The 97,941-nt window shown below is 68.3% G+C and carries 80 protein-coding genes, 1 tRNA gene and 3 pseudogenes; 37 read left to right on the top strand and 47 right to left on the bottom strand.

Annotated elements, in window-relative coordinates; genetic code table 11:
* Positions 1–218: 218 nt before the first annotated feature.
* Positions 219–1,181, top strand: coding sequence for a DNA-3-methyladenine glycosylase family protein (locus NBZ83_RS00955; protein ID WP_261567198.1), 963 nt, complete (start codon positions 219–221; stop codon positions 1,179–1,181).
* Between the two features lie 60 nt (positions 1,182–1,241).
* Here NBZ83_RS00955 and NBZ83_RS00950 read toward each other — a convergent pair.
* From NBZ83_RS00950 to NBZ83_RS34440, 3 genes and pseudogenes are all read right to left on the bottom strand, one after another.
* Positions 1,242–1,544 (bottom strand): annotated as a pseudogene (locus NBZ83_RS00950) (ISAzo13 family transposase); the annotation flags it as partial.
* 25 nt (positions 1,545–1,569) lie between these two features.
* Positions 1,570–1,860: a transposase gene (locus NBZ83_RS34445; RefSeq protein WP_498041034.1), complete on the bottom strand. Its 291-nt coding sequence runs from the start codon at positions 1,858–1,860 to the stop codon at positions 1,570–1,572.
* Positions 1,861–2,155: 295 nt separating this feature from the next.
* Positions 2,156–2,518, bottom strand: a complete 363-nt coding sequence (locus NBZ83_RS34440; RefSeq protein ID WP_498041032.1) for a helix-turn-helix domain-containing protein — start codon at positions 2,516–2,518, stop codon at positions 2,156–2,158.
* Positions 2,519–3,265: 747 nt separating this feature from the next.
* Here NBZ83_RS34440 and NBZ83_RS00935 point away from each other — a divergent pair.
* The 15 genes from NBZ83_RS00935 to NBZ83_RS00865 all read left to right on the top strand — a co-directional run bounded on the left by NBZ83_RS00935 (position 3,266) and on the right by NBZ83_RS00865 (position 23,887).
* Positions 3,266–3,550: a phosphopantetheine-binding protein gene (locus tag NBZ83_RS00935; RefSeq protein WP_261570884.1), complete on the top strand. Its 285-nt coding sequence runs from the start codon at positions 3,266–3,268 to the stop codon at positions 3,548–3,550.
* A gap of 620 nt (positions 3,551–4,170) precedes the next feature.
* The gene (locus NBZ83_RS00930) at positions 4,171–5,523 is read left to right on the top strand and encodes a condensation domain-containing protein (protein WP_261570883.1); all 1,353 of its coding nucleotides are present in this window, start codon (positions 4,171–4,173) and stop codon (positions 5,521–5,523) included.
* Between the two features lie 302 nt (positions 5,524–5,825).
* Positions 5,826–7,430: a class I adenylate-forming enzyme family protein gene (locus tag NBZ83_RS00925; RefSeq protein WP_261570882.1), complete on the top strand. Its 1,605-nt coding sequence runs from the start codon at positions 5,826–5,828 to the stop codon at positions 7,428–7,430.
* Between the two features lie 267 nt (positions 7,431–7,697).
* A complete protein-coding gene (locus NBZ83_RS00920; protein ID WP_261570881.1) occupies positions 7,698–9,230 on the top strand; it encodes an amino acid adenylation domain-containing protein in 1,533 nt (510 codons plus the stop codon).
* Positions 9,231–9,337: 107 nt separating this feature from the next.
* Positions 9,338–10,918 carry an MBL fold metallo-hydrolase gene (locus tag NBZ83_RS00915; RefSeq protein ID WP_261570880.1) on the top strand — a complete coding sequence of 527 codons (1,581 nt, stop codon included), beginning with the start codon at positions 9,338–9,340 and terminating at the stop codon, positions 10,916–10,918.
* Positions 10,919–11,150: 232 nt separating this feature from the next.
* Entirely contained in the window at positions 11,151–12,476 is a 1,326-nt protein-coding gene (locus NBZ83_RS00910) for an MFS transporter (RefSeq protein ID WP_261574141.1), read from the top strand.
* Between the two features lie 303 nt (positions 12,477–12,779).
* Positions 12,780–13,784 (top strand): NAD(P)-dependent oxidoreductase, encoded by a 1,005-nt coding sequence (locus NBZ83_RS00905; protein WP_261568221.1) that lies wholly within the window; start codon positions 12,780–12,782, stop codon positions 13,782–13,784.
* A 149-nt stretch (positions 13,785–13,933) separates the two neighbouring features.
* Positions 13,934–15,631, top strand: coding sequence for a condensation domain-containing protein (locus tag NBZ83_RS00900; RefSeq protein ID WP_261568222.1), 1,698 nt, complete (start codon positions 13,934–13,936; stop codon positions 15,629–15,631).
* An 806-nt stretch (positions 15,632–16,437) separates the two neighbouring features.
* A complete protein-coding gene (locus NBZ83_RS00895) occupies positions 16,438–17,493 on the top strand; it encodes a radical SAM protein (protein WP_261568223.1) in 1,056 nt (351 codons plus the stop codon).
* On the top strand, positions 17,486–18,868 hold the full coding sequence (locus NBZ83_RS00890) for a B12-binding domain-containing radical SAM protein (RefSeq protein WP_261568224.1): 1,383 nt from the start codon (positions 17,486–17,488) through the stop codon (positions 18,866–18,868). Before NBZ83_RS00895 ends, NBZ83_RS00890 begins: the two co-directional genes overlap by 8 nt.
* 100 nt (positions 18,869–18,968) lie before the next feature.
* Positions 18,969–20,174 carry a PHP domain-containing protein gene (locus NBZ83_RS00885; RefSeq protein WP_261568225.1) on the top strand — a complete coding sequence of 402 codons (1,206 nt, stop codon included), beginning with the start codon at positions 18,969–18,971 and terminating at the stop codon, positions 20,172–20,174.
* 105 nt (positions 20,175–20,279) lie between these two features.
* Positions 20,280–21,254: a N5-glutamine methyltransferase family protein gene (locus NBZ83_RS00880; protein ID WP_261568226.1), complete on the top strand. Its 975-nt coding sequence runs from the start codon at positions 20,280–20,282 to the stop codon at positions 21,252–21,254.
* Between the two features lie 261 nt (positions 21,255–21,515).
* On the top strand, positions 21,516–22,571 hold the full coding sequence (locus tag NBZ83_RS00875; RefSeq protein ID WP_261568227.1) for an IS701 family transposase: 1,056 nt from the start codon (positions 21,516–21,518) through the stop codon (positions 22,569–22,571).
* Between the two features lie 7 nt (positions 22,572–22,578).
* Positions 22,579–23,289 (top strand): IS6 family transposase, encoded by a 711-nt coding sequence (locus NBZ83_RS00870; RefSeq protein ID WP_261568228.1) that lies wholly within the window; start codon positions 22,579–22,581, stop codon positions 23,287–23,289.
* A gap of 7 nt (positions 23,290–23,296) precedes the next feature.
* Positions 23,297–23,887 carry a patatin-like phospholipase family protein gene (locus tag NBZ83_RS00865; protein ID WP_438803281.1) on the top strand — a complete coding sequence of 197 codons (591 nt, stop codon included), beginning with the start codon at positions 23,297–23,299 and terminating at the stop codon, positions 23,885–23,887.
* Between the two features lie 148 nt (positions 23,888–24,035).
* Here NBZ83_RS00865 and NBZ83_RS33555 read toward each other — a convergent pair whose 3' ends face one another.
* The 20 genes and pseudogenes from NBZ83_RS33555 to NBZ83_RS00765 form a co-directional block, all read right to left on the bottom strand.
* On the bottom strand, positions 24,036–24,614 hold the full coding sequence (locus NBZ83_RS33555) for a TerD family protein (RefSeq protein ID WP_368861773.1): 579 nt from the start codon (positions 24,612–24,614) through the stop codon (positions 24,036–24,038).
* 163 nt (positions 24,615–24,777) lie between these two features.
* Positions 24,778–24,862 (bottom strand) — tRNA-Leu (locus NBZ83_RS00855).
* Between the two features lie 356 nt (positions 24,863–25,218).
* Positions 25,219–25,719: pseudogene (locus tag NBZ83_RS00850) on the bottom strand (DDE-type integrase/transposase/recombinase); the annotation flags it as partial.
* 78 nt (positions 25,720–25,797) lie between these two features.
* Positions 25,798–26,697: an IS5 family transposase gene (locus tag NBZ83_RS00845; RefSeq protein ID WP_498041033.1), complete on the bottom strand. Its 900-nt coding sequence runs from the start codon at positions 26,695–26,697 to the stop codon at positions 25,798–25,800.
* Between the two features lie 40 nt (positions 26,698–26,737).
* The gene (locus NBZ83_RS00840) at positions 26,738–27,613 is read right to left on the bottom strand and encodes an enoyl-CoA hydratase (protein ID WP_261566185.1); all 876 of its coding nucleotides are present in this window, start codon (positions 27,611–27,613) and stop codon (positions 26,738–26,740) included.
* Positions 27,606–28,571 carry a 3-hydroxyisobutyrate dehydrogenase gene (gene mmsB, locus NBZ83_RS00835; RefSeq protein ID WP_261566186.1) on the bottom strand — a complete coding sequence of 322 codons (966 nt, stop codon included), beginning with the start codon at positions 28,569–28,571 and terminating at the stop codon, positions 27,606–27,608. Before mmsB ends, NBZ83_RS00840 begins: the two co-directional genes overlap by 8 nt.
* Positions 28,568–29,641 carry an enoyl-CoA hydratase/isomerase family protein gene (locus tag NBZ83_RS00830; protein ID WP_261566187.1) on the bottom strand — a complete coding sequence of 358 codons (1,074 nt, stop codon included), beginning with the start codon at positions 29,639–29,641 and terminating at the stop codon, positions 28,568–28,570. Before NBZ83_RS00830 ends, mmsB begins: the two co-directional genes overlap by 4 nt.
* On the bottom strand, positions 29,638–30,777 hold the full coding sequence (locus NBZ83_RS00825; protein ID WP_261566188.1) for an acyl-CoA dehydrogenase family protein: 1,140 nt from the start codon (positions 30,775–30,777) through the stop codon (positions 29,638–29,640). The genes NBZ83_RS00830 and NBZ83_RS00825 overlap by 4 nt, the downstream gene beginning before the upstream one ends.
* An 11-nt stretch (positions 30,778–30,788) precedes the next feature.
* On the bottom strand, positions 30,789–32,297 hold the full coding sequence (locus tag NBZ83_RS00820) for a CoA-acylating methylmalonate-semialdehyde dehydrogenase (RefSeq protein ID WP_261566189.1): 1,509 nt from the start codon (positions 32,295–32,297) through the stop codon (positions 30,789–30,791).
* Positions 32,290–34,194: an acyclic terpene utilization AtuA family protein gene (locus NBZ83_RS00815; protein ID WP_261574139.1), complete on the bottom strand. Its 1,905-nt coding sequence runs from the start codon at positions 34,192–34,194 to the stop codon at positions 32,290–32,292. The genes NBZ83_RS00820 and NBZ83_RS00815 overlap by 8 nt, the downstream gene beginning before the upstream one ends.
* Complete coding sequence (locus NBZ83_RS00810) at positions 34,194–34,961, bottom strand: enoyl-CoA hydratase-related protein (protein WP_261566191.1); 768 nt, start codon at positions 34,959–34,961, stop codon at positions 34,194–34,196. Before NBZ83_RS00810 ends, NBZ83_RS00815 begins: the two co-directional genes overlap by 1 nt.
* A complete protein-coding gene (locus NBZ83_RS00805) occupies positions 34,958–36,973 on the bottom strand; it encodes an ATP-binding protein (protein WP_261574138.1) in 2,016 nt (671 codons plus the stop codon). The genes NBZ83_RS00810 and NBZ83_RS00805 overlap by 4 nt, the downstream gene beginning before the upstream one ends.
* 68 nt (positions 36,974–37,041) lie before the next feature.
* Positions 37,042–38,709 (bottom strand): acyl-CoA carboxylase subunit beta, encoded by a 1,668-nt coding sequence (locus tag NBZ83_RS00800; protein ID WP_261566193.1) that lies wholly within the window; start codon positions 38,707–38,709, stop codon positions 37,042–37,044.
* Positions 38,710–38,776: 67 nt separating this feature from the next.
* Positions 38,777–39,931 carry an acyl-CoA dehydrogenase family protein gene (locus NBZ83_RS00795; protein ID WP_261566194.1) on the bottom strand — a complete coding sequence of 385 codons (1,155 nt, stop codon included), beginning with the start codon at positions 39,929–39,931 and terminating at the stop codon, positions 38,777–38,779.
* Positions 39,932–39,981: 50 nt separating this feature from the next.
* Complete coding sequence (locus NBZ83_RS00790; RefSeq protein WP_308203754.1) at positions 39,982–41,358, bottom strand: 3-hydroxyacyl-CoA dehydrogenase NAD-binding domain-containing protein; 1,377 nt, start codon at positions 41,356–41,358, stop codon at positions 39,982–39,984.
* A 46-nt stretch (positions 41,359–41,404) separates the two neighbouring features.
* Positions 41,405–42,919, bottom strand: a complete 1,515-nt coding sequence (locus NBZ83_RS00785) for an aldehyde dehydrogenase family protein (RefSeq protein WP_261574137.1) — start codon at positions 42,917–42,919, stop codon at positions 41,405–41,407.
* A gap of 31 nt (positions 42,920–42,950) precedes the next feature.
* Positions 42,951–43,502: a flavin reductase family protein gene (locus NBZ83_RS00780; protein ID WP_261574136.1), complete on the bottom strand. Its 552-nt coding sequence runs from the start codon at positions 43,500–43,502 to the stop codon at positions 42,951–42,953.
* On the bottom strand, positions 43,499–45,118 hold the full coding sequence (locus NBZ83_RS00775) for an AMP-binding protein (protein WP_261574135.1): 1,620 nt from the start codon (positions 45,116–45,118) through the stop codon (positions 43,499–43,501). The genes NBZ83_RS00780 and NBZ83_RS00775 overlap by 4 nt, the downstream gene beginning before the upstream one ends.
* A 103-nt stretch (positions 45,119–45,221) precedes the next feature.
* Positions 45,222–45,722: a ketosteroid isomerase-related protein gene (locus NBZ83_RS00770; RefSeq protein ID WP_261566198.1), complete on the bottom strand. Its 501-nt coding sequence runs from the start codon at positions 45,720–45,722 to the stop codon at positions 45,222–45,224.
* A 34-nt stretch (positions 45,723–45,756) separates the two neighbouring features.
* Positions 45,757–46,224 carry a ketosteroid isomerase-related protein gene (locus NBZ83_RS00765; protein ID WP_261558236.1) on the bottom strand — a complete coding sequence of 156 codons (468 nt, stop codon included), beginning with the start codon at positions 46,222–46,224 and terminating at the stop codon, positions 45,757–45,759.
* A 384-nt stretch (positions 46,225–46,608) separates the two neighbouring features.
* Between NBZ83_RS00765 and NBZ83_RS00760 the strand changes: the two genes are divergently transcribed.
* On the top strand, positions 46,609–47,826 hold the full coding sequence (locus NBZ83_RS00760; protein ID WP_261566200.1) for an acyl-CoA dehydrogenase family protein: 1,218 nt from the start codon (positions 46,609–46,611) through the stop codon (positions 47,824–47,826).
* A gap of 101 nt (positions 47,827–47,927) precedes the next feature.
* On the opposite strand, the gene NBZ83_RS00755 is transcribed toward NBZ83_RS00760, so the two are convergent.
* The 4 genes from NBZ83_RS00755 to NBZ83_RS00735 form a co-directional block, all read right to left on the bottom strand.
* Positions 47,928–49,145, bottom strand: a complete 1,218-nt coding sequence (locus NBZ83_RS00755) for a helix-turn-helix transcriptional regulator (protein ID WP_261574134.1) — start codon at positions 49,143–49,145, stop codon at positions 47,928–47,930.
* A complete protein-coding gene (locus NBZ83_RS00750; protein ID WP_261566202.1) occupies positions 49,142–50,308 on the bottom strand; it encodes a helix-turn-helix transcriptional regulator in 1,167 nt (388 codons plus the stop codon). The genes NBZ83_RS00755 and NBZ83_RS00750 overlap by 4 nt, the downstream gene beginning before the upstream one ends.
* Positions 50,309–50,391: 83 nt before the next feature.
* Positions 50,392–50,907 (bottom strand): zinc ribbon domain-containing protein, encoded by a 516-nt coding sequence (locus tag NBZ83_RS34195; protein WP_438803280.1) that lies wholly within the window; start codon positions 50,905–50,907, stop codon positions 50,392–50,394.
* 144 nt (positions 50,908–51,051) lie between these two features.
* A complete protein-coding gene (locus tag NBZ83_RS00735) occupies positions 51,052–52,242 on the bottom strand; it encodes a TetR/AcrR family transcriptional regulator (RefSeq protein WP_261574132.1) in 1,191 nt (396 codons plus the stop codon).
* Positions 52,243–52,398: 156 nt separating this feature from the next.
* Between NBZ83_RS00735 and NBZ83_RS00730 the strand changes: the two genes are divergently transcribed.
* On the top strand, positions 52,399–53,433 hold the full coding sequence (locus NBZ83_RS00730) for a TIGR03617 family F420-dependent LLM class oxidoreductase (protein WP_261574131.1): 1,035 nt from the start codon (positions 52,399–52,401) through the stop codon (positions 53,431–53,433).
* A gap of 74 nt (positions 53,434–53,507) precedes the next feature.
* Here NBZ83_RS00730 and NBZ83_RS00725 read toward each other — a convergent pair whose 3' ends face one another.
* Entirely contained in the window at positions 53,508–54,317 is an 810-nt protein-coding gene (locus tag NBZ83_RS00725; RefSeq protein WP_261574130.1) for an enoyl-CoA hydratase/isomerase family protein, read from the bottom strand.
* 46 nt (positions 54,318–54,363) lie between these two features.
* Here NBZ83_RS00725 and tnpA point away from each other — a divergent pair.
* Together tnpA and NBZ83_RS00715 are read left to right on the top strand one after the other, a co-directional pair.
* Positions 54,364–54,624, top strand: a pseudogene (tnpA, locus tag NBZ83_RS34190) (IS200/IS605 family transposase); the annotation flags it as partial.
* A 23-nt stretch (positions 54,625–54,647) separates the two neighbouring features.
* Positions 54,648–55,871 carry an RNA-guided endonuclease TnpB family protein gene (locus NBZ83_RS00715; protein ID WP_261574129.1) on the top strand — a complete coding sequence of 408 codons (1,224 nt, stop codon included), beginning with the start codon at positions 54,648–54,650 and terminating at the stop codon, positions 55,869–55,871.
* A gap of 75 nt (positions 55,872–55,946) precedes the next feature.
* Here NBZ83_RS00715 and NBZ83_RS00710 read toward each other — a convergent pair whose 3' ends face one another.
* Positions 55,947–57,125, bottom strand: a complete 1,179-nt coding sequence (locus tag NBZ83_RS00710; RefSeq protein ID WP_261566208.1) for a porin PorA family protein — start codon at positions 57,123–57,125, stop codon at positions 55,947–55,949.
* Between the two features lie 254 nt (positions 57,126–57,379).
* On the opposite strand from NBZ83_RS00710, the gene NBZ83_RS00705 reads away from it, so the two are divergent.
* Entirely contained in the window at positions 57,380–57,739 is a 360-nt protein-coding gene (locus NBZ83_RS00705; RefSeq protein ID WP_261566209.1) for a hypothetical protein, read from the top strand.
* Between the two features lie 606 nt (positions 57,740–58,345).
* Here the strand turns inward: NBZ83_RS00705 and NBZ83_RS00700 are convergent.
* Complete coding sequence (locus tag NBZ83_RS00700; RefSeq protein ID WP_261566210.1) at positions 58,346–58,912, bottom strand: TetR family transcriptional regulator; 567 nt, start codon at positions 58,910–58,912, stop codon at positions 58,346–58,348.
* Positions 58,913–59,000: 88 nt separating this feature from the next.
* Here NBZ83_RS00700 and NBZ83_RS00695 point away from each other — a divergent pair, with 88 nt between their 5' ends.
* The 8 genes from NBZ83_RS00695 to NBZ83_RS00660 all read left to right on the top strand — a co-directional run bounded on the left by NBZ83_RS00695 (position 59,001) and on the right by NBZ83_RS00660 (position 71,685).
* Positions 59,001–59,912 carry an SDR family oxidoreductase gene (locus tag NBZ83_RS00695; RefSeq protein ID WP_261566211.1) on the top strand — a complete coding sequence of 304 codons (912 nt, stop codon included), beginning with the start codon at positions 59,001–59,003 and terminating at the stop codon, positions 59,910–59,912.
* Positions 59,913–60,304: 392 nt separating this feature from the next.
* Positions 60,305–61,948 carry a sensor histidine kinase gene (locus tag NBZ83_RS00690; protein ID WP_261574128.1) on the top strand — a complete coding sequence of 548 codons (1,644 nt, stop codon included), beginning with the start codon at positions 60,305–60,307 and terminating at the stop codon, positions 61,946–61,948.
* Positions 61,918–62,565, top strand: coding sequence for a response regulator (locus tag NBZ83_RS00685; RefSeq protein WP_261566213.1), 648 nt, complete (start codon positions 61,918–61,920; stop codon positions 62,563–62,565). The genes NBZ83_RS00690 and NBZ83_RS00685 overlap by 31 nt, the downstream gene beginning before the upstream one ends.
* A gap of 477 nt (positions 62,566–63,042) precedes the next feature.
* Positions 63,043–64,287 (top strand): lipase family protein, encoded by a 1,245-nt coding sequence (locus NBZ83_RS00680; RefSeq protein ID WP_261566214.1) that lies wholly within the window; start codon positions 63,043–63,045, stop codon positions 64,285–64,287.
* 701 nt (positions 64,288–64,988) lie between these two features.
* Positions 64,989–66,707, top strand: a complete 1,719-nt coding sequence (ctaD, locus tag NBZ83_RS00675) for an aa3-type cytochrome oxidase subunit I (RefSeq protein WP_261574127.1) — start codon at positions 64,989–64,991, stop codon at positions 66,705–66,707.
* A 307-nt stretch (positions 66,708–67,014) separates the two neighbouring features.
* A complete protein-coding gene (locus NBZ83_RS00670) occupies positions 67,015–67,653 on the top strand; it encodes a TetR/AcrR family transcriptional regulator (protein WP_261566216.1) in 639 nt (212 codons plus the stop codon).
* Positions 67,646–69,847: a squalene--hopene cyclase gene (gene shc, locus NBZ83_RS00665; protein WP_261574126.1), complete on the top strand. Its 2,202-nt coding sequence runs from the start codon at positions 67,646–67,648 to the stop codon at positions 69,845–69,847. Before NBZ83_RS00670 ends, shc begins: the two co-directional genes overlap by 8 nt.
* A 128-nt stretch (positions 69,848–69,975) precedes the next feature.
* Positions 69,976–71,685, top strand: coding sequence for a diguanylate cyclase domain-containing protein (locus NBZ83_RS00660; RefSeq protein ID WP_261574125.1), 1,710 nt, complete (start codon positions 69,976–69,978; stop codon positions 71,683–71,685).
* Here the strand turns inward: NBZ83_RS00660 and NBZ83_RS00655 are convergent.
* The 5 genes from NBZ83_RS00655 to NBZ83_RS00635 form a co-directional block, all read right to left on the bottom strand.
* Complete coding sequence (locus tag NBZ83_RS00655; protein WP_261574124.1) at positions 71,619–72,656, bottom strand: hypothetical protein; 1,038 nt, start codon at positions 72,654–72,656, stop codon at positions 71,619–71,621. The genes NBZ83_RS00660 and NBZ83_RS00655 overlap by 67 nt on opposite strands.
* A 235-nt stretch (positions 72,657–72,891) precedes the next feature.
* Positions 72,892–73,539 carry an HD domain-containing protein gene (locus NBZ83_RS00650; protein WP_261566220.1) on the bottom strand — a complete coding sequence of 216 codons (648 nt, stop codon included), beginning with the start codon at positions 73,537–73,539 and terminating at the stop codon, positions 72,892–72,894.
* 142 nt (positions 73,540–73,681) lie between these two features.
* Positions 73,682–74,737 (bottom strand): alcohol dehydrogenase catalytic domain-containing protein, encoded by a 1,056-nt coding sequence (locus NBZ83_RS33180; protein WP_261566221.1) that lies wholly within the window; start codon positions 74,735–74,737, stop codon positions 73,682–73,684.
* A 321-nt stretch (positions 74,738–75,058) separates the two neighbouring features.
* Complete coding sequence (locus NBZ83_RS00640) at positions 75,059–75,817, bottom strand: class I SAM-dependent methyltransferase (protein WP_261566222.1); 759 nt, start codon at positions 75,815–75,817, stop codon at positions 75,059–75,061.
* Positions 75,818–75,896: 79 nt separating this feature from the next.
* Positions 75,897–76,025: a hypothetical protein gene (locus tag NBZ83_RS00635; protein WP_261566223.1), complete on the bottom strand. Its 129-nt coding sequence runs from the start codon at positions 76,023–76,025 to the stop codon at positions 75,897–75,899.
* Positions 76,026–76,050: 25 nt separating this feature from the next.
* On the opposite strand from NBZ83_RS00635, the gene NBZ83_RS00630 reads away from it, so the two are divergent.
* A complete protein-coding gene (locus NBZ83_RS00630; RefSeq protein WP_261566224.1) occupies positions 76,051–76,374 on the top strand; it encodes a hypothetical protein in 324 nt (107 codons plus the stop codon).
* Between the two features lie 85 nt (positions 76,375–76,459).
* Here the strand turns inward: NBZ83_RS00630 and NBZ83_RS00625 are convergent, their stop codons facing one another.
* Both NBZ83_RS00625 and NBZ83_RS33175 read right to left on the bottom strand, forming a co-directional pair.
* Positions 76,460–77,017 (bottom strand): AAA family ATPase, encoded by a 558-nt coding sequence (locus NBZ83_RS00625; RefSeq protein WP_261574123.1) that lies wholly within the window; start codon positions 77,015–77,017, stop codon positions 76,460–76,462.
* Between the two features lie 331 nt (positions 77,018–77,348).
* Positions 77,349–77,687, bottom strand: coding sequence for a zinc ribbon domain-containing protein (locus tag NBZ83_RS33175; protein ID WP_261574122.1), 339 nt, complete (start codon positions 77,685–77,687; stop codon positions 77,349–77,351).
* Positions 77,688–78,384: 697 nt separating this feature from the next.
* Between NBZ83_RS33175 and NBZ83_RS00610 the strand changes: the two genes are divergently transcribed.
* From NBZ83_RS00610 to NBZ83_RS00590, 5 genes are all read left to right on the top strand, one after another.
* Complete coding sequence (locus NBZ83_RS00610) at positions 78,385–79,584, top strand: LLM class flavin-dependent oxidoreductase (protein WP_261566225.1); 1,200 nt, start codon at positions 78,385–78,387, stop codon at positions 79,582–79,584.
* 248 nt (positions 79,585–79,832) lie between these two features.
* Entirely contained in the window at positions 79,833–81,575 is a 1,743-nt protein-coding gene (locus tag NBZ83_RS00605) for an ABC transporter ATP-binding protein (RefSeq protein WP_264762683.1), read from the top strand.
* On the top strand, positions 81,568–83,541 hold the full coding sequence (locus NBZ83_RS00600) for an ABC transporter ATP-binding protein (protein ID WP_261574120.1): 1,974 nt from the start codon (positions 81,568–81,570) through the stop codon (positions 83,539–83,541). The genes NBZ83_RS00605 and NBZ83_RS00600 overlap by 8 nt, the downstream gene beginning before the upstream one ends.
* The gene (locus tag NBZ83_RS00595; RefSeq protein ID WP_261574119.1) at positions 83,538–84,665 is read left to right on the top strand and encodes an LLM class flavin-dependent oxidoreductase; all 1,128 of its coding nucleotides are present in this window, start codon (positions 83,538–83,540) and stop codon (positions 84,663–84,665) included. Before NBZ83_RS00600 ends, NBZ83_RS00595 begins: the two co-directional genes overlap by 4 nt.
* Positions 84,666–84,785: 120 nt before the next feature.
* Positions 84,786–85,586, top strand: a complete 801-nt coding sequence (locus tag NBZ83_RS00590; RefSeq protein ID WP_261574118.1) for a class I SAM-dependent methyltransferase — start codon at positions 84,786–84,788, stop codon at positions 85,584–85,586.
* A 62-nt stretch (positions 85,587–85,648) separates the two neighbouring features.
* On the opposite strand, the gene NBZ83_RS00585 is transcribed toward NBZ83_RS00590, so the two are convergent.
* Entirely contained in the window at positions 85,649–86,053 is a 405-nt protein-coding gene (locus NBZ83_RS00585; protein ID WP_261566230.1) for a PPOX class F420-dependent oxidoreductase, read from the bottom strand.
* A gap of 366 nt (positions 86,054–86,419) precedes the next feature.
* Between NBZ83_RS00585 and NBZ83_RS00580 the strand changes: the two genes are divergently transcribed.
* On the top strand, positions 86,420–86,962 hold the full coding sequence (locus NBZ83_RS00580) for a hypothetical protein (protein WP_261566231.1): 543 nt from the start codon (positions 86,420–86,422) through the stop codon (positions 86,960–86,962).
* Positions 86,963–87,023: 61 nt separating this feature from the next.
* Here the strand turns inward: NBZ83_RS00580 and NBZ83_RS00575 are convergent, their stop codons facing one another.
* Positions 87,024–87,380 carry a group I truncated hemoglobin gene (locus NBZ83_RS00575; RefSeq protein WP_261566232.1) on the bottom strand — a complete coding sequence of 119 codons (357 nt, stop codon included), beginning with the start codon at positions 87,378–87,380 and terminating at the stop codon, positions 87,024–87,026.
* A 314-nt stretch (positions 87,381–87,694) separates the two neighbouring features.
* Here NBZ83_RS00575 and NBZ83_RS00570 point away from each other — a divergent pair, with 314 nt between their 5' ends.
* Positions 87,695–88,153, top strand: a complete 459-nt coding sequence (locus NBZ83_RS00570) for a MarR family winged helix-turn-helix transcriptional regulator (RefSeq protein WP_261566233.1) — start codon at positions 87,695–87,697, stop codon at positions 88,151–88,153.
* Here NBZ83_RS00570 and NBZ83_RS00565 read toward each other — a convergent pair.
* From NBZ83_RS00565 to NBZ83_RS00530, 8 genes are all read right to left on the bottom strand, one after another.
* Positions 88,150–88,383 carry an NADPH-dependent FMN reductase family protein gene (locus NBZ83_RS00565; RefSeq protein WP_261566234.1) on the bottom strand — a complete coding sequence of 78 codons (234 nt, stop codon included), beginning with the start codon at positions 88,381–88,383 and terminating at the stop codon, positions 88,150–88,152. The two genes, NBZ83_RS00570 and NBZ83_RS00565, sit on opposite strands and share 4 nt — an antisense overlap.
* Positions 88,384–88,562: 179 nt before the next feature.
* A complete protein-coding gene (locus NBZ83_RS00560) occupies positions 88,563–89,516 on the bottom strand; it encodes an LLM class flavin-dependent oxidoreductase (protein ID WP_261566235.1) in 954 nt (317 codons plus the stop codon).
* The gene (locus tag NBZ83_RS00555; RefSeq protein WP_261566236.1) at positions 89,513–91,120 is read right to left on the bottom strand and encodes an ABC transporter substrate-binding protein; all 1,608 of its coding nucleotides are present in this window, start codon (positions 91,118–91,120) and stop codon (positions 89,513–89,515) included. The genes NBZ83_RS00560 and NBZ83_RS00555 overlap by 4 nt, the downstream gene beginning before the upstream one ends.
* 248 nt (positions 91,121–91,368) lie before the next feature.
* Entirely contained in the window at positions 91,369–92,439 is a 1,071-nt protein-coding gene (locus NBZ83_RS00550) for an LLM class flavin-dependent oxidoreductase (protein WP_261574117.1), read from the bottom strand.
* Positions 92,440–92,511: 72 nt separating this feature from the next.
* Positions 92,512–94,329 (bottom strand): dipeptide ABC transporter ATP-binding protein, encoded by a 1,818-nt coding sequence (locus NBZ83_RS00545; RefSeq protein ID WP_261574116.1) that lies wholly within the window; start codon positions 94,327–94,329, stop codon positions 92,512–92,514.
* Entirely contained in the window at positions 94,311–95,276 is a 966-nt protein-coding gene (locus NBZ83_RS00540; RefSeq protein WP_261574115.1) for an ABC transporter permease, read from the bottom strand. The genes NBZ83_RS00545 and NBZ83_RS00540 overlap by 19 nt, the downstream gene beginning before the upstream one ends.
* Entirely contained in the window at positions 95,273–96,244 is a 972-nt protein-coding gene (locus tag NBZ83_RS00535) for an ABC transporter permease (RefSeq protein WP_261566240.1), read from the bottom strand. Before NBZ83_RS00535 ends, NBZ83_RS00540 begins: the two co-directional genes overlap by 4 nt.
* 666 nt (positions 96,245–96,910) lie before the next feature.
* Positions 96,911–97,941: hypothetical protein (locus NBZ83_RS00530; RefSeq protein WP_261574114.1), on the bottom strand; the 1,031-nt coding region annotated here is incomplete at its 5' end.

Raw genomic sequence — 97,941 nt, 5'->3', positions numbered from 1 at the left:
ACCATCCACGCTGCCAGCGCGGGACGCCCTGCCGAAACCGCCCGCCGCCCCTCGCAGCGGGTTCCGGCTCACCGCATGGCCGCCGCCGACCTGACGCGCGAGTCCTGTCGAGCTGACAGCGGCCCAACTCATCGGTCAAATGCCAGCCCGCCTCGACCACTGACCACCTGAGATCGAGCCACGTCGGATGAGCCTGACGCACTCGCTATAGTACGAGCATGATTCTGGAGCCGGCAGGTACGACTTTCCTTACCCCCTCTGCACCGTTTCATTTCGACGCGACCTTGTTCAAGCCTTCACACTTTCCGATCGGCTGCCGGATGCACGAGCCCGGCGCATACTGGCAGACTCTCCGATGGCGAGATCAGCTTATGGGCATCAAGATGAGCGACCGCGGCACCCTCAACGAGCCCCGCATCCAGCTCGACCTCTTCGCTAATCGCCCCCTCTCGGCCGACCTGGTAGACGCCTTGGCGGAGGAGCTGGTCTGGCGGTTCGATCTCGATGCCAATCTTGCCGGTTTCATCGAGGCCTGTGGAGACGACCCCGTACTGGCACCCGCTCTGGAGCGTTGGCGCGGGATGCGGGTGGGTTCCAGCTACTCGCTCTACGAGTACTTGGCTGTTGCCATTGTGCTGCAGAACACCACAGTCAGGCGCAGTGTGCAGATGATGCAGGCATTGTTCGACCGCTTCGGGAGCAGGGTCACCTTCGACGATCGTGACCTGTGCGGCTTCTGGCAGCCAGAGGATCTGACATCGGTGTCCGAGGAAGAACTCCGGCAGCTGAAGGTCGGCTATCGCGCAAAGTCCATCAGCCGTATCGCCAAATTCTTTGCCGAGGGTCAAATCGATGCACTGTCCCTGCGTGACCGCGGGCGCGAGGAGACAAAGGACGAGCTGCTGCGCCTGTACGGTGTTGGTCCGGCTTCGGTCTGGTACATTCTCTTCGAGGTGTTTCATCACTATGATGCATTCGATGTCATCTCGCCCTGGGAGCAGAAGATCTACTCGCGGCTCCTCTTCGATTCTGAGCTCGAAGCTGCGGACGTCGTTCTCGAGGAGGTCAGGAAGCGGTGGGGGCCCTGGCGGATGCTAGCTGCGCACTACGTCTTCGAAGACCTTTTCTGGAGGCGTCGCAACCAGTCCGTTCCATGGTTGGAGAAGCTGATTCGACTGTGAGCAGGGCCAGCACCCCTGATAACGGCGGGCCGGGCGACAGGGAGCTGCCGGAAAATTACTTCAGGGTTTGATGTTGCTTTCGTCGATCAGGTTGGTGAGATCCTGCGCGGTCGCTGCGATGATCGGTGCGGGTGGAATGCGCCGGTCGATGCCTGCGAGGACGGAGATCATTTCGTGGATCGCGTCGCCGACGGCGCCGCTGGGTGAGCCCAGCAGCCGGGTGAGCGCCTGGTGCTGGATCTTCCACCGGTGGCGGATCACGGTGACCAGCAGCCGGTCGGACAGCGACAACGGACCGCGGCGCAGGATGCGCTGGCGGGCGGGTAGGTGGTGCAGGCTGATCGGCGGGTGGTCGAGCAGGTACAGATCTTGAATGGTCAGGGTCTTGCTACGGGGGTTGCGGGTTGAGGGCCAGGTCGGTCTGGCCGAGGAAGCCGGTGATGAGGTCGGGGCGGTACTGGATGCGTTTGAGCAGGGTCTTGATCGTTGTGGTGAGTTGGTCGATGGTGAGACGGGTGTGGTTCCCCAGGTCGCGTTTGACGTGTGCCCAGACCCCTTCGACGGGGTTGAGCTCGGGTGCGTAGGCGGGCAGGCGCACCACGGTGAGCCAGTCGGGGTGCGCGGTGAGGAAGGCCCGCATCGCAGCGCTGACGTGGGTGTTGAGGTTGTCCCAGCACAGGATGATCGGGCATGGAGCTGGTGGTGCGCGGCGACGATCAGGGTGGCGTAGTCGTCTTCGGAGAAGCTACGGCGCTCACCTTTACGGCCGTGGTGGGCCAGGACCCGGTAGAACAGCCGGGGCCGCTGGCCGGGCCGGTAGCAGACCACCGCGGCCATGGACACCCGCCCCGAGCCTTTCCCGGACACCCGCACGGTCGGGGTGTGGCCCCGTGGTGCCCAGGTCCGGGCCTTCGGGGGGCGCAGGCTCTGCCCGGCTTCGTCCTCGAAGACGATCCACGCGCCGGTCGTCGCCGCTAGCCTCGTACCTTCGCCCAGGTCTCCGCCCGCCACGCGGCGACTTTCTGATCGTCGCGTTCGGCGGCGCGACGGGCGGGGATCTGGGGGCTGTAGCCCAGGCGGTGCAGCAGATACGAGGTGCCGCGCAGCGTGTAGCGGAGGTGGAAGAGCCGGCCGATCAGCGTGGTCACACGGGCCAAGGTCCAGCGCTGATCGGGCCAGCCGTGCACGGCCGGGCCCCGGGCCAGTTCCGCGTGCAGCCGGTCGAGCTGACGCTCCGACAGTCGGCACGACGCGCCGCTCGGCCCGCGTGAGGCCAGCGCCGCCTGCCCACCGGCCTGCCAGCGTCGCTTCCACTGGTAGGCCGACTTCGTACTCACCCGCAACTGCCCGGCCACCTCCACCGGGTCGACACCCGCGGCGAACAGGCCCGCGGCCTACAACCGGACCGCTTCCCGGCGGGCCCGGCCCTGCGCCGTTAACCCGCCGCCATCCGCATACCTCATGCCTGCGGTAAGGCCGGATCGCGGTCAGGTCATACCCGGACAGACCAGATGTGATCAAGCAGACCCCGAACGTTCAAGCTCTGTACCAGCGACCACCGCGCCCGCGTACATACTCGGATGCAAGCGATGGCGCAACCGAACATGCTCTACATCATAGTGGTCCGGCGATTCCCGGGACTCCGCCCATCGTCCGGACCCGAACGCTCCGCATGGCCCCCACGTTCCCCATCGGTGCCCTCCCGGCGGCATCACTCACCGTAACTTTATGCTTGCTCGCGCGAGGTCCGCCGCAGAGCGTAGGCCCCCAGGTTGGGACCACCTTATGTCCTCCGGCCATACCCAGAAATAAATAAGCAATAAAAGCGCACAGTTACATCTAGGGGATCGGTGCCATCCCTGAACCCCTGACTCATGCCTCTGGATGGAAGCTCGGCGATACCCGCTGAGTGTCAATCGGCCCACTTGACAGACCAACCACTGCTGGAGCAGCATACCTCTCGGAGCTGATCTCCCTGGCTCCAAGAATGTGAAAGGTGTTGCCGGTGCCGATGTCATGTGATCTGATGGTGATTTCCGTAGCCTATCCCAACGAGATCACCGTCTATCCGCTCCGTGCGGCACATGACGCCTGAGTCTGCCGCATCACGAGACAACGCTGGCATCGACCTTGGCGTCGAGACCGCCATAGCGTTGGTCACCGATATCTGCGCCAAGGTCATTGGAAAAACCGCCGACCCAGGCCTAGGGTTTATCGAGAACGGGGGTGATTCCCTCGGTGCTGTGCGTGCCGCTCAGCTGATAGGCCGGTCCTTTACGCGGGACGAGCCAATCGAATTCGATTACGTCGATCTACTGGAGTGCCCGTCCCTGGTCGAAGTGGCGACCTTGATTGTCCGGCTGCAGTAGGGCAGACCCGTTCACTAAGTGGACGTAGGCCGGCCTGTCGACAGCTGGCGGCGCCAGGCCATCCGGCCGCGGGACGTCTGCAGCATACCGCTGGAGACAAAGAGAAAGCCCGCGGTGGTAGTCAGGTGCGACGCTGGCAACAGACAGTGCCGAAGCGCCCCGGTTGCCCCATGCCGACCAGCTGGAGAGGCTGCTCGATGAGTCCAGTTCGGGGCGATCGAGAGTTCCTCGGGTGCCTGAGTCATCTGCAGCGGGATGAAGCCAGTATGGCCGCCGTCGATTCCACGCGCCGCGTGGTCGTCACAGCCGAAGGGGACCACCACACGAGGGCCAGGACGCCAGCCACAAGAATTCCAGTCCGTCGGTCGGGGCGAAGAGTGTAGCCGGGGACGGTCAAGACTTCGCTGTAAACCACCGGAATCCTGCTGGCTGGCGGACCGCCGGTCGCCAATATTCCAGCAGTGTGAAGAGGCTCGCCCATCTGAGGTGTTCGCAGATCGCAAGGAAACACCAATATCCGCCTTAAATACATACCACATAATATGGCCGGAAGCTGCGCCAGAAAGCCGCCTCAGGTGCTACAAGGCTGCAGCAGAAAACCAGTTCTCCAGGGGATCCAGATGCTCACGGAACCGCTTCCTCCCAAGGCACTCTCGGTCGGCCAGGAGGCCCTTTGGATGGAAAACCAGAAAAAATCGGACGAGCCCTGGTACAACATCCCGTCGGCGCTTCGGCTCCACGGAAACGTTCGGGTTAAGGAGCTCGAGAAGGCCGTGCAGAGAGTCGCCCACCAATATCCAGGGCTGACGGCAACATACCGACTGGGCAAGGGCGGTCTAGCCCGCTATGATCGAAACACTGTCCAGCCCCCGTTTTACGTCGAGAATGTGGCAGGAGTATCGGAGGACGAGGTAAACCGAAAGGTAGCCGAGGCCACCAGGCTGCCGTTCAACCTCAACACTACGGGTCCCCTGCGCGTGCACGTATTCGTGCATGCACCCGAGGATGTGACACTTCTGGTCACAGTGCACCACATTAGTAGCGACTTTCGCTCCCAGAGTGTCCTGCTGCAACGCATTATCGACGAGTACATTGGCCGGCAGGGGATCCTCTATCCTAGGCCCATCGAACATGACCGATACATTGCCAAGGAAAACTCGCTACTGTCGTCCGCCCGTCGAGAAGAGCTTGAGAGATTCTGGTCTCAGGAGCTCGACGGCGCCGACCAGGCAGCGACGATCCCGCTGGATGTGCCGCGATCAGAATCGACCGGATACCTCGGAGCATGGCTTGAGGAAACTTTTCCTATGCCCACCTGGACAGAACTGGTCAGAATCGCCAGAGCCCACAACTCCACGGTCTTTACCGTATTATCGGCCGCCCACTCCATACTGGTGTGGAAGTGGTCCGGTGCCGCCGACTTCGTGGTCGTTACCCCTTTGACTCGACGCGTCACACAGGAAAGCCAGTATTTGGTGGGGTACCTGGTGAACCCAATTGCTATCCGATCAAGAATAGCTCCAGAACTATCATTCGGTGAGCTCCTGGAACGGCAACGGCAGACGCTCCTATCCGCCTACCGCCATGGCAGTTATCCGTTTGCGCTGTTACCATCCTGCGTCTCGCTCTCCCGCCGGGACGGCCAACCCATCCTTGGCCAGACCGCACTCAATCTCGAGGTCTGCGAATCCGATCTTCCGGTAGCTGACCTCTGGGCCGCCGGCGACAGCACGCGGACCTTGCGATACGACGATTTGGAGATACGGGCCAGAAGCACACCGCACCACGCGGGCACATTTGACCTCACCGTCAAGGTGATTCGATCAGGGGCCTCTACGCGGATCATATGGATCTACGACACCGCACTTTTCCACACCAGCACAATCAGAACAAAGGCGAGGGAGTACCTGGGTACCTTACAACAGGTTGCGGCGGATCCAGACGTTGTCGTCGCCGATCTCGCAAGGGCTTAGCGTGACGAAACCAGGACGAACAAGGTGGCGTCTTTCGGCCCGCCACTCGCGCCCCGCAGTCTTTCGCCTGCGCTATCGGGCTCTACGTCCAACTGGCCGGCGGCGGTACCGTGTCCTGAACCGCAGCCATCCTCTGCTGTCGACATGCAACAACGGCCGGGCCGTGGAGCGCAGCACTCACCACCGTCTCGGCGCCGTCGTTTGCACTCGGCCGGCAGACCCGCCAGCGGGAAGGACAGAGGACAAAGGATCTTAGTTTGGTCCGAGGCAGAGTGGAACCACGATGCCAGTGACGTCGAGTCATGGCCACCAGCAACGCCGCCCGCTGCACCGCCAAGTCCGGAGTACTGCCAAGACAGGGAGATCCACAAATGGCATCCGAGGCGCCCAATGCCGGCGGACGGCGCATTCAGGCCGACGCTCGCACCAGCCTCCTCTCTTATCTGGATGACGGACGCCCACTTGCTATCGACGAATCCGGCAGACGGGTTGATCGCAATGAGTTTGACCACCTGGTCGGGGCGATTGCCGAATTAGTTTACTACGCCGCGGCTACAAGCCAGCAGCCTTCCAGGGTCGCCGTCTGCATACCCACATCAGTGGCCTATCTCGCATCAGTGATCTCGGTCTGGAAGGCCGACGGGATAGGATTCACCATCGGCCAGGACACCACCGCCGCCGAGCTTGAACGGCTCCTCGACAAAGTTCAACCGAGTGTTCTGATCCACGCACGAGGAGACGCTCGCTATGCCGGGCACGGGATCGTGGTCGGCGAGGTCGATGCCCTTGGGCGTCCGATCGTGGTCAGGCATCTCGACGGTACACGAAAGCCACTCCCACTATCGCCGGATGACGCCTGGCTCGCCGGGACCAGTGGTTCCACGGGCGAATCTCGTCATGCGGTCCTGACCTTCACGGCCCTCGAACACAATATTCGGTCGACTGCGGAACTGCTGCAACTGGGACCCGCCGATCGGGTAGCAGTGTTCACCAAGTCGCAGTTCACCTACGCGATGGTCCAGATGACCTCCGCCCTGGCTGCCGGATGTGACCTGGCGATATGGAGCCATGGAGTCGGTACGGGTAAGAGCCTATGGAGATATCTAGAGGATGTGCGAGCGACCGGTATATCCGCAAACCCCACAGCGTTCTCGATGCTCCTCAGACGGGTCAGTACCAGAAGCCAGGCGCCTATGCGCTACGTGATGACCGCAGGACAGGCGCTTCCTCATCGCCTGGTGGGCGAGATCCGTCAGGCGTTCCCGCAGGCGGTCCTGATAAACGCATATGGATGCACCGAGAACACCAATAGGATTGCGTGGTCGGCGGTGTCAAGCAGCCAGGTTTCACCCGATCAGCCGATTCCTGTGGGCCGCACGATCCCGGGGGTCGAGATCGTCATTGGAGATCGTCCTCCCCACACGGGAGAAGTGGGAGTATCCGGGAGCAGCCTCATGCGAGGATATCTCGATGACCTGCGGACGCCCGACGACAGGATTGCCCGGCTCTGGACCGGCGATCTCGGATTTGTCAACAAGGCGGGCGAACTGGTCCTGACCGGGAGGGTCAAAACGGTCATCAACGTGGCCAACGAGCCCGTCTCGCCGGAGGAAGTCGAACGGCTCGCACTCACCGTGGACGACGTCTCCGAATGCGCTGTCGGCGGCGTGGAACACGACCTACTGGGAGAGGTTCCGTACGCACTCTTGAGTCTGAAGCCCCCGGGAGGTGACAGCGAACAGGTGGTCGCTCGGGTGCAGAATCTATGGAAAACTGCACTGAGCCCGACAAAGCGGCCACTACAGGTGCGAGTCGTCGCCGATTCGGAAATCCCTCGGACACAATATGGAAAGATCGATCGAAGACGTCTCAAGGAGCTGCTCAACGAGCGCAGTGAAGGTATGTGAACAAGGTTCGGTCACATGGCCGGCCCCGGCAGGCCATCTTCTGACCTCATCTCGAGTGGTCGGCGGCGAAGGCAGCGGCAAGCTCGTGGTGGCCTTCTTCCTTTGAGGGCAGTCCGGCAGTCGAACCCGGTGGCAATCGCCGCTCGGCCGGCCTCCAGCAGGCTGCCGCCAGCCCGGAGGGGCAGCGGAGATATTTCCTCCGAACACCGGCTGCCATGCTGTCCCCTGCCCCTACGGTCAATGGTGAAACACAGGAGGGAGATACCGGTGAACAAGCCCGTCGAGCCAGGCGATGCGTCTCCGCTCGGAGTCGCAGTGGAAAAATACGCCTCCACCACGCCGGATGCGCTGGCAGTCGTGGACGGTGAGGTCCGCCTGAATTACCGCCAGGTTCACCGGAAGGTCAGCGAGCTCCGAGAGCTCCTGGGTGATCTCGACCTGCGACCGAACTCGGTCATCGGTATCAGCCTGCGGCGCTCGTGGCGAATCCCGATCGCGATCGCGGCCGTCCTCAGCCACGGCTGCACATATGTTCCGCTCGACCCGAATTATCCGGACGAGCGCCTCGCTTTCATGGCTCGGGACAGCGGGGTCGAGGCCGTGATTGTCGACGCCGATGGTGTGGTGGCCGACGGGAATCTGGACGTACCCACCATCTCGATGGAAAGCCTGATCCAGGACAAGGAGCCGCGATTTACCCTACCTATTGCCAGGGCCGCCGAAGCCGGCTATATCATCTATACATCAGGCTCGACCGGTGTGCCGAAGGGAGTGCGGGTAGCGGAGCGTGGCGTGACGCAATTATTCACGTCGGCCCGGGAGTATGTCGAGTTCACGTCGATGGACGTCTGGATCCAGCTCCATAGCTACAGCTTCGACTTCTCGGTCTGGGAGATTTGGGGGGCACTTCTGCACGGGGGCCGGCTTGTTGTGCCGACGGATTCTCAGACGGCGGATCCGAAGATTCTATTGAAGCTGCTTGGCCTGGAAAGGGTGACGGTCCTGTGCCAGATACCCAGCGCGTTTCGCTATCTCGTGCAGGCATACGGCGCGGAGCCGGTGCAGCTGTCTTTGAGATATCTGTTCCTGGGCGGCGAGCCTCTGGATGTTGAGAGCCTGCAGCGCTGGACCGCGCTGAGACCCGGACAGGAGCAGATTTTCAATCTCTACGGAGTCACCGAGACCACGATCGTGACTACCGCGGCTCGCATCGAAGCCGATGACCTGCGGCCGGGCGTGAGCGAGCCCCGGATCGGTAAACCGCTTGCGCATCTCAGCGTAAAACTCGTGAACGAGATCGGCAGGGTCATACCCGTGGGATCAACGGGCGAGATATATATTGCGGGTAGCGGGGTCGCGCTCGGCTACCAAGGTAGGCCTGATCTGACAGCGGAGCGATTCCCAGTGCTCGACCTGGGCGAAGGGCCGAAACGCTACTATCGGAGCGGTGATCTGGCCAGAATGCTACCTAATGGAGATCTGATCTATCTTGGCCGAGCGGACGAGCAGGTCAAGATTAGAGGGTACAGAATAGAGTTGCATGAAATTGACGAGGTAATCTCTTGCGTGCATGAGGTATCTGCAGTGGCAACGGTCATGACCAAAGACCGATACGGAGATCCGATGCTCGTGAGCTACTACGAGAAGCGCGCCGGTGCTGACGTCTCCTCGGCCGGCCTGCGAGATGCGTGCGAAGAACGCCTCCCTGCCTATATGATCCCCCAGAAGTTCATTGCGATCGGCTCGCTGCCTCGTACGCCGAGCGGCAAAATCGACCGCAACAGTCTGGTGAGGCGCTAGCAAGGATAGAACGAGGCGCTTCGATTCCCGACCCGCCAGACGTGTTCCATGAGAAAGCCTCCTAGTCTTCGGTGCTACAGCCAACTTGACCCGAAGGAGAGTGTGCCATGGATTCTCCGATGTTCCTGCGTTCCAATGTTATTGTCGAACCGCTCGTTGATCGATTTTATGCCTGGCTTCATACACTGGCGCCCGTGCAGGCCGCCATGAATTTGGCGAACCTTCAGATCCCGCTGCTCGAGTCATATCTGGAGGCGCCGCCGATTCACCTGGCAGCTAGCAGGAATCCAGCGCTCCGAGGCGGATACTTCGTCAACATCGAAGCTGATCGCGCTGGCGAAGTCCGCGACCTGACCGAGAAGATTAAACGCGAGCGAGTGCGGATGGTTCGCTTCGCCGAAGCCGTCTCCCAGGCTCAAGATCTACTTCGAGAGGAAGCTGACGGATATGATCTGACACCACTGTACGCGAAGCTCCCAGCCGAACTCAGGGGCGTTACAGAACTGTTCTATGACACTGACAACCGCGCAGCACTGCGCTTCATCGAGCCGCTGATCTACGGTGGCAACTCCCATCTGCAGTCCCGACAGTCGGTTCAGCTCTCACTCGATCCGTCCGAAGAGCGTCCGTTCATCCTCAGTACGCCTCGGCTCCCGTCACCTGACGTCCTTGAGCTAGAGATCCCGTTTCATCACCCGGGTTTGGAGACCCTATTCAAGGCCAGGGTCCACCCCACCGCGCCGTCCGTGCTTAGGGAGTTGCTAGAGCTGGATGACAGCCAGGCAAAGCAGCTTGTCACACTCCTGAATGATCGGCCGAACCTGGCATCGGATCGGCATATCAAATCTGGTGGCAGAATACGTTATTTCGGTCATGCGTGCCTGGTCGTACAGACTCCCGACTCGGCGATTGTTACCGATCCCTTCATAAGCGCGGACGGATCTCGCGGAGACCGGTACACCTTCGACGATCTTCCGGATTACATCGACCTGGTCCTGATAAGCCATGGCCATCAGGACCACCTGGTGCTGGAGACACTGTTCCAGCTGAAGGGGCGCGTCGGAGCGATTGTCGTACCACGTTCTTCCCGAGGAGGCATTGCGGACCCATCAATCGGCCTGATGCTGAAGAGCATCGGCTTTCCGGTTGTCGAAGTGGACGACTTTGACGAGATTCCCATCTCGGGCGGTACGGTTACTGCAACACCCTTTCTGGGCGAGCACTGCGACCTGGACATTCGTGGGAAGTCTACTTACCGGGTGGATCTAGGAGCCCGTTCGGTGTTCGTCGGTGCGGACTCCTCGGGTGTCGACAGGATGGTATACCGCTATATTCGCCAACACCTCGGTGCTGTCGACTATGCATTCCTCGGAATGGAATGCGACGGCGCCCCGCTGACCTGGCTCTACCAAGCCCTTCTCACGAGGCCGATGGCTCGCGAGAAGAGTGACTCCCGTAAGCTATCTGGCTCGAACGCGGAGCAGGCAGCCTCGATTGCGAGTGAGCTGGGAGCCAAGGAGTCGTATGTGTATGCGATGGGCGAGGAGCCCTGGCTAGGACACATCATGGCCACGACATATAACGAAAACTCTTATCAGCTCAGGGAGGTAGCGGACTTCATCGAATGGTGTAGTGAGCAGGGAATAAAGGCCACACATCTCTTTGGCCGACAGGAGTGGCGCTGGTGACAGCGGTGGCATCCTGGCGCCGCTCTGATCATCCGCTGCCTTCGTCCGCGGGGCCCGGGTCCGCGTCATCACCTACTCTGAGCGCTGCCAGATCGGCGGTGTCCGGTCACCGGGTGTCCGACTGGATAGCTGTTGGTTCCGCAGGGCACCATGACCCGCCGATGGAGTCTGAAACTCCAGCCTGACCTCCATCGTCCCTCTTATCGACAGCCGATCGGAGCAGCCAGTCGAGATGTCCCCGCGGCTGACGGATCCGGAACACTACCCCACAAGGACTTGCAGAAATATGCCGGCGTTACACCTGAGAGACTCACCGAAGCTCCAGCAGAGGAGCGCCCTCGGCCCGGGCTTCTCCAGCGTCTGGACCGCATTCACGATATCTGCGCTGGGCAGCGGGGCAGCGGCTGCTGCCCTGCCGCTTGTCGGTGCGTCCCTTAGCCATGACCCACGGGTGGTGTCTGGACTTACTGTGGCGGCGGGCCTACCCTGGTTATGTACCGGCCTGTTTGCCGGAGTGCTCGTAGATCGAAGTGACCGTGCGCGTCTGATGGTCCTGACGGATATCATACGTGGTGTTCTTGCCGCCATAATCGCTGTGTTCGTGATGCTGGGCGAAGCTCAGATCTGGATGCTGTACATCGTGTGTCTTGGCATGGGCGTCGCCGAGACTGTCTTCGACAATGCCAGCCAGGCGCTCCTTCCGGACCTGGTAGAATCCCGAGGCCTCGAGGCCGCAAATAGTCGGACCGGTTTCTCAGATTCGGTCGGAAAACGCTTTATCGGCCCTCTGATAGGGTCGGCGATTTTTGCGGTGGCCGCATCTGCGCCCTTCTGGATCGATAGCGCCTCCTTCCTATTCTCGGTGGCCCTTCTGATAGTTGCCAGACGGTATACCAGTCCGTTCATTGCAACTCCTGGAGAGCAGGGCAAGTCGGTCTTCCGCGATATAGGAGTGGGATTTCAATGGCTCTGGAGGCACCGAATCTTCGCCAGGCTGGCAGCCTTGGTCGGAATACTCAACCTATTTACCAACTTCAGTATTCCCACCCTCGTCCTTTTTTCTGAGGACTATCTTCATCTGAGTCAGCTTGGATACGGCATGCTGCTCGCCTGCTTCGCGGTTGGAGGTCTTCTAGGCATTTTTCTCACTCCGTTAGTCACGGGACGTCTTGGCGTCAAGGAGTGTATTGTTCTCTCGGTTGTTGTCAACGGACTAACGCAACTCCTAATCGGCTTCAGTCGCTCCGCTCTGATAGTCGCCGGTCTGATTATCCTGTGTAGCTGCGCTGGCTTGATATGGAACACGGTGACGATATCGCTAAGGCAGCGTATGGTGCCAACCTCGTTGCTGGGGCGTGTAAACAGTGTCTACCGTACGATTGCCTGGGCGACGATCCCGATCGGTGCGCTTGCTGGCGGAGCAATGGCGCATGCCTGGGGACTGCGCGTCACGTGGCTGGCCGGAGGCATCGGCATCCTCCTGGCAGGCGTACTCCTTCTTCCGGGAATCTGGCGGGATATCGGCAAGACAGTTATGGAGGACAGCGTACCGCTCTGAGGGCATCGCATCCACGGGCAGTAAGGCTGTTCAGCCGGCCAATGCGCCGTCGAAGCTGAATGGTAGTGGCTGCGCAGATTCCCACAAGTTTTCCAGTTCGTGATCAGGGAAGCCGGCGCGCCTTAGGTCCAAATCTTAATCGGAGATGCCCAGCATGGGATGCCGACATTGTCTTCGGTGTAGATTCATGTCTATCTCGTGGATGGAGGGAAGTTGAATTCCCCGATGCCAGACTTCTCGCCTGGTCACGCCTGGCCAGACCGCCAGAAAAGATTCCTCGCGGCACCCCCGATGACGAGAGGCGTGCTCCCGAACACGAACGGGGCGGTACGGGAATACGGGCCGAGCGAGAGGTCTCCGCGCCTAGACGCGCGTGTCGTCACAACCTCACAGATCGTCCTTCCGGCGGAATATGAGAATTTCTTCGACCTGGTTTTCGATGCTACTGCGGCCAGGAGCGAGCAGGCGCTTGCAAAGGCGTTGCAGGATGCCGACGCCGCCATCGTTGGGAACGATACCAGGATTGGCGCTGCCGCAATCGGTGGGGCGCACAGGCTGCAAGTAATAGGTCGCCTGGGCGTGGGTCTGGACAACATAGACCTCGCTGCGGCGAGCGAGGCCGGCATCTCCGTGGTCCACGCGCCAGGAGCCAACGCGTCATCGGTGGCCGAGTACTGCCTCGCTCAGCTGATCTCGGCCGTCCGATGCCTTCCCGAGGCAGCGCTCGCCGGAGCAGCGGGCCAATGGGCAGCGGCTCCCCGCCTCGGACGAGAACTGTCCGAGCTCACGGTAGGACTGGTTGGCTTTGGCGCCGTCTCAAGGTCTCTCGCGGAGCTTCTCGAGGGACCAGTAGGAACGCTTCTTGTGTATACGCGAAGCCCGGAACAGGTTCGAAGGCGCGGGCTTCAGGCGGTTTCGAGCCTGTTAGAGCTAGCCAGGGATTGCGATGTCATTTCCCTGCACCTGCCCGCGACTCCGGACACCAGGCTCCTAATTGGTGAAAAATTCTTCACGGAGCTTAAGCCGGGCGCTGTCCTACTTAACACCGGCCGCGGCTCGGTCATCGACGAGGTTGCCCTCCTAAACGCGCTGGAAACCGGTCGTGTTGCCTCTGCTGTACTCGATGTGAGGGCGTCCGAACCGGCTTCCTCGGATGCCCTCTCCACGCATCCCAGAGTTGTTGCAACTCCTCATGTCGGAGCTCTCACCCTGGCCGCCCGGCGACGGGTGGTGCATACAGTCGTGGGTGATGTAGTCAGCGTGCTCACCGGCCGCATGCCTCGTTTTCCCGCCTTCCCGCTACCGTAATGCTTCTCCCGTTCGGCCTGGCGTGAGGGCCATCGGCAGTGCCGGCCTGCTTTTCTGGCGAACGAGGAGGTGCCGAACCACAGTGTTCGCCGTCCGCCAGAGTCGTGGTCTAGCTATTACAGTTCGACAATGATTATTGTCAGGAATCGATGCGCGAGGAGAAGGCAGTTATGACATCCACGGATCTGTCGACCCGGGTGAGAAACAGGGAAGCGGTGATCGAGATCTGGCGAACGGTCCTAGATCTGGACGGCTCCGAGATCTCAGACGAGGACCACTTCTTCAGGCTCGGCGGTCATTCACTGCTGATGATTCGTATGATCCATCTTCTCAACGAGGCGATGGGCGTGGAGATCGAAGTACAAGATGTATCTTCCCAGCCAACTGTTGGTGCTATCGTAGAGCTTCTTGAGAGGACTTCTCGGAGCGAGAGGACGCCTGCTTCGGTAGAGGGCACACCGACTGATCCACCGTTCTTTCCACTGCTCCCCGCGCAAGTGCTGCGAGCTGCCAAGATACGCAGTCGGCCCTCAACTGGCCAGGCCGGCCCCCACGAGAACTACGCTGCCGCTTTCCGCCTTCACGGCCACTTTGATTCGGAAGTCCTCAGGAAAGCTGTTTGGCGGGTCCTGGAGCGGCATGATGCGCTGCGCGTACGCGTGTCTCCCGACGGCCTCAGCGGTTCGGTCGCTGCGATTGGCACCGTGGATCCCGTGTCGGAGGTCAACCTTCGACATCGGGATATCCTGGACCTTCTCCTGGCGATCAGAGGAGAGGTCCTGCGAGCCTTTGATCTCGATTCCGGACTGCTCCTGCGTACCACTCTGTTCAGGCTCTCGTCGGACGAATCGATACTCACAATCGTCGCCAGCAGTTTTGCCTGGGACGGCTGGGCTTCGCGTGAAATTTTCGTCAGGGACCTGTCCGCGGAATATGCTGCGATGGTTTCCGACGACCACCGTGCGGACTTGGCAGCCCCATCCAGCTTCGCTCGGTATTGTATCGAGCGTGCCCATCGCCATGACCCAGCGCGAGAGGCGGAGCTCTGGAGCTATTGGCTGGAGGTGCTCCGTGGCATCGGGCCTGTGCCCGAGTTTCGTGTCCCTGGATCCGCTCCTGTGCCGCCGATATCCGACTCGAGGGCGAGCGCGCGGATATTCCGCAAGGTGGCGCCGGATGTGGTACAGGACCTGCGGCGTGCGGAACGTTCGACCACGCTTTTCACCATCGGCATCGCGGCAATTTTCCTCCTACTACATCAGTACTATGGTGACGGAAAGGTCGGGGTGCTCGCCCCGAGTGGAAATCGGACGGCGCGTGGCAGCGAACAAATAGTCGGGCCTTTCGCGCACTTCATCGTCCTGGTCGCCGAAATTCCACCAGGCGCGACTGTGGGTACAGTACTTCGGCTTGCGCAGGAATCCACTGCGGAGGCTCAGCGTCATGCTGGTATCTCTCATGAGGAGCTGGTGGCCCGCCTGCTGCCTGACGTGAGTGCAGGCGCTGATGGGTGGCCGGTGCGCACGGCAACGTTCGCGGTCGAGTTCGAGAGCCGATCCACCCCCCTCCTCGGCAATCTGCAGGCGATACCTGAGCCGATAGCGGGCCAGCAGCTCGAGAACATCTCCCTCTGGCTGGTCCGGAAGGGCTCCACCGATTCTGAAGTGTCGATCGAGGTGGCCGCGCAGTATGATCTGAGCTGGCTCCAGCCGAATGAGATCGAGGATCTTATGGCCGATTTCGAGACGGCCCTGGAGTACCTTGTGAGAGCGCCCGACGTGAAGGCTAGCGAGGTCTCCCTGCGGCTCGTCCGTGGTGATGGTGGCGCCGCAGGGAGGGTTGACTAGATCCCCTGGATGAGTTGAGCACAGGCCCCGGCTCGTCGGACTTCACCGCGAGCATGCGGAATCCGCGGGAACCACGCCTGTCACCTGTGCGTGCAGCGGCCGCCGGGCGCCGATGGTCTGGTTCCAGCGAATACCGCACGCGGACCCGCGGGCAGATGACACCGGCGTGGTAAAGTGCCAGCCGCGATCGAGGTGACCTGACACAGAACCGGGCCAGATCCAGATAGTGGGACCGGGTCTGGTTCGTCGGGCGGCACCAGGTCGTGTGAGAGAACCACGAATAGCGATATGTGACGCTCGTATTTCAGCCGCTCTCGGCTGACCTGATCTTCGTGATCTTTCCTGCTAAACACGTTCAGTTCGCGCTAAAGATGGCTGATCAAGAAACTCGCTGGTCTCCCGAGGTAATACTGCAGGTCGTGGAGGGCGCAAAGTCACCATGAGGCGCCCTGAAGGCGGCCCACAACACAAAGTTGACATACACGAGTTGGTTGACATCTAGACATACGCTGACCAAAGTTGTGAACATGTCCTTCCATCGGTAAACGTCTGATTCCGTGCCATGGATGCCGCAGCACTGCAAGGGACTCGACGTATCTTTGCAGGCAAAGCGGGGCACCTAGTTCGGGTCTTGCCGCTTGGGGGCGGCCAAAACCTTCCGGCGCCTAGCCTGTCGTTCTCGCGGGTTGCGTCATGCTCCGCTGACATCGGTGAAGTGGAAAGCCTCCACTCGTGAAGACGGAATCACTCCTTTGTGCGCCCAGAAAATCCCACATAGTGGACACTGTAGCCCGGAGGAACATGTTGTGAGCACCGAAAGACTGCCGCAGTTCCGCGTTACCCTCAACTCTAGGTGTGGTCGCGCGTGCTTCTTCTGCCGTCCCTCCGGGGAGGCGGTCGCCACAGCCGCAGATACCGCGCTTGCTGTCGACGACCTGATTCATATCGCGAAGATCGTGCGCAATCGCGGGATCACCAGCATCAAACTGACCGGGGGCGATCCCGCGCTGTACGAGCCGTTGGAGGATGCCGTCGACCGACTGCGGCGTGAGGCCGACTTCACGGACATCGAGCTGATCTCCCGCCATCCGTTGATCGGTGAGCGGGCCGCGGCTCTGGCCGCCGGCGGCGTGACCCAGTTCAACATGAGTGTGGACACATTGATCCCCGCGCTACACAAGGAGATCTGTGGTGTAGACGATCTACCTGGTGTGCTACGCGCTCTGGAGCAGTGCGTGGCTACCGGAGTCCCATGCAAGGTCAACACCGTAGTTATGGGCGGGATCAACGACCAGGAGATACCCGACCTGGTGGCCCACTGCGAGCGCCTGGGGGTTCGGACTCTGAAGCTCCTTGACGTCATCAAGGATCTGGACGAAGGCTCTGAGAGCTTCGCCCGCCGGTTGGCGATCAGGCGCGGCGCCACCTTGCGCGATCTGTACGCGCCCCTGAAGAGCATCGCTGATCGCTTTCGGGGCGCGGCATCGAGTGTGGAAGTGCGCCAGCAGGGCGGCCTGGGACACCCGATGACGGTGCTGACCATGCCCTCCGGTGTCGAGGTCGTGCTCAAGGACAGCCGGGCGGGAGCGTGGTACGGGACGATCTGCAAGGACTGTGTCTTCTACCCGTGCCACGATGCGCTGATGGCGCTGCGGCTTACCTCTGACCTCCGGCTGCAGTTCTGCCTGTTGCGCGAGGACTTCACCGTGCCACTAGAGGACCTGATCCGCGATCAGGATTCCACGGCGCTGCAGAAGATCATCAACGAGGCTCTGGACACCTACGTCGGGGCCCAGTTCCACGCGGACGCGAGCGAGGCCGGCGGCGTGCTGCCTGTGATCGGAGGGAACACAGGTGAGTAGAGAAGTGATCCTCTTCCATCCGAGGACGTTCCACGAGAAGAACTACCGATACTTCTATGTTCCGTATTCCCTACTGAGCGTTGCAGCCAGTCTTGACCGAAGCCGCTTCAACCTCCGCCTGCTCGACAACAATGTCGAGGCGGTCGAGGACTGGCGACCCTGGCTGGCCGAACTGGATGAGCCACCCCTGTGCGTGGGGATCAGCTCGATGATAGGTAACCAGATCTCCGACGGCATCTCCTTCGCCGAGGCGGTGCAGGAGGTGTTCCCTGGTGTTCCCCGGGTGTGGGGCGGGGCGCTGCCCACTGTCCTGCCTGAGCTCACCGCCGCGCATTCCGCAGTCGATGTCGCCGTTGTCGGGCAGGGGCAGCAAACCTTTGCCGACGTGCTGGATGCCCTCGCCGAGAACCGGCCGGTCCGCGACCTCCCTGGTGTGGCGGTCATGACAGCCGATGGGCCACGGCGTGCAGCCGCCCGTGCGTTCGCGGACTGGGACGGATTTCCGCCCTTCCGGAACTGTTACGACCTGATCGACGGCCATCGCTACATCCGCTATGACGAGCACATCAACTCACGGACGATCAACTACCACTCCAGCCAGGGTTGCCCCTTCTCATGCGGCTTCTGCTCCGAGGTGGCGCTGTGGGGGAGGCGGTGGACCGGCGTCGGGGTCGATCGGATCCTGGCTGACATCGAACATCTTGTTGAGCACCTGGGCGTAAACGGCATAAAGTTTTACGATGCCGAGTTTTTCATCAAGCGCAACCGGGCACAGGAGTTTGCCAGCCGCGTCGTGGACCGAGGGCTGCCGATCCAGTGGGCAGCCTCAGTCCACCCCCGGAACATCGACAGACTGAACGATGACGAGCTGTCGTTGCTCGCTCGATCGGGCGTCTCCCGTCTGCTCATGGGTGCGGAGTCCGGCGTACAAGAGGAATTGGACCTGATCGGCAAGCGCACCAGCCGAGAGCTGTTGGTACGGACCGCTCGACGATGCAGCGAACACGGCATCGTTGCCAGCTTCAGCTTCGTAACCGGGTATCCAGGTTTCCCAATGTCCCATATCGACCAGACTCTTGAGTTCGCCGCGGAGCTCCACGACCTCGGGCCCGAGCACGAGGCGAAAGTCCACTTCTACGCGCCCTATCCAGGAACGCCGCTCTATCAACGAGCTCTGGACTGCGGCTTCGTGCCACCGTCGAACCTTGACGAATGGGCAGGCTATGACTACTACTACATCACTACTCCGTGGATCGATCCGTCATATGAGCGGCCGGTCCGGGAGTTCAATGAGAGTTCCTATCCATATCTGCACCCGTCTCCCGAGGGTCCGGACAGATCACCGTCCGTACGGGTCTGCCCGATCATTCAGTAAGAGATCCTCCACCCGGAAGCAGGAGTTCCGGACCTCGTCTGCACACACCGCGTGCTCCTGAAAATCCCTGGCGCACACCGACCCGTAGAGGGGGAACCGTATGACGAATGCCTTCAGCGCGGATCTGCATTCCCACACCATCGCCAGTGGCCACGCCTTCTCCACACTCGACGACATGGCGCGCGCGGCGGCCGAGGCGGGTATCACCGTGCTCGGCGTCACGGAACATGGCCCTGCCATGGACGGTGCTCCTCACGCCGGCTTCTTTGATATGGCTGGGCGCCTGCCTCCGATACTGCATGGGGTGCGGGTTCTACCCGGGATCGAGGCCAACATCCTAGACCGCACTGGGCGGCTTGACCTGACCGGAGACCTCCTCGAGTTCCCGCAACTCGTACTTGCGGGCTTGCACGGCCGAACGCCCTATCCGTCAAACGCCACCCTCGTGGACAATACGGACGCCGTGGTCCGAGCGGCGCAGAATCCGGCTGTGCATGTGATCGCGCACCCCTACCGCTCGGCGTTTCCCGTCGATGGAAAGATCCTGGCCGAGGCCGCCGCCTCCACCGGTACTCTCATTGAGGTCAACCTCTGGGTTTTCCGCTCATTGCTTGAGAAGGCTCCGGACGCCTCCGCCGACCCGGTTGTGTCGCAGACCCGCCTGCTGCTGGAAAGGCTGCAGGAATGCGGTGGTCGTTATGTATTGAGCAGCGACGCCCACCACGCCAGTGAGCTGCATACAACGCGAGCTCTCGTCTCTGCTGTCTGTCGACTTCTCGACATCCGGGAAGACAATGCCGCCAGCCGAAATCTGGCTGAGCTGGCAGCGGCCATACCAGCGCTGCGGCCCGGGCGAGCGGACACCCGGCTCCAGAGCTGGCCTCTGGCGGCCGGGCGCGAAGAACCATCAGACGGTCCGACAGACCACAGGCTGTGGCGTGGAGTCTTCATCGAGGAAAGTCTTGAGAACCTCTCGCTTCTCGCCGCAGTGAACGTGGTCGGCGCCAGCTCTGGTTCTCTCGAGGAAGAGGGGGACCGTGGTGAGGTGACCTTTCGGCGAGTCGAAGTACCTGAGGAAGCCGTCGATGCGGTCGTGGCCGAGGCAGTCCAGACAATCAAGGAGGGCTGGTATCTTCACTTGGTCAGAAATGATCACATGAAGGTGGTGTTCCGCGGCAAGGTTTTCAGCCTCCAGCGGGGGGATTCCGATGCCTTGCAGGCCGCCGTCGACTACGGGGTGCAGCGTCAAGGCATCAAGGAAGCCCAACTTGGGTTGGCGCGGCTTTTTGCTGATCCATTCGGATGATTCTCTTCCGAGGGCCCGTCGAGAGTCGTAAACCCGCCGGCCTCGGCGGGTGGAACATCAGGAAGGCGATCAAAGGCCTCGCCCTGCGGTGGAAGATCCGAATGGATGACTGTGGAAGAAGGTGACGGGCATATGCATGTAACGGTGCGCGATATCCAGCGAAGGCTCTCCGTGGCAGGTCACGAGTACTCGGCCGGGTACGCCTCACTGTTGTATGAGCGCATACCTATACAGGAACTGGAATCTGCGTTGCGTGCCGTGGACCAGGGGTACCCGGTGCCGGTTCTCGCGGGGCTCCTTCCTTTTCTGGGGCTGGACTTGAAAGTGACCGAGAACGTGTTGATGCCTGGACCCGAGACCGCAGCTCTGACCAGGACGACGCTCGTTGTCCTGGCTGAGATCGAAGGTTCGCCGTCGGTGCTGGAAATAGGAACTGGCTCCGGCGCCATCGCTGTATCTCTGGCTCACCACCACCGGTCCGCCCGCATCACGGCCACGGACATCAGCCCGGGGGCGCTCGAAATCGCGCAGGTGAACGCGCAGAAGGTGGGCGTAAGTGACCGTGTAAGGCTGATCCGCCACGACTGTCGGGAACACCTGGACAGAGTGGGCCCGTTTGACGTGGTGGTAAGTAATCCGCCATATGTGGCCACGAATGATGTAGCCAAGCTGCCGCCGCAGTGGAGTATGTTCACTCCACGTATCGCCGTGGACGGAGGTGGAGACGGATTAAGCCTTATACGCGCGGTCGTGAGGCAGGCAGCCCAGTTGCTCCGGGCCGGCGGCTATCTCGTTCTGGAATGCGACGACGGCCAGCGCGCGACAGTGGAAGAGATAATCGCCGAAAGCGGCTCATGGGCTGTACGGTCTCTCTGCGGGAGAGCTGGCGAGGGACGAGTTATCGTTGCCCGATTCGCAGGCGTGGACGTAGGGAAGGACAGCGTGGAGTGGGGAAACCTTGACTCCCTGATGGGTTCATTCGCAACGGTCGAGTCCGTGTACCATGATGAGCTCACCCACGGCGTGCCGTTGTCCCACATTCCTCCATGGAGCGAGCGGACCACACCTCGAGCCAGATAGACCGCGGGCTGGGCCGGCTTTGTAGCCGGGGGCTTTTCCGCCCCGTCTGTCCGGCCCTCTCGTGTTTCGCGCTTTCCATGATCGAAACACGGCAAATGCATGATGAATGCGAAGATCGGACCGTTTCGGCTTCGTGGTATTCGGTGGAGGTATCCGCGTGTGGGACCGCGCGGGATGTCGGCGAGGAGAAGGCCCTGCTCACGGGCATAGTGACGGGAGCATCGGTGCTCTCATCCGAACACTGCGAAAGCGCGGATACCGATGCTCCCGGATGCCGGGATACCGGTCTCACTCGCGGTCCTGCTGGAATGTTTCCAGCCGTGTTTCACCGCCCCGACGTTCCAGACGTTCCGACTGCTCGTCACCGGCATGCTCGCCGCGCCCGCGCGGCGCACTGTCGTCGGGATGCTCGTCGGCGCCGCCCGGCAGGGCGAGGTCCCGCACGACCGGGCCCACCGCTTCCTCGCCCGGGCGGTCTGGTCGATCGTCGACCTGTCCGACGCCCTGGCCCGCCTCGTCGTCGAGCGGCTCGTCGGCGACGGGCCGATCACCGTAGCCATCGACGACACGCTGTTCCACCGGCGCGGGAAGAAGGTCTTCGCGGCCGGCTACTGCCACGACGGCTCCGCGCGCGGCGAGAGCTCGGTCGGCCACGGCAACAACTGGGTGATCACAGCGCTGGTCCTGCCGACGAGCGTGTTCGGCCGCCCGCTGTGCCTTCCGATCGGTGCCAGCCTCGTCGTGAAGGACACGATGTCCGCGTCCCGGCTGTGGCTGGCCGCCCGCGCCGCCGAGCGGCTCGCCCGCCTGTTCCCGACCCGGACGATCCACGTCGTGGCGGACTCCGCCTACGCCGGCCGCGAACTGCGAACCCTGCCCGCCAACGTCACCTGGACGACCCGGCCACGCGCCGACGCCGCGCTGTTCGCCCTGGCCCCGCCGCGTACTGGCCGCCGCGGCCGGCCGCGCACGAAGGGCGACCGGCTCGGCACCATCAGGGAGCTCGCCGCGGCCGCGGCCTACGAGCACGTCACGGTGACCCGGTACGGCCGCACCGACACCGTGGGGATCGCTGTGACCGACTGTCTGTGGTACTCGGTGTTCGGCCCGCGTACCGTGCGTCTCGTCCTGCTGCGCGAACCCGGCCGCCCGCTCCTCGCCCTGATCACTACCGACCTCGCCGCGATCGGCGCGCGGATCGTCGAGCGCTACGCGTCGCGCTGGGCGATCGAGACCGCGATCGAGGACGCGAAGCAGCTCGTCGGGCACTGTTGCATCGGCGAAGTCCGCCATCGCGGGGCGTCCGACCAGTCATGATCGAGTCATGCGTCGATGTCGTGTCCGTCCACCGGTTCCGACATCGGAGTTCGCGGGGTTCCGATTCCCACCGGAGGTGATCGTGCTGGCGGTGCGGTGCTACCTGCGGTACGCGCTGTCCTACCAGGACGTCGAGGAGCTGCTCGTGGAACGAGGCATCGAGGTCGACCACGTCACGGTCCACCGGTGGGTCCAACGCTTCACGCCCTTGCTCGTCGACGCCGCACGGCCGCGTCGGCACCGTCCTGGTGACAGGTGGTTCGACGACGAGACCTATGTCAAGGTCGCCGGCCGGTGGACGTACCTGTACCGGGCGGTTGACCAGCACGGGCAGGTCATCGACGTCCTCGCCAGCACCCGACGCGACCAGTCCGCGGCACGCCGGTTCCTCACCGGGACGCTGTCTCACGGGCGCCGGCCGGTCGAGGTCACCACCGACAAGGCACCCGTCTACCCTCGGCTCCTCGACGAGCTGGTACCCGAGGCCTGCCACGTCGACGCCGCGCGGGAGAACAACCGGATCGAATCCGACCACGGCCGCCTGAAAGCCCGGCTCTGCCCGATGCGCGGACTGAAACGGCTGCGCTCCGTCCAGACGATCAGCGCGGGGCATGCCTTCGTCCAGAACATCCGCCGCGGCCACTACGAACTCGGAATCGACACCGCCCCGCACACACGACTGACAGCCGCGTTCACCGAACTCACCCTCACGATCTGATCACCCGATCGGTAGGGCCAGCCATGCCCTGCCATCCCCCAATGCAACAGACCCGTCTGGCCTGCCCGGCCCGCAGCGGCGCCCGGACCCCCAACTGATGGCAGAGGTGTTCACCACCCTCGGCGATCCTGGGCTCGACCCGGCCGAGGCCCGCCGCCGCGTGGGCCGGATCGCGCTCACCGCCCCGACCGTCCCCGAGGACGTACACGTCGCCAGCATGGGATCCCTGACCGGTACACCTGACTGGCCGGACCGACGGCTACTGATCACCGCCGTGGATCTCGAGACCGGCCAGCCCGTCGTCTGGGACCGCAACAGCGGCATAGCGTTGCCCGTAGCCGTCGCGGCGAGCTGCGCCATGCCCGTCGCCTACCCGCCGGTCACGATCGACGGCCGCCGCTACATGGACGGCGCTCTGGGCGGAGGATCCCATACCCACCTCACCGCCGGCGCGGACACAGTCGTGATCATCGAACCACTGGCGCACAGGTTCGGGTCCCCCGCCGAGCCGGCCGGCGCCGCCACCGTGCTACGGATCGTCCCTGACGAGGCGGCGCAGAACAGCCTCGGCCCCGACCTGGGTGACCGGACCCGCTGACAGTCCGCTTTTCAGGCCGGCGCGAACCAGGCCTCCGAAGCCGCCCGACGCATCCGTCCGACCGCGTAGATCAGCGTGAGCGCCAACGCCAGCGCGGATCTCCCTCGACCCCCAAGAACTGCAGCAAGGAGTGGGGTGCGGTCGAAACTCACGAACACAAGCCACCAGGACGGGCGGGTGCGGTTGGATTCGACGAAGAACTGCGGTCACAACCTGGGAACAGAACCATCGCGCGGTAGATCTCCGCGGTGACGGCGGCGGCTTCGGTGCTCAGGCCGGTCAGCGGAAACCCCGCGACCGTCTCATCCGCAGTCGTGACTGCGACGCGTGGGCCGGTGAGGACCGCGCCGTTGGCGCCGACGGGCTGGTTGTAGAAGACCATCGCTTCGGGGTCGATCACTCGGCCGTCTGGTCCGCACAGCAGTGCGTTGATGTCGAGGTCGTCGGCGGCGTCGCTGACCCAGGCGACAACGACCTGGATCGGGGCACAAGGAAGCGGAGCATTCGCGCAGCGGACGAGGACGACGGCGGCGCGTCCGACGCAGGTCGCGGTGGTGTTCCGGCGAGGTCGGAGAGGCTCTGGCCCTGGCCAGGCGCCGACATCTGCCGGCCTCCCTGTCTTTCCCAGGGTCTGGATAATCCGGCTGTCGATGTCGCCTCGGACAGTCGTGGACCCACGGCCTCCGGTCAGCTGATCAACGAGTGCGGGCCAGTCGCGTCGGACCATGACTCGAGCTTCATGATCGTTATGGGTCTACCGACACTACATATGCGCATGGATCGCGAAAGCGCAGGTAGGGCGCCTGTGGGGCAATGGTTCGTGTCGGCCGGGATGGTCGAACCCCACGCGCGTTTGCGCAGGCCAGAGACCATGTTGATCTTCTGCGTTGTGTCCGAGGGGGGACTTGAACCCCCACGCCCGATAAAGGGCACTAGCACCTCAAGCTAGCGCGTCTGCCATTCCGCCACCCGGACAGGTGGTCGCGGGGTGTCTCACCCGCGCACGTCTGCGATGTTACACGGTCGGAACGGGTGCCTGGCGCTACCCCCGACCACCGGCAGATCAAGGCAGTGGGGGTGCGGAACACCGGGGTAGATCTTCGCCTTGTCGGCGGGGTCGGCCGTCGGGTCCCAGCCGGGAGGCAAGCCGTTCCATGCCGGCCGCGGCCTCGCCGCCACGAAGGGCTTCGTCGACAGGCACGCCGGGTTCGCCGCGCCGTCGAGTCCCGTCAGGTTCAGGCTGTACGGGCGTCGTGCCCTCGCCAGGGACCGTGGCGGGCGCTGTTGCATTCGGGGGATCTGACGCGTGCCAGGGGTTTTGGCGGTCAGGGTCAGACGGCGCGGGCGGGCTCGGTGAACGCGGTAGCAGGGCGAAGGTGCGGATCGGTGTCGACGGCATGTTCGTCGTGGCCGCGGCGGATGTTCTGCACGAGGGCGTGTCCGGCGCTGACGGTCTGGGCGGAGCGCAGCCGTTGCAGTCCGCGCATCGGGCGGAGTCGGGTTTTCCACCGGCCGTGGTCGGTTTCGATCCGGTTGTTCTCCCTGGCGGCGTCCACATGGTGGGCGGCGGGAAGCAGCTCGTCGAGGATCCGCGGGTAGACCGGGACCTTGTCGGTGGCGGCCTCGACCGGTCGGCGGCCGTGGGACAGCACCCGGGCGAAGAAGCGGCGTGCCGCGGCCCGGTCACGGCGGGTGCCGGCCACAACGTCGATGACCTGGCCGTGCTGGTCAACGGCCCGGTACAGGGAGGTCCACCGGCCGGCGACCTTCGCAGGGGTCTCGTCGACGAACCACCTGTCCCCAAGGGGGTGCCGAGGGTGGCATGGCCAGGCGTCAGGCACTGCGGATCTCGGGGCGCGGGGCTCCGGAAACGCGCAGGTGTCAGTGCCTGTCCTGAATCTTGATGGTTTTCAGGTCTCGCTGGTCTTGCGGGGAGTCCAGCGGGTGGCGGGGGTGCGGCGGGCGAGTCGGCGGACCATGGTGCGGATCATGGCCCAGTGGATGAAGGACTCGGAGTTCGCCGGGTCGCGTTCGTAGTCGCGGGCGAGGCGGCGGTGCGCGGTGATCCAGGCCAGGGTGCGTTCCACGACCCACCGTCGGGGTAGCGGCTCGAACCCCTTCTGGCCTTCTTTCTTCCGGACAATCTGAACCGTCGTCCTCACCACCGTCGCCGCCCAGGTAACGAACCGGCCGGCGAAGCCTCCGTCAGCGAACAGATACCTGCAGGTCGGGGTGGTGAAGTAGTGGTCAACGAGGAGCTGGCGGGCGCCGTCGCGGTCCTGACGGTCCGCGGGAATGACCAGGACGGTCAACAGCAGGCCGAGGGTGTCGACAACGATGAACCGCTTGCGGCCGTTGACCTTCTTGCCCGCGTCGTACCCCCGCGTTACGGCGCTCACCGTGGGCGCGGCCTTGACCGACTGGAAGTCGATGACCCCCGCGGTGGGCGCCGGGTCACGACCCTCGGCGCGGCGGACCTCGTCACGTACACCGTCGTGCACGATGATCGTGACACCCCTGCGTCTCCACCGGTCGAACATGCCGTGGACGGTCTTCCACGGCGGGAAGTCCACGGGCAGCGCCCGCCACACAATCCCGTTGTGCGTCACGTAGAGAATCGCGTCGACGATGTCACGCCGATCGTGCGCCTCCGGCCGGCCATCCTTCGACGGCGAGGGAAGCAAGGGTTCGACGTAGGCCCACTCCAGGTCGGACAGATCCGACGGATACCGGTGCGATCGCGCCATGTCCGGACCCTGACCAGTCGACCCCCGCGACCCAGTCCACCACACCGCGAAGATCCAGAACAGGCCACACGCAGCCCACGCAACCAAGATTCAGGACAGGCACTCAGACGTTACGGAAGACCGGTGGCCGCTTCTCAACGAACGCGGCCATGCCCTCCTTCTGGTCGGCGGTCGCGAAGGTCGAATGGAACAGGCGACGCTCGAACAGGATGCCCTCGGTGAGCGTCGTCTCGAAGGCGCGGTCGATCGCCTCCGTGACCATCACCGCCGCCAGCGCCGACACTCCGGCGATCTTCCCGGCCACCGCCAAGGCCTCGTCCAACAGGTCTGCGGCGGGAACGATCCGCGAAACGAGCCCGGCGCGCTCGGCCTCGTCGGCGCCCATCGTGCGGCCGGTCAGGCACAGATCCATCGCCTTCGCCTTGCCCACCGCGCGGGTCAGCCTCTGCGAGCCCCCCATGCCGGGAATCACCCCGAGGGTGATCTCCGGCTGGCCGAACTTCGCGGTGTCAGCGGCGAGCAGCACGTCGCACATCATCGCCAGTTCGCAGCCGCCACCCAGTGCGTATCCGGAGACCGCGGCGATCAGCGGAGTACGCACCCTGCTCAGGGCGTCCCAGCCGGCGAACCAGTCGGCCGCGTAGACGTCGCTGAAGCTCTTCGGCTGCATCTCCTTGATGTCCGCCCCGGCGGCGAACGCCTTCGCCGAACCGGTGAGGACGATCGCCCCGACCGACGGGTCACGGTCCAGCTCCGCCGCGGCCGCGATGACCTCCCCCATCACCTGGAGGTTGAGGGCATTCAGCGCCTTCGGCCGGTTGAGGGTGATCAGGGCGACGCCGGGATGTGGCCGATCGATGAGAATGGTCTCGTAACCGGTGGTTGCAGGCACGCCGGTGGTTGCAGGCACGCCGGTGGTTGCAGGCACGCCGGTGGTTGCAGCGTCGACGGTTCCCGCGGCGCCGTTCGCGTCATTCATAGACGGTTTCCTCGTCGTGACGGGCGCCCATGGCGCCCTCGCGGATGGCGGTGATGACGGCCGAGAAGTCCCGGCCGGGACCGTCTACGCGGACGAAGTCCGCATAGATCTCGGCGGCGGTGCGCCCCAGCACCGTCTGCACCCCTTCGGCGTCGGCGGCCGACCGGGCGAGCCGGAGATCCTTGAGCATCAGACCGGAGGCGAAGCCGCCGCTGTAGGCCCGGTTGGCGGGGCTGGTCGGCACCGGCCCTGGGACGGGACAGTTGGCCGTCAGGGCCCAGCACTGCCCGGACGCGGTGGACGCGACGTCGAACAGGGCCTGGTCGGTGAGGCCGAGGCGTTGGCCGAGCACGAACGCCTCGCTCACCGCGATCATCGAGATGCCGAGAATCATGTTGTTGCAGATCTTGGCAGCCTGACCGGCTCCGGACGCTCCGCAGTGGATCGCCCGTGAACCCATCGCGCGCAGCAGCGGCTCGGCCGAAGCGAGGGACGCCGGGTCTCCCCCGACCATGAACGTCAGGGTCGCCGCCTCGGCGCCGACCACGCCGCCGGAGACCGGTGCGTCGATAGCGCGGCATCCCGCCTCGATCGCCAGGGCGGCGGCGGCCCGCGCGGCGGCGACGTCGACGGTGGAGCAGTCGAGGAACAAGGTTCCCGGCCCGACCGCGGGGAGGATGTCCCGGTAGCAGTCCAGGACGTGGCGGCCGCTAGGCAGCATGGTGATGACGATCTCGGCGCCCCGGGCGGCGGCGGCGGCGCTCGCAGCGGTGCCGACAGAGGCACTCGCGGCCCGCGCGACCGCTTCCGGCGCCGGGTCGAACCCGGTCACCGACGCGCCGGCCCGCACGAGGTTTACCGCCATCGGCCCGCCCATGTTGCCCAGGCCGAGGAAGGCGATTCGCCGATCGGCGAGTTCCACGATTGCGACCTCCTTGTCCATCTCACCGACGCTCACCGGTGGGTTCCCCCCTCGGTGAGTCCAAGCCCGAGCTCGTGTCCACCAGGCCCAGGCGGCGCGAAGAAGTCGGCGACGACGTCGTCGCCGACGTCCGCCAGCCGCTGCGGAGTCCAGTGCGGGCTGCGGTCCTTGTCGATGATCTGCGCCCGGATGCCCTCCGCCAGGTCGGGCGAGTGCAGGCAGGCACTGGAAACCCGGAACTCCTGGTCGAGCGCCGCCTCGAGGGTCGGTAGCCTGGCGGCGAGCCGCAGCGCGCGCAGGGTCACCTTGAGCGCGGTCGGGGACTTGCGCCCGATCTCCTTGGCCGCGGACCTGGCCTCCTGCCCCTGCTCGCCGAGCCGAGCCAGGATCTCCTCGACCGTCGACGCGCCGTAGCAGGCGTCGATCCACCCCGCCTGGGCGGCAAGATCGCTCGCCGGGGCGGGTTCGGCGAACGCCGCCACCACACCCGCCGGCTGGTCGCCGTCCAGCCCGCCGCGGCCCAGTGCCTCGGCCAGCGCGTCGAGCCGGTGGCTGGGCACGAAATGGTCGGCGAGTCCGCAGTGGATCACGTCGGCACCGGTGAGCTGGGCGGTCGTGAGCGCGGCGTGGGTGCCCAGTTCACCCGGCGCCCGGGACAGCAGGTAGGTGCCGCCGACGTCCGGGACGAACCCGATACCGACCTCGGGCATGGCGATGCGGGAACGTTCCGTCACGACGCGCAGCGCGCCATGCGCGGAAATTCCGACCCCGCCGCCCATCACCAGACCGTCCATGAACGCCACGTACGGTTTCGGATACCGGTGGATACGCGCGTTGAGCCGGTACTCCTCGGCCCAGAAGTCCAGCGAACCGGTGCCCCCGGAACGGGCGTCGTCGTAGATCGCGCGGATGTCGCCCCCGGCGCACAGCCCCCGGTCCCCGGCGCCCTCGATCAGCACAGCGCGGATCCGCTCGTCATGCTCCCAGCGGTCGAGCACGTCCGCGATGGTCCGCACCATGCCATGGGTCAGCGCGTTGATGGCGCGGGGCCGGTTCAGCGTTATCCGGCCCAGGCCTCCCTGAACCGCGACCAGCACATCGGTCATGGCGCCGCCGCCAGCATCGAACGGGACACGATGACCCGCATGATCTCGTTCGTTCCTTCCAGGATCTGGTGGACCCGCAGATCGCGGACGATCTTCTCCAGGCCGTACTCGCTCAGATATCCGTAGCCGCCGTGCAGTTGCAGGGCCTGATTCGCGACTTCGAATCCGGTGTCGGTCGCGAAGCGTTTCGCCATCGCGCAGAGCGGGGTGGCGTCATGCTCACCGGCGTCCAACGCGGCTGCGGCGCGCCACAGCAGGGTGCGCGCAGCCTCCAGGCCGGTGCGCATGTCCGCCAGCCGGAAGCGCAACGCCTGGGCGTCGGCGAGCTTCGCGCCGAACGCCTCCCGCTCCAGCAGGTGCCGCACCGCCTTGCCCAACGCGGCCTCCGCCCCGCCGAGCGAACACGCCGAGATGTTCAGCCGCCCGCCGTCCAGCGCGGACATCGCGACGGCGAACCCGCCGCCCTCGGGACCGAGCCGGTCGCCCGCCGAGACCCGCGCGCCGTCGAGGATGACCTGGCGGGTCGGCTGGGCATTCCAGCCCATCTTCGCCTCGTTGGGGCCGAAGGACATTCCTGGGTTCGCCCGGTCGACGACGAACGCCGTTATCCCCTTCGGACCGGGACCGCCCGTGCGGGCGAGCACCACGTAGATGTCGGCGGCTCCGGCGCCGGAGATGAACTGCTTGACTCCGTCGAGGATGTAGAAGTCACCCTCGCGCCGGGCCCGCGTCGACAGGGCGGCGGCGTCGGAGCCCGCTCCCGGTTCGGTCAGGCAGTAGCTGGCCAGGTGTTCCATGGAACACAGCGCCGGGACGAAGCGGGAACGCTGCCCCGCGTCGCCGTAGCGGTCGATCATCGCGGTGACCATGTTGTGGATGGAGAGATAGGCGGCTATCGACGGGCACCCCGTCGCCAGCGCCTCGAAGATCACCGCGGAGTCGAGTCGACCGAGTCCACTGCCGCCCACGTCCTCGGCGACGCAGATCCCGCCCATGCCGAGCTGCGCGGCCTTGCGGAGCACGTCGACGGGAAAATGCTTGGTCTGGTCCCACCGCAGCGCGTTCGGTTCGAGATGTTCGGCGGCGAACGCTGCCGCGGTGTCGCGTAGCGCGTGCTGTTCCTCGGTGAGAATCATCAGGTGGACCGTCAGTTCATCGTCGGGATGACGAAGCTGGCGCCCTCTTTGGTGCCACCGGGCCAGCGAGAGGTGACGGTCTTGGTTCGCGTGTAGAACCGGATGGAATCGGGACCATGCTGGTTGAGATCCCCGAAACCGGACCGCTTCCAGCCGCCGAAGGTGTGATAAGCGATCGGGACCGGGATCGGCACGTTCACCCCGACCATGCCGGTGTTGACGCGGCTGGTGAAATCGCGGGCGGTGTCACCGTCGCGCGTGAAGATGGCGACCCCGTTGCCGTACTCGTGTTCGCTCGGCAGCCGCAGCGCCTCGGCGTAGTCCCGGGCACGGACCACCGTGAGCACCGGGCCGAAGATCTCCTCCCGATAGATCCGCATGTCCGGGGTGACATGGTCGAACAGCGTGCCGCCGAGGAAGAAGCCGCCCTCATAGCCGGCAACGACATGCTCGCTACCGTCGACGACCAGGTCCGCGCCCTCCTCGACGCCGCTGCGAACATAGTCGCGCACCCGCTGGACGGCGGCCGCGGTGATCAGCGGGCCGAAGTCGACGCCGGCGTCGTCCGAGGCGCCGACCTTCAGGGCGCGCACTCGCGCGGCGAGCCGTTCGACGAGCGCGTCCGCCGTCGCCTCCCCGACCGGGACCGCCACCGAGATGGCCATGCACCGCTCCCCCGCGGACCCGTAACCGGCTCCGACGAGGGCGTCGACGACCTGATCGAGGTCGGCGTCCGGCATCACGATCATGTGGTTCTTCGCGCCGCCGAAGCACTGCGCGCGCTTGCCGTGCGCCGCCGCCGTGGCGTAGATGTACTCGGCGATCGCCGACGAACCGACGAACCCGATCGCCTGGATCCGCGGGTCGGTCAGCAGCACGTCCACGGCCACCTTGTCGCCGTTGACCACGTTGAGCACCCCCGGCGGCAGGCCGGCGTCGATGAAGAGCTCCGCCAGCCGCAGCGGCACCGACGGGTCACGCTCGGACGGCTTGAGCACGAACGCATTGCCGCAGGCGATGGCCGGGGCGGCCTTCCACAACGGGATCATCGCCGGGAAGTTGAACGGGGTGATCCCGGCGACCACGCCGAGCGGCTGGCGCATCGAGTAGACGTCGATCCCGGTGCCCGCGCTCGCGGAGAAATCGCCCTTCAGAAGGTGCGGAATGCCGATCGCGAACTCGACCACCTCCAGCCCCCGCTCGATGTCGCCGACCGCGTCGGCGATCGTCTTACCGTGTTCGGACGACAACAGCCGGGCCAGGCTGTCGCGCTCGGCGCGGACCAGGTCCACAAAGCGCATCAGCACCCGCGCCCGGCGCTGCGGATTCCACCGCGCCCATTCGAGCTGTGCCGCGGCTGCATCGGTGATGACGGCGTCGACCTCGGCCTGCGACGCCAGTGGGACGCGGGCCTGGACCCGACCGGTGTTCGGATCGAACACGTCGCCGAACCGGCCGGAGGTTCCGGGCAGCAGCTTGCCGGCCACAAAATGATGCAACTCGTTCACGATGTCAGCCACCTAATTCCCAGCGGGAGGACCGCTTGACGAACAGAGCCCCGTCACGTGCGCGGGACGGGACATGGATGGGATCCACGAGCTCGACGGGTACCTCGACATGGCGCGAACGCACATACTCGGCAAGCCCCTTCGCCTGCGGGTCGGGACGGGTCGCCGAGGCGACCCCCTCGCCGAGCAGGCCGACGACGACGAAGTTCACCGCCCGCAGGTTCGCGAGCTCGTAGCGGCGAACCTGCAGCCCCCGTGCCTCCGGCACCAGCTCGGCGAAGCGCCGCGCGGTCAGCTCGGCGGCGAGCCAGGTGTAGGTCGCGGCGTCGCGGGCCCAGACACCGACGTTGGCGTTGCCGCCCTTGTCCCCGGATCGGGCACCCACCAGCAGACCCAGCGGGATCCGTACCGTGCCACCCGGAGCACTCGGGGCCGGCAGAGCACTCGGGGACAGCGGAGCACTCGGGGCCGGCGTCACCGGCGATGTCCGCGCAGAAGGCGCCGGGGTGGCCGGGGCCGTCGGGCTGTGCGGGATGGCGATCCCGCGGCCATCGTCGAGGACGACGCGATGCTCCACCGCGTCCCGCCCGACGAGTGTCGGCCAGTACACGCCGTACGCGCTCTCGGCGGTCGGCGGGGTCGTCGTGTGGAAGCCGGCGTACCCGCCCAGGGCCAGCGCCATCGTTGCGTCCGAAAACGCCCGGCCCACCCGCTTCGGATCACGGTCCTTCACCGTGATCCGCAGGTGCGCCGTCGCCAGGGCGTTGTCGTCGGCGTCGGGATGGTCGAACCGCAGCAGCCGCACGTCGACGGCGTCGAACGCGTTCTCGCCGCCGAGCAGGTCGAACAGCTCGTGGCGGGCCCAGGCGGCCTTCGCCTCGATGTCGAGACCGGTCAGGACGAGCGTCATCGTGTTGCGGTAGCCGCCCAGGTAGTTCATCGCGACCTTCAACGTGCCCGGCGGCGGGCTTCCCCGGGTGCCGGAGATCCGCACCCGGTGCGGACCGGTCTGGGTCAGGCTCACCGTGTCGAAGTGCGCGACCACGTCGGGGTTCGGGTAGGCGGGCTCGGCGATCTCGTAGAGCAGCTGTGCGGTGACCGTACCGACGGACACCAGTCCGCCGGTGTCGGCGTGCTTGGTGATGACGCTGGAGCCGTCGGCGGCGACTTCGGCGATCGGGAACCCCGGATACCGCCGGTCGGTGACCTCCGAGCCGAACGCGTAGTTCCCGCCGCAGGCCTGCGGTCCGCACTCGATGACGTGGCCGGCCGCGACCGCGCCGGCGAGCCGGTCCCAGTCGGTGCGCGCCCATCCGTGCCACCAGGCCGCCGGGCCGACGACGAGGGACGCGTCGGTCACCCGAGGGGTGACGACGACGTCCGCTCCCGCCTCCAGCGCGGCGGCGATGCCCCAGCCGCCGAGGTAGGCGTTCGCGGTCACCGGTTCGACCCCGCTCGCGGCCAGCTCGGCGAACGGACGCCCGGTGTCCAGGTGCGTGAAGGACTCGCCGGCCGCCCGCAACGGCCCGATCCGGTCCGTCAGGTCGTCTCCGGTGACATGGGCGACCCGAGGCGACAGGCCGAGCCCGGCGGCGACCTTGGTGACCTGTTCGGCCAGGCCCGCGGGGTTGAGGCCGCCCGCGTTGACGACGATGCGGATTCCACGGTCCAGGCACGTGCCGAGCACCTGTTCGAGCTGGACGAGGAACGTCCGCGCGTAGCCCGCACCGGGGTCCCGTCGGCGGGCCTTCCACAGGATCAGCATCGTCAGCTCGGCGAGATAGTCGCCGGTGAGCACGTCGATCGGGCCGCCGTCGACCATGAGCCGCGCGGCGTCGATCCGGTCGCCGTAGAAACCCGAGCAGTTGGCGATGCGAACCGGTCGCCCGACCGGCTGGTCGGCGGCCATCAGCGCCCGCTCCAGACCGGCCGGCGCTTCTCGCTGAACGCCCGCGGCCCCTCCTGGGCGTCGGCGCTGAGGTAGACCGGCTCCCAGATCCGCTCCGCCTCGCGGTACGCCTCGGACAGGGGAAGCTGGGCGAGCAGACCGACGGTGCGCTTCGCGGCCCGCACCGACAGCGGCGCGTTGGCCGCGATCGTCTCGGCGAGTTCCCGCGCCCGACCGGCGAGGTCGGTTCCCGCCACGACCTCGTTGACGAGGCCGAGCTCGTAGGCGCGCCGGGCGGCCATCGGCTCACCGGTGAGCAGCATCTGCATCGCGATCCGGGGCGGCAGCAGGTAGGGCAGCGGCGCGGCCCAGGGCGCCCCGCGGCCGACCTTGACCTCGGTGATCGCGAATCTGGCGTGTTCGGCGGCGACGACCAGGTCGCAGCACTGCGTCAGGAGGAATCCACCGGCATAGGCGACGCCGTTGACGGCGGCGACGACGGGCTTGTCGACATCGATGTTCCGGCCGGGTTGGGGCACGTAGTCCGGCGGCGGCACCGCAAGCGCCGCCGTCGCCATCTCCTTCAGGTCGCCCCCGGCGCAGAACGCCCGATCGCCCGCGGCGGTGAGCACGAGAACGGACGCGTCCCCGTCCGCGTTGAACTTGGCGAAACCGTCCCACAGGCCCCGGCGGACCTCGGCGGACAGCGTGTTGCGGGCCTCCGGCCGGTTGATGGTCAGCCACGCGACCCGGTCGTCCCGCCGGTAGATGACCGCGGGCGGGGTCATCGCGCCGACCCCGGTGTGATGACGGCGAGGACGTGCCCGCCGTCGACGGTCTGGCCGGGACGCACGTCCAGCGCGCTGAGGACGCCGTCGTGCGGCGCGGTCACCGCGTGTTCCATCTTCATCGCCTCCAGAACGAGCACGACCTCTCCGGCGGTCACGGCCGCACCCCGCTCGACGGCGACCCGGACCACGGTTCCCGGCATCGGAGCGGTCAGCGACCCCGCCGCGGCGCTCGCGCCCGGCTCGACGAACCGGGGCGTCTCCCGGGCCACCGTCGACCCGCCGCGACCGTCCAGGTAGACCTCCGGCCCGACGCGGTGGACCCGGACCGTCGAGCGAACGTCGTCCACGGTCAGATCCGCCTGCTCGCCGTCGAGACGGTGCACCACCACCTCCCGGGCCCGGCCGTCGACGGTGACGTCGACGCGGTCCGCGCGCCAGCGGTACGTCACCTCCACCTCGCGCCCGGACACACCGCGCCCGGACGATCCCGGGCCGGACAGCGCGAAAACGGCACGCTGCGGCGAGGTCGGGACGTTGCGCCAGCCGGGCGGCGCGCCCGGGAGGATCCCGTTCGCCCGGCGCTCGGCCGCGGCGGTGAGCGCGGCCGCCACCAGGTGGGTCGCGAGGACGTCGGCAGACGTCGCGGGCGAGCCCATCGCGACCGCGTCGTGCCGGTCGAGATAACCGGTGTCGATGTCGCCGGAGCGGAACGCCTCGTCGCGCAGAACGGCGACAAGCAGCTCCCGGTTGGTGGTCACCCCGTGCACGCGGGTGCCGGCCAGCGCGCGGGCGAGTCGGCGGATCGCCTCGTCACGCGTCGCGCCGTGCGCGATGACCTTGGCGAGCATCGGGTCGTAGTGGACGCCGACGACCGACCCGTCCGCGACCCCGCTGTCGACGCGAACGCCGTCGAACGTGGGCACGTCGAAACGGTGGATCGTCCCGGTCGCGGGGAGGAACCCGGCGGGCACGTCCTCGGCGTACAGCCGGGCCTCGACGGCGTGGCCGGTGATGCGGGCGTGGCGCAGCTCGGCCGGCAGCGGCGCGCCCTGCGCCACCAGCAGTTGCGCCCGGACGAGGTCGAGCCCGGTCACCTGCTCGGTCACCGGGTGCTCGACCTGCAGCCGGGTGTTCACCTCGAGGAAGAAGAACCGGCCGGTGCGGTCGAGCACGAACTCGACGGTTCCGGCACCGACGTAGCCGATCGCCGCGGCGGCCGCGACGGCGGCGGAGCCGAGGCGCTCCCGCAGGTGCTCGTCGACCGCGACGGACGGCGCCTCCTCGATGATCTTCTGGTAGCGCCGCTGGATCGAGCACTCCCGTTCGAACAGGTGCACGACGTCGCCGTGAGTGTCGGCGAAGACCTGCACCTCGACGTGGCGGGGACGCTCGACATAGTGCTCCAGGAACACCGTGCCGTCGCCGAACGCCGCCGCCGCCTCGCGCCGCGCGCCCGCCACGGCGTCCGCGAGCGCCCCGGCGTCGCGCACGATGCGCATGCCGCGCCCACCCCCGCCGTAGACGGCCTTGACCAGCACGGGGAAGTCCAGCTCAGCAGCGGCCTTCACCAGCCGGTCGGGCTCGGCGAGCAGCTCGTCGTCGACGATCAGGCCGGGCAGGACCGGCACACCGGCCGCGCCCATCAGTTCCTTCGCCCGGGTCTTCGACCCCATGGCCGCGATGGCCTCCGGGGGCGGTCCGACGAACACGAGCCCCGCCTGTGCGCACGCCCGCGCGAAGTCGGCGTTCTCGGACAGGAAGCCGTAGCCGGGATGGACGGCGTCGGCCCCCACCCGTAGCGCGGCGTCGATCACCAGATCGCCACGCAGGTACGTCTCGGCCGGCGTCGCCCCGGGCAGCCGGACCGCCTCGTCGGCCGCGGCGACGAACGGGGCACCCGCGTCGGGGTCGGAGAAGACCGCGACCGTGGCGATGTCCATCGCGTGCGCGGTCCGGATGATCCGGACGGCGATCTCGCCCCGGTTCGCGACCAGCAGTTTTGTGATCACTCGCCCCCCTGGGGTCGCTCGGCTCTGCGGTGTCACCGGCCTCTGTGATGTCACCGGGCGCACGGGGCTCACATCCGGAAGACGCCGTAGCCACGGCGTCCCTCGATCGGGCCCGAGTGCGCGGCGGACAGGGCGACGCCGAGCACGGTGCGGGTGTCGCGCGGGTCGAGGACGCCGTCGTCGTAGAGCTTTCCGCTCATGAAGAAGGCGTGCGACTCCTCGCCGATCTGGCGTTCGATCTCGGCGCGGCGCCGGTCGTCGGCCGCGGTGTCGAACGGTCGGCCGGCGGCCTCGGCGGCGGCCCGGCCCACGATCGACAGCACCCCGGCCAGCTGGGCGGCGCCCATGACGGCGAGCTTGGCACCGACCCAGGCGAACATCAGCCGTGGGTCGTAGGAGCGCCCCGACATGCCGTAGTTGCCCGCGCCGAACGACGCCGCCATGTTGACGGTCAGGTGCGGCACGGCGCTGTTCGTCACCGCGTTGATCATCTTGGCGCCATCCTTGATGATGCCGCCCTGCTCGTAGGCCGCACCCACCATGAAACCCGTGGTGTTCTGCAGGAAGATCAGCGGCGTGTCCACCTGGTTGGCGAGCTGGATGAACTCGGCGCCCTTCTTCGCCTCCGCGCTGAACAGCACGCCGTTGGCGTTGGCGAGCACCCCGACCGGAAAGCCGTGGATCGATGCCCAGCCGGTGACCAGGCTGGTGCCGTAGTCGGGCTTGTACTCGCCGAACCGCGAGCCGTCGACGACCCGGGCGAGCACCTCGCGCGGGTCGAACGGCACCCGGATGTCCGCCGGCGCGATCCCCAGCAGCTCGTCGGCGTCGTACACGGGCGGGTCGGCGGGCAGGCTCGGCCCGGGTCCGCGCTTACGCCAGTTGATCTCGGACAGGATCCGTCGGCCGATCCGGATCGCGTCGGGCTCGTCGACCGCGAAGTAGTCCGCGACTCCGGAGACCCGCGCGTGCATCGCCGCGCCGCCGAGCTCCTCGTCGTCGGCCTCCTCGCCGGTCGCCATCCTGACCAGCGGTGGCCCGCCGAGGAACACCTTCGCCTGCCGATCGACCAGCACCGCGTGGTCGCACATGCCCGGCACGTACGCCCCGCCCGCGGTGGAGTTGCCGAAGACCAGGGCGATGGTGGGGATGCCGTCGGCCGACAGGGCGGACAGGTCGTGGAAGATCTTCCCGGCCTGGACGAACAGGTCGGACTGGTTGGGCAGGTCGGCACCGCCGGACTCGACGAGGTTCACGACCGGCAGCCGGTTGCGCCTGGCGATGTCGAGGGCGCGCAGTGTCTTGCGCAGCGAGTACGGGTTCATCGTGCCGCCGCGGACCGTCGGGTCGTGCCCGATGATGACGACCTCGACCCCGGACACCACCCCGATGCCGGTGACGACGCTCGCGCCGACAGCGAACTCCGTTCCCCAGGCCGCGAGCGGGGACAGTTCGAGGAACGCCGAGTCCCGGTCGAGCAGCAGCTCGACGCGCTCGCGCACCAGCAGCCGGCCGCGCCGGCGGTGTCGGTCGCGGTAGCGCTCGCCGCCGCCGGCCCGCGCGATCTCGAGCTGCTCCGCGAGCTGCGCGAGGTTGGCGAGCTGGGCGGCGCGGTTCGTGCGGTACAACTCGGAGGCGGTGTCCAGGCGGGACCGCAGGACGGTGCCCTCGGCCGCCCGCGCCTGCGCCGCCGGCCCGCCCGGCGCGGGCGCCCATCTCGTGGCGGAATACGTCATCGCTGTCTCCTCAGTGGGGCCGGAACTCCTCAGTGGGGCCGGAGCTCCTCAGTGGGGCCGGAGCTCCTCAGTAGGACCGGGGAAGGCCGAGGGTGTGCTGCGCGACGTAGTTGAGGATCATCTCCCGGTTGACCGGGGCGATCCGCAGCGTGCGCACCATTCCCCACAGCGGTATCAGGCCGTACTCGACGGCCATCCCGTTCCCGCCGTGGGTCTGGATCGCCTGGTCCACGGCCGCGAGGGCGGCCTCCGCGGCGGCGTACTTCGCCATGTTCGACGGCTCTCCGGCGGGCAGGCCGTGGTCATGCGACCACGCGGCCTTCTGCGTCATCAGCGCGGCGAGCGACGTCTCGATCTTCGCCTTCGCCAGCGGGTGGGAGACACCCTGATGGGCGCCGATCGGGACGTCCCACACCTGCCGGTGACGCGCGTAGTCGGCGGCCTTTCCCAGCGCGTACCGGGCGATGCCGACGCAGATCGCGGCGCCGGTGATCCGTTCCGGGTTCAGGCCGTGGAACACCTGCCGCAAGCCCTCGCCCTCGACGCCGATCAGCGCGTCCGCCGGCACCCGAGCGTCGTCGAAGAACAGCGTGAACTGCTGTTCGGGCATCTGCGCGGCGACCGGCAGCGGGTGGGCGACCAGGCCCGGCGTGTCGGTCGGCACGACGAACAGCGACAGTCGCGCCCGCCCGGTGGCCTCGTCCACGCCGGTCCGGGCGACGACGAGGACGGCCGCGGCCTCGTCGAAGCCGGAGATGTAGTACTTCTGCCCGGTCAGCACCCAGTCGTCGCCGTCGCGGTCCGCCTTCGTCGCCAGCCGGTGAGTGTTCGACCCGGCGCCCGGCTCGGTGATCGCGAACACCACCTTGTGGCTGCCGTCGGCGAGGCCGGGCAGCCACCGCAGCTTCTGCTCCTCGCTACCGAAACGGGAGATGACCTCGCCGGAGATCGCGGCGGAGACCACCAGGAGCAGCAGCGGGCAGCCCGCCGCGGCGGTCTCCTCGCAGACCGCCGCGAGCTCCACGATGCCCCCGCCACCGCCGCCGTAGGCCTCGGGGAGGTTCACCCCGAGGAAACCGGCCTCCGCGAGCGCCGCCCACACCTCGCTGGTCGGCCTGTGCGCGTGCGACCGCTCGGTGTAATAGGCACCGCCGAACGGCTTCACGATCGCGGCGACCGTCTCCCGCAGAGCCGTGAGCTCCGCGTCCTCACCGAAGTCCACAACGCCTCCCAGCGATTGATCGTCTGTCGAACCGGATGCGGGCCGCGCCGCTACACATACGGCGTGCCGGTGATTGCCCGGCTTACCAGCGAGCCGGGCGGGGCGAAGCGGGCGCCGTAGCGGCCGGCCAGCTCGCGGGCTCGGGCCACGAATCCCGCCGGGCCCCTTCCGTGCTCGTCGGCGTACTGGTTGATGTACTGGAACACCCCGCCCGTCCAGGGCGGGAAGCCGATGCCGAGCAACGAGCCCACGTTCGCGTCGGGCACCGACCCGACGACGCCCTCGTCCATCGCGCGAACGGCCTCGATCGACTCGGCGAACAGCAGCCGGTCTGCAAGGTCGGCGGGGTCGGCGGAGTCGGCGGGCGAGCTGTCGCGGCCCGGCGTGCCGAACGCCGCCCGCAGGCCCGGCCACAGGCCGCCGCGCCGACCGGTGTCGTCGTACTCGTAGAAGCCGGCGCCGCCGGACCGCCCCGGCCGCCCGAACTCGTCGATCATCCGGTCGACGACCGCGTCCGCGGGATGGCCCCGCCAGACATCACCGACGGCCTCCGCCGCCGCCTGCGCCTCCTGCCGGATCTTTCGCGGCAGGGTCAGCGTCAGCTCGTCGAGAAGCGCAAGCGGTCCGGCCGGGTAGCCGACCCGCAACGCCGCGGCCTCGACACCGGCCGGGTCGATGCCGTCCCCGACCGCCGCGATCGCCTCGTTGAGGAAGGCGATGATGACGCGGCTCGTGAAGAACCCGCGGCCGTCGTTCACGACGATCGGCGTCTTGCCGATCTGCCGGACGACGTCGAACGCCTTCGCGAGCGTGGCGTCGGACGTGCTCCGCCCGCGAATGATCTCGACGAGCGGCATCCGGTCGACCGGGGAGAAGAAGTGGAGGCCGAGGAAGTCCTCGGACCGCCGGACACCCTCGGCCAGCAGGGCGATGGGCAGCGTCGAGGTGTTCGAACCGAGCACCGCGGCCGGGTCGACGATCTCCTCGATCTCCCCGAAGACCTTGTGCTTCAGCTCGACGCTTTCGAAGACGGCCTCGACGACGACGTCCACCCCGGCGAAGTCGGCGGGGTCGGCGGTCGGGTGGATCCGGTCGAGCAACGCCGCCGACGCGCCCGGCGAGGTGCGACCCCGGGCCAGCGCCTTCGCCTCCAGCCGCTCGGCGTGGGCCTTGCCGCGGCGCGCCGCGGCAAGGCTGACGTCCTTGAGCACCACCTCGATGCCGGCCTGCGCGGCCACGTAGGCGATGCCCGCGCCCATCATCCCGGCCCCGAGAACACCGAGCCTGGTGGCCTGGAACCGGTCGAACCCGGGTGGACGGCTGCCGCCGGCCCGAACGTGTCGCAGGTCGAGGAACGCCCGGATCTGGTTGCGCACGACCGGAACGGTCGTCGGACCGACGACCCGGGCGGTGCTGACGTGCTCCATCGTTGATGCGTCCCTGTCTGTCGGGGGTCAGCGGGTCGGCCGAGGGTCAGCGGGTCGGCGGCGTTCCCAGCACCAGGGCGAAGGCCGCCCGGTCCGCCAGCCCGCCGGACCGGGCGAGCGAGATGAACTTCTGCTCGGTGTAGGCGTCGAGCGCGTGGGGGCCGCCCTCACGTCCCAGGCCGCTCTGCTTGAATCCGCCGAACGGGTAGGCCGGGTGGATGACGTGCCAGTCGTTGACGTACACCATGCCGGCGTCGAGCCGGCGGGCCACAGCCAGGGCGCGCTGCTCGTCCCGGCCCCACACACCGGCCGACAGGCCGTAGTCGGTGTCGTTGGCGATGGCGACCGCCTCGTCGACGGAGTCGTACGTCAGCACGGTGAGCACCGGGCCGAAGACCTCTTCGCGGGCGATCCGCGCATCGTTGGTGACGTCGGCGACGACGGTGGGTTCGACCCAGTTCCCCACCTCGAACCCCGGTCCCTGCGGGGCGCCGCCGCCCAGGGCGATGGTGGCGCCGTCGGCGCGGGCCGACGCCAGGTAGCCCAGGATGCGGTCCCGCTGTCCGGCACTGATCACCGGGCCGACGTCGGTCGCCGGATCCAGCGGATCGCCGAGCTTGAGAGTCTTCGCCCGCTCCACCAGCCGGGAGACGAACTCGTCCTTCAGCACGCCCGGGACGAGCAGCCTGGTGCCCGCCTCGCAGGCCTGCCCGTTGTTGGCCAGGGCCGCGAACAGCGCCCCGTCGACGGCGAGCGGCAGGTCCGCGTCATCGAGGATGATGTTCGGCCCCTTGCCGCCGAGCTCCAGCGTCACCCGCTTCACCGTGTCGGCGGACGCGCTCAGGATGGCCTTGCCGACCTCGGTCGAGCCGGTGAAGGCCACCTTGCGGACGTCGGGATGGCTGCTGAGGTGGGCGCCGACCGGGTCGCCGTCGCCGGTGACGACGTTGAGCACCCCCGGGGGCAGACCGGCCGCCTCGAACTCCCTGGCGAGTTCGAGGGCCAGCAGCGGCGCGTGCTCGTCGGGCTTGAGCACGACGGTGTTCCCGGCGGCGAGCGCCGGCGCGACCTTCCAGATGATCACCAGAAGCGGGATGTTCCAGGGCACGATCGCGGCCACCACGCCGAGGGGCTCCCGGCGCAGTACTCCCGCGGCCGGAATCGGACCGATCTCGGGTCCGGCCTTCTCGAACTCGTAGGACTCCGCGAGATCGGCGAGGTAATGGAGCTGGCCGATCGACAGGCCGAGATGCAGGGCGCCGGTGACGCGGATCGTCGCGCCGTTCTCCCGGCTCTGCAGGGCCGCGAGCTCGGGCAGGCGCTGCTCGAGACGACCGGCGACCGCGTGCAGCAACGCCGAACGCTCCTGCGGCGCGGTGTGCCGCCACACGCCCGCCTCGTGCGCGGCCCTGGCCGCGGCGACCGCGCGGTCGACGTGCTCGACCCCGCCCTTCGCGACGGTCGCCACGAGTTCGTCCGTCGCGGGACTCCTGATCTCGTACCGCTCGGTGGAATCGAACCATTCCCCACCGATGAACAAGGGGTAGTGCGGTGTGGACACTTTCTCCTCCTTCTCGAAATGCGGTGGGATGTCAGTCCTGAGGCCGCAGGTGGCGGTATTCGCTGCGGTAGTACAGGAGCGGAGCGCCGCCCTCGCCGGCTCGCAGGGATTCCACGTGGCAGGTGACGATGTGATGGTCGCCGCCGTCGTGGACCTCGGCGAGGCTCGCTCCGATGTGCGCGGCGGCGCTGTCCAGCGCGGGGGCGCCGTTCGACAGCGGCGTCCACGCGACGCCGGCGAACTTGTCCGCGCCGCTGCGCGCGAATCCGTTGCTGATCTCGTGCTGGTCCGCGCTGAGGATGTTGACGCACAACCGCCCGCAGGCCGCCAGCACCGGCCAGGACGTGGACGTCCGGGCGGGACAGAACAGGATCATCGGCGGGTCGAGGGACAGGGCGGTGAACGACTGGCAGGTCAGGCCCACCGGTCGGTCCCCGGCCATCGCCGTCACGATGACGACGCCGGTGGCGAAATGCGACAGGACGTCACGGAAGGTGGCCGAGTCGACGAGCGTCGCAGACGACTCGGGCTGCTCTCCCGGCCCGGTCCGGTCGACCCGGTCCGCGGTGCTCTGCGCAGTCATCCGATCTCCCGGCTGCGTCCGGCCCAGTACGGCGCGCGAATCGCCAACTTGTCGACCTTGCCCGCGGGGTTCACCGGGAGGCTGTCGCAGAACACGATCGACTTCGGCGCCGGCACGCTGCCGAGCTCCCGTTTGACGTGGGCAATCAGGTCGCCTTCCCGCACCGTCTCGGAGGGCTTGGCGACCACGACCGCGAGCACGGCCTCGCCCCACTTCTCGTGCGGTACGCCGACCACCGCGGCCTGGGCCACCGCCGGGTGGGTCAACAGCACGTCCTCGACCTGACGTGGGAAGACGTTGAATCCACCGCTGACCACCATGTCCTTCTTGCGGTCGACGATGTAGATGAAACCGTCGGGGTCCAGGAAGCCGATGTCGCCGGTGTGCACCCAGCCGTCCCGTAACGCCTCGGCGTTGCGGGCGGGGTCGACGTAGGTCAGCATCTGCCCGAGCTGCCGCGAGCAGATCTCTCCCGGTTCGCCGACCGGGAGCGGCTGGTCGTTGTCGTCCTGGATGGTGACCTTCACGTACGGGATCGGTCGCCCGGCCGACGCCAGCCGTCGGACACCCTGCTCGGTGTCCACCCGGTGGTCCTCCTTGCGCAGACACGACACGTAGCCCGGTTCGGTCCCGGCGTAGGTCTGGACGAAGATCGGACCGAAGGTGTCGAGCGCCTCACGCAGGCGTTCCGGGGCGATCGGGGAGCCCGCATAGATCATCGTGTTCAGCGAGGAGAGGTCGAACGACGTCCGGCCGGGATGGTCGAGCAGGAGGTAGACGATCGTGGGGACCACGGCCGTGGCGGTCACCCGCTCCTCCTCGATCGTCTTGAGGAGAACGTCGACGTCGAGTCCCGGCAGCATCACGTTCACCCCGCCGCGCAGGAACGTCGGCATCACGAAGATCTGCGTGAAGTGGGTGAGGGGAGCCCCGTGCGCGAAGATCTCACCCGGCCGGATGTCGGCGATCTCGAGTCCTGCCGTGATGCTGTAGTGCGCCCAGGTGAAGTGGGAATTGACCACCCCTTTCGGTTCACCCGTGCTCCCGGAGGTGAACAGCACGTACGCGTCGTCGTCCTCGGCCGGGGATACCGACGGTGGCGAGTCCGGTTGCGAGTCGAAGAACGTCCGGTAGTCGAGAACCTCCAGGGCGTTGAGGACCGTTGTCTGCCCGGCCCCGGCCCCGGCCCCGGCATGGGTATCGGCGGCGCCCCCATGGCCACCGGCCAGGCGGATGACCCGCTTGACGTCGGGCAGACCGTCGAGCAGCTCGGTGACGACCGCGTCGAACTGGGCGTGATAGATGAGGGTGGTGGCGCCGGCCTGCCCCAGAATGGTGCGATGACCGCGGACCGCGGACCGTGTCGGCATCTGCACCAGCACCGCCCCGGCCTTCCAGATTCCGTGCTGGGTCGGAATGAACTCCAGGATGTTGGGCAGCAGCAGGCCTACCCGGTCGCCCTTCTCCACCCCCAGCACCCCGAGTCCGTTCGCCACTCGGTTGGCCCAGCTCTGCATCTGCCGGTAGGTGAGCCGACGATCATCATCGATGATCGCCGTCGAGTCCGCGTAGTACAGACACACCCGATCGAACACCTCTGGCAGGGTGCCCCACATGACTGCTGAACCTCCAGATCGAACTGCCGTCCACCGGCCCGCGGAAAACGGGACCTCACAACCGTTGCCGAACACCGACGAAGCGGCGAATACCTTCGGGGCTTCAGCCCAGGAGCGAGCCGGGGTCGAAATCGGCGTCCCAGTAGTGCGGGGTGAGGACCGGCAGGCCGAGTTCCTGGAGTACCGGGGTGTCGTTCCAGTTGGTCAGCTCACGGTCGATCCGGCCGTCGGCATCGAACTGGTGCCAGGTCTGGCCGCGGGTGGACAGCGTCCGGCCGCCGGCCGGCACTCCCCGAAAGCCCGCGAGGTGCTCACCGGTCCAACGCCAGAGGATCGTGACGGCGGGCGCCCCGTTACCCCCGGTGGTCTCGATGGCCTCAAGCACCTCGAAGCGATGGATCCCGACGCCGTTGCCGGTGTCGCCGTTCGCGTACGGGGCGAGGCGTTCGCGCAGCTCGGCCCGGCCGGTGGCGGTGTCGTAGACGTGGTCGACCGCCCGGCGGTCGTCGTAGAGCACCTCGTCCGCGTACAGGGCCACGGCGGCCTCGGTGTCCGTGGTGAGTGCCTGCGCCCAGCGCTGCGCGTGGTCGGTGGCCTTGCTCATCGACGTGTTCCCTTCACTTCGGGTCTCTGGGGCCTCAGACCGCGGCGGACGCGGGGACCGGGGCGGCGACGCCACCATGGATCGACACCGGCAGGCCCAGCGTGTGCAGCGGTGAGATCGCATCCCAGTAGGTCGACTCACGCGTGATGCGGCCGTCTGCGTCGTAGATGTGGAAGGTCTGACCGGAGGTGCTGAACGTCTTCCCGCCCGTGGGGACACCGAGGAAGGCCGCCGAGCCCGCGGGCTCCCAGGTCCAGCGGATGATCCCGCTACGGGCATCACCGATGTACTCGTCGATCCGAAACAGGTTGATCCCGATACCGTTGTCCAGATCCTTGTTCGCGTACGGCGCGAAAACTCGGTGCAGATCCTCTTTGTCGGTGATCGACTGGTCCAGGATCAGATCCTCGAAGAGGAAGTCGTCGGCGTACAGGGCGCAGACCTTCTCCGCGCTTTCACGAAACGCCTTCAACCATAGCACGGCGAACCGGTAGGACGACATTCTGGCCACGCTCCTTTGCGCCGGTGAGGAAAAGACAGTCGAGGGCCGGCGAACGGCCGGCGGGGATGGCCCAACGGTAAGGCCGGACGAGGCAGGATGCGTCATCCCCCGGGGTTAAACACCTTGCCCCTTCGGGTGAGCCCCGAGCCCTCGGGGCGCGCCCCGGCGATCGACGGAGCGGGACAAGGACCGCGCGGAACTGGGCAAGGGCCGCGCAGAGCGGGACAGGGGCAGTGCGGGGCCGGCGCCCGGCAGAGCGCCGAACCCCGACGACGTGTCACCCCATCGAAGGGTAGAAGCTCTCCCGACGGGAGATTTCAACACGGTCTGTGCGGTCTACGTTCGCCAGTAGGTGGTCATCAACAAAGAGGAGTGAACTGCGGCATGGGAAAACATGATGTGGAGATAACGCCGGCCGAACGGGCCGAGGTGCTCGAGGCGGCCCGTACGCTGGCAAAGGAGTTCGCGGTCGCTGGTCCGTCCGCCGACGCAGAAAACCGCTTTCCCACCGAACTCGTGCCGCTCTACAAGGACAGCGGCCTACCCGCGATCGCGATCCCCAAGAAGTACGGCGGCCGCGGCGCCGACATCGCGACCACGGCGGGTGTCTCCAGGGAGCTCGCGAAGGGCGACCCGGCGATCGCGCTGGCGTTCAACATGCACCAGACGATGATCGGTATCTTCCGCGGTCTGCTCGACGAGGCCACCAGGGAGCGTGTCTTCACCGAGGTCGTCCGGGAACACAAGATCATCTGTGGACCGTTCAGCGAGGACCGGGCCGGTCTGAGCGGCCTCGCCGACACGAGGGCGATTCCCGACGGGAACGGCGGCTGGCGGATCCACGGGAAGAAGACGTGGGCCACCCTCTGCCTGGGAGCCGACATCGTCGCCTTCAACGCGACGATCACGGACACCGACGGGCGGCTGCCTGAGGACTTCACCGAGCACGCGGCCCAGGAGGCCGTCTTCGTGCTGCCGATGGACAGCCCCGGGATCAGCATCGTCGAGACCTGGGACACCATGGGGATGCGGGCGACCGGCACCCACACGGTCGTCTTCGACGACGTGCCGGCACCCGCCAACTCCTACGGCGGGAACTTCCGCAACGGGTTGTTCGGCGAGTTCGAGTGGGCGTCGGTGAGCTTCGCGGCCGTGTACCTGGGCCTGGCGGAGAAGGCCTACGCCGAGACGCGGGAGATCCTGAAGAAGAAGACCCTCGGCGCGACGCTGGAGGGCAAGGACGTCGCCCTGAAGGGGATCGGCTTCGTCCAGTACGGACTCGGCAAGATGCTGGTGGACGTGGAGACCGCGGCGCGGGCGTTGGAGACAACCGGCCGGATCCTCATCGAGGGCCGCGACGCCGAGTGGGATCCGATCGCGCGCGCAGGGTTCGTCGATGTCACCAAGGTCACCGCGACGGAGACCGCGATCAGGGTGACGGACGCCGCGCTCCGGCTGGTCGGCGGGTCCTCCTTCCGGCGGGGACACGTGCTCGAACGCCTCTACCGTGACGCCCGCGGCGGCCCCTTCCATCCGCTCACCACCGATCAGGCCTATGACCTGCTCGGACGCGCCGAACTGGGGCTGCTCGGCACACCGTGAGCAACACCGGGTGCGGCCGGGGCGGCGAGCAGCGCCCGGCCGCACCCGAGGCGGCCACGGTGACCGGCAACCTCAGACACCGTCGCCCGTGCACGGCGACCTCAGACACCGTCGCCGTGCACGGCGATGCCCAGCGACCGCGCGATCGCCTGCGACCGGTTCGCGGCACCGAGCTTGCGCAGGATGTGTTTCACATGTGATTTCACGGTGTCCTCGGAGATGACCAGCGTCTCGGCGATGGCACCGTTCGTCGCTCCCACCACCATCAGCTCGAGGACCTCCGACTCGCGCGCGGTGAGCTCCCCACCAGGATGCCCGGTGGCGAGCGGATGGGGCGCAACGGGAGTCCGCGGCATGGCTCCGACGGCCGCGTGCGGCGAGAAATCGATACCCGCGTCGCAGAAGTCACTCACCGATTCGACCGCCGATGACAGGATCTCCCGAGCCTGGTCGCGCTGGGTCCGAAGGCGCTCGGCCAGGACGATCCGCTCGTACAGGTGGCTGAAACCCTCCGCGAAGGCCCAGAGGACATCCCGGTCGAAGTCGTCGACGCGCCGCGAAGCCGGATGGTGATCCGCGTGGAGGAATCCCACCACCGAGGTGCCGTGCATCAACGGGGCGACGACGTAGGAGTCCGAGCGACCCGAGTCCACGATGATCGACCGGTGTACGACGGTGTTCGCCGTGTCGTAGACGGCGACGGGCCGGCACTCGGTGAGCAGCGTCGTCTCGGGGGTGCGCCCTTCGAGCCGAATCGGCTGGTCGACCCAGCCCGCGAACCACGACTCGAACTCGTCGCCGTTGCTGAAGTACGCCATCCACGGCCGCCAGACGCCGTCGTCGACCCGGGACAGCACCGCACGGCCGAAGCCGCAGCGCCGGACCAGTTCCTCGCACGCGCGGTCCAGCAGATCCGTCGAGTGCGGCAGCACCCGCATGCGCGCGAGTCCCTCGGAGCAGGCGGCCAGTCGACGCGTGCGCCGGTCTCGTTCGTGCTGGCCGAGGTCGAAGGCGAGTTCGTGCAGGTCAAGGATGAGCAGGCAGGTCCGCAGGCCGGCCTCGTCGGCTTCGTCGGCGTGGCCGGCCATCGCGCGCAGCCGGTCGACGCAGAGCCGGGCGAGGTCCGAGACGACCCCGGTCCACGACTCCGAGGAGGCGAGGACGGTGCCGCGCGACAGCTCGATGCCGAGAGCGTCACAGACCTCGCCGTGCAGGAAGGCCAACCGATCGCCCAGTTCGCGTTCGCGCCGCCGCCAGCCCCGGTCGCCGACGGGTACCGGGAACATGCTGTGCCGGCGGTCGCCGGCCGTCACCGTCATAACGCCCGGTCCGCCGTGCGGGCGAGGTACAGATAGCGGGCAATCGCCTCGGCTCGGTTCGAGGCGCGCAGTTTGCGCAGGATGTGCTTCACGTGGGACTTCACCGTCGTCTCCGAGACTGTGAGGGCATTGGCGATCTGTGCGTTGGTCGCGCCCGCGGCCAGCAGGCGGAGCACCTCACGCTCCCGCGGAGTGAGACCGTCGGGGAGCGGAGGTGCCGCCGCGATCATGGCCGACGGCGAGGGCGAGGACCGCCCGGCCACCGTCGCGCGGCGCTGCGTGGACAGCGTGATCGTGCGTGCCAGGTGGACCGGCGCGGTACCGAGCACCTCGCTCGTGGCGCGCACGGCGCTGAACGCGTCCGCGATCCGATCGCGCTGCAGCCTCGCGCGTTCCAGCAGAACCGTCCGTTCGAGGATGAGTCCGAGACCGTCGGCGAACGTCTGGAGGTGATCCCGGTCGGCATCGGTGAGGCGGCGCCCCGAGGCGTAGGTGTCGGCATGCAGGAAGCCGAGGACGCAGCCGCCCGCGACGATCGGCGCGGCGACGTATTCCCGCGTCCCGGAGATCTCGATCAGTGGCCGGAAGACGCGACCCTCTGACTGGGCATGCCGGATCAACGCGGGCGCCCGCCGGCGGACCAGCTCGGTCTCGGGCATCGACGACGCCAGCGGTATCTCCACGTCCGTGAGGAAACGGCGCAGGGCCTCGTTCACGGGGCCGTCGACATCCGTCTCGACGTGCAGCGCGACCGGCAGCCAGGTCGAACCACGCAGGCTGGAGATCATCGCCCGGTCGAAGCCGCCGGCCGCGCACAGTGCGGCGGGGGCGGCCCGGGTGATCCGCCCGGAGCTCGTCTCCCGGCGCAGCAGGGTGAGCTGGTCCCGGATCCGGCTCAGCGCCTGGAACGGCCCTTCCACCACCCACGCGCACAGATCCGACCGCACCGCGCCGAGCTCGGCGAACAGATCGCCGATCCGGTCGAAGCGGCCCGCGCCGAGGGCGGCCCGGAGCTCGGCGTCGGCAGGCTCGGCCGCGAGCTGGTCGAGCCGGGCCGCCAGAGCCGCCGCCGGACCATCGTCGCAGGCGGGCAGCTCCGTCCCCGCCGCGGCGCGCAGCGCCGAGACCAGTTCCCGTCGTCGATCCCGAACCTCCACCTGCATCGACACGATCGAAGAGTTCGGCGCTTTGACGTCCTCCCCACCCTGAAGCTGAAGGACGGGGATTCCTACCGCGCCGCGCGGGTTCACACGGCACCTCGGTGGGTTCCTGCTTCGCAGCCAACCACCCGGGCAGGTCCGGGTCTTATATCGGCTCCACCGGCGTTTACGGTCTCCGCCTGACACGGCATCGCTGCCGCGCCTTTCCGCCCAGCAGCGACCAGGCGCTGCCCCTCGACGAGGATTTTCCGCGCGGCGTTCAGGTCCCGGTCGTGGCTGACACCGCACGCGGGACAGGTCCACGACCGGACCTTCAACGGTTTCGGGCCGTCCCGATGGCCGCAGCGCGATGGCTGCGCTCCGAGTTCACCGGCCGAGTGAACCGGTACAGCATGCGCGAGCGCTTCTGGTCGTCGTACTTCGCCGTGTCGGCTGACGGTGCCCCGCTCGCACTGTTGCGCGAATACATCGAGGGGCAGCGGTGCCCAGCAGCAACGCGCTAACCCCGCTCCGAAGGACAGAGCTTGCGCGCTACGTTTCCTGGTCAAGGCTGTACACCCTCTCGCTCCGAGAGCCGCCGCCCGCAAGCACCGTACCGTCACGGCGTGCCACCGCCTTCGCCGACGCGAAGGCCGATAGAATCCGTCAACGTGTGTCGCAGGATTTACTTATCGGACCATAAGTGACCCAGTTCACTCCGTCAAGACCGGAACGAACTTCGTCGCCCGGGTCGGGGCGGTCCGGCGTCAGCCGTGCAGAACAGCGGCCGCGACCAGCCGCACCCTGTCCACCAGGCCCGGCTGCCCACGCAGGTGCGGCGTACGCGCGACGTCGTTGATGACGGTGAGGACCGCGTGGACACGGAAGAGAACCGTGGTGCGGTCCAGCTCCGGATGTGTCGCCGCCAGCAGGCGGACCCACTCGGCGACGTAGTCGTGCTCGGCCCGCCGGATGCGGTGGCGGTACGGCTGCGGCACGTTCATCACCTCGGTGAGCAGGACGTTCACGAGGTCGGTGTGCGCCATCGCGAAGTCGATGTAGGCAGCCACCGCATTGTCCAGACCGTCCGCCGGGGTCGCGGCCGCGGCCAGGGCCCGTGACATACCCAGCTGCAGCGACTCGGTGGCGCGCGCGACGATCGCGCTCAGCAGGTCGGCCTTCGTGGCGAAGTGCCGGTAGACACCGGTGCCGGTCACTCCGACCTCCGCACCGACCTCCTCCATCGTCACCGACTGGTAGCCACGGCCCCCGAACAACCGGGCCGCGGCGGCCAGCAACGCCTCCCGGCGCGCCCGGGGCGGCAGTCCGGTCTCCCCGCCGCCCGCGACCGGCTCCGCCCGGACCCCGCAGCCGTCGATCCGCGCCTCACACACCCGCAGGGCCATGTCCCGCAGCAACGAGGCCAGCACGTCCGGGGAGGCAGCGACCCGGTGGTAGGAGGCGCTGGTGAGCACGGCGAGCAGGCACCACGACAACAGCTGCGCGTCGTCGCGGCTCAGCTCGCCGCGGGCGTCTCGCAGCGCGGCGGTCAGGTTTCCCAGAAACGCGAAGAACCGTTCCAGCATCGGCGTGCGGTACTCGGCGTGAAGATGCCGGGTCTCCCGCGTCCACAGCACCCCGAGCTCGCGCCGGTGCGCGGCGGTCTCGGCCAGGTCCCCGACCACGGCGGCGAAGCCGCCGGGCGGCTGGCGATCGATGACGATCGTAGCCCGCTCGAAACTGTCCGACAGCGCGCTGGCCAGGAGCTCCTCCTTGCTGCGGACATGGCGGTAGAGCGCACCGGGAGTGATGCCGACCGCCTTGGCGATGTCCTCGGTGCCGACGTTGTGATAACCGAAGCGATAGAACAGGTCGCTGGCCGCCGCCAGGATCTGCGCTCGACGGTCGCGCGGCCGTGGGGTCCGCCTGATCGGCGCCCGGCCGGCCCGCGCGCTCACCAGGTACTTCCTCCGGTCACGGACTTACCGCCTCCCATCGGGGGAACAGCCGGATCAGTTGACCTCGAAAGGTTACCCCTGATTTACTTCGCCCGTTCCCCGGCCCGTCCCGACAGGTCGGGAACCAAACCTGCCACGATCAGAAGGAGTCGGCACGTGCTGGTCGACGGCCATATCGGCGGATCCACCGACGGCACCCGCGGCGCGGACATCGCCGATCTCACGGCGCAGGTCGCGCACGCCGATCACCTCGGATACGACGGCGTGTGGAGCACCGAGGTCAACCGGGACCCGTTCCTCCCCCTGCTGCTGGCCGCGGACCGTTCACCCCGGCTGCACATCGGGACGGCCATCGCCGTGGCGTTCGCCCGCAACCCGATGACGACCGCCACCGTCGCCAACGACCTGCAGACCTTCAGCGCCGGCCGCTTCACGCTGGGCCTCGGTTCGCAGATCCGGCCGCACATCGAACGGCGTTTCGACATGCCCTGGTCCGCGCCCGCCGAACGGATGCGGGAGTTCGTGCTGGCCATCCGCTCCATCTGGCGGAGCTGGCACGACGACGAGCCGCTCGATTTCCACGGCGAGATCTACCGGAACACCCTGATGACGCCGATGTTCAATCCCGGGCCCAACCCGTTCGGGCCACCACCGGTGCTGATCGCCGCGGTCGGGCCGAAGATGACGTCGGTCGCGGCCGAGGTCGCCGACGGAATGCTGGTGCACTCCTTCACCAGCGAACGCTATCTGCGGGAGGTCACACTCCCCCAGCTCGCATCCGTACTCGGCGCGAACGGGAAGACCCGCGAGCGGTTCACGCTGTCCTACCCCGGCCTGGTGGCGACCGGGACCGATGACGAGGACATCGAGAAGGCGGTACGGGCGGTCCGCGAGCGCATCGCCTTCTATGCCGCGACGCCCGCCTACCGCGGCGTGCTCGAGCTGCACGGCTGGGGTGATCTGCACACGGAGCTCCACCTGCTGTCCCGGCGGAAGGACTGGGCCGCCATGACCGCGCTCGTCGACGACACCGTGCTCCACACCTTCGCCGCGGTGGGTGAACCGGCCGCGGTCGCCCGGGAGATCCGCCGTCGCTTCACCGGGCTGATCGACCGCTTCACCCTGTATCTGCCCTACGGCCTGGCCGACGAGGCGCGCTACGACCTCGTGTCCCAGCTGCGAGCGAGCTGACCCGCCCGGCCCGGCCGAGCGAGGGGGGCCGGATCGGCGTCGATCCGGCCCCCCTCGCTCGTGTCCTCCGGAGCTCAGCCCTTCGACGCGCGGCCCTTCGACGCGCGGCCCGCGGCGAGGCTCTCCCGCAGGGCCGCGATCGCCTGCGCCGTGTCCGGATGCCCCATCAGCAGTGCCTGACCACGGGCCTCCGTCTCCAGGGCCGACCACAGTGACGGCGAGTCCGTGCTGGCCTGCAGCGCCCGCTTGGACAGCTGCACACCCAGCGGGGGGTGGACGGCGATCTGGCCCGCGAGGTCGAGCGCGGTGTCGAGCAGCGAGGCGGTGGGCACGGCCCGGTTGGCAAGGCCGATGCGCACCGCCTCCTCGGCGCCGACCGGTCGCGCCGTGTACATCAGCTCGGCGGCGAGTCCTCGCCCGACGATCCGCGGCAGCAGCCAGGAGGCACCCAGATCGCCGCCCGACATGCCGATCCGGACGAACGCGGCCTGGAACAGCGCGTCGACGGCCGCGATGCGGATGTCTGCGACCAGGGCGAGGCTGACGCCGCCACCGATGGCCGGACCGCCGACGGCGGCGATCAGCGGCTGGGGCAGCGTGTGCAGGGCGTGCAGCGTCCGGTTGGCCATGTCCTGCAACGCCAGCCCGCCCGTCGGGCCGAGAGTCGCGAACTCGGCCGCGCCGTCGAGGTCATACCCGGAGCAGAATCCGCGGCCGGCTCCGGTGAGGACGACGGCCCGCACCGACGCGTCGGTGGTCAGCTCCTCGGCGACCATCCGAAGCTCATGAAGCATCCGCCGATTCAACGCGTTGAGCCGTTCGGGGCGTTCCAAGGTCACCAGGGCTACCCCGGTCCGCGGCCGTCGAACGTTAAGCGTCTCCATCAAAGACCTCCGGAGGGGACTGACGCCTTCAGGCGTCAGGGGAATTGACGTGCTCATCCGAGAGCGGTGCACCGAGTGCGACTGGCCGGTCGTCGCGTTGAGGATCGGATCGGACCATGTTCACCTGTTCGTCGAGGCTCACCCGGAGCATTCCCCGTCGTAGATCGCCAACCAGGTGATGGGCTTCACGTCCCCTGTGCTATGCGCCGAGTTTCCGCATCTGCGGTCCCGGTTGCCGACGCTGTGGTCCTGGTCGTGCTTCGTTGCCACTGTCGGCGTGGTGTCTGCTGAGGCTGTGCGACGGTAGATCGACGCGCAGAACGAGCGGCCGTGGCGCAGGGGGGTGGTCTGATGCGGCGTGCGTACAAGTTCCTGCTGCGCCCGACCGCCCGGCAGGCGGTCTGTCTTGGGGTGATGCTTGACGACCACCGCGCTTTGTATAACGCGGCGTTGCAGGAGCGGCGCGACGCCTACCGGCATCCGTCGAAGACCCGCATCCGCTATGGCGATCAGTCGGCTCAGGTGAAGGACATCCGGGCGGATGATCCTGATCAGGCCCGCTGGTCGTTCTCGTCGCAGCAGGCCACGTTGCGCCGGTTGGACAGGGCGTTCGCCGGGTTCTTCCGCCGCGTGAAGGCGGGTGGAATGCCTGGTTATCCGCGTTTCAAGGGTGCGGGCTGGTTCGACACCGTCGAGTGGCCCTCCGACGGGGACGGGTGCCGCTGGGACTCGCAGCCCGAAAACCCCACACGGACGTTCGTGCGCCTGCAGGGCATCGGCCACGTCAAGGTCCACCAGCACCGGCGGGTCCTCGGCAGGGTCAGGACGATCAGCGTCAAGCGTGAGGGCAGACGCTGGTACGTCATCCTGTCCTGCGACGACGTCCCGGCCCAGCCGCTCCCGCCCGCCGGCGCCGTGGTCGGTGTGGACGTCGGCATCGCATCGTTCCTGACGACCTCGTACGGGAAGCACGAGCCGAACCCAACGTGTTTGGACCGGTCCGCCGGCTGGCTGGCCGCCGCCCAGCGGGACCTGTCCCGCAGGAGGCGCGGCTCGGCGCGGCGCAGGAAGGCCGCCGCCCGGGTCGGGACGATCAGCCGCAGTGTCGCCCGGCAGCGGCTCGACCACGCCCACAAGACCGCCCTCGGGCTGGTCCGCGGCCATGATCTGATCGCCGTCGAGAAACTCACCATCAAGGGCATGACCCGCCGGGCCAGGCCCAGGCCCGACCCGGACACGCCGGGGGCGTTCCTGCCCAACGGGCAGGCGGCGAAGTCCGGGCTGAACAGGTCGATCCACGATGCGGGATGGGGGGTGTTCCTCGGGGTGCTGCGCGCCAAGGCTGAAAGCGCCGGACGGGTCGTCGTCGAGGTCAACGCCCGCCACACCTCCCAACGCTGCACGGCCTGCGGCCACGTCGCCGAGAAGAACCGGCCCACCCGGGCCGAGTTCGCCTGCGTGCAGTGCGGGCACACCGCGGACGCGGACGAGAACGCCGCCGTCAACATCCTTCGGGCAGGGCTTGTCCTTCAGGCTGACGCACAGGCGGCCTGAGAAGCTGACGGCTTCAACCGTCAGAGGAGTCACGAGTTCCTTTCGCCGGGACGCCGTGGGCGCCCGATGTGCGGGTCAGTCGAGAGATCGCGCGGACTGCGGCGTGGTGTGCCCGGCGTCGCCGGTCTTGCCCAACAGCTCACCGCCGCCCGCCGGCCCGGTGCCGTTCACCGGTTTCACGCCGTCCGCCGACCCCGCACCGCCGCCTGCCGGGCCGCCGGGCCCCCGCCCGCGCAGCCGCACACCTGGGAGTACGCGCAGCACACGTCGCTCGCGCAGCACGGCCAGCACGATCAACGCCACGCCGAGCACCAGCAGGACGAGCGGCGCCACGAGGCCGACGAGGATCAGCAGGATTCCCGCGGACTTCGCCTTGTCGGCGAGATCGGCGATGCTGGCGGGGGTGATGTGAAAGTCGAGGGCGACGACGGGCAGCAGGCTCACGGTCCTGCCGCCGACCGTCACGTTGACGATGACCTGCTGGGAGATGGTCTCGTCGATCGCGACCCCGGTCTGGCGATCCACATAGGCGACGATGGCGGACTTGCCGGTGTAGGTGAGCGGAATCGGGTCGGGCAGCGCGGCGACCGTCGCCGGGGTCAGGGCCGCGCGGACGTCGGCGGGCAGCAGGGGCGCCAGACTGACGACGAGGCTCTTGGGCAGGGCCGGCGGAAGGGATGCGAGCAGGTCGGGATTGCGGACCGCACCCGAGGGTGAGATCCGGTAGACGTTGACGGACCGGCCACCGCGGGTGTCATGCCCGGCGTAGGTCATCGGGACGATGGTCCGGGTGGCCGGGTCATAGTAGGTGTACGAGCTGTCACTCTTGGGGTGCAGCGGAAAGGCCGAGGTCAACGCGCCCGTCGCGGGCTCGGTCTTTCTCCCGGCGGGTGGCGTCACGCCCTTCAGCGTCGACCTGTCGACGGCATAGAGGTAGCTGCTGGGTAGATCCTGGCCGGGGGCGTGCACGGTGAGCGCGTCGGAAAGCACGGCGGTGTCCCCGGCGGTGGACAGCACCTGCACCCGGCGGTCCACCGTGATGGGCAGGTGCGAGCGTAACGCGGAACTCGCCTTTCCAGCCTGTAAGGCCTTGCTGTCGAGCAGGTTCGCGGTGCCCTGGTAATGAACGGTCAGATCGGTGTCGCCAGGCAGCCGGGTGGCGATCGGAACGAGGACGAACCGCAGGACCACCGCCGCCACCACCACCAGGATCCCCACCACCGCCCAGGCAATGGACCAACGTCGAAAGGGCACAACAGCCTCCTCAGGCCGGCCGGCGTCACAGTCGCGGGCCGTGTCCTGCACCGGATCACGGAACGCCGGGACGCCTTGAAGGTCATGGCGGCAGTCGGGTCACGGCTCCGCGGCAGCACGTTCGCCTGGCACCGGGCGTCTCCCGACGCGGGGCGAGATCACCCCACCGCGTCGCCTCCCGAGGATGCCGGACGGACGGGTTACCGACATCCCCCGAGCGAAGGCTGTCCGACCTTCGTCCGGGGGATGTCGACATGCAGGCCACCGAAGCCGCCCTGCCGGGCCTGGTCGGGCACCACCGGAGTCCCTACCGCGTGACGGCGGGTCGGGTCGCCGGCCAGGGGCGGGAGGTGCCGGCCCCGGCACGACAGCTGTCGGATCAGGTGTTTTTACCTGTGACACACCTCTCGGCCAGGTGCGACGATCACTCGCCGACAGGCCACCGCGAAGCCCGGCATCGAGATGAAAGTGGAGAAACTGTGCCCACGAACCCCCCAGAGAAGCCCGATGTTCTGTCCGAGGAGTTCGCGCAGGATCCGCACAAGTATTACAAGATCATGCGCGACCACTACCCGGTCTTACACGATATCGAAACAAACGCTGTCTGCGCATAGGAGGGTTTCCTCGATCTGCGTCCAGGTCAGTTCACCCTCATGCCTGTTCTCGGTCTTGGCTTTGCCGAATCCTTTCTCGCCGGGCCCGCCGATGTAGCCGTCGTCGTAGTATCCGCGGCGCAGCGGAATCTCGTGTTACTTCAGGCACGACAGGAGGGAGCAGTTGACCCGATACCAGGTCACGATGTCGTACCGGTGGCCATCCACGGCCAGCACGGGAGACGCGAGCAGAAAAGAGAACATGAAGAAGGTGGCCAGAAAAGCAGCCAGAAGCGGGCAGGACAGCCGCATCCTCAGCTCTGTTCGGTACTGCGAGAAACTTCGAAAATCGGTGCCCACAGTCTAGAGGAACCCTCGATCATAGGCCAACCGAATTTTCCTTCCCAAGGTCCCGACTTGCTTTCTCGCAGGAATGTGGCGGCGATCCTTCCTCTGCCGAATGGCCACCCGTCGTCGGGATGGTGCCATGGCCTGGGCCGGCGGTCTGGACGGAGCGCAGGCGGTTCACTTCGCGCCGCGGCCGGGGCGCACACCGACGTCGGCGACATCCAGGGCCGCCGTCCACCGGGGTCTGGCCACGGCCCGTTCGGGATGCGTGGTTGTGAATCATCCGGTAGAGGCGATCTCCCGGAGCTGCGCCAGGGCATCCCTGGCGATCTGCTGGAACGCTGTCTGGTTCGGGTCGTCGACCCATTGCTCGAAGGCGACGTGCATGACGGTCGTGCCCGTGCGGGCAGCGAGGGCAGCGACGGTGTCACCAAATCTTCGTGCACGCAGGGCCCGTGCCATGGCGGCGGCCAGTGACGCAGCCTTGATCAGCTCGCGTTCCTGCAGCTCGCGACTGGAGGCGATGATCCGGTGCCGCGGACCGGCGAATTCGCGGACTTCTTCGAACCGGACGGCGGCGGCGTCCAGCGCCGCGCCGATCAGGCCGAGAGCCGAGGTCGACGCGGGGGCGGCCTCGATGGCGGCCACCATCTGCTGCTCAAGTAGCTCCGAACCCCAGAACAGGACCTCGCGCTTGTCCGTGAAATACCGGAAGAACGTTCGCTTCGTGAGCCCCGCGCGTTCCGCGATCTCCGCGACGGTTGTCTCCTCGTACCCGCGCTCGCCGTAGAGGGCCAGTGCCGCCTCCTGCAGCCGCGCTCGCGCGTCCGGCTGCCATCTGCCCATGCGACAAGACTAGCTGATGTCACCTGGTGTCATGACTGTGCTATGGTGATGTCACCAGGTGACATCACTTGTTTCGAGAGGGTTTCCCATGCGTGTTTTCGTGACTGGTGCGTCCGGACACATCGGCTCGGCGGTCGTGCCCGAGCTGCTGCAGGCTGGGCATCGGGTCGTGGGGCTGGCGCGTTCGGACAGCTCGGCCGAGGCGCTCGCGGCCGCCGGCGCCGAGGTCCGACGCGGCGACCTGGACGATCTCGACGGGCTGCGCGAGGCCGCCGGGGCGGCCGACGGCGTCATCCACCTCGCCTTCAAGCACGACCTGATGGGGGCCGGTGACTTCCCCGCCGCGATCGCCGCCGACTTCGCCGCCGTCGAGGCGCTCGCCTCGGCGCTCAAAGGGACGGACAAGCCGCTCGTCATCTCCTCCGGCACACTCATGCTCACCTTCGCGGGCATCTCCGGACGGCCGGGCACCGAGGCCGATTTCGCTCCCAGCGGTCCGCGGATCGACGCGGAAAACCTCGTGATCGGGCTCGCCGAACGTGGCGTGCGGTCGTCGGTCGTCCGGCTGCCTCCGATCGTGCACAGCTCACTCGATCACCACGGCTTCGCGCACATCCTGATCGGTATCGCCCGGCAGTCCGGCGTGTCGGGATACGTGGGCGACGGGGCCAACCGATGGCCTTCGGTGCACACGCTCGACGCGGCGCGGGTGTACCGGCTGGCCTTGGAAGGCGCCCCGGCCGGAAGCCGGCTACACGCGGTCGCGGACGAGGGCATCCCTTTCCGTGACATCGCGACCGCCATCGGACGGGGGGCTGGCGTGCCCGTGGCCAGCATCTCCGCATCCGACGCCGGCGAGCGCTTCTCCTTCCTCGGCGCATTCGTGGGGGTGGACAACCCGGCCTCCAGTGAGGTGACGCGGAAGGTGCTCGAGTGGGAACCGGTGCATCCGGGACTCATCGAGGACCTGGAGCACGGGCACTACTTCGGGCAAGGCTAAGCGGATCCGACGCCAGGCTCAGGCCCAGGCCATTGCGCTGTCCCCGGCCGACCGATTCGCATCGAAATGACGCAAGCGCCAGGCACCACCGATTTCACGCGACCCCCTCATGGAGAACCATGATTCTTCGTCCGTTCCAGGCGAGGTGCCAGTTGAGCGCATGCCGCAGCCTGCCAGGGCCGTTGGGAACCGTTGGGAGCCGTTGGGAGCCGTCCGCACGGATCGGTTGACCTGTTACCGTTCCTGGCATGGCGTCGCCCGGCGGGACAGCACCATCTCTTCCCGTGGTCGTTACGCACGGTGTTCTTCTCGCCGGATTACTCGTCGGGAACATCTGTCTGGCGCTGAGATACGGGACGTCGGGCCTGCCTGACGCCGCCTCCGAGATTGGCGTGGGTGTGTGGTTCGCCTGCGCCGGCCTGGCGATCTGGCGACTCCGGCCGCGTAGCCGGACCGGCGTCTGGACGCTGGCCCTCGGCTACCTGATTTTCATCGGAAATCCGCATGATTTCGCCCCGGCGCCAGCACTTCCCGGTCGCGCCTTCTTCACGGTGGTCGGCGCGGGAACGGTGATGTTCGCGTATGCGGTTCCCGCGCATATCCTGCTCGGGTACCCGTCCGGCCGGGTCACCGGGCGGGCGGAACGGGTAGTTGTCGCCGGCTGTTTCGTCCTCGCATCGGTAGGCGGTCCGCTGCTGCTGCTCACCCGCACCATCGACCATTCCACGTGCACCTTCCGGTGCTATGACAGCCCCGTCCAGGTCGTGGCCGACCGCCAGCTCTACCTCGGCCTCAAGACGGCGACGCTGGCGTGCTGGACACTGCTCGCGGTCGCCGCACTGTTCCTGCTGGTACGACGTGCCGCCCGCTCGACACCACGCCAGCAGCGAATCCTCGCGTTCGCCTTCGTGGCGTTCGGCGTGACCATCCTGCTGTTCGCCGGATTCGAGATCGCCACTGCGGTCACGGGGGCGGGATCCGGCCCGGAGGGGTTCTTCTACTACGGCAGTACCTGGGCGGCAGCCTTTGCACTGGTGGTTCCTTTCTGCGTCGGGCTGCTCGAGGAGAGGCTTGCCTTCGCCGCGGTCGGAACTCTCGTCGGCCAGCTCGAGCAGGTGCCCGCCAGCGGCCTGGAAGCCGCGCTTGCCCGCGCTCTGCGAGATCCGGGCCTGCGCATGGTGTTCCCGACCGCCGACGGGCTCGTCGACATCTCCGGCGCACCCTACGCACCTGCGCCGGGCAGGACCCCAGCGGTGACCAAGCTGGGTAGCCCACCGCTGGCCGTCGTGATCCACGATCCGGCCCTGACCGAGCACCAGGAACTGTTCGACGCCGCGGCCAGCGCCGCCCGACTTGCCCTGGAGAACGCCCACCTGCAAGCGGAGATACGCGGCCAGCTCGCCGAGGTCCGGGCCTCCCGCCAGCGCATCGCGGCAGCCACGGACGCCGAACGGCGCCGTCTTGAACGGGACCTGCACGACGGCGCCCAGCAACGCCTGCTCGGCATCGGGCTGGCGCTCGGGGCACTGCGCGGCCAGCTGCTCTCCACCACCGGACACGAGCTGATGGACGAGCTCGACCAGGAGCTGCACGCCGCCATCCGCGAACTGCGCGACCTGGCCCAGGGGATCCGCCCGGCCATTCTCACCGACCAGGGCCTCGTCCCCGCACTCGCCATGCTCGCCCGACGGGCGAGCATGGGCGTCACGACCGACCTCCACATCCCCGGACGCCTCGACCCCGTCATCGAGGCAACCGCCTATTACATCGTCAGCGAGGCGTTGCAGAACGTTGCCAAACACGCCGGCCACGCCGACACCCGGGTGTCCGCCGTCCACGAGGCGGGCCGGCTCATCGTCGACGTCCGCGACGACGGGCCTGGTGGGGCGAGCCTGGAAGCCGGAACCGGGTTACGGGGCCTGGTCGACCGCGTCGACACCGTCGGCGGAATCCTCACGATCACATCGCCCGCCGGCGCGGGCACCCAGCTGCGAGCGGAGCTGCCATGCGCGTCATCGTCGTCGACGACTCCGTGATCATCCGGGAGGGGCTGCGCCGGCTGCTTGACCTCGACGGCCACGTCGTCGCATCCCTTCTCGCCCACCCCGACGACCTGGCCGGCGCGGTCACGGCCGAGGCACCCGACGCCGTCATCCTCGACATCCGCATGCCGCCCACCTACACCGACGAAGGACTGGTGACCGCGATATCACTGCGCCGGACCCGGCCGGACCTCGCCATCCTGCTCCTGTCGCAGTACGCGGTACCCGAATACGCCACCCGCCTCCTCGAAGGCGGCGCCCGAGGAACCGGCTACCTCCTCAAGGAACGCATCCTGTACCCGCAGCAGCTCAGTCAGGCCCTGCACCGGTTGGCCGACGGCGGCACCGTGATCGATCCGGATGTGGTGGGCGAGCTGCTCGCGGCCACCCAGCGCGCCGATCCCCTCGACCGCCTCACCGGCCGCGAACGCGACGTCCTCCAGCTCATGGCCGAAGGGCTCTCCGACCGGGGCATCGCCGAACGCCTCTATCTCTCGGTGAACACCGTCGGCACCCATATCCGCGGCATCTTCCAGAAGCTCGGTCTGCCCTCCGGCGCGGTCGACAACCGCCGGGTCCTGGCAGTACTCGCCTATCTTCAGCACCGCTAAAGCAGTCCCACGTCCCCAGGGCCGGGAGCGGGCACCGGGCCGGATCACTACTTTTCATGAGGCGAACCACGACAACCGGGGATGCGCGCCACCCCCATGGATTCTACGGTAGACGGGTCTCCATTCAGGCGAGGGTGAATGTCCCGTTCCTCGTCTGGGAAAGCCCTGTCCCGGGACAGGGTGGAGTTCTTCCCTCCCGTTTCGACGGCCGGTCGGGACGTTTTCCGTGTTCGCCCGAGCTCAGGAGAAGAGATGTCCGCTGGCGACCGACGACCTGATCGGTGCCCGATGAGCGGGCCGGGCGGCGACCCCCATCACGGAACACCTCCAACCGCAGAAGATCCTGGAATCGGTGTGCGGATATCCGACAAGGACAGGGCGACCGCAGGCGGTGTTCATCGGAACGGACCCGCCGAGGGCCTCACGAAAGACCGGCCGGGCGGCACTCGCCCCGGACGGGGGGCGTACCCGGGGGGTATGCCCCCCGTCCGGTCGGCGATCATCGCCGTCGCCGTGGTCCTGGGACTGACGGTCGCGGCATGTGGTGGATCCACCGTCGGCGTTCCCGGCCGCGGGTCCGGTGCAGCGGAGGCGACCGGCCGCTACACCGGGCCCGTGGCCGCGCCGGCGGGGGACGCGTTCTACCTCCCCCCGCACGTGCTACCGGCCGGGCATCCCGGCGACATCCTGTGGTCGCGCCGGGTCCCGCCCGCCGGGCCGCTCTCGGGCCTCGACATCGAACTGCACCAGGTGCTCTACCTGTCCACTGACGCATCAGGTCGGCCGGACGCGGTATCCGGGATCGTCATGTTGCCGGCGCGGGCCGCCCGGGCCAACGCGCCGGTGATCGGATATGCCACCGGAACGCATGGCCTCGGCGACGCATGCGCCCCGTCGAAATCGCTCGCCGCCGGCACCGACGCCTGGATCGACGACTTCGCGCTGGCCGCGGGCAAGGGCTGGGTCATGGCGGCGACCGACTACGAGGGATCAGGCACCCCCGGGACACCGACGTACAGCGTCGGGCGTTCCGAGGGCCACGCCGTCATCGACGCGGTCCGCGCCGCGCAGAGACTTTCCGACGCCGGTCTCGCCCACGATCCCAAGGTCGCCTACTGGGGCTACTCCCAGGGCGGCGGCGGCGCGGCCTGGGCCGGCGAGCTCACCCGGACCTACGCACCGGAGCTACGGACAGTGGCGGTGGTCGCCGGCGGGGTACCCGCGGATCTGATCAGGGTCAGCGAGACGGTGGACGGAGCCGCCTGGGCGGGTGTGGTCTTCATGACGGCCCTCGGACTCGATGCGGCCTATCCGGAGCTGCGATTGAACGACCATGTCGTCTTGTCGGCCCGGGCCGACCTCGACCGGCTGCGGACGCTCTGCCTGAAAGAGGCCCTCCCCCCCTTCGCCGGAAAGCACATCCGCGACATCCTGACCGTCGACCTGCTGCACGTACCCCAGTGGCGGGCCCGGCTGACCGAGAACTCCCTGGGCCGGACGCCGCCGGCCGTGCCCGTCTTCCTTTACCATGGCCGCAAGGACACCGTCGTCGCCTTCGATCAGGCCGAGACACTCGCCCACACCTACTGCACCGCCGGTGTGGACGTGACATGGCGGCCCTACAACGACGACGACCACGACGCGGCGTCGTACCGGGTCATGGATGCGACGGCTTACCTCACCGACCGTTTCGCCGGCCGGCCCGCCACGTCCACCTGCTGACCGCAGCGGTCAGCCCTTCCAAAAAACATCGTTCTCACGGGCGCACGCCTTTCTGGACCCTGCCGAACTCCCCACCGCGTGATATGTTGGAAACGCAGGGCTTGACGCAAACAGATCTACATCACTCCACGGGGCACGGCCGCGCCACGATCGGCTGCCCCGTCACCGCGATGACCGCGATCCGTGTGTGTCCGCCGACGGCGCGCGGATCTGGCGGGAATTCACCTCCACCGGCTTCCAGCTGAGGCTTTACCCGAAGGTCTCGGCCACCTCGACGAGTAATACGCGGAGCTCGGGAAGACCCACCGGGATGCCGGGCGCGATTCCCCTGCCGCTCAGCCTGATGGTCAGGGCAACCTTCGCTGTGGCGGCGACCCCGGCCGAGAAAGTGATTCGCCCAATGGTGGACTGCCTGGAGCAGGACGTTCTGCGCCTGGTCCGGGTGCCAGAGTGCCCCCGAATTCGGGACGTCAGGCCGGGCCGCGACAACCGGTGCGCGGATACCTTGACCAGTGTCGGCAGGTACCTCGGCCGGTACGCGAGCCGCGCGGCGCGGGGCGCGGGGCCGTCTATCCGCCGGGCCCGTCCCCGCCGACGGCGACGACACATTCATTGTGGGCTGCCTGGCGGCGGTCGTGACACCCGACGCCGGGACCACGCACACCACCGCCCGGCAGCGGCAACACCATCGGGAGCGGAATGTGACACTTGTGCACGATACGCCGGCCGGGCGCACGGACCCGCCGGTGGACGAGGCCCCGCCCAGGGTTTTGAAATCCCTGTTGCAGTACCTGCGGACGACGTCGCACAAGGACATCGCGCTGCTGTACTTCATCACCTCGCTCATATTCTTCGCGTTCGCCGGAGTCCTGGCGATGCTCATGCGGGCCGAGCTCACCCGGCCGGGCCTGCAGTACGTCTCCAACGAGCAGTACAACCAGCTGTTCACGATGCACGGCACGCTGATGCTGCTGATGTTCGCGACGCCGATCGCGTTCGCGTTCGCGAACTACCTGGTCCCGCTGCAGATCGGCGCGCCTGACGTAGCCTTTCCACGGCTGAACGCGTTGTCGTTCTGGTTCTGGCTGTTCGGCAGCCTGACGGTCACCGCGGGCTTCCTCACGCCGAACGGTGCCGCCTCCTTCGGCTGGTTCGCCTATGCGCCGCTGTCGAACGCCGCCTACTCTCCGGGCGTCGGCAGTGACCTGTGGGTGGTGGGCCTGACCGTCTCCGGTCTTGGCACCATTCTGGGCGCGGTCAACTTCATCACGACAATCCTCTGCCTGCGGGCGCCCGGCATGACGATGTTCCGGCTGCCGATCTTCTGCTGGAACCTGCTGGTGACCTCGATCCTGGTGCTGATCGCCTTCCCGGTGCTCGCGGCCGCGCTGCTCGCCCTGGAGTACGATCGCCGATTTGGCGCGCACATCTTCGACGCGAGCAACGGCGGCGCCATCCTCTGGCAACACCTGTTCTGGTTCTTCGGGCATCCCGAGGTGTACATCATCGCCCTGCCCTTCTTCGGGATGATCACGGAGATCATCCCGGTGTTCTCCCGCAAGCCGTTGTTCGGTTACAAGGGACTGGTCTACGCGACCATCGGCATCGGGGCGCTGGCGATCGCCGTGTGGGCACACCACATGTACGTCACCGGCGCGGCGCTGCTGCCGTTCTTCGCCTTCCTGACGTTTCTCATCGCGATTCCCACCGGGGTCAAGTTCTTCAACTGGATCGGCACGATGTGGCGCGGGCAGATCAGCTTCGAGGCACCGATGCTGTTTGCCGTCGGCTTCCTGGTGACGTTCCTGTTCGGTGGTCTTACCGGTGTCCTGCTGGCCAGCCCGCCGATCGACTTCCACGTCTCGGACAGCTACTTCGTCGTCGGCCACTTCCACTACGTCGTCGCCGGCCTACTGTTCGCCGGCTTCGGCGGGGTGTACTTCTGGTTCCCGAAGGTCACCGGCCGGATGATGAACGAGCGGCTCGCGAAGATTCACTTCTGGACGATGTTCGTCGGCTTCCACGCGACCTTCCTGGTGGATCACTGGCTCGGTGTCAGGGGCATGCCGCGCCGATACGCTGACTACAGCCCGGCAGACGGCTTCACCACGCTGAACACCATCGCCACCGTTGGCAGCTTCATACTCGCGCTGTCGACCCTGCCGTTCCTCTACAACCTGTGGGCGTCGTACCGGAAGGGTCCGATCGTCACGGTGGACGACCCGTGGGGCTATGGAAACTCGCTGGAATGGGCGACGTCCTGCCCACCACCGCGGCACAACTTCCGGACGCTGCCGCGGATCCGTTCCGAGCGGCCCGCCTTCGACCTGCACTACCCGGAGATCAGCGGCCTCGTCGACTACCACGCGACGCCGGAGCTCGGCGACGCGCACACGCACCCCGCAAAGCTCAAGGAATAAGAACGCGACTCACGTGGGCACGTGAACCGCCCCGGGTTCCAGGAACCCGGGGCGGTTCTGGCGTTCTCTGCCGGCTCGGCGACGCGGGCGGCGATGCCAGCGTGGCGAGCACGGAACCGCGTCGCGTCGCGTCGCGTCCAGACTCCAGCGCTGACGATCATGGTGTTCCCACGGAACCGCGCCACCAGCTTGCCACCACGTGGTTGCTGTCACATGGACGCAGTAGGCACGCTTTGCCATGTGGCAGTTCGTGCCATATATTCCGAGATGTCGGTTTGGGGCAGGGAGAATCAGCGGGCGGTCACGGGTGTCGGAGCAGCAGGCCGAGAGCTTGCGGGAACGCAAGAAGCGCCGAACGCGGCAGTCGATCATCGACGTGGCGCATGCCCTCTTCCATGACAACGACTACGACACGACCACCGTCGAGGCGATCGCGGCCGGCGCCGAGGTGTCCGTCCGCACCTTCTTCCGCTACTTCGCGAACAAGGAAGAGGTGGCCCTCGCGCCGCTGGACGAGATGGGTGAGCTCACCCTGGCGGCCCTGCGCCGGCGTCCCGCCGACGAGCCACCGCTCACCGCCCTGCGCGCCGCGGCCCTCGACGCCTGGACGATCATGTCCCCGGACGGGGAGTCGCTGCGCCATTACACCGATCATCTGCTGCCGATCGGCCGCGCCTCCGCGCTCGCCGGGGCGGTACAGAACCGGATCGTCGCCCTGGCCGACCGGTTCGCCCTGGAGTTCGTCGAGGGCGACGACGCCGGCAGCCCACAGCCACGCACGGACCTCCATGCCTCGCTGGCCGCGTTCGCGTTCCTCGCCGCCGTGCAGGTCGCCGTCCGCGCCTGGTGCGCCTCGGACAGCAACGATCCCGCGGACCTTGTCGCCACCGCCCTGATCTGCCTGGACAGCCTCGTCGTCGAAAGGAACTCCGCACACCGTGCCTGACCTCGAGCTTTGCGATGTCGACCTCGCGGATGGCACCCAGCACGCCCCGGACTCCGGGCGCACTGCCACCCTGCCCCAGCAAGCGCCCACCGACGCGACCACGACCACCGCCACGACCACTGCCACGACCACCGCCACCGCCACGACCACGTCGGCCGCCGACGAGTCCGACGCCGGGCTGCGGGAGACGGTCCGGCGGGCCGCCGAACATCTGCTCTGCCTGCAGGACTCCCACGGATGGTGGAAGTTCGACCTGGAGACCAACCCGACGATGGATGCCGAGGACCTCCTGCTGCGGGAGTTCCTCGGCATCCGCACCGCCGAGCAGACCGAGGCCACTGCGAAGCACATTCGCTCCCGGCGCCTCGACGACGGTTCCTGGCCGACTTTCTTCGGCGGTCCCGGAGAGCTGTCCACCACGGTCGAGTGCTACATCGCCCTACGGCTCGCTGGTGACTCACCCGACGACGCCCAGATGCGGCGCAGCGCCGCGTGGATCCGCGAGCGCGGCGGCATCCCGGCGACCAGGGTGTTCACCCGGATCTGGCTGGCGCTGTTCGGCTGGTGGCGGTGGGAGGAGCTGCCGGTCCTGCCGCCCGAGATCATGTTCCTGCCGCCCCGGGCACCGCTGAACATCTACTCGTTCGCCTCCTGGGCCCGCCAGACCATCGTCCCCCTGACGGTCGTCTCGGCGATGCGCCCCCAGCGGTCGGCGCCGTGCGACCTCGACGAGCTGCGCGCCGACGGGGTTCCCGCTGTCCCCGGCGCCGGCCCGCGGGGGCTGCGCGGCGCGCTGCGGCTCCTGGGCGGCGACCGGCCGAGCGCGGCAAAGTCGTTCTTCCGCTGGCTCGACGCGGCGCTGCACCGCTACCACCGCCACCCGATCGGGCCGCTGCGCCGCCACGCCCTGCGCACCGCGGAACGCTGGATCATCGCCCGGCAGGAGGCGGATGGCTGCTTCGGCGGGATCCAACCGCCCGCCGTCTACTCGATCATCGCGCTGCGCCTGCTCGGCTACGACCTCGATCATCCGGTTCTCGCCGCCGCGCTGCGCTCGCTCGACGCCTACACCCTGCACCGCGACGACGGCTCCCGCATGGTCGAGGCCTGCCAGTCACCGATCTGGGACACGGCGCTGGCCGTCCTCGCCCTGGCCGACGCCGGGCTCGACGCCGAACTCGACGCGCCGTCCCCGCTGCCCACCCAGCGCCGCGCCGCCGACGCCGCCCCGGCGCAGCCCGCGCCGGTTCCGACGGCGCTGGGACTCGCCGCCGACTGGCTGCTCGGCCAGGAGGTCACCCACCGCGGGGGCGACTGGGCCGTCATCCACCCGACGGTCGCGCCGAGCGGATGGGCTTTCGAGTTCGAAAACGACACCTACCCCGACACCGACGACACCGCCGAAGTCGTCCTGGCGCTGCACCGGCTGCACCGCCTCAAGCGGCTGAGCCCCACGGCGGACGAGGCGGTCAAGGCCGCCGTCGAGCGGTCGACGACCTGGCTGTTCGCCCTGCAGTCCCGCGACGGCGGCTGGGGAGCGTACGACTCCGACAACGCCAGCACCCTCGTCTACCAGATTCCGTTCGCGGACTTCGGTGCCCTCACCGACCCGTCGTCCGCCGACGTCACCGCGCATGTCGTCGAACTGCTCTGCGAGTCCGGACGGATCCGCGACCCGCGCACCCTGCGCGGTGTCGACTGGCTGCTGCGCAACCAGGAGACCGACGGATCCTGGTACGGCCGGTGGGGCGTCAACTACGTCTACGGCACCGGCTCGGTGCTGCCCGCGCTGCAGGCCGCGGGGCTCCCGCCGACCCATCCGGCCATGCGGGCGGGCGCGCGGTGGCTGCTGTCACGGCAGAACCCCGACGGCGGCTGGGGCGAGGACATCCGCTCCTACTCCGACCCGGCCTGGTCCGGCCGCGGGACCTCCACGCCCTCGCAGACGGCGTGGGCGATGCTCGGCCTGCTCGCCACCGACCACGCCGACACCGACGCCCACGCCGACGCCCTCGCCGGCGCGGCCCGCTGGCTCGCCGAGCGGCAGCGCCCCGACGGCAGCTGGGACGAGGAGCTGTTCACCGGCACCGGCTTCCCGGGCTTCTTCTACCTCAACTACCACGGCTACCGGCTGCTGTGGCCCGTCATGGCGCTCGGCCGCTACCTGCGCACCCGCCAGGATCCGTCGAGCTGACCCGGATCGGCGGTCGGCCATCTCCGGATCCCACCAGGATATCACTGAATGCACGCAACTGGTTACAGTCAGACGCTCCGGGTACGACGAAAGTCTGACAGCAGTTGCTGGTAGGTGGGTGAGCAGTCATGTCCGAGGATGCCCGGCCCGATCTCATCGAGATCCTGAACATCGCGGTTCTCGAGGCGACCGTGCGCAATCACCGCATCCGCCGGGCCAACCCGGCCGCCTGCGCCCTGTTCGGCCGGCCCGAGGCCGACGTCGTCGGCCTCGACTGGGAGGAGGTCACCGCCCCGGACGACCGTGAACGCCTGCACGCCCAGATTCGCCTGCGCATGGCGAGCGGACGGCGCCGGGAACGGATGATGGTCCGCCTGCTGCAGCCGGACGGCAACCTGCGCCACGCCCTGGCCACCATCGTGCTGCGCACCGATCCGGACGGCGAGGAGTTCTTCGTCGTCCATCTCGAGGACGTGTCCGAGGAGATCGCCGCCCAGGATCGGCTGCGGCTCATCGTGGAGAACACGCCGGTGTCGATGTTCCTGGTCGACCGCAACGGGCGGGTCCTCGTCAGCGAGGGGACCGTCGTCCCGGAGGCCGCCGCCGGGCTGCGGGAGGCCCGCGCTTCGTCGATCTTCACGGCGTTCGCCCACGTGCCCCAGGCGATGTCGATCATGCGGCGGGCACTCGACGGGCAGCGCGTCCACCAGGTCATCGAGGCGTTCGGCCGCCACCTCGACGTGCATCTCGTGCCCATCCCCGGCCCCGGCGGCCAGGTGGCCTCCGTCGCCTCGGTGGCCAGCGACGTCACCGACCTGCACCTCGCGTTGGCGAGCCTGCGGGCCCGGTCCGCCGAGCAGGCGGTCGTCGCCGAGCTGGGGCGCCGCGCCCTGGAGACGCGCGACCCGGCCGAGCTGTGGGAACGAGCGGTCACGGCGCTGGCGGACCATCTCGGCGCCGACCTGGTGCGGGCCTACGGTCTCGACGCGGACGGGGAGCGGGTCCACCTGCTCGCCCGCGAGGATCGGCGCGAACCGGAGGTCCCGACCGGGACGCAGCGGGATCCGCCGCGATCCTCCGCCGGCTGGGTGACGGTGCCGGTCGGCCGCCCCGATCGACCGCTGGCGGTGGTCGAACTGCACAGGGCGCCGCTGGGCGGCCAGGAGCACGAGTTCGTCCATGCGGTCACCGCGGTGCTCGGTTCGGCCGCCCTGCGCTTCGAGATGGAAGGCGAGATCCGCCACCGGTCGCTGCATGACGGGCTCACCGGCCTGCCGAACCGCACCGCACTGCTCGACCACCTCGGCCGGGCACTGCACCGAGCCGGCCACGACGGACGGCGGGTCGGGGTGCTCTTCGTCGACCTCGACGGCTTCAAAGCGGTCAACGACACCCTCGGCCACCAGGCCGGCGACGACCTGCTCCGCACCACCGCCGCCCGGCTGTCCCACGCCGTGCGGCCCGGTGACGTGGCGGGACGCCTCGCCGGCGACGAGTTCGCCGTCCTGTGCGAGGACGTCGAGGGCACCGCCGACCTCGAAGCGATCGCGGACCGGGTGGTGAGCGCGCTCGCGGCACCGGTCCCGCTGCTCGACCGTCCCATCACGCTGACCGGCAGCGTCGGGCTGGCCCTGTCCAACCCGGACCTCGCCGACGCCGAGACCCTGCTGAACGCCGCCGACATCGCCATGTACACGGCGAAGCGCAACGGTCCCGGCCAGCGCCTGGCCTATGACACCGGGATGCCGACCCCGGTCACGGCGAACGCGCGTCAGAAGTTGACGCGTGACCAGCTGAAGACGTCCGGGGCCGACGGGTCGATGCTGAGTTTGAGATAGTCGTTCGCCTGGCCGCTGCCGTCGACGACGATCCGCGTCACGTTCGGGACCTCGAGGTCCTTCGGTGCCAGCGGATGGATGCCGTAGAGCGGATCCGTGCGGGTGAACGGATGGTCGACCCGGAAGACGTGCGAGTCGCCTTCAAGGAGGAGCACCGGCTTGCCGAAGTGGCCGGCAAGGGTGCCGATCCGCTTCACGATGGCGTCGTAGCCGGTCAGGCTGTCCCCGCCCGCGGCCAGCGCGCTGGTGTCCCACATGTCCGCCTGCAGGAGCAGCGCGACGCCGGGCGCGCCGGTCTGCCGGGCGGTGTTGAACGCCGTGTTGATCCACGACAGCGTGGCATCGAGCCGGGTCGAGTACTCGTTCTGCTGGTCCGCCGACAGCGGGGTCACGCCGAACCAGGGGCCGAGGTCATTGTTGCTGCCAGGGATGTTCAGGGTCGAGAACACCACGCCGGACTGAGTCCACATGGTGTTCTCGACGAAGGCGGCGTACGCCGGGTCCGAAGCCTGGGTGATCACCGGCTTCGCGTTCACCCCGAGTGTCCGGCCGGGCACCGGGAAGAAGAGCCGACGTAGCGCGGCGAGACGTTCCGTGGGAACGTAACCGCCGTTGTTCGCACGGTGGCAGTCAGTCCACTCGTTGTCGCCCGGCGTGTAGACGAGCGGATCCTGGAACTGATCGAAATCTGCCTTGATCGTCGCGAAGTAGGAGTCCGAGCAGAGGCTGCTGCCATTCTTGATGTCGCCGAGATGCGTGACGAGAGACACGTCAGGATCAGCGTTGATCTTGGCGATGTCCGCCGGGAACGCGGCGATCTTCTCCGCACCATAAGGGATGTCACCGATGACGGCGATCGTCGACGGGGCACCGCCGGCGCTGGTCGGGGGCTTCGCACTGGCCGACATCGACGTCGTCACGGTGAGGGCGCCCGCCGCGACAATGGTTAAAGCGATCCTGCGGTAACGCAACGGTTGGGCTCCTTCACGAAAAAGGGCGGCGCGGTTCACGCTTCGGGGTCGGGTCATCTCGAGGCGATCGCCCCGCTGTCCTTCTTCCGAGCCTCGGCAAGCTATCGAGCCAGCCGGAACGTCCACGGAATTACGGGTTAACGTCTCCGCACATGCAGCGAAACGCGGCGCGCGGCGACCGAAGACTGCCCGGTCCGCGGCGCCGGCATCGGGCCGCGGGGTGCCATCACCGGCGTTATTCGGGCCACGGGGAGTCGAGGATGGCGTCGACGAAGTCGCGGCGGCGGAAGCCGGGCAGGTAGTGGGCGAGGACGTCCGCCTTGACGTTGCCGAAGGTGGTGTCCGGCCGGGGCGCGATGCCGTCGGTGAAGGCCCGCAGGATGCGGCGTTTGAAGTCCGGGCGGGGGTGCAGCCTGGTGATCGCGTCCCGGTCGGCGTCGCTGATGTCGTGGTAGCCGATCCCGAGCACGTCGTACTCCACCCCGGCGGTGAGCAGGGCGACCTCGGGCTCCATGAACTCCGGGATGCCGGCAGTGGTGTGCAGGGCGATGGCCGTCCACACCCGCCGGACGCTGTCCTCGGGCATCCCGTGCCCGTGCAGGAAGCGGCGTGCCTCGTCGGCGCTGTCCACCTCGAAGCGCCGGCCGCTGCGGCGGAACCGCTCATCGAGGCCGAGATCGTGGAACATCGCCGCGACGTAGAGCAGCTCGGGGTCGAAGCTCAGCCCGCGCCGGCGTCCCTGCAGGCCGGCGAAGCAGTAGACCCGCCGCGAGTGATGGTAGATCAGGTCGTCGGTCACGTCGCACACCAACTCGGTGGCCTGCGCGGCCAGGCTCGTGTCGGGTACCGGGACGCCGGCGAGCGGCATCGTGCTGCTGGTCATGGTGACTCCCCCCGTCGATGGCGCAACCGTCGTCGGTCGACCATCGTGGAGGTACCCGGGACTACGGCCGCGGGAACGGCCAGGGACGCGGCCGACGACCGCCGGGGCATGAGCGGCGTCGGCCTCTCCCCGCGTTGCCGGGTCAGGAGGTCGCGTCCGCCATGACGATGACGGCGCGGCCGAAGATCTTGCCGGCTTCGAGATCGTCGAACGCCTGCAGGCCGTCGTCGAAGCTGTAACGGCTGAGGTCGGCGGTGATCCGGCCGGTGCGGGCCAGCGCCACCAGGTCGTGAAGATCCTGGTGGTTCCCGCTGTAGGGGCGGGTGAGCGACGCGCCCCACGGCAGGGAGACCGACGTCTGCGAGGTCTCGAACGCGAAGACCCCGTCGCTGAGCCCCGGCACCCGGACGGCGCCGTAGGGCGCGACGACGGCGCCCGACAGCGCGAGGGTCTGATTGTTGCCGACCAGATCCAGGACGACCTCGGCGCCGTAACCACCGGTGACCGCCAGGACCTTCGCGGCGACCTCGGGATCGTCGGAGCGCAGCGTGTGGTCGACCTTCCCCTGGACGGCGGCGAGGGAGGCGTCCCTGATGTCCAGGGCGATGATCTGCGCCGCGGTGAGTTCCCGGAGGAGCTCGACCGCGAACTGCCCGAGGCCGCCGATCCCGATGACCACCGCGGTGGAACCGGGGCGGAGCAGGTCCAGGGTGGCTCTGATGGAGTGGTAGGGCACGAGGCCCGCGTCGGCGAGCACGGCGGCGAAGGCGGGGTCGAGACCGTCGGCCGGGACCAGCGCGGAAGCATTCACGGCGACGTAGTCAGCCATTCCGCCGTTCACGGAGACCCCCGGCGTCGGGGCGGGATAAAGTCGGTTCCCGGTGTTGCGGCAGGCGTTCTCCTGGCCGGCGACGCACATCCGGCACACGCCGCAGGACCAGACCGGGTGCACGATCACCTGGGAGCCCGGGGAGAAATGCGGGTGGCCGTCGGCGATGTCGACGATCTCACCGGCGATCTCGTGGCCCAGGATCGTCCCGGCAGGAATCATCTGTTCAACCGAGCCGCGGATGTGGATGTCGGTCTGACACACCCCGGCGGCCGTGACCTTGACGAGCGCCTGACCAGCACCGATGACGGGTTTCGGGACCTCCACCCGGCGAACGTCCCGCACCCCGGCAAACTGTATTGCGCGCACGCGCTTCTCCCTGATGTATTTCGGCCGCTCTTTCCGACCGACCGTATGGACGCCGGAGAAAACGAACCGATAAACCGATTCTGGGCAGTCAGGACGACTGTACCGCCTTTGCCGTGTCGCCCGCGACCGGGAGGTCGACGTTCGAGCGGCTCGGTTTCCCTCGAATACACCGGTCGTGATCCTGCTCGCATCGCGGTGACCTCCTCGTCCTGGATGGACACCGCGACCACCCGCGGCATTCCCGGGGAGCCCGCCCGGCCTCGACGGGGCGGGACGGGGCGGGACGGGGCGCGCGTCCCCCCGACGCCTCCTCACCCGCGGCTACGTGCCGGTGCGTGCCGCGGTGATCACCACGGCGGCGTAGCGCATTGTGAAGGCACCGCCCACCGCGTCGACGGCGGCACCGAGGCCTGCCAGCAGGTGCGCGAGGGTGGCCGGCGGGAACCGGCTGTGGCCGCCGAAGGTGGGAACCTGGTCCAGCCACTCGTCCCGGGTGTAGGACTGCTCCCGGTCGAACCGCCACTGCTCCGGGTCACCGAACGCGCCAGACCGGCGGATCCCATCGGCGGCCCTGGTGAACAACGTCGAGTACCCGTCCAGGCCGGGCATCGCCCGGCGGTAGGGCGACGCGTCGAGCAGCACTCGACGGTAGACCGCGCGGAAGGCCTCCGCCAGGCCAGCCGGCGGCTGGCCCACGTTCCAGAACACGGCCAGCCGGCCGCCGGGCTGCAGGACCTGCGCCGCCCTGCTCGCTCCCCCGACCGGATCCACCCAGTGCCACGTCTGCCCCGCGATGACCGCGTCGAATGCGCGGCCGGCGGGGTCCCAGGTCTCGAACGCCGCCACCTCGGCCTCGACCCCGCTTCGCCGCGCCCACTCGGCCATCCGCGCGTCGACGTCGACCCCGAGCACCCGGCAGCCCGCGTCGTGGAACTGCCGGCTGGCGATGCCGGTCCCGCAGCCGACGTCAAGGACGTCGAGGCCAGGGCTGGCGGCGACGATCCGGTCCACCATGACCTCGGGGTAGCGGGGGCGGGCCCGGTCGTAGCGTTGCGGGTCCGCGCCGAACGACTCCGCCATCTGCCGTTGTCGGTGCGGCTGCTGCTCGAAGGACGCGCTGACCCCGGCGGAGGAAGGAACGATGCCGACCGGGGTCGCCCTACGCGACGTGCGCGAGCAGCTTTTCGATGCCGCCGAGCGCATCCTGCTGCGCGACGGTCCGAACGCTCTGACCAGCCGGGCGGTCACCACCGAGGCGGGCTGCGCCAAGGGCGTCCTGCACCGGCACCGTCGCCGACAATCTCACGGGCGCGTTGACGGACCTGTTCGGCTCGGTCGCGCCGGCGATCATCGGCCTCGTCACCGCACGCGACGAGCTGCGCGCCACCCTGCGCCGGACCGGAACGACCGGCGTCCCCGTCCTGGCGGAGGCCACCGCGATGGTCTCCGCCTACCTCGCCGCCGAACACGATCTCCACCGCATCGCACCGGAGGCCGACACCGACACGCTCGCGCTCATGCTGATCGGCGGCGGCCACCTGCTCTTCGCCGGCCGGGACGGCACTGCCCCGGGCGCTGACACCATCCACAAGGTTGTGAGCACGGCCATCGCCGACGTCACCCGATTCGATCGATGACGAGGCCGATCGGTGACGAGGCCGATCGGTGACGAGGCCGATCGGTGACGAGGCCGATCGGTGCGATTGCCGATGGACGTTGGTGTCAGTTCTGCGGATGGGAGGACAGGCGCTGGAGGATAAACGCGGCGCGGGAGTCGAGGTCGGTCCTGGGCAGGCTGATCAGCTGGTAGCCGTGGCGGGTGTAGGCCTCGACCATTGCGTCATGGGTGCGGACGGCCTCGTCGAAGTCCTGGGTGCGTTCGCGGTCATGGGTGAAGATCTCGGGCCAGGGCGGCGCCAGAAAGACTCGATGGTGATAGCGGAACTTCTCCGCGGCGGCGGTCACATGTGCCGGAATCGGCCGGCCGAGTAGCAGATGGTAGCCGACCACGTCGGGTACGCCCCGGTCGAAGAAGACCGGCCCTGCCTGCCGGGTGGCCTGGTGGTGTGAGCTCATCTCCCACGACAGGATGATCTCCGCGAACAGCAGGGAGTCCGCCTGGTGGCGGGCGTTGCCACCGACGGCGATCTGATCGCGGAGAATCTGCCTGCCGGCCTCGGGTACGCAGGGGAACCCTCGGCGCTGGAGCTCGCCGATGAGGGTGGTCTTGCCGGCTCCGGGGCCGCCGGTGATGACGACGAACTCGTCGGGTGTGCTCACGGTGCTCGGATCTCCTTTCGCGGGTGCATACGACGACGGCGGATCCCCTGGTGTGATGCATGGGGAACCGCCGCAGCAGAGGATGGATCTGGCCGGGTCGGCGCGATGGCGCCTTTGCCGCCCAAGGCAGCGGCCGGGCGGTCGGAATGTCGGACGTGACCACGGCGCTGCGGTGTTCGCAGGCGGCGTCGGTCAGCCGGTCGAACTCCTCGGCGGCATCGTGGCCGGCAGGCAGCATACCGATGTCATCAACGATGATCAGGTTTCAGAAGCGTATCCGGAAGACCGGCCGTTGTCGCGGTCGAGCTGGTACGGCTCGCTGGCCGGGGATTCACCCGGGTCGGGGCCGGGACGGGTTGACGGCCGCGTTCTCGTCCGCGTCCGCGACATGCCCACACCGCACACAGACGAACGCGGCCCACGTGGGCCGGTTCTCCCTCGCCACATGCCCACAGGCCGCGCAGCACTGGGAGATGCGGCGGGCGTCAACCTCGACGACGACCCGCCCGACGCTGGCCGCCCTGGCACGCAACACCCCTCTACGACGGGGAGTGCTCCGGGTGAGCCTCGACGAACAGGTGAACACGCTCCGATCCGGTCCCAACGCGACGACCGGCCAGTCGCACGCGGCGCACCGCTCGCGGATGAGCACGTCAAGGCGGGTCCGCACCGGTCCGGATTCCCCTGACGCCTGAAGGCGCACAGTCCCCTCCGGAGGTCTTTGATGGTCGCCGCCCACCTCGCCGCTGACGCCGTCCACAAGGTCATGACCTCGATGATCGCCGGCGTCATCCGACCCGATCGATGACGAATCCCGATCGGTGCGATCGCGGATAGGCGTTGGACAGCCCAACAATTTCCCATCATCCTGACAAACATGTCAGGGAATCTGGGTGGGACCGTCGGCGGGCTGGTTCCAGCGCGCGGCCGCCACCCGGCGCGCGCGACCGCCCCGGCGCGGATACTGACCCGTCGGCGATTCGTCGATTTCGGGATCCTCGCCTCCGCCTGCTGTCGACCCTGCTGATCGGGCCCTCCGTCGCCCCTGCCGGTCCCGCCGTCCCGGCCCGCCCGCCGACCCCGTCGCGGCTTGGCCGACCAGCCCCGCACGTCAACTGCACCGTCGACCTCAGCCGCCCCGCACATCAGGGCGGTGTCTGACCCTGCGCCTGGCGCCAGGGTGCAGGCCGGGGCCGGTCGGCCCCCCCGAAGCACCGCCGCCCTGACCGGGCGAGCGCACCGAGCCACGGCGAACCCGACTCCGAGTCAGACCCGATGCTCCCTGCGGCGCGACAGCGCCACGATCCCGCCCGAGACGGCCTCCCGCGTGCCCGGATAGCGATCAGACGTTCGAAAGGACTGGCGCAATGACCAATGCCACCGCGATCCCCGAGACCGCGTCCCCGCAGGTCGAGTTCATCAGCCTGTCGCACCTCAACCCGTCGACCGAGCTCAACCCGGTGCCCAGCCGCGGCATCGACCTGCCGTACTTCAAGAAGTACGTGCGTGCCCTCGAGGAATCGGGCTACGACTACACCCTGCTGCCCTACGGCTCCAACAGCGCCGACTCGTTCGTCCTCGCCTCCGCCGTCGGCCAGCTGACCGAGCGCCTGCGCCCCATCGTCGCGCTACGGCCGAACACCACGTTCCCGCTGGTGGCGGCGCAGAAGCTCGCGACCCTCGACCAGCTCACCGAGGGCCGCGCCGTCGTCCACATCATTTCCGGGGGTAACGACGCCGAGCAGGCCCGCCAGGGCGACTACCTACCGAAGGACCGCCGCTACGCGCGCACGTCGGAGTTCATCGACCTGCTGCGCCGCGCCTGGACCGAGACCAGCCCATTCAGCCACGAGGGCGAGTTCTACAAGTTCGACGAGTTCGGCCCCGGCTTCGCGCCGTACGGCAGCACCATCCCGATCTCGATCGGCGGGCAGTCCGACGCCGCGTTCGGCGTCGGCGGCGCCAAGGCGGACATCTTCAGCTTCTGGGGCGAGCCACTGGCCGACCTGCGCAAGGAGATCGACCGGGTCAACGCCATCGCCGCCGCGGCCGGCCGCACCGACCGCCCGCGCATCTGGGTGACCTTCCGCCCGATCATCGCCCGGACGGACGAGCTGGCCTGGCGCAAGGCGTTCGACTACGCCGCCCGGATCGAGCAGACCTTCAACGCCGGCCCGGCGCGGGCCTTCCTCAAGGGCGCCCCGCAGAACGTCGGCTCGCAGCGTGCCCTCGCGTTCGCCGAGAAGTCCGAGGTCTACGACCGTGCGCTGTGGACCCGCACCGCGGCCGCGACCGGCGGGCTGGGTGCGTCGACCGCGCTCGTGGGCAGCCCGGAGACGGTCGCCGCCGCGATCCTCGACTACGTCGACCAGGGCGCGAGCCTGGTGTCGATCCGCGGCTACGACACCCTCGCGGACGCCGTCGACTACGGCCGCCACGTCCTGCCGCTGGTCCGCCAGGAGATCGCGCACCGGGCGGCCACCGGGCAGCGCGGCGCCCTCCAGGACACCCATCCCGGCGCCCTCGCCCCCGGTTTCGACGCCGCCGCGCTCGCCGGCGTCCGCTGACGGCAACCCGCACGACGACAGCAACCCGCACGACGACGGCAACCCGCACGACGACAGCGACGGCAACGGACGGGCGACGGCGATGACGGCGATGGGAGTGGACGGACGATGACGGCGGCGGTGGCGGCCGTCCGCGGGCAGGTCGACCGCCACCGCGGCCCGGCACGGGACCGCGGGTGACGCGGGGACCCGACGCGCGGGAGCGGGTCCGAAGCGGGGACGGGACCTTCTGGGTGGGGCTGCGCACGATGCTGGACGGCTCGTTCGCCCATCCGAAGGCGGCCCTGGTCGGCGCCGTCACCGGCGTCGTCAACGGCATCACGATGGTCCTGTCCGCGGCCGCGATCGGCTGGGCCACGGACCATCTGATCGTCCCCGCCCTCGCCGGCGGCCACGTCGGCCGCGCCACCTGGTGGATCGCCGCGGGCGCGATCCTCGGCGTGTCCACCCTGCGTTGGATGACGATCCTGGTCCGGGGCGTCGCCACCGGCCACGTCCAGTACGGCTCGCAGGCCCGCATCCGCCGTGCCGTCGTCCGCCGTTACCTCGAGCTCGACCTGTCGTGGCATCGCCGGCACGCGCCCGGCCGGCTGCTGTCGACCGCCGTGTCCGACGTGGACGCCCTGTGGTCCCCGATGGTCGTCTGGTATTTCGCGCTCGGCATGGTCGTCATGCTCGTCGCCGCGATCGGCCAGATGTTCCGCCACGACCTGGCGCTCGGGCTCGTCGGCGTCGCCCTCATCGGGTCCGTCCTCGGCCTGAACCTGCTCTACCAGCGCCTGCTCGCCGCCCGCGCGCAGGCCGTGCAGGACAGCCGCGGCGAGTTCGCCGCCCTCGCCCTGGAGAGCATCGAGGGCGCCCAGGTCGTGCGGACCCTGGGCATCGCCGACCGCGAACGCGCCCGCGTCGGGGCCGCCGCGGACCGGCTGCGCCGCGCCACCACCTCGATGGGTGACATCAGCTCGCTGTTCGACCCGATCCTGGAGCTGCTGCCGACCGGCGCGATCCTCGCCGTCCTCGCCGTCGGATCTCGCCGCGTCGAAAGCGGCGACCTCAGCGTCGGCGTGCTCGTCGAGGTCGTCTACCTGCTGCTCACCATCTCCATCCCGCTCGTCGTCATCAGCCGCTTCCTCGGCATGCTGCCTCTGTCGGCGGCCGGCCGGTCGCGGATCGCCGCCGTCCTCGGCTCCGCCGAGACCACCGCCTACGGGACGCGTGCCCTGGCCGGCACGGGCCCGCTGGGGCTGGCCGCGCGCGGCGTCGGGCATGTCCAGGGCGGGCGGCACCTGCTCGCGGACATCGATCTGGAAGTCCGGCCCGGCGAGATCGTCGCGCTGGTGGGTGCCACCGGCGCGGGCAAGTCCACCCTGCTGGACCTGCTCGGTCGCCAGGTCGACCCGGCCGAGGGCGTCGTCGAGATCGGCGGGATCGGCGCCCCCGACCTGGCCCGTGGGGAGATCCGCGCGCATCTCGCCGTGGTGTCGCAGACCCCGTGGATGGCCGGCGGCAGCATCCGCGCGAACCTCCACCTCGACGGCCACCCCCGCGAGCGGCGCCCCTATACCGACGCCGAGCTCTGGCGGGCGCTGGGCGCAGCCGGGGCCGACACGCTGGTGCGCGACCTGCCGGACGGGCTGGACACGCGGGTCGGCGAGCGCGGCACCCGGCTGTCCGGCGGGCAGCGTCAGCGCCTGTGCCTGGCCCGCGCCCTGCTGCGCGCACCGCGCGCCATCCTGCTCGACGACGCCACCTCCGCCCTCGACCCGGCGGTGGAACGCGAGGTGCTCGCCGCCGTGGCGGACCTGCGCGGACACACCACCGTGCTCATCGTCGGCGGACGTCCCAGCTCGGTGCTGGTCGCCGACCGGGTCGCGTTCCTGCACGCGGGCCGGCTCGTCGCCGTGGGGACCCACACCGAGCTGCTCGACACCGAACCCGACTACCGGCGGATCCTGCAGGCGTATGCAACGGCGGACGCGATCCATGGCTGACCGCGGCCGCGATGGCCAGGAGCTCACGGGCCGAGAGTTCGCCGGCCAGGAGCTCGACAGCCAGGAGTTCGCCGGCCAAGGGCTCGCCGGCCAAGGGCTCGCCGAGCTGGGCTCGGTCGGGGCGCGCGAGCTCGCCCGCCTGATCCGGTCGACCACCCCGGCAGTGACGGCGGGCCTGCCGCTGACCCTCCTGCTGGCGTTCGTCGCCGGCGCCGGCCGCATCGTGACCGCGCTGACCGTCCAGTACGCCCTCGACCACGGCCTGCTCACCCCGCACCGCGGCACCGCAGACGTCGTCCTGCACGCCGTGCTCGTAGGCGCCGCGGCCACCGTCGCGGCGGTGCTCGCCTCCTGGTGGCTCAACCGGCGGCTCTACCGCCGCACGGAGGCCGCCCTCGCCGAACTACGCACGGGCGGTATCGCCCGCATCCACGAGATCGCCCCCGAGACGTTCGCGGGGCTCACCGGCGCCGACCTCGTCACCCGCCTCACCAGCGATCCCGAAGCGGTCACAACCTTCGTGCAGAACGGCGGCGTCCTGCTGCTCGTCAACGTCACCCAGATGGTCATCGCCGGCGTCCTCGTGGCGCTCTACTCCTGGCAGCTCGCGCTGCCCGTGCTGGGCCTGGCGGCGGTGCTGTTCGTCGGCATGCGCCGCCTGCAGACGCTGGTCGCCCGTCGTTACGCCGCCGTACGCGAGAGCGTCTCAGCCCTGCAGTCCACCGTCGGCGAGGCCGTCACCGGCATCGGGGTCATCCGCTCGACAGGCACCGAGAAACGGACCCGGGTCGGCGTCGACCGGGCCGTCGAGGGCACGGCGGCGGCCCAGCGCCACACCCTCGTGCCGCTGAACACCAATGCCGCCCTCGGCGAGATCGCCATCTCGGTCATGACCGCGTTCGTGGTCGTCGCCGGGGTCCGCTGGTCGACCGCGCACACCCGGTGGGAGCCGACGCTGCACCTGTCGGCCGGCGAGCTGGTCGCGATGCTCCTGCTCGTCAGCTTCTTCGTCCGCCCCCTGCAGGCCCTCGTGCAGATGCTCGGGGAGATCCAGAACGCCGTCGTGGGGTGGCGCCGCGCGCTGGAGATCCTCGCGACGCCGTCGGGCGTGGTCGACGGCGCCAACGCGCGCGAGCTGCCCGCCGGACCGATCGCGGTCGAGCTGCACGACGTCGCCGCCGCCTACGGAGCGGGCCCGCTCGTCGTGGAGCACCTGACCGTCGCCATCTCCCCCGGCGAACATGTCGCCGTGGTCGGCGAGACCGGCTCCGGCAAGAGCACCCTCGCCAAGCTGCTCACCCGCCAGATCTCGGCGCGCGGCGGCCGCGTCCTGCTCGGCGGCATCCCCGTCGGCCGGGTGTCGGAGGCGTCGTTCCAGCGCCGCGTCGCGATCGTCCCGCAGGACCCGTTCCTGTTCGATGCCACGATCGCCGAGAACATCGTCGTCGGAGTGCGCGGCGACAGCGACGTGCGCAGCGACAGCGACGTGCACAGCGACAGCGACGTGCTCGACGAGATCGTCTCCTCGCTCGGCCTGCACCCGTGGCTCGACACGCTGCCGGACGGCCTCGACACCCGCGTCGGGGTCCGGGGCGAGCGCCTGTCGGCCGGCGAACGCCAGCTTGTCGCCCTCGCCCGCACCGCGCTGCTCGACCCCGACCTGCTCGTGCTCGACGAGGCGACCAGTGGCGTCGATCCCGCCACCGACGTCCGGGTCCAGCGCGCGCTCGCCGTGCTCACCGTCGGGCGCACCACCGTCTCCATCGCCCACCGCATGGTGACGGCCGAGCACGCCGACCGCGTCCTCGTCCTCGACCGCGGGCACCTGGTCCAGAGCGGACGCCACGCCGACCTCGTCCGGGTTCCCGGCCGCTACGCCGAGCTGCACGCCGCCTGGGTCGAGCACACCTCCCCAGGCGACGCACCCCGCGCGGCCTTCCCCCGTCAGAAGGAGAGCACCTCGTGACATCCCCCGCGATCGACACCGCCGCCCCAGCCGGCGCCGCGACCCCGAACACCGGCGCCGCGACCAGCGCCGTGGAGACGCATACGCCACGCCGGCTCCGGCTCGGCTTCAACGCGCGGATCGCCTTCCCGACCGGGCAGGCGGGCGCCGCGCTGCGCGACGGCATCGAGCTGTTCCGCGTCGCCGAGCAGCTCGGCTACGACGCCGGCTGGGTCTACCAGCGCCACTTCGACAACTACCTCGCCTCGCCGATGGTGTTCCACGCGGCCGTCGCGCAGCACACCGAACGCATCGGCCTCGGCACGGCCATCATCGGCATGCGCTACGAGGACCCGGTGCTGCTGGCCGAGGCCGCCGGCACGGCCGACCTGCTCAGCGCCGGGCGGTTGCAGCTCGGCCTCGGGACCGGCCAGGGCGGCTTCGACGCCGTCTTCGGCCAGACGCCGAACGACGGGCGCGCCCAGTCCCAGGACCGGCTCGCGGCGTTCCTGCGCGCCGTCCGCGGCGAGCGGGTCGGCGAGATCACCGACGCCGAGGGGCTGCTCCCCGCGGGCACCGAACTGTTCGTCCGGCCGACGAGCCCCACGCTGCCCGAACGGATCTGGTACGGCGGCGGCTCGGTCGCCTCCGCCGAACGGGTCGGCCGGCAGGGCCTGCGGCTGCTGCTGAGCACCATCCTCAGCGGGCAGATCGACGACTACGGCGCGGAGCTCGCCCGGGCCATCGAGGCCTATCGCGGTGCTCACCCCGGCACGTCGCCGTCGCGGGTCGCCGTCGCGCGCTCCGTGCTGCCCGCCACCTCGCCGGAGCTCGCCCGCGTCTACGCGGCCTACGACGCCGAGCGGCGCACCCAGGGGCCCGCCGCCTCCCGCCCGGCCGGGGCGCTGGCACCCGTCGCGGCCCCCACCTCCCGGTTCACGATAAGCCCCGTGCACCACGGCGACCCCGCCGCCGTCGTCGACGAGCTGCTCGCCGACCCGAGCGTCCCGCTCGCCGACGAACTCATCGCGTTCCTACCGCCCGCGTTCGGGCTGCGGGAGAACCTGCGGCTGCTCGAGGACCTCGCCGAAACCGTCGCCCCCCACCTCGGCTGGACCCCGGCCACCCAGGCCACCGCCGGCTGATCATCAGCCTCGGGGCTGGCAGCCGGCCGCGGTTCGCCGGGTGCGACCCCACCGGCCGGAAGATCCGCGGCGATCCCCGACCGGCCCATGGTCGATCCCGGTCGTTCTAACCTCGTCCACATGACTAGCTCGGACCGCGAACGGCTGCGAGCCACCTTCACCGAGGACGCCGAGCTCTACGACCGGGCACGGCCGGGATATCCACCCCGGATGTTCGACGATCTCACCGGGATGGTCGGGCTCGGGGCGGGGTGCCGCGTGCTGGAGATCGGCTGCGGGACCGGCCAGGCCACGGTGCCGCTCGCACGGCGAGGATGCCGAATCGTGGCGGTCGAGCTGGGCCCGCAGATGGCCGCGGTGGCCCGCCGCAATCTCGCCGGCTACCGGGACGACGTGCAGGTCCTCGACGCCGCGTTCGAGGACTGGCCGCTGCCGGCGGAGCCGTTCGACGTGGTGTTCGCTGCGACCGCGTTCCACTGGATCGACCCGGCCGTGCGGGTCGAGAGGTCGGCGGCGGCGCTACGTCCCGGCGGGGCGCTGGCCACCGTAGCGACCAGCCATGTCGCCGGTGGCACCGAGGGGTTCTTCGTCGAGGTGCAGAACTGCTACGAGCGCTTCGACCCGAAGACCCCGCCGAATCTCCGGCTGTCGACCGCCGACGAGATCGTCGAGGACGACGAGGAAATCACTCGGTCCGGCCGCTTCGACGCCGCGACGTTCCTTCGCTACGAGTGGGAGCTGCACTACACGAGCGCGGAGTACCTCGACGTCCTGCGCACCTACTCCGGCCACCGCGCCCTGCAACCCGCCGCCCGACGCGACCTTCTGCACTGCATCGAACATCTGATCGAGCACAACTACGAAGGCGGCATCACCAAGCGCTACCTGACCGAGTTGCGCGTGGCGCGCCGCAGGAAGTGAGCCACGCGGCAGCCGGCCGGCGGAGGGTCGGCCGGCCGGCGGAGCGTCGGCCGGCCGGTTGCTCAGCCGAGGACGACGACGCGCCGCGGGTGCAGCACGGCGGTGGTGCGCTCGGTGTCGAGGGCGCTGAACCGGGCGAAGTCGACGTTGTAGCGGTCCGTGATGCGGGCGAGGACGGTCTTGTCCGGATCGGGTACGAGCTCGACGTCGGCGCGGATCTCCAGCGTGCGCCCCGAGTTCGCGGGGTCGACCAGGAACAGGGTGGCCACCGGGTTGCGACGCAGGTTCACGAGCTTTCGCCGCGTACTGATCATCGAGACCTTGATCGTAGGTCCGTCGGGCAGGAACCAGACCGCGGTCGCCTGCGGCAGACCGTCGGCGCCGATCGTCACGAAGACGGCGGTCAGCGCAGAGTCGAGCAGGTCGTGGTGGGAGGCCGGGAATTCGGCCGTCTCGGGTGTGCTCACCCCTGTATGCCTACCCGTTCGGCCCGCCACACGCGACGGCGGGGGCCGGCACAGCCGAAACGGCGACGGGACCGGCGGTGTGGTGATCGAGCTCCCCGAGCTCGATTCCCGCGCCCGGCCGTCCCCGGGCAGGCGACCGCCGAAGCGGGATAAGGCCACGCAGACGCGATCCGGGGCAGAGTTTATCGGGCATAGGTCTGCCGCATGCATCCATAGTGGATTATCTGGTCGGTCGGCGGCCGCGTCGAATCCGGCGACCGGCCTGCGACGTCACGGGAAACGGGATTTGCCAGGCGTCTGTGACCCCACTAAGCTGGCATCAAAGCCCGAATAGTGGGCGTCCGGACAAGAAATGAGGCGACCTTGATGGCGCGCGAGGTAATTTCGCTCATAAATGTGTGGTGCGACAACGCCGGCCGCCACGCCAAGGACAAGGTCGCGGCGACCCAGACGGCGGCTCTGGCGTATGACGGAAGACTGGTCAGGCTGGATCTGTGCGACGAATGCCGCGACGAGGTGGCGTCCGTACTCGGCGAGTACGCGGAATACGGCGAGACGGTCGATGTCGCCCGCAACGCCAAGATCGATACGGTGTGGACGACGGTGGAGCAGAACGACGCAATCACAACACCCGAGATCCGAAACGAGGCAAGCCGTCCGGCGCCCGCCCGAGCCAGGATCCGCCGTCCCCACCAGAGCACGTCCGTCAGCGAGGTCCGCGCGTGGCTGCGGGACCACGCCGACGAGCACGGGCTGACCGTGCCGGAGCGGGGGCCGCGGCTGTCGGGCGAGCTCAAGGCCGCCTACGACCGGGGGCACGGCTGGGACGAGATCGACGGCGCCTGGCGCCCGGCGCCGTCAGAGGCCGGCGGTGAACCCGCGGACACCGAGCACCCCAGCCAAGACTGACCGGCGGTGGGTTTCTCCCCCGGTCTGTCCGCGGCGCCCCTGTTCCGCCGTGGACCGGCCGCTACGAGGCAGTGACGATGTCGGAGCGCAGCGGGCCGAGAACAGCGGCGATCTCGCCGGCGGCTTCGGCCGGGACGCCGACGCTGGTGAATGCCGCGAGCAGATGGCCCACCACCCCGTCGAAGTTGGTGCCGGTGACTCCGAGGGTGGCGTGGACCGAAGTCATTTCCCCGCCCTGGTAGATCTCGGGACCACCAAGCGCCGAGCCGATGAATTCCTGCTGGTTCGCCTTGAGGCTGGCCAGGTCCCGGCCCTCGAAGAACGATACGAGGTCCGGGTCGGCCAACACCCGGACGTAGAACTCGTCGACCGCGGCCTTCACGGCCTTCGCGCCACCAATATCCTGGTAGATACTCATCAGAGGTCTCCCTTTCGCAGTAGTGGCCCGATCCGGGATCGATGGCCATGTTTCCCGCATGGCTGCGCCGCTGACTAACTGGTGGGTTCACTCAACCGCAGGAGAATCCTGCGGCCCAAGAGTCGAATGGTCACTCAGCGCAGAAGAACGGCAGGCAGGAGCGGGCCGCCTGACTCCTTCCGCCGCCCGATCGTTGGCCGGGGCCAACCTGGAGGCGCGCACCGGCCTGCCGCCGACGAAAGATCAACAAATGGCCGACCGGTTACGATTGTCGACAGCCGCAGACCGTCCATCAGCCTGGGGGCCCCGACACCATGACAGCAACGACCGGCACGACCGGTATCCGCGCGCAGTCTCAGGACGCGGGGCTGGCCGAGGCGCTGGTCGACCTGTCGCATCACGTCCTGCACCTGTTCGCCGACGCCGGCCGCGAGGACAGGCTCAGTCAGCAGCAGGTCGAGCTGGTCTGCGCGGTCATCGTCCGCGGGTCGGTCGGCATGACCGAGCTCGGCCGGCTGCTGCACGTCGAGAAGTCGAACCTGAGCAATCTGGTCGACCGACTCGAACAGCGGGGCCTGGTCGTCCGCACCAGGGACCCCAACGACCGGCGGGCCACCCAGGTCACCCTCACCGACGAGGGCACGGCCGTCGCGATGAGGGTCTACCACGATGTGACCGGGCGGGTGCGGCGGCTGCTCCAGCGGCTGCCCCTGGACGACCAGCACAACCTCGCCGCGGTCGTGCGGAAGATCGTTAGAGACGAGCCGGCCTAGTGTCGGTCCACCGGTTCCCGTCTCGAAGACTCGACGTTGGGGCTGGTGTCGTGTGCGTCAGGCGGAGTACGAGCGCAGGGCACGGGCGTCCCTGAGGGCAACGGCCCACCGTCGATCCCGGCCGGGTCGACGACGTCCACATCGAACAGGCCGTAGGCGCGGGCCTGATCGACGAACCAGGTCGCGATGGCGGTACCGGTCCGCCCCTCGCGAACCGAACCGATGATCACGACTAACCGCGGTCATTGTTCCGACATGGGCCTGCTTCCTTCGGGCCTCGGGGCGGGAATGGTGGAGCCGGCCGACGGCTCATGCGGTCAGCTGCGGCCGGCCCACCGAACCGGCGTGGGTGTGGATGCGGTACTGGTTCGTATCCACACCCACGCCAGTACGCACCGCTATGGTGCCGTCACCCGCGCTCGATCGCGGCCCGCACCGCCGGAACGACTTCGTGAATCCAGCGTCCAACCGTGAGATCGGCCGGGGTCGGGTCATCGACCCGATGGTGGATGAATCCGGACGCCCCGAAGTCGAGCACCGCGGTGACGAGTTCGTCGACCCATTGACTCACCGATCCTCCCAACCAGCGACCGTTCTCTTCCCGGGTGACGGCCAGCGGTTCGTCGGTGATGCGGCCGGTGACGTTGTAGATGGTGGCGATGTCGCCCGGCTGCCTCCCCGCGGCCAGCGCGGCCTCGTCGATGACGGGACGTGACCAGGCGACCCTGTCGCTGCGCCAGTCCGCGGCGTGGCCGGGAACGACGCCGAGGCCTGGAATCCAGCCGTCCGCGACCCGGCCGGTGACGGCGAGCGACTTCGCGCCGACCGAGCCGGTCCAGATCGGCGGAGTCGGTACCGGCGCGGGGACCAGTCCCTTGACCTGGTAGAACTCACCGTCGAACTCGACGGGGTCGCCGCCGCCGGAGAGGGCTCTGATCACCAGGATCGCCTCCTCCAGCGCCCGAACCGCCTCGGGGGGAGACAGCCGGCGGACGCCAAACCTGGTGATCTCGTCCCACAGCCCGCCGGCACCGATTCCGAGAGCGATCCGCCCACCCGTCAGCTCTGACAGGGAGGTGAGGGCGCGGGCCAGCTGCGGGGCCGGGCGAGTGGGCAGATTGGTGACGCTGACGTAGGCCCCGACGCGGGAGGTGCGGCCGAGAAGCACTCCCACGGCGGCGTAGGCGTCGATGCGGTCGGCGTGGTACGGGTGGTCGGAAAGGGTGACGAAGTCCAGGCCACCGTGGTCGGCCGCCTCGGCATGACGCTGCCGCTCGGCCGTCGCTGTCAGCGCCGTGCTCAGGCCGGTACCGAACACAACCCGCGGGCGGGCCGCCCGCGAGTCGTCCTGCCCGGCGCTCATCGGCTGATCCACACGCTGTGCAGGGTGGGATGGCCGGACGGGTTGAACTCCAGTCCGTGGAGCCTGGGCGAGAACGCGAACTCGATCACGTAGTTCACGACCGGAATGACGTCGGCGTTCTGCGCCAGCAGGCGCTGCGCGCTGGCGACCAGTTCCTTTCTCTTGGCCTGGTCCGTCGTGGCAGCCTGCTGATCAAGAAGCGTATCCAGCGTGGACGGGGCGATCCGGTAGGAATTGATCAGCTTGGTGGAGAACTGAGTACGCAGGATGTCCGGGTCGGGACGCTGCGCGCTGGCGATCAGGATGTCGTAGGATCCTGACTGCTGAACGTTGTTCACGTCGGCGACCGGAATCTCCTTGATCTTGATTCCGATACCGACGTCCTTCAGCTGCTGTTGAATGAGTTCGATCTCCGGGTCGACGCTGCTGATGGCCCCAGGATTGCCGATGGTGATCTCGAGCGGAACGCCGTCCTTGGTCCGAATCCCGGCACCGTCGGCCCGCCAGCCGTCGGCCTCAAGAATTGACTTGGCCTTGGCCGGGTCGAACGTGATGAACTCGGACTGGTCGGCGTATCCCGGTGTCGTCGGCGACAGGATGCTCGTGGCCGCGGTAGTTCCAGACGGGAACAGGCCGGCGATGGCCTTCCGGTCGATCCCGAACGCGACGGCCTGACGAACCTTGACATCCTTCAGGAGGGGGGCCGCGTGGTTGACCCACAGTGCGTTCGTGCCGGCCAGGGTGATTGGCCTTAGCGTCTTACCCGCGGCCTTCAGTGCCGGTTCGTCGGAGCGGATCACATTGGCGATCAGATTGACCTGGCCTGATTCAAGAGCGCCGGTCCGCGCTCCGTTCTCGGGCACGATCTGGAAGATAAGCTTGTCCAGATAGGCCTCGCCGCTCTTCTTCCACAGGGAAGATCCCCAGTTATAGCCCTTACGTTTCACGAGTGTGATCGACTGGTTTGGCCGGTAGCTGGACAGGGTGAACGGGCCTGAGCCCACGACGCCCTCCGAGCAGCGCTGGGCCGGGGTCTTCGCGAGGCTGGCCTGGGCGATCAATCCCAGGGAAGGCGTCGACGTCGCCTGAAGGAAGGCGGCGTTGGGCTGGCGGAACTTCACCTGCGCGGTGAGGCTGTCGACCACGGTCGTTCCGGCGTAGCCGGTCAGGTAGGTCACACCGAGACTGGCGAGGCCCTTGAGCTTCGTGGTGACTGCGTCGAAATTGGCCTTCACCACCGACGCATCGACGGGCGTCCCGTCGCTGAAGGTGGCGCCGCTTCGAAGGTGGAACGTGAACGTCGTGGCGTCCGCACTGACATCCCAGCTCCGCGCCAGCCAGGGTACGGTCTGCCCGGTGCCGGGATTCTGGTCGGTCAACGAATCGACTGTCTGGCGCAGCGAGTACAGCGTGTCCCCACTGCGGACCTGCTGCGGGTCGACGCAGCCGACATCGGTACCCACGGCGATCGCCAGGGTGCCTCCGACCTGGCCGGGACCGTTGGAGGAGGCCGCCGCGGCGCTGCCGGAGGACCCGGAGCTGCTGCTGCCACAAGCGCTCAAAGCGGCCGCGAGAAGGGCTGCGGTCAGGACAAGCGGGCTCATGCGGCGCGATCCCCGGCGCGGTGAACTCAGTGCGGGCAAGGTTTCTCCTGATGTGTACAGCACGGCGCCACGAACAGATCCGCAGGGTGCTGAGAGGATGGTTTATTTCGCCCGGTTGTCCAGGCGGACGTCCAGCTCAATTCAGGGCGAAGACGTACGTGACGAGGCCGGGCCGCAGCCGGCCGGCGGGCATGACGGTGGTGAACAAGCCGAGGTTGAGATCGGTGGTGAGCGCGGGCACGGCCGCGTCAGGCATTGACGGCCGTCTCAGCCGTCTCGGCCGCGGTCGGCTGCGGCACGGCCGAGGTGGTACCGAGACCGGACAGGTGAGGCAGGATCTCGGAGGCGACCAGCTCGGTTGCCTTCTGCACCTCGGCGTAGGGGATTCCGCCGAGGTCGATGGCCAGCAGGTGCAGGTCGTGCCCCCACAGCTCGTGCAGCCGTCCGAGTTTGTCGAGAGCCTCGGCCGGGCTGCCACAGATCGCCGGCCCGTCCGGGCTGATATGGGCGTCGAAATCGAACGGACCGCGGGCCGCCCCGGCCCCGTTCGCCGACAGGTAGTTGTTGATGTACTCGGACCACAGCGAGCGGGCGGCCTGGGATGTGCGCGCGACGAAGAAGTGGCTGGCCGCCCCGAGGCGTCCGGGTGGGTCGGTCCGCCCGGCCAGCCGCCATTGCCGGCGGTAGTCGCCGAAGACGTCGACGTAGTCGACAGGTGGCCGACCGATGGTACCGACGACTACCGGCAGCCCGTGCTCAACGGCGAGCGGGACGGACTCGGAGCCGACTCCGGCGCTCAGCCACAACGGCGGCCTGGACTGAGTCAGTCGAGGCTGCAGACTCACCTGATCCAGGGGTGGTCGGAACTGCCCGGTCCAGGTGACCTGGTCCTCGTTCCACAGCCGCAGCAGCAGTTCGACGTTCTCCCGCTTGCGGACGGCCTTGCTGGCGGGTTCCTGCCCGAACACCGTCCACGCCTGCGGGTAGAAGGATCCGCCGGCGACCAGCTCCAGCCGCCCGTTGGAAAGAAGATCGACCAGGGCGTAATCCTCGGCAACCAGCACCGGGTCGCGGTTGGCGAGCAGGGTGGTGCCGGTAGCCAGCCGGATCGAGCTGGTGTGCTCGGCGATCGCGGCCAGTACGACCGCGGGCGAAGGGATCACATCGCGCTCGCCGAAATGGTGCTCGCCTAAGGCATACCAGGCGAAACCAAGCTGCTCCGCGGCCTCCGCCGCGCTCACCACATCGCGCAGCCGTTGCCGCTGACTGAGCAGGGTGCCCGTATGCGGGTCGGGTAGCAGGCTACCGAAGGTAATCAATCCAAAATCCACGATGTGTCCCCCATCGGTCGGGTGAATCGCTCGTCAACTCGCGTGTCCCGGACACCCGCCCTACTTCGAACCGACACCCCGACCAGGGATGGCGGCGAGCAGTTCGCGCGTGTACTCGTGAGTCGGATCGGTGAACAGTTCCTCGGTGCCGCGCTGCTCGACGATGCGTCCCGCCTGCATGACCGCGACCTCGTGGGCGATCTGCCGGACGACCGCCAGATCGTGCGAGATGAACAGGTACGCCACACCGAGCTCGCTCTGCAGTTCGGCGAGCAGCGCCAGCACCTGCGCCTGCACGGAGAGGTCCAGAGCGGAGACCGGCTCGTCGCAGACGACCAGCGCGGGGTTCAGGGCCAGCGCGCGCGCGATCGCGACCCGCTGGCGCTGACCGCCCGACAGCTCCGCCGGACGACGGCTGATCACCGTCGCCGGCAGGGCGACGCGGTCCAGCAACTCGCGGACGCGAGCCAACCGGGCGGCCCGATCCCCCACTTTGAAGACCCGCAGCGGCTCGCTGACCACCTCACCGATGGACAACCGAGGGTCGAGCGACGCGTACGGATTCTGATAGATCAGCTGCGCCCGGCGCCGCAGCTGCCGAAGCTGCTCACCGCGCGCGGCGGTGGCGTCCAGACCGCCGAAGAGGATCCGACCCGCGCTCGGATCGGTCAGCCGCAGCAGGAGGCGAGCGGTGGTGGACTTGCCCGAGCCTGATTCACCCACCAGCGCGAGGGTCCGCCCTCGATGAATGGTGAAGCTGACGTCGTCGACGGCGCGAAGCGCCCGCCGCGGGCCGCTGGTGTGCGGCAGAGCGAAGTCCTTGACCAGATGGGCCACGGCCGCGACCACCTCGACACTGGATCCCGCCGGAGCCGGGACAGCCCCTTGCGCCGGGACAGCCCCTTGCGCCGGGACAGCCCCTTGCGCCGGGGCGACCGCCTGAGCCGGGACGGCCCCCCGGACCGGGACAGCAGCCTGGGCCGGGACAGCAGCCTGGGCCGGGACAGCCGCCGTCCTGGACGCCGACACCCTGGAATAGGTGATGTTGAGACTCGGCGCGCTGGCCAGCAACCGGCGCGTGTACTCGTGCTGGGGGTTGTCGAGGATCTCGCGGGTGGGTCCGGCCTCGACCGCGCGTCCCTTCGACATCACCACGATGCGGTCCGCCCGGTCGGCCGCGACGCCCAGGTCATGGGTCACCAGCAGAATTGCGGTGCCCGATTGCGCGGTCAGCTGCTGGAGATGGTCGAGAATGCGGCGCTGCACGGTGACGTCCAGGGCGCTGGTCGGCTCGTCAGCGATGATCAGCTTCGGCTCGGCCGCAATGGCGATGGCGATCAGGGCGCGCTGGCGCATTCCACCGGACAGCTCGTGCGGATACTGGCGAGCACGAGTGGCCGGGTCGGGAAGGCCGGCCCGTTCAAGGACCTCGATCGCGTCGGCGAGGGCGGCGCGGCGCGTGGAGAGGTGATGGATACGCAGCACCTCGGCCACCTGCTCACCGATGCGTTGGACCGGGTTCAGGGAGACGCCGGGATCCTGCGGTATCAGGCTGATCGCGGCGCCGCGCACGGTCCGCAGTTCTCGCTCCGACATTCCGGTGAGCTCGTCCGAACCGAAGCGCACGCTGCCGGCGTCGATACGGGCGGTGTCCGGCAGGAGCCGGATGATCGCGTGCGAGGTGGTGCTCTTGCCCGATCCCGACTCTCCGACAACGGCGACGACCTCACCGCGGCGCACATCCAGGTCGATGCCGCGCACGGCGCGGATGTACCCGTGGTGTGTGCGATAGGAAACCGACAAGTTCCGAACCTGAAGCAGCGTTCTCTCCTCGTCGGGGCCGTCGATCGTCGCCCCCGTCATCGGTGCCGCACCCATTCGCCGTCCAACGCGCGGGCTATCCGGTTGGTGGCCAGCACCGTCGCCACGATCGTCAGTCCAGGCAGCGCGGTCAGCCACCAGGCGTTGGCCAGATAGTTCCGCCCCGTAGCCACCAACGTCCCCCACTCCGGCGCCGGCGGCGGCGCGCCATAGCCGAGAAAGCTCAGCGAGGACACAGCCAGGATCGCGGCCCCGAAATCGAGTGTGGCCAGCACCAGCACCGGGCCGATCGAGTTGGGCAGCACGTGCCGCCACAGCACGAAGTACCAAGGGGCACCGCACGAGCGCGAGGCCTCCACGTAGGTCGCGTGCCGCACCCGGAGCACCTCGGCCCGCATGACCCGGGCGAACCCGGCGACGCTTGCGATGCCAACCGCGATCGCGACCTTCACCGTTCCATAACCCAACGCGGTCACCATCGCCAAGGACAGCAACAGCGCCGGAATCGAGAGCAGCACATCCACGAAGCGCATCAGCAGGCCTTCGACCCAGTGCCCCGCGCATCCGGCCACGAGCCCGAGCAGGGCACCGACGACGAAGGCGACCGCGACGGCGATCAGAGTCGCCTTCAATGACAGCTGTGCCCCGTGCACGACGCGGGAATACTCATCCCGTCCCAGCGCGTCCGTGCCGAACCAGTGCGCCGCGCTCGGTCCGCTGAAGCTGTCGGACGGGATGCCCCGCAGCGGGTCCCGCGCACTGAGCCATCCAGGCCAGAACGCGGCCACGAGAACCATGATCACCAGGAGGATCGAGAACACCAGGCCCGGACGGCGCACGAAGAAGCGGGCCGCTCGGTGCACCCGGGCACCAAGACGCGGCTGAGTCTCGACGGCGACGGCGTCGAGACCGGAGTCGACGGCGGTGTCCGTATCCGTGTCGGTGTCGACGTCGACGTCGCGTTCGACGGTCACCGCGGCCTGTCCGGCCACCTCGTTGATCATGTTGCGGCCCCCGCGATCGCCCCTCGCGAACCGGGGGCCGCGATGATGCGCGGATCAAGCAACGGGTAGGCCAGGTCAATCGCGAGGTTGAGCAGGACGAAAACCAGCGCTCCGAACACGACCACGCCCTGCACGAGTGGGATGTCCTGCGTGGTCACCGCGCCCGCGGTGACCCGGCCCAGGCCCTCCCGGGAGAAGACGGTCTCCACGACCACCGAGTTGGCCAGCAGCTGCCCGCCGATCAGTCCCACCACCGTCAGCGTGGGCAGTGAGGCGTTACGCAGGGTGTGGCGCAGGTGGATGCGCAAGCGGCTGGCTCCTTTCGACTGCGCGGTCTGCACATAAGGCTCGTCCAGCGCCGCCAGCAGGCTCTTGGCCAGCACCTGCGCCACCAACGCCCCGGGCGGGATGGCCAGCGTCACGGCCGGCAACACCAGCCCGCGCAATCCGTTGTCGCCGAATGCCGGGAACAGCCCCACCCGGAAGGAGAGCAGCTCGATGAGCATCAACCCGACCCAGAAGGTCGGCATCGACATGCCCAGCGACGGGAGGGAAAGCAGCACCTGCCGCAGCCAGCGCCGCCGCGTGTAGCTGGCCGACACCGCCAGGGCGCCGCCGATCAGCACCGACAGCAGCATGGCCAGTCCGGCCAGCGCGAAGGTCCGCGGCAAAGCGCTGGCCAGCGTCGCGGTGACAGAGCGCCCTGTCGACACCGAATTCCCGAAATCGCCTCGAACGGCCTTGCCGAGATAGTCGATGTACTGTACGAGCACCGGCTTGTCGAAGCCGTACTGGTGGCGAAGCTCAGCAAGCTGGGCAGGACTGACCGTGGTCGAGTCCACCCCCCCGCCGAACATCGCCGCGACCGGGTCACCGGGCAGGTAGTACAGCACGAAGAACGAGACTGTATACGCGGCCCACAGCACACCGACGGCCTGCACCAGACGCCTCGCTACGTAGCGACGCATCGCCGAAACCGCGTCGTCCGCCGGCAGGTCGCCGTGATTCCCGGCAGGCGGAAGACGCCCGCCGATTCAGTGTGCGGACACACGTCGTCTCCTAGCTCAGAACCGAGGATGAATGGTCGGTGATGCCGGACCGAGGCGACGCGGCCTTCTACGCCGTCGGGCTTGACCGCCCCGGGTAATCGTGAATAGACCACCCGGCACACCGGGCATCCGGTGGGGGAAAAGTGGGCGCCGAGGCCGATCCAGCGCCAGCTTCAGGCGACCTGGCCGACGAGCCCGGAAACCAGGGGCGTCGACGTTGGACACAGCGAGCTCTGCACCCGCGCGAAGTCGACGTGACGACGCAGGTAGGTGTTCAACGATCGCACCACGTGATACCCCCCGCGTCGCTCGCTCGCACCAGCCTGGAGGCCACGCCCGAAAACCCCGATTCCGGGTCGTCGCCTGATGAGCCGACGACAGCTACACGTATCTTGCCCGCGGCGCTGCCCGCTCAAGGATTGACAGGGAAAATCTCCCCCTTGTCACTCAAATAAGTGTAGATTGCTCCATGAACTGTTGTCAACGTGAACTTTGCACGGAGGGCCTGGTCGGCCTCCTGCGGGGGTGCGATCGGTTCACCGCCCCGATCGGTGCCGGCGGACGCCCGTACCCCTGGCGCCGGGCTCAGGCCGGGTGGAACGTCACCTCGACGGGGCGGGCGCCGCGGGGATCGTCCGTCCGGCGGGCGAGGTCCCGGTCGAAGACCCGGCCGACGGAGTTGCCCGCCAGATCCTCCAGGACGGGATCGACGGCGAGCAGGTGCGGCCCGGGCGCCCAGCCGTGTCGGGGGGTCAGCTGCCACGACCGCTCCTCGGCACCGACGTCCGCGACGCCTTCGACGGGCCGACCATCGGGCCCGGCGACGCGCAGGCAGCGGGCCACCAGGCCGTGATCGAGCGGCCGGTCGAACCCGATCCGAAGCGGCTCGGCGGTGCCGACGGGCGGAACGTGCAGGGCCCAGGCGTTCGGGTCGACGTGGCGGCGCTCGTCGTCGGCGACCTGCCAGCGCCGCTCGGCCCCGGCCCGCAGCCGGCAGCCGCGGGCGTCGCGGAACCCGTCGTCGACCACCAGCCGAAACGGCGCGCCGGACCGCAGCGGGTAACCGGCCTCGCGGTGCGGCACGAGGCCGCGTTTGATCCGGGCCGGGTCGAGCAGGACGGTGAGCCGGCGCCGGCCGGCGTCCCACAGCTCCTGGTCGGTCGCCAGCAGCGCCCCTGCCAGGACATCACCGGCGTCGTCGACGAGCCGCACGTGGGCCGCCGTCCGCCCCTCGCTCATCGGCGCGCTGAACCAGACGTAGCCGCGCAGCAGGTTGCGTGGCACGGTCGTCGCGCTCGGGTAAATGGCGAGCACCTCGGTGGTGGCCGCCTCGTCGGCGCGGGCGCGGGTCAGCTCGGCCACGACCGACCCGTCGACGGTGACGATGTACGCGGTGCCATCGAGGAAGGGGAAGCGCGGCAGGAAGCAGGTGTCGGGGCCGTCGCGGAGCAGCCGACCGGCCATCGGTGGGGCCGTGCCGAGCACGACGGCGGTGGCCGGGTGGATCCGCACCTGCGCACGCGGCACCAGCCCGACCAGCCGGATGCAGTCGGCCTCGCCGTACCGCGACCACGCCGCGGTGACCCCGCTCTGGTCGACCATGCCCGCCTGCCGCC

This window comes from Frankia gtarii, from assembly GCF_025403375.1.
Classification (GTDB): Bacteria; Actinomycetota; Actinomycetes; order Frankiales; family Frankiaceae; genus Frankia; species Frankia gtarii.
The sequence above is the reverse complement of the archived record's forward strand: the minus strand, read 5'-3'. Positions and strand labels throughout refer to the sequence as shown.

Excerpts from the sequence above, each read along its gene's own strand:
- NBZ83_RS00955 (WP_261567198.1), top strand. The coding sequence starts at position 219 with ATGATTCTGGAGCCGGCAGGTACGACTTTCCTTACCCCCTCTGCACCG.
- NBZ83_RS00935 (WP_261570884.1), top strand. The coding sequence starts at position 3,266 with ATGACGCCTGAGTCTGCCGCATCACGAGACAACGCTGGCATCGACCTT.
- NBZ83_RS00930 (WP_261570883.1), top strand. The coding sequence starts at position 4,171 with ATGCTCACGGAACCGCTTCCTCCCAAGGCACTCTCGGTCGGCCAGGAG.
- NBZ83_RS00925 (WP_261570882.1), top strand. The coding sequence starts at position 5,826 with ATGGCCACCAGCAACGCCGCCCGCTGCACCGCCAAGTCCGGAGTACTG.
- NBZ83_RS00915 (WP_261570880.1), top strand. The coding sequence starts at position 9,338 with ATGGATTCTCCGATGTTCCTGCGTTCCAATGTTATTGTCGAACCGCTC.
- NBZ83_RS00910 (WP_261574141.1), top strand. The coding sequence starts at position 11,151 with ATGTCCCCGCGGCTGACGGATCCGGAACACTACCCCACAAGGACTTGC.
- NBZ83_RS00900 (WP_261568222.1), top strand. The coding sequence starts at position 13,934 with ATGCGCGAGGAGAAGGCAGTTATGACATCCACGGATCTGTCGACCCGG.
- NBZ83_RS00885 (WP_261568225.1), top strand. The coding sequence starts at position 18,969 with ATGACGAATGCCTTCAGCGCGGATCTGCATTCCCACACCATCGCCAGT.
- NBZ83_RS00880 (WP_261568226.1), top strand. The coding sequence starts at position 20,280 with ATGACTGTGGAAGAAGGTGACGGGCATATGCATGTAACGGTGCGCGAT.
- NBZ83_RS00875 (WP_261568227.1), top strand. The coding sequence starts at position 21,516 with ATGCTCCCGGATGCCGGGATACCGGTCTCACTCGCGGTCCTGCTGGAA.
- NBZ83_RS00870 (WP_261568228.1), top strand. The coding sequence starts at position 22,579 with ATGCGTCGATGTCGTGTCCGTCCACCGGTTCCGACATCGGAGTTCGCG.
- NBZ83_RS33555 (WP_368861773.1), bottom strand. The coding sequence starts at position 24,614 with ATGGTCCGACGCGACTGGCCCGCACTCGTTGATCAGCTGACCGGAGGC.
- NBZ83_RS00840 (WP_261566185.1), bottom strand. The coding sequence starts at position 27,613 with ATGAATGACGCGAACGGCGCCGCGGGAACCGTCGACGCTGCAACCACC.
- NBZ83_RS00830 (WP_261566187.1), bottom strand. The coding sequence starts at position 29,641 with ATGACCGATGTGCTGGTCGCGGTTCAGGGAGGCCTGGGCCGGATAACG.
- NBZ83_RS00825 (WP_261566188.1), bottom strand. The coding sequence starts at position 30,777 with ATGATTCTCACCGAGGAACAGCACGCGCTACGCGACACCGCGGCAGCG.
- NBZ83_RS00815 (WP_261574139.1), bottom strand. The coding sequence starts at position 34,194 with ATGGCCGCCGACCAGCCGGTCGGGCGACCGGTTCGCATCGCCAACTGC.
- NBZ83_RS00810 (WP_261566191.1), bottom strand. The coding sequence starts at position 34,961 with ATGACCCCGCCCGCGGTCATCTACCGGCGGGACGACCGGGTCGCGTGG.
- NBZ83_RS00800 (WP_261566193.1), bottom strand. The coding sequence starts at position 38,709 with ATGACGTATTCCGCCACGAGATGGGCGCCCGCGCCGGGCGGGCCGGCG.
- NBZ83_RS00790 (WP_308203754.1), bottom strand. The coding sequence starts at position 41,358 with ATGGAGCACGTCAGCACCGCCCGGGTCGTCGGTCCGACGACCGTTCCG.
- NBZ83_RS00780 (WP_261574136.1), bottom strand. The coding sequence starts at position 43,502 with ATGACTGCGCAGAGCACCGCGGACCGGGTCGACCGGACCGGGCCGGGA.
- NBZ83_RS00775 (WP_261574135.1), bottom strand. The coding sequence starts at position 45,118 with ATGTGGGGCACCCTGCCAGAGGTGTTCGATCGGGTGTGTCTGTACTAC.
- NBZ83_RS00770 (WP_261566198.1), bottom strand. The coding sequence starts at position 45,722 with ATGAGCAAGGCCACCGACCACGCGCAGCGCTGGGCGCAGGCACTCACC.
- NBZ83_RS00765 (WP_261558236.1), bottom strand. The coding sequence starts at position 46,224 with ATGTCGTCCTACCGGTTCGCCGTGCTATGGTTGAAGGCGTTTCGTGAA.
- NBZ83_RS00760 (WP_261566200.1), top strand. The coding sequence starts at position 46,609 with ATGGGAAAACATGATGTGGAGATAACGCCGGCCGAACGGGCCGAGGTG.
- NBZ83_RS00755 (WP_261574134.1), bottom strand. The coding sequence starts at position 49,145 with ATGACGGTGACGGCCGGCGACCGCCGGCACAGCATGTTCCCGGTACCC.
- NBZ83_RS00750 (WP_261566202.1), bottom strand. The coding sequence starts at position 50,308 with ATGCAGGTGGAGGTTCGGGATCGACGACGGGAACTGGTCTCGGCGCTG.
- NBZ83_RS00725 (WP_261574130.1), bottom strand. The coding sequence starts at position 54,317 with ATGGAGACGCTTAACGTTCGACGGCCGCGGACCGGGGTAGCCCTGGTG.
- NBZ83_RS00705 (WP_261566209.1), top strand. The coding sequence starts at position 57,380 with ATGCAGGCCACCGAAGCCGCCCTGCCGGGCCTGGTCGGGCACCACCGG.
- NBZ83_RS00700 (WP_261566210.1), bottom strand. The coding sequence starts at position 58,912 with ATGGGCAGATGGCAGCCGGACGCGCGAGCGCGGCTGCAGGAGGCGGCA.
- NBZ83_RS00695 (WP_261566211.1), top strand. The coding sequence starts at position 59,001 with ATGCGTGTTTTCGTGACTGGTGCGTCCGGACACATCGGCTCGGCGGTC.
- NBZ83_RS00685 (WP_261566213.1), top strand. The coding sequence starts at position 61,918 with ATGCGCGTCATCGTCGTCGACGACTCCGTGATCATCCGGGAGGGGCTG.
- NBZ83_RS00680 (WP_261566214.1), top strand. The coding sequence starts at position 63,043 with ATGCCCCCCGTCCGGTCGGCGATCATCGCCGTCGCCGTGGTCCTGGGA.
- NBZ83_RS00660 (WP_261574125.1), top strand. The coding sequence starts at position 69,976 with ATGTCCGAGGATGCCCGGCCCGATCTCATCGAGATCCTGAACATCGCG.
- NBZ83_RS00650 (WP_261566220.1), bottom strand. The coding sequence starts at position 73,539 with ATGACCAGCAGCACGATGCCGCTCGCCGGCGTCCCGGTACCCGACACG.
- NBZ83_RS00640 (WP_261566222.1), bottom strand. The coding sequence starts at position 75,817 with ATGGCGGAGTCGTTCGGCGCGGACCCGCAACGCTACGACCGGGCCCGC.
- NBZ83_RS00610 (WP_261566225.1), top strand. The coding sequence starts at position 78,385 with ATGACCAATGCCACCGCGATCCCCGAGACCGCGTCCCCGCAGGTCGAG.
- NBZ83_RS00605 (WP_264762683.1), top strand. The coding sequence starts at position 79,833 with ATGCTGGACGGCTCGTTCGCCCATCCGAAGGCGGCCCTGGTCGGCGCC.
- NBZ83_RS00600 (WP_261574120.1), top strand. The coding sequence starts at position 81,568 with ATGGCTGACCGCGGCCGCGATGGCCAGGAGCTCACGGGCCGAGAGTTC.
- NBZ83_RS00590 (WP_261574118.1), top strand. The coding sequence starts at position 84,786 with ATGACTAGCTCGGACCGCGAACGGCTGCGAGCCACCTTCACCGAGGAC.
- NBZ83_RS00580 (WP_261566231.1), top strand. The coding sequence starts at position 86,420 with ATGGCGCGCGAGGTAATTTCGCTCATAAATGTGTGGTGCGACAACGCC.
- NBZ83_RS00575 (WP_261566232.1), bottom strand. The coding sequence starts at position 87,380 with ATGAGTATCTACCAGGATATTGGTGGCGCGAAGGCCGTGAAGGCCGCG.
- NBZ83_RS00570 (WP_261566233.1), top strand. The coding sequence starts at position 87,695 with ATGACAGCAACGACCGGCACGACCGGTATCCGCGCGCAGTCTCAGGAC.
- NBZ83_RS00560 (WP_261566235.1), bottom strand. The coding sequence starts at position 89,516 with ATGAGCGCCGGGCAGGACGACTCGCGGGCGGCCCGCCCGCGGGTTGTG.
- NBZ83_RS00555 (WP_261566236.1), bottom strand. The coding sequence starts at position 91,120 with ATGAGCCCGCTTGTCCTGACCGCAGCCCTTCTCGCGGCCGCTTTGAGC.
- NBZ83_RS00545 (WP_261574116.1), bottom strand. The coding sequence starts at position 94,329 with ATGGGTGCGGCACCGATGACGGGGGCGACGATCGACGGCCCCGACGAG.
- NBZ83_RS00540 (WP_261574115.1), bottom strand. The coding sequence starts at position 95,276 with ATGATCAACGAGGTGGCCGGACAGGCCGCGGTGACCGTCGAACGCGAC.
- NBZ83_RS00535 (WP_261566240.1), bottom strand. The coding sequence starts at position 96,244 with ATGCGTCGCTACGTAGCGAGGCGTCTGGTGCAGGCCGTCGGTGTGCTG.